This is a genomic window from Gleimia hominis (assembly GCF_032085515.1).
Taxonomy (GTDB): Bacteria; Actinomycetota; Actinomycetes; order Actinomycetales; family Actinomycetaceae; genus Gleimia; species Gleimia hominis.
On sequence record NZ_JASXSX010000001.1, the window covers coordinates 483,966 to 599,308 of the forward strand.

The window sequence follows — 115,343 nt, forward strand, 5'->3', positions numbered from 1 at the left end:
TGCCCGCGCATGCGCATCCTTCACACCCCCATCACGGCGGCACCGCTGCACCAAAGACCGCGACGGCACCGAAAGCGTGTCGAACCGAATCCGGATCTCCCGCGCCATCTGCGAAAGCTGACCCACCACGTCCTGCCACTCCCGCCACCGCAAGTAATGCAAGAACTCATCCCGACACATCCGCCGGAACGCAGAGTTCGACATGTCCCGCGCTGACGAGCGCAAATAACGCCAAATATTCAAATAAGTCAAAAAATCAGACGTCGCATCCAAGAACCGGGCGTGTGACTCATCCGCAGCCTGCTGATGCTCCGCCGGGCGTTCCCGCACGTCCTGCACCGACAGGGCCGCAACGATAATCAAAACCTCAGACGCGCACCCACTGCGCCCCGCTTCCACCAGCATGCGCGCCAACCGCGGGTCAATCGGCAGCCGCGCCAACTGCCGCCCCACCCGCGTGAGCTTCAACGGCCGCACTCCCACGCGCAGAGCCCCCAGTTCCTCAAGCAAAACTACGCCATCTTTAATGGCCCGAGGGGCGGGAGCGTCTAAAAACGGGAACCCCTCCACGTCCCCCAAACCCAACGCCGCCATCTGCAAAATAACGGACGCCAGCGAGGTCCGCAGAATCTCCGGTTCCGTAAACCGGGGACGAGCGTGGAAATCCCGCTGCGAATACAGGCGGATCGCCACCCCATCGTCCACGCGCCCGCACCGGCCCGAACGCTGATTCGCTGACGCCTGCGAAACCGGTTCAATCGGCAGACGCTGCACCTTAGTGCGGTTAGAATACCGTGAAATCCGCGCTAAACCCGGGTCAATCACATAGCGGATCCCAGGTACCGTCAACGACGTTTCCGCCACGTTCGTTGCCAACACGATGCGCCGCCGCGGATGGGGTTTAAAGATCCGCTGCTGCTGCGCCGCCGACAACCTCGAGAACAGCGGCATCACTTCCACCCCACCGGGCACAGAGTTCGCCCGCGCCTCCCCAGCTTTAATGAACCGGGTACCTAAATGGTCTTCCAAACCCGCTTCCGTATCGCGAATATCCCGCTCGCCCGGCAAAAACACGAGGATGTCCCCATCCCCGTCCGCCATCAGCTCATCCACCGCGTGGCAGATACCCGTGATGTAATCAATCTCCTCACCCATTCCATACCCCAAGGTCGGCAAGTCCGCATCCGGGTCTTCCAACACCAACGCCTTCTGGTCCGCCTGGTTTGGCGGTTCGGTCTGGTTCGTTTGGTTCGCCGGGTCGGTCTGGTTCGCGCTTTCATTCCCTTTTTCTTTTTCCTGAGGCACGGCGGGGCTGTGCGCGTGGCTTCCCTCTTTGCCGCCAGGCGTGTCGGCTACCAGGGGGCGGTAGCGGATCTCCACGGGGTAGGTGCGGCCCGAAACTTCAATAACGGGGGCGGGCTGCCCGTTTGGGCCCATGAAATGCTCGGCGAAACGCTGCGAATCAATGGTGGCGGAAGTGATGATCACCTTCAAATCCGGGCGTTTAGGCAGCAGTTGCGTCAGGTAGCCGATGAGGAAGTCAATATTTAAGCTGCGCTCATGGGCCTCATCAATAATTATGGTGTCGTAAGCACGCAACAGGGGGTCGTGCGCGATCTCGGCTAGCAAAATGCCGTCCGTCATCAGTTTCACCAAGGTGGTGGGCCCCACCTGGTCGGTGAAACGCACCTGGAACCCCACTGCGTCACCCGGCTGGTTCCCCACGTTCGTACCCAGTTCTTGCGCAATCCGGTTCGCCACCGTACGGGCTGCGATCCGCCGCGGCTGCGTGTGCCCAATCATGCCGCGCACACCCCGGCCCAACTGTAGGCAAATCTTTGGTATCTGCGTGGTTTTACCCGAACCGGTCTCACCCGAAATAATCACCACTTGGTTCCGGTCAATCGCCTGCGCAATGTCGTCGCGCCGCGCAGACACCGGTAAATCCGGTGGGAACGTAACCACCGGCAGGGCAGCGGCCCGCTGCGCTAGTTGACTGGCGTTAAATCGACTCACTGGGGCAGACACGCCCACCAGTCTATCGTGTTCCCCCAACCTCCCGGCGAACGCTGCAGCCTTTCAGCCGCCTTCGCCCGCCTGGGAACCATCGCGTCTAGGTATAGCTGCCTTCGCCCGCACGCCCACGAACTAGGCCCCGCCGTTTGCCGGGTTTGTTCAGTCGCCTTCAATGATTTGCGCGAGGTCCTGAGGGATGTCGCGCATCACCAGGTGGGATGCTTTGACAACGTGGAAGCCCGTCACCGCTCCTTGGTCTGCGAACCGGCCTGCCAGTTCGTCCAGTAGTGACACCCACCGTTCCGACAGGGCGTGCGGGCCAGACTGCGCGGCAACCACCGCCACCTGCCCGGTGTAGGTGTGGGTGTGGCGCAACTGCTCCACCTGTTTCACCCAGTCCCCATACGCCGCGTATTCACGCACCATTCCCGACAGGATATGGGCTTTAGTGAATACGGCGCGCGACACTTTCGCCTCATCTACCCGCCGGGCACTGCGCAGTGGAGTGCGTTTAGTGTGGAACCGGATTTTAGACACCAGCCGTGCCAACGCCGGTGAACTCGTGAGCACTACCTGAGCTTGCTTCGTGGCGAACAAAAACAACTCCTCCACCGGCGGGCTCTCTAACAGTCGCGCCAGTAAAGACTCGTTCGACGCTCCGTCCGCCTCCTGCTCCGCGCGCTCCCCCTCAAGATCCGAAGCCGCAGATTTCGAGCTAAACGGTTCCGAACCAGCGGATTCCGAGCTAAAAGGCTCCGAACCAACCGATTCCGAGCGAGCAGATTCATAGCTAGCAGGTTCCGGGCTGGCCTGCCCAAGCGTCTCTGGCGGGGTTTCATACGAGGTGTCCACCAGCACTAGCCGCTCGCACCGCTGCGGGTACAGCCGCGCGAACGCCTCCGCTACCATGCCCCCCATCGAATGCCCCACCACTATCGCAGACGCCACCTCACGCGCATCCAACACCTGCGCAATCACACCCGCCTGGTCTGCTACCGACGGGTAATTCCCCTGAGGCAGTGGGCCCGACAATCCCGCTCCAGGTCGGTCAATGCAAATTACTCGATACCCATCGGCAAGTAACTGGTCTGTTAAATCCTGCCAGTCGAACCACGCAATCGCCAGACCGGAAGAAAGCACAACCGCTGGGCCTTCGCCCTCATCTAACACGTGTACTTGCGCCGACCCCAATTTGGGGAACGTAACGATTTCTCGTTTCCCCGTGCGGATTGTGCGCGCCAACTGTGGTTCCGGAACCATTGGCTACCCCAGTCGCGGGGGCACGTGGTCGCGCGCCCACTGCAGTGAAAGCTCGCGCAACCGGTCAACATCCTGGCCCGAACCAAAATGCGCGTGCGGTATCAACACGCGTTTCGACCCTGCCGGCAGGTCCGCCACCACTTCCGCACTCGCCTTATCTAACCCCTGGGCGATATCGTCCGCGTCGTGAATCGCGAGGATCGGCGCACTCAGATCCGCCAGTAGTTCCTCCGTCTTATTCATCGACAGGTCCACCAGGGTTTGGCGCGATATCAGAAAGTACTTGCGCTGCGGATCCGTGTCGTTCGGGATCCGGGTTTCGCCCCGCTGTTCCAAATCGTCGAGCTGTCCCTCAGAAAAAATATGGGACCATTCAAACGAAATCGGGCCCGTAATCATGCCCGTTAAAATCATGGCTTGTGTTGCCTGAGGATGCGCGCGCAACGCAACCAGGGAACCAAACGAATGCGCGTGCAGAACCTGGCGGGAAAACCCGTGTTCAACCAGCCACGAACTGGCGGACTGCAGGTCTTCTTGCTGGTTCCGGGCGGTAATCACATCGTCGTCAGAACGCCCGCACCCAGAGTAGTCGAACTCCAAAGTGGCGTAACCCGCCCCCCGGTACGTTGCGGCGAGCATGTCGAAATAACTGTTGGACGTGCGTTCCCCAAGGAATGGGTGAGAGAAGAGCACCGCTGCGTCTGTTGCATCCACAGGGTTCACAAAACTACCGCGCAGAACCTTGCCACGCGGAGTCGAGATCTCTACCTCAGCCATACTTAGAGCATAGTAAACCTAGATAAGTAAACTCTAGTGATAATGCTTAGGGTGGAAACACCCAGGGGAAACACCCGTACACTGTACGGTAGGAATCCACAAACCTACGGAGGGAATATGGCACGCAAACTATCGTTCATACTCGGAGCTGGCATCGGATACGTGCTCGGCACCCGCGCCGGTAGGTCCCGGTACGAAGCAATTAAACGACACGCTTCTAAACTGCGTAACTCACCAACGTTGGCGAAACCGATCGATAACGCGTCCGAGAAAGTGTCGGAAGCCCTGCGGCGCGGTGGGCAGGCCGCTACCGACAAGATCGTGTCCGTAGTTAAAGAACGCGTATTCGGCGTAGCTTCGGAACCGAAACCGGAATACGTGGACGTAGACGTCGTGGAGGTCACGGAAGAACCACCTGCCGGTTCCGTTAAAACACCTGGTTTCGAAAACTCTGAAGGTTTTGAAAGCTCTGAAGGTTTCGAAGGAAAATAACGCCTGTGACCCCTCAGCCTAACGCCCCGGCTCCCACCCGGGAGCAGATCCGCCGGTGGCGCCGCTACGTTGCTGACGAGCGGATGGAAGCGCAGACCTACCGGTACCTCGCGAAAAAACGCGATGGGGAAGAACGTGAAATCTTACTGCAACTAGCTGCGGCGGAATGCCGCCACGAACAATACTGGGTGCAGCGGTTAGGTAAGTACGCGAAGCCGGATCCGAAACCGTCCCCGGGTTCGTGGCTGCTGTCGAAGCTGGCGCGCATGTTCGGCACCCTGTTCGTGCTGGCCCTAGCGCAGCGAAGTGAAGGCCGGTCTAACTACGATGCGGACGATGATGCGAGCGCGCAAATCGCGGCGGATGAGCATATTCACGGGGAAGTGGTGCGGGGCCTGGCGGAGCGTTCGCGCGAACGGTTGTCGGGCACGTTCCGTGCCGCAGTGTTTGGGGCAAATGACGGGCTGGTGTCTAACTTGGCTTTGATCGCGGGGATTGCCGCTACGGGTACGACGCAGTCCATGGTGATTGCCGCGGGGTTCGCGGGCTTGCTTGCCGGAGCGCTGTCGATGGCTGCGGGCGAGTACATTTCGGTCACTTCCCAGCGCGAACTTCTGGAGGCCAGTAGTCCCAGTGAGGATATGCGCGAGGCCGTGGCGAAACTCGACGTGCATGCGAACGAACTGGAGTTGGTGTTTCGCGCCCGCGGTGATTCTGAGCAGGAGTCGCGCGACCACGCCCGCACTATTCTGGCGGCAATTAACCGCCCCGCAACCGAACTGACAACCGGTTCGATTGTTACTAACCACGCGATGCTCAGTGCTAAGCAGCGGGCGAAACTGCGTGAGGATGGCCAGCAGTTCGTGGAGATTGGTTCGGGTATTCGCGCGGGCTTGTCTTCGTTCCTGTTTTTCGCAACCGGCGCGTTTTTGCCGTTGCTTCCGTTCATGTTCGGGTTGTCGAGCTACGTGGCGCTTGGGGTGTCCGTGGTGATTGTGGGGGCGGCCCTGATGTGTACCGGTGGGGTGACGGGCGTGCTGTCGGGTAAGTCCCCGCTTCCGCGTGCGTTGCGGCAGTTGGCAATCGGTTACGGTGCTACGTTAGTTACGTACTTGCTGGGGTTGGCTTTTGGCGCCTCTGGCGTGTAGGTTTTTGCCTTGATTTTTCAGGAGGGCCGATGGGGCTGTTACAGGAACTGAACGACGCCATCCCCGACCTGTTTCGCGCAATCGACCTGACGGGCGTGTTTTTGAACGGGATTCTGGGTGGGCGGCTCGCCCGGCAGAAGGGGTTCGACCCGGTGGGTTACGCGGTGTTGGCGTTAATGTCCGCTATGGGTGGGGGCATTATTCGTGACGTGATGCTGTCGGCTGGCCCACCGATAGCGTTGACGGACCCGTACTACATTATTGTGGCGATTTTGGGGGCGTTGACGGCGCTGCTTTGGAAGTTGGATTCGCGGCCTTCGCGGGTGCTGATTGTGATTGCCGATGGCACTGTGCTTGGCACGTGGGCGGCGACGGGAGCAATGAAAACCCTGGCCCTTGGGTTTGGGATAATGCCTGCGATTTTGATGGGGATGACCACCGCGGTTGGGGGTGGGATGATCCGCGACATTTCTGCAGGCAACGTCCCAATGGTGTTTGGTGGGAACGAGCTGTATGCCACGCCCGCTGCGGTTAGTTCGGTGATTATGGTGGGGTTTTTCCACGCGGATCTTGCGATGATGGGGATGCTGGTGGCCACCGTGGTTGGGTCCGCGTTTACGTGTTTAGCGAACTGGCGTAGCTGGAAGCTACCGGCGTCACCAGATTGGACGTTGACGATCACGTCTGAGCAGTTGCGGCGCCTGTTGAAACCCCGTCGCAGTCGCCCGCGAGCGCCGCAGGGTAAGGTGCGGGTGAAGCGGAACCGAACTGCTGCAGCCCCTACTGTGGAAGTTGTGTTTGAGGAAGAAAAACCCGCCGACCCACCTGAGGAGGCTTAATGTGTGGTGAGGAGTTTTAATGTGTGGCCGGTACGCCCTGTGGGATGAAGAGGAGAACCTGGTTCCACTGTTTAACGTGGACCGCGTGTTCGCTCCCGTGCAACCAACGTGGAATGCGGCTCCGTCACAGCTGCTGCCCGTAGTGTTTGAACGCCTCATTGAACCGGAGGCATCGAACCCGCACTCAGGGGAGCCTGATGTGCAGGTCAGAGTGGCGGCATCGAAACCGGGCTTAAGCGGGTCGAAGTCGCAGGTGGGGCCAGAGGCATCGAAACCGCGGTCGGACGCGGCGAAGACGCAGCCGGACGGGTTTGTGGAGCGGCGGTTGCAGCCGCTGCAGTGGGGCCTGGTGCCGTCGTGGGCGCGCGACGCCCGCCGTCCCATGATTAATGCGCGCAGTGAAACGGCGTTGCAAAAACCCTCATTTAAAGCTTCTATGCGGCGGCAACGCTGCCTGGTGCCAGCCAACGGCTATTTCGAATGGCAAACCACGCCCGAGGGTAAGCAACCATTTTTCTTAACTAAACCTCCCGCCGGCCCAAACCCGACTGACCCCCATGCGGACCCGGACGTGTGCGCGCAAACCGGGCGAGCGCCTCAGGCGGCAGAAGCAAGTGCTGCAAACCCGGCTGAAGTGGCGGCGTCAGATCCGGTGATGGGATTCGCGGGGATTTACGATGCGTGGCAGGGGCCGGATGGGTGGTTGCGTACGTTCGCGATTCTTACGCGGGCGGCGCCGGATGCGCTGGGCCATATTCACGACCGTTCCCCCGTGGTGGTGCCGCCAGATTTGTGGGATGAGTGGTTGTGCCCCACCATTGACACCGACGCGGAGGTTGCTGCGCTTTTGGATGCGATACCCGCGCCGAACCTCATGCCCAGAGCTGTGTCGAAAGCCGTGGGGAACGTGGCGAATAACAACCCGTCCCTAGTGCAGAGTCTGGACTGAGCTGACAAAACAGGTTTTTTGGCCACCCAGGTTGTGGATAATCCTGAGGGCGCGCTAAGTGTGGCACCCTGTAGGGGTGAGGAAAATACGGGTAGCGGACTGGGGCGTAATCATCCTGATCAGCATGATCGGCCTAGCGCTAGTGCTCTACCTGTCCAGCGGGACGCTCGGGAAGTTCTTCGGTCGCGCCAAGCTGGAGGACATCCCGTATTCCCAGGCCCGCAACTACGTTGCCCAACTCCAAGTTAGAGGAAAACAGCACACTCCCAAATACGCGCGCGCAGCATACGGACAGGCATGGGCGGACGTGGACCGCAACGGCTGCGACACGCGCAACGACATCCTAGGGCGGGACATGACGGCGGTGCGTTTTAAAAACGGGAACTGCAAGGTCGCCTCCGGGGAATTAAACGATCCGTATACCGGCAAGAAGATTCATTTTAAACGCGGGGCCGAAACCTCCCCGGCAGTGCAAATAGATCACGTGGTGGCGCTTGCGGACGCGTGGCGGTCCGGCGCGTGGCAGTGGGATTTGAATAAACGTGAACAGTTCGCGAACGACCCAATGAACCTGCTGGCAGTAGATGGGCCAGCGAACCAAGATAAAGGCAGTAAATCGGCAGACCAGTGGCTGCCCCCAAATGAGGACTACCAGTGCGCGTACGTGGCGCGACAAGCCAAGGTTAAAGCCCGGTGGGTGCTCACGGTTACAACCCAAGAAAAACAAGCGATCATCAACACGCTCGCCCACTGCCCGGCGATGGACTAAGCCCACTACCCGCCAACGGGCTTAACTCACTACCCGCAAACGGACTGATTGCGCGGCACTTAAGCGTGCAATTGGGCAGGGATGTGCGCAGGTGCAACGTGAAGAGACTAGACTGTGGGCATGAATTCCTCATCCTCGTCACCACGGTGGTCTGCCCGCTCGTCGTCCTCGTTGGAAGGCCAGGCTAAAGAGAAGTCTGATGACACTGCTCTTGCAGTCCCTCAAGAATCTACGTTTGACGACCAGCCGAAACCGGTTGTGAAAATTTCAACGCACTACCTGCGGCCCGACCAGTACCCCAAGTACCGCTATGACAAGCGGGTTAAGGGAACTAAGCGGGCGTGGTCGTTGTACGAGGTGTTGGATACCGCGTTCATTATTTTGGCGGCCGTGCAGGCGGGGATTTTGGCGGCGTTCCTGATTCGTGCGTCGTTCCGACTGTCGTGGACAGCGATTCTGGCGGCCATCTTGCTGTGGGGAGTGCTCACGTTTTTGCTGCTCCCGCGCCTGCACCAAGTGTTTTCGCTAGTGTACGTGCCGGATTATTTTATTGGCCGCACTAAAACCCGCGATGGGTTGCTGGGTGACCCGGTGAACTTGGCGTTCAAAGGTACTGCGGATGATATTCACACGGCCATGCGCCGCGCTGGCTGGAGTTTAGCGGACCCAGTTAACCTGCGTTCCTCGTGGAAAATCGTGATTTCTTCCGTGTTCAAACGCTCCTACCCGCAAGCCCCGGTGTCCGACTTGTACGTGTTCGGTAAACCCCAAGAGTTCGCCTACCAGCAAGAAGTGGAAGGCAATGCGAACCAGCGTCACCACGTGCGGTTTTGGCAAGTACCGAAAGGCTGGTTACTTCCCGGTGGTCACCACGCGCACTGGCTTGCCGCAGGGACTTACGACAAGTCGGTTGGCCTGTCGATTTTCACACTGCAGGTGACGCACAAGATTGATGAAAACACGGATTTAGAACGCGACTACGTGGTGCGGGGTTTGTTGCATTCCAATGAGGAAGTGGATGTGTCCGTGATTGAGGACTTCTCCACCGCTTACCACCACCGCAACGGTGGGGGCGACCGGATCCGCACGGACGGTAACTTACCAGTTGTGAACTGCGAAGACGTGGTCGATGAGGAAGCGCCGGACTATCAGCCAGAACACCGGTCTTTACTCAGCCGCGTGGGGGACCACCACCTGCCCCCAGCTTCGTTGATCGCAGCGGGTGTGTTAGCACTGGTGCATTTAGCGTTCGTGGTGAGCATGGGTTGGAGTTTGCACGGCATTGTGGACGTGGATCCGGGTTTGCTGCGCCGCATATTCGTGATCGGGGGGATTGCTTACGCGGTTATCCAGATTCTTCTGTGGGTGCTGGTGCTGAAACATTTCCAGTGGGCCCGGTTAGCGTTCACCGCCATGTTCTTGCTTGAGGCGGGCCTACAGTTATCGCAATTATGGCTAGATCCGACGCCAAGTGTTACGAATTTGACGGCGGCGGCGCTCGCGGCCCTGGTGGTGATGATTATGTCTGGTTCGGATACGCGTAAGTGGGCGCACCGCGGTGGGCAAGACCGCACCGTCTACTTCAACGTGCCCGGCGCCGCCTAACGTCAGCTGGGGTAGCTCGCGCCGCGTAGTGGCTGCGCCGGGGAATGTCAGCTGGGGTAGCTCGCGCCGCGTAGTGGCTGCGTTGGGGAATGCCATCGGGCGTAATCGCCGTTTCGCGACTACTTTGCGCAACCTTAGTTAGCGTGCTTTCGTTCGCGTTGCTGGTTCACGAAGTGCTGGTTTACGAAGTGCTGGTTTGCGCGCAGTTGCTGCAGTAGGTCGTAGCCGTCTGGACCAACGAAAACTGGGGTGGTGAGCCCATCCAGTACTCGTTCGGGGGCGGCGACACTGCCGTGAGACAGCACTTGCTGCGTTGGCGTTAGAGTGCGGATGAGGATCGCGGCAACTCGGTGAGGGTAGTCCCGCGCGAACTTGGAGTAGATGAGAGGGTCGTGCTGCCCATCGTCGCCAACGAGAACCCACCGCACCCACGGCAGCAGGTTCGTTAAAAACTCCAGTTCCCGCCGCTTGTGTTTAGGCCCAGACCGGAACCACCCGGTTTGCGACGGACCCCAGTCTGACAGCAGGGGCGTGCCCGTTGGGAACCCGGTGCGCGACAGGAACCGTCGCAGCCCGGGCGCCACGTTCCACGCGCCCGTAGAAATATAGGCAACCGGGGCGTGGTTCGGCACCCGGCCACCCGCCCTAGAGCTGTCCGCCTGTGCGCCACGAGCTTCTGAAGTGCTGGGGGAAGTACCTATTGTGCGGGTCACGCGTTGAAGTAAGTACGACATTCCTGGTACCGCTTGGCGCGAAGACACGTAGAGGAAGAACGCGTTCTTCGCGGCGATCAATGGGCGGGGTAGCCACGAGATCATCACGGTGTCGTCCACGTCTGAAACCACGCCGAACAACTCATCGGTTCCCACAATCCGCACGGGCACAGAAGCCGGCCGGGACGTGCGCACCCGCAGTTTTTGAGCACCCTGCCGCCGCTTGTTTATGTCCGCTTGGCTTGAAGTCGTGGAACCGTACTTTCCGCCGAGCAGGCTCTTCGGGTCAGCAGCTGCCACAGTAGCCATATGCCAACCGGGCGCAAGCCCATGCCCACTGATCGTGACATCAACGTACCCACCTCGATCTGCATAAACCAGTTGCCGCTGCTTCCCAACCGTCACCACCACGGGTTGGAACGGGATCTGCGCGTCCATAAACTGGCGCCACCCTCGTTCACCGCGTTCGCGCCCACCTTGGCCAAACGCCTCGCGCATCAAATCTGAATCACTAAGGTGCGCGAACTCCGGGCGGTCTTGCCAACCTGTGAGTTTTGACTGCTGAACCCACGCCTCAAACTTTTCTTCGAACGGAGTGGGGGACATCAATGCCCGCGCTAAAACACGCACCCGGTCGGGTGAACCAATTCCCCCGTACCCAATCATTTCTGCACGCCAACCAGCGCCCTTAAGCAGGTTAGCGAGGGCCTTGTTGAAATGATTCCCGAACGTCGTCACGGCTTCTAGCAGCACACCACCAGTCTACCGGCAAGCAAGAGCAGTCCACACGCACGTAAGCAGTCCACACGCATGTAAAGGGTGGGAAAATCGGAAAACAAATTTAATATGATGTATTCAGAAAATATAAATCTATACCTTAAGGGAAAAGTTTATAATAAATTCAGCATTTACTAAAATTTAAGTGTTATCGAGCACAATAAGGGCCTAAAAACTAGATCTTTTACCACCTAGACCAATAGCCTGAAACGTGGTTCGTTAAATAACGCGAGATAAGAAATCGCGAGATTGCAATCAAAAACTTGAAGTCTAGAACACGGAAGAAGAGGGTGTAGATGCGCGCACTGCGCTGCGAGAACGTCTACAAAATTTTTGGTAGAGATTCAAAAAAAGCTCTAAAAATGCTTAAAGAAGGCGCTCAGCGGAGTGCGCTGCCCGAAGGTGTAACAGTAGCTGTAGAAGATGTGAGCCTAGATGTTAACGAAGGTGAAATCTTCGTCGTCATGGGCCTATCCGGGTCCGGTAAATCCACACTTCTACGCACGCTAAACGCCCTAGGGCCAGCTACGGACGGGAAAATCTACGTGGGCGACCAAGAGGTCACGAACATGCCCATGGGGGAAATCCGCCGGCTACGCGAGCAACACATGTCCATGGTTTTCCAACACTTCGGGTTGCTACCGCACCGCACCGTGCTGGATAACGCTGCCTACCCCCTAGAGATTCAAGGTGTAGGCAAACAGGAACGCGAGCAGAAAGCACTTGAGGCCCTAAAAACCACCGGGTTGGAAGGCCGGGAGAACGCGTACCCCGACGAACTCTCCGGCGGGATGCAGCAGCGCGTGGGCCTGGCTCGCGCCCTCACTGCGGATGCGGACATTTTGCTGATGGACGAGGCGTTCTCGGCGCTAGACCCCCTGATCCGCCGGGACATGCAGGACCTCCTGCTGGAACTGCAGAGCCAAAAGAAACGCACCATCATTTTCATCACCCACGACCTGAACGAAGCAATGTACGTGGGGGACCGCATTGCGGTGATGAAAGACGGGAAGATCGAACAGGTGGGGACTGCGGAAGAAATCCTCACGAGCCCCGCTAACGACTACATCGCCCGGTTCGTGCAAGACGTGGACCGCACGCGCGTGATCACCGCGTCCTCGCTGATGCGCCAGCCCGGCACCCGGATTTTCACGGCAGACGGGCCGCGCGTTGCCCTCAAGAAACTAGAAGAATGGGACGAAGAAGGCGGTTGGGTAACAGACTCAGGTACCCTGCGGCTGCGCGGCATGATCCACACGGAAGACGTGGCGAGTGCGCTGCATAAGAACCCGGAACTGCGTTCCACTGAATCGATTCTGCGCCACGAGTTCTACCAGGTGGGGCCCGATACGCCTCTGTCAGAAATCATTAGTATGGCGGCGAATACGGACATCACGATTCCCGTGGTGGACGAAGACAATAAGCTACTGGGCATTATTCCCCGCGTCGCGATCGTGGTGGCACTTGCATCGCAAGGTGATAACGCGGAAACCGGTGGTGCTACGGCGGCTGCGGGCGCGCCTGAAACCGGTGGCACTCCTGCGGCCGCGGGTACGCCTGAAACGAATGGTGCTCGTGCGGCGAAGGACGCGTCTGAAGTAAGTGCTCCCGCAGCGGAAAACACTGCTGAAACCGAAGGAGTCACCACACCGCTGAATGGTAAGCCGAGACAGGAGCAGGAAATCGAACAAGAACTCTCGAACGGGAAGGAGAATAACTGATGAGTAACAACGATCTATGGTTCTCTTTGCCCGTAGGGGACTGGGCGGACGCCGCGATGCGGTGGATGATGGACGCGTGGGACGGCTTCTTCGGCGTTGTCGCCACGATCCTAACGTCCGTGTGCGACGCCCTGTACTTCGTGTTCTCTACACCCCCGTTCTGGGTGATCATGCTGATCGTCGCCGTCATCGCGTTCTTCGCAAGCGGTTGGAAACTGGCGGTTGGGTCCATTATCGGCATGCTGTTCATCTACGGTATGGGCCAGTGGGACAACGCCATGTCTACCCTGTCCATGGTGGTGGAAGCCTCCGCAATCGCCGTGCTGTTCGGCGTGCCCCTGGGGATCTTAGCGGCGCGGGTTAAATGGGTTTCACGCATCACCCGGCCGATCATGGACTTCCTGCAAACCATGCCTGCGTTCGTGTACTTGATTCCGTTCGTCATGATCTTCTCGATCGGGATCGTCCCCGGCATTGTCGCGACCGTCCTGTTCTCAATCGCACCGGCCGTGCGGTTCACAGAACTGGGGATCCGCCAGGTAGACAAATCTGTAGTGGAAGCCGCGTACGCGTTCGGAGCTAAACCCAGCCGCGTGCTCCGCCAAGTAGAACTCCCCTTAGCGCTACCCACAATCATGGCGGGCATTAACCAGGTGATCATGCTGGCCCTGTCCATGGTGGTTATCGCCGGTATGGTCGGTGGCGGCGGCCTCGGTAACGACATTGTCCAAGCACTGCAACGCGTGAACATCGGGTTGGGTGCTGAAGCTGGCTTAGCTGTTGTGGTGCTCGCAATGATCCTCGACCGGCTAACTGCCTCATTCGGTAAAAAATCTGAAAGAGCTAACCGCTAACTGAAGCTCTCAACTGGATACAAATCTCATTGCACAAGTAGAGGAAGGAAAACGCATGTTTTTGAAGAAAGCTTTTGCTGTGGGCTCGGCCCTAGCGCTTTCCGTTTCGCTCGCGGCCTGCTCGGGTGGTTCGGGAGATAAGTCGGACGCAGGGGATTCCAAGTCCCTATCCGTTGGCGTACCCGCCGGCTGGGACGAAGGCGTAGTTATTTCCAACATGATGAAGAGCGCGTTGGAAGATCAGGGTTACGACCTGAAACTGACGGACGCGGACATTGGCGCAGTATTCACCTCCATCTCCAAGGGCGATATGGACCTGCTGTTTGACGGTTGGTTGCCACTTACCCACAAGTCTTACGTAGAGAAATACGGGGACGACATGGAGGACCTGGGAACCTGGTTCGACGAGGCGAAGCTGGCGTTGGCTGTGAATAAGGACGCGCCGATTAAGTCCATTGAGGAACTGGCGGACCACGCGGACGATTTCAACAACGAGATTGTTGGTATTGACGCGGGCGCGGGAATTACGGAAACCACCGAGAAAACCGCGATCCCGGAGTACGGTCTGGACAACATGAACTTCAAGATTTCCTCTACCGCCGCGATGTTGGCGGAACTGGATTCTGCGATGAAGAACAAGAAGAACATTGTGGTTACCCTGTGGAGCCCCCACTGGGCTTACAGCGCGTTCGACGTGCGTGACCTAGAGGACCCGAAGGGGGCCATGGGTGGTGCGGAGAAGATCCACACGTTCGCCCGCAAGGACTTCAGCAAAGATAATGAAGCTGTTGCGAAGATGATTAAGAACTTCAAACTCTCGGCCGAAGAGCTTTCGGACGTTGAGAACTACGTGTTGAACGAGCACAAGGACGAGCCGATTGAGAAAACAGTTAAAGAATGGCTCGACAAGAACCAGGAAGTGCGCGACCGCATGAAGGTCGAGAAGTAACCCATTTCCTGTGGTTTTCTTCATGAGGTTCTAACGCGCAATTAAGCGCAAGAACAAACTAAAGGGGCTTGGATCCGCCGCATAAGCGGGTTCAAGCCCCCTTTAGTGTCCGTGAGAGTCGTTTAGTCTTGCACCCCGTGAGGCTGGGTTATTTAGTCTTGCGCCGAATGGTGATGGAGGCCAGAAGGAGAGCGGCGAGGACAATTGCGGTTAGTAACGCAAGCTTGCCCCACGACGCACCGGTGAGCGTGGCCTCATCAGTAAGATTGCGGGTGATGTCCACGGCCCATGTCATGGGCATTAGGTTAGCGCAGACCTCAAGGGCTTTTGGCATGTCTTCTTTGGCAACGAACAGGCCGCACAAGAATAGCTGCGGGGCAACGAACAGGGGCATGAATTGTACGGCTTGGAATTCCGTGTGGGCGAATGCGCTGGCGAGCAGGCCGAATGCCACGCCGAACAGGGCTACAACCGCGGTGGTGGCAACAAGAACCGCCCACGACCCTTCAATCTCTAACCCCATCATGCTCCACATCACCAGCAGCAGTAGCCCCACTTGCAGCAACGCGAGCACGCCAAACACAATCCCGTAAGAAACAATGAGGTTCCACCGGCTCAGGGGTGTGGTTAGAATCCGCTCTAACGTACCGCTCGTGCGTTCGCGCAGCATCACCACGGACGTGACGATAAACATGAGGGCCATAGGCAGGACCACCAGGATAATGGGCCCCACGCGGTCAAATGGGTGGGGTGCCCCCTGCGGAACCGGGACATCGTGAAAAACCCAGTACAGCAAAGTCACTAACGCTAGTGGCATTAAGATTACGAGCGCGATTGTGCGCGGGTCGTTACGCAGTTGAGCGCTGATACGGCGAATCGTCGCGGTCCATGCTTGATGCATCAGTTGGACTCCTTAATTAGCGCGAGGAATGCTTCTTCGGGGTTGTTTGTACCCGTTTCTTCCTGCAGTTGCGCAACCGGCTTGTGTGCGAGGAACTGGCCGTTTCGCATAAACAGTACGCTGTCGCAGCGAGCAGCTTCGTCCATCACGTGTGAAGAAACCAGGAGGGTCACTCCGCTGTGGGCCAGTGTTGTGAACAGGTCCCACAGGTTTTCGCGCGTGAGGGGATCTAACCCCACGGTGGGTTCGTCGAGCACGAGCAACTGCGGATCCCCAACCAGAGCACAGGCCAGTGAAGCCCGGTTTGCTTGCCCACCGGAGAGCTGGTCGACTCTGCGGGTCGCTAGGTTTGCGAGCCCTACTCGGGCAATCACCTGGTCTACCTGCTTCATGCTGGCATGTTGAAGGCGGGCGAAATATGCGACGTTGTCACGCACGCTAATATCCGTGTAAATACTCTTGTCTTGACTCGTGTAGCCAATCAAGTGGCGTAACGCGCGATGCCCAGCGGGGTAGCCGCACACTTCTAGGGTGCCGGACGTGATGGTTTGCGCTCCCACAATCGCGCGCATAAACGTGGATTTACCGCACCCCGATGGGCCCATCAAACCTGTGATCGAACCGTGTGGCAGCTCGCAGTCGATAGCCCGCAGCACGCGGTTTTTAACCCGCCGTTTGCCACGATCCACCACCAGTTGGTGGCAGTCCAAAATGGGTGTCTGTTCATTAGCATGCCCATCGTGGGTGGCGCCGCGGGCTAATCCTTTAGAGTTGTGCATACCCTCATTGTAAAAATACCGAAGTGGTATGCGCATAAGTTACCGTTCGGCAGGCTGCGGATCCTTGTGTGCGTACCAGAAGTAAATGCCTACGAATACGCCGCCGCCGAGAATATTGCCTAACGTTACTGGCAGCAGGTTCACAAATAGGGCGTTGAATAAGGTCAGTGGTCCGTTCCCGTAGTCAAGTAGCAGGCCGTAGGGCAGCATGTACATATTCGCAACAGAGTGCTCGAACCCGACTGCTACGAACAGTGAAATCGGGCCAACTACCGCAACGATTTTATCTGTCAAAGACTTACCCGCGTACGACAGCCACACTGCTAAACAAACCGCGAGGTTGCAACCGATCCCCAAAACAAAGCATTCAAGCGGGGTGTGGGAAAGCTTCGCGGACGCGGTCGCCACAATGGTTTGTCCCCAGGCTCCGTTTGCGTTTTTCTGTAGCCCACCAAAGTAACAAAGGGCAACCACGCCGAGGGATCCAACCAGGTTTCCAACGTAAACTATCGCCCAGTGGGTGAGTACTTGCGACCAGTTCAACATGCCTTTCGCTTTAGCGACCAAGTTCATGGTTGTTGAGGTGAACAAGTCGGCTCCCGTAATAATCACGAGGCCTAAACCAACTGAGAATACTAGGCCGCTCAAAAGTTTAGCCACCCCAAATGGGAGGCGGCTACTACCGGTTGCTACTGTGGTGAAAAAGGTGAAGCCTAATGCGATGAACGCACCGGCAGAAACTGCGAGCATAAACATCTTGGTGGGCCGGGCAGTAGCTTTGCCGAGCATTGCGTTAGCCGCGATCCCCACTATTTGTTTAGGCGAGGCAATAGCAGACTGTGTACCTGCAGAACTAGAGGACTGTGCTGGTTTGATGGGTTTGCTCATATCCTCTACTTTAGTCCCATACTTACGTAAAATACACGTTGTAACAGCATGTTATGAGCGCAGGGTGCTGAAGGCAGGGCAGCGCTAGTCGCCTGGTTCGTCGCCTTTCCGCCGCTTTTTACGTTTCCACAGCCGGCCCATCCCCAGGCGGCGTGAACGCAGCTCGGTGGGTAGGTGATTCTTCTTGCGTTTACGCGAAGTTTCGCGCAAGAACGGGATCGACAGCAGGGTCACCAGCGTCATCAACCACGCGAAAGCGATCACCGCGTGGAACCCACCGTAAGAACCCGAACGGTCAATAAAGCGGCCTGCAATCGCGGAACCGATTGACACGCCCACGTTCATTGCCGTGGACATCCATGTGAGCCCTTCCGTTAGACGTCGGGCGGGCACTGCTCTTTGCACCATCGCGTTCACGTTAATCATGGTGGGGGAAATGCCGAATCCGGTTATGAACATCATGATCGCCATTAACACCACGCCTTTAGTGAATCCCACTAGCGTGACGCCAACAGATAGGGCCACCACCCCGGTTACGAACAGTTTCCACAGTGGGAACCGCCACGTGCGCGCCCCGTAAATCAGGCCTGCTAGCATCGATCCGGTGGCGAACACGGCCAGCAGTAATCCGGAGGCCGACCGCACTCCGTGTTCAGAAGTGAACGCTACGACGGACACGTCGATCCCACCGAACATTGCGCCCGCCCCAATGTACACGAGCGCCAGGGAGATCATCACCGGTTGCGTCATCACTGAACCCGCCGCGTCCGCTGCCGCGTCTTTACCTAACGCCGGTGGCTCCGTTTCTCGTTGCGATAGGAACCACACGCCGCCAAACAGGGCGAACATAACCGCTAACGCTAGCCCAGCGATTGGGTTTACGGAGGTGGTGAGCAAGGTGGCGAGGATCGGCCCCACCATGAACACAACCTCATCCAACGTGGATTCTAGTGAATACGCGGTGTGTAGCTGCGAGGCGTTCTCTACCACGCCTGTCCAACGCGACCGCACCATCGCCCCGAGGGAACCGGAAAACGCCCCAGCTATGATCGTAAAGATGTACAGCAAGATGGCGGGCCCACGCATGAACGCCACGACCATTACGCCGACGATGCCTAGTACGGAAGTGATGACCGATGGGAGCATCACTTTTGACTGCCCATGCCGGTCCACTAACCGCGCTAGCACGGGTGCCGCCACCGCGTACGCCACGATGTTCACCGCAGAAACTTGGCCGGCAAGCGTGTATGAGCCGTACAGCGCAGAAATCATTAGGATCTGGGAAATACCCACCAGGGACATGGGGAAACGCGCTAAAACCCCGGCTGCAGAAAACTTTAATGCACCGGGGATACTCAGGATCTCACGATACGACTTGAACACTCATCTAGGTTATTAGATATTTTGCTTTAAAACACGTTGCGCCCGGGGTGAAACATACCACCGGATCCCCATCAGAATGCGCGAATGTGCCGCTTACAGGTTTTGTAGGTGGGGGGAAAATATTAGCTGCGTGAGGAACCAGCAGAACGCGAAAGTAAAAACAAAGTAAGTGAAAAGTACTGTTCCGCGCGCGCCGGGTATCACGAGGGCAAGAATAATCGGGGCGGCCCACACCAGTACAGCGGCGGCGGTGCGGGGGAGGTAGCGGATCGACCGGATGGTGGCGGTTTGAAGTAGAGATACGAAACCGGGGGTGGTGGGCCTGGGGCTTGGAGTGCGAACGGGTTTCGATAACTGTCCTAACAGCGCAAAAAACCACAGAGTAATCCCAGCTACTAGGATTGCGCCGGCAAACAACCCCACTTCTAACACCATTGCACTGGTGCGTGTTATCGCTGAACTTGCCCGCCCAATCAACAGCCAGTTGTACCCCCCGAGCACCACGAGCGCTCCGCACAGCACGGCCCCACCCGTGGCGGCACCAAACCGGTAGGTGAACTCGTGCAAGAACTGGCGGGCCGGCCGTGCCCCACCGCCTTTAATCAGGTCGGCAATCACCGCGTTCGCAGCCCGAGTAGTGGCTCCGATGGTGATTACCGGTAGTGAGCACAGCACCATCAGCAGGTTCACCACCACCAGGTCCGCGGCTAAAGACAACACCGCGTAGAACGAAGAAGAAGGGCTCAACCACTTAGGCACGTGACCTCCAAACGGGTTGCTCAGCAAAGATTGTGTTGCGCACCGGGCCGGTGGAAGACCGCACCACCAGCTCACCGGGCAGCAGCAAGTGGCGCGCTGCCTCCCCACGCATGGCCGCGAACAGGGCTTCGCACGTGCGCTCCACCAGGTCGTGTAGGGGCTGCCGGATCGTGGTTAACCGCGGGTGCGAGTACGCAGCGATTTCCACCCCATCAATCCCCACCACAGACACCGCTTCGGGCACCCGCAGCCCCATGTCCAGCACGGCACGCATCACCCCCAGGGCAATCACGTCCGTCATCCCCACAATCGCTGTGACCTGCGGGTGTTTCGACAGCATTTCGTAGCCCAACTGCAGCCCATAGTGGTAGGAGTACGGGGTGTCTTGCACGGGCCCACGCAGCACCGCGGGAGTGGTGTTGGAACCGAAACGCTTTCGCATAGCCGCGCGGAAATAGTGTGAACGCAGTTCCCCCACCGAGTTGTCGGCCGTGTCCGAACCGATGAACCCAATTTCCTCATGCCCCAAATCCGCTAAATACTCCACGATTTGCGTGAGCGCCAGCTGGTCATCCAGTGCCACCGACGAGTACGAGTCTGGTTTTAATGCTTCATTATGAGGAATGGTGCACAGCACGAAGGGCGCTCCAAGGGCCTCGAACTGTTTGCGGGAACCATCTAGCTGGCCGCCTAGGAACACCACTGCGGCTGGGTGAGCAGTGGCGGTGTGCTGCAAAGCCGCCTGCACTTCATCTTCCCCATGGGGGACCCGCAGCATCGTCACGTGCATCCCGCGCTCGCGGATTTTGGCTTCGAACACGTCGAGCATCTCTAAGAAAAACGGGTTTGACGGCCCCTTAACTACGAGCGCCACGCTGTCTGACGTGGTCTGGCGCAGCTTCCGGGCGTGCAAGTTCGGGGCGTACCCCATGGTGCGTGCCATTTTCAGTACGCGTTTGCGGGTGTGGGCGTTCACGTCCGGCGCGTCGTTCAGGGCGCGTGACACCGTGGTTACGCCCACGCCGCAGGCCTGGGCGATTTCCTTAATGGTTACCCGCCCAGTAATTTGTGCCATCATTACTTACACTTTCGTTGCCCAATAGGCGTGGCCCTTCAGAGCCCTACCTAGAGGACTCTATCCTTTAACTGCGCCAGCTACTACGCCCTCAATAATGTATTTTTGGGCAAACATGTAGAACGCGACGATCGGGATGATCGCCAGCACCAGCATCGCCATCATTGCTCCCATGTCGCGGTTACCGTTCGACCCCACCAGCATTTGCACAACCACGGGAATCGTCTTGTACTTGGTTGACAAGCCGATCACCAGGTAGGGCAGCAGGTAGTCGTTCCACACCCACATGGCGTTTAAGATCGCCACGGTAATCGCCGTTGGTTTCAACATGGGCAGCACTACCCTAAAGTAGTTCTGCAGGGGGCTGCACCCGTCGATAATCGCGGCTTCCTCAATGTCTAGGGGAATGGATTTAACGAACCCGCAGAACATGAATACGGACAGGCCAGAGCCGAAACCCAGGTACAACACCACGATCCCGATGGGGTTCGCTAAGTGCAGCATGTCGGCGATTTTCACGGTGGGGAACATGACCATCTGGAACGGGATCACCATTGAGAACACGAACATGTAGTACAGGGCACTGGTCCACCACGTTTTCACGCGGGTGATGAAGTACGCGGTCATTGCGCAGAAGAACACGATTGCGCTTACCGTCAGGATCGTGATTACGAACGACCACAGCATGGCCCAGAAGAACCCGGTTTGCACCAGGCCCGTCACGTAGTTCTCTAGGCCCGCCCACATTTCCCCTAGGGGGAGTGCAAACGGGTGGTCTGCGATGGAGAATTTCGTTTTGAATGAGTTGAATAGGATAAAGAAAATTGGCCCGAGGAACACGCAGGTAAGGAACACTAGCACCGCGTACAGCAGCAGCTGTGCGGGTCCTAACTTCTGGCGCCGCCGCGGGGTAGTGGGAAGTTTGCCTCCCGGCGCGGCCTGCGGGTGGTTACCCGTACTAGTGCCGGACTGGTCTGCGACCTGGAGTGGGTTCGGGTTTGAGTCGGGCGCGTTCGGATTCAGTGCTGCGGTGCTCACGCCTCAACCTCCTTACTACGTGTGGCGCGTAACTGGAACAGTGCGATCACTACTACGACGCATACGAAAATGACGGCTTTAGCTTGGCCCACGCCCTCAAACCCATTGCGGTTGAACATGGTGTTCACAATGTTGAGAGCAACCATTTCTGTTTGATGCTGCGGCGCCCCATTTGTTAACGCCAGGTTCTGGTCGAACATTTTGAACGTGTTCGACAGGGTGAGGAACAGGCAGATCGTGATGGACGGCATCACGGTCGGGATCGTTACGTTCCGGAGGATTTGCCAGCGGCCCGCACCGTCTATCTGCGCGGCTTCCACCAGTTCTGGAGGGACGTTTTGCAAACCTGCGATGTAAATGATCATCATGTACCCCACTAGCTGCCAGTTAATGAGGATGATCAGGCCGATGTAACCGTATTTCCACTCCGAAATGATGGTGGTGGAGTAGCGCGCGAGGAACGCGTTGATGATGGATTGCCAGGTGTAGCCAAGGACGATTCCACCGATTAGGTTTGGCATAAAGAACACGGTGCGGAAGAAGTTTGTGCCCGCGAGTTTGCGGGTGAGGACCCACGCGATGGTGAACGCAAACAGGTTCACGCTGATGATCGACAGGATCACTACCAGCAGTGTGAAGCCGAATGCGGCGGTGAACCCTTCGCGGGGGTCGAGGGCGTCAATGTAGTTCTGCAGCCCCACGAATTCCGCGTCCGTAATTGTGGTGAAGTCGGCGAACGACAGGAACAGGCCGATGAAGAACGGCACTAGGAACGCAATCAGGAACGCGAGGAGGGTGGGGAGGACGAAGATGGGGAAGTACTTTTTCAGTGTTGCTTGCATAAAGATCACCTAAAGGGGGCTGGTGGGCGCGGCACGGTGACCGCGCCCCAACCCAGGTTTATTGGCTACTTGAGCATCGACTTTTCATTAGCCCAAGAATCTGTGAAGGTTTTGACAACCTGATCCCACTTTTCGTTGCCCGATGCGTACTGCTGCAGTGCGGCACCGAAGTCGTTCTTGAACTGTTGGGACGGGTAGGTGGTGAACACCCAGGTGATCGTCTCTTTGTCTGTGTCGTTCATGGACTGGGCAACCTGTTGTGCCAGCGGGTCGGTGGGAATGTCTTTGTCGGTGAAGTCTTTGTACGGGGCGATGAATCCCAGGTCTTCGACCACGTGTTTTTTACCTTCGTCGGTGGTGAACAGCCATTCAATGAAGTCTTGGGTGGCTTTCTGATCAGCCTTGGAGGCTTTAGCGTTAATCGCGGTAAAGGATTCCGTGCCGATTGCTAGACCTTGCTTTTCTTCACCTTCATGCCCGGTGTAGATAGGCATGAACTTAATCTTGTCTTCTTTAACTACGTTGCCAGATACGTCTTTGATTTGGCTCCAAGCCCAGTTCCCGTTTTGAACCATCGCGGCTTTACCCTGGGCAAATTCTGACATGGAGTCGGTAACAGTTTTGTTGGGCGTCAACGCGGGCTCGACCGTGGAGTCCTTCAGGTACAGGTCAAAAATGTTCTTGTATTCGTCGTTGTACTTGAACTTTGCATTGTCTGTGTCCGTGATGTCCTCGTCTTTGTATTCGTAGAACATCGGGATGTTTGACAGGTGGGTCTGCCAGCGCCAATCTTCACCGGTCGCTAGGGATGTAGATGCGAACGCGCCGTCGATCCCCAGGTCCGCTTTCTTTGCTTGCATGTCGTCCGCAACTTCTTTGAGTTTTTGGAAGTTATTGATCTCTTCCATGTTTTTGGCTTTAGCGCCGTCCATTGCGAAGTATTTGTCGAAGATGTCTTGGTTGTAGATCAGGCCGTATCCTTCTACTGCGAGCGGGAGGCCGTATACTTTTCCGTCTTCACCCTTGAGGGCGAGGTTGTCGTCTTTAATGCTCTTGGCCCACTTCGTGTCCGTTAGGTCCGCTGCGTATTTTTGCCAGGTTTTCAACCCCATTGGCCCGTTGATGCCGAACATGGTGGGGGCGTCTTTTTTGGAGATTTCAGACTTGAGGGTCTGCTCGTTGGTGTTGGACGCGGCGGTTACGATCTTAACTGGGACACCGGTTTTTTGAGTGTATTCTTTAGCGATCTTCTGGAACGCGGCGTCTTGTTCTGGTTTGCCGTTCAGGTAGTAGACGGATCCTTTGCCATCATCAGCTGAATCGGACGAGCATGCGGCCAAGCCGGTTAAGGCGAATGCGCCAGCCACGAGTGCAGCACAGACCTTCCGGGTTCTGGTACTCATGAGGTTCCTCCTTTGGAACGTGGATCCGTCTTCGGATCCCGTAGGTTGTCAAACTTGATCGGAAACGTTTCCGGTCGTTGGTTCAATCATGCCACGTAACCGTCCGCCGCGCCACGTGAACTGACGCACAGTGAGTTTTCAACTACCGAACAAGGCCAAGTGAGCTCCGGTTCTGGTTGAGGTAAGGTTTCGTCCTTGTTTACTCGTGGTGCATATCGGTAATCATTTAGGGATGTGTGGCATTCTTTAAACTCATAGCAGGCCCTATCCATCGGCAGTACATGGTACACATCCTCGTTCGTACTTTAAGCGTGTCCCAAGCGGCCAATATGTGTAAGGTACACCACGAATTTGACAGACAGCTGCAATGAGTGGTAAACTAAATTGGGTCTTATCACCTAAACCGACATAGGAGTTGTTATGGGGGACCTATCAATCGAAGAGATTTGCCATAAATGTGATGACGTTACGGAGTCTCCAGTGCTATCTCAATCACCTGGTAACTGCGCGGCATGTACATCCTCGGCAAGACCTACGCCGTATGAACTCTCAATTCCCTCCTCTTCTGTAGATGAAGAACTTGAGGAGCTATTCTCAACAGTCTAAAAGGTGTATTTATGTCTAATACCACCAAGAAGCCCGGTGACGATGAAGTCGCAAGAGAAAATGAGGTAAGCCGTGCTGTTGATTAGTTGGAAGGTAGTGGATGTTACTTAAAACTCCTTTTGAAATTGTAAACGGACCAAATAATTCCTATCTTGTATCACATTTCTCTATTCACCGCGTGTCAAAAATTGAGGAAGATCTCAGAGGTGAGAACTTTGCTCTATTGTCCCGTACTTATGAAAAAATAATTGACGCGAAAACAGATGTAAACATCGTTATTGTTGATCCCCCGGAAAGGATAAGAGGATTCTTAGAAGGGTTTGTTTCAGTCTACAGTCCCCATTTTGAGTGGCCGGAGGCCCGGGAAGGTAGGATAATTGTTGATGTTCTAATCTTTGCGGAGGGGGTCCCAAAAAAACTCGATACACGCGATTCTAAGCGGCCAGCCATTGTCTATAACTTTGATGCGTTATATAGGTATCGGAGTTGTATTAACTGGAAGCATAGTGGGCGTCCTTGTCCTATTTGTGTTCTCAAAATTTTTCAAATAGGCGACTCTGAATCAGTTAATCTAATAAGGAGTGCTCTAAGCCTGTCTAAGCGAAAAGAATCAGGATTAACTACTGGAGTTGATAGGCTAAGTGATCTTAACATCATAAAAACCGTATGTGATGCTATAACGCTCGCAAATGCGATTAAAGAAAAGGATCCGGCGGTCTTGGACAGTCTTCGCTATGCTGAGCGCCTGGACGTTACAAACAATATGCAAAAACAGGAATTGCTCCCCACAGATCCTCAGTGTGACCACAGGGGGTTTTATGGATAATAAGCGAATTACCGGAGCTACCTTATTACAGCTTAGGCGCGCCACTCCTAAGCAGGACTTTGTTGATGTGCGTAAAATCCGAGCGAAACTCAGCGCTGGAAACGCGTTGCCAACAGCTGGTGGATTCGTAGTTTCCCCAAAAAGTGCAGCTGTGGCTAATCCATGGATAATGACCCTTGGTGATTTCGAGTATTCCCGCGAAAAGCGAAGAGTTGAACTTCCGTGCCTTGGTGCTAAACGGATTGCTAGTCGTCACTCAAGTTTGATCACAACTAGCTCAAATAAACTACTGAAAGATCGATATGCTGACTGGAGTAAATTCTGCACCTTAGTAACCCACAGTTTTTTACCCTCTTTTGAAGATAAGGAACATCGGCGCCCATATGCAAGCGCGGGGGGTTTGTATACAGTTCAAGTCTTTATGTTGCTACGGAAAGGTTCGAGATGGTACCGCTACCACTTGCTTCCCATTTCACACGCTGTTGAATGTTTGGGAGATATCCCTTTCCATGAGATTTACAAATATGTGGGAGCGGACGGCCTTATTGATCCAAAGAAAATCGACATTGTAATGGGATACGCAATCATACCCGAGCTTGTAATAAGTAAATACCTCCTACGTGGATATAAATTTGCTTTGATGGAAATAGGACAAATGATTCAACAGGCAACACTGGTTGCGGATTCTCTTGACTACGGAACGCGGGTTTATGCTTACTATGACGAGATGTCAGCGGCTATGTTGTGGGACATGAATCCGGATGATATCTGGATTGAACAGCTTCAGGTATTCGCGAGTGAGGAATAAATGAGGATACTCAGGTTTCGCGATTCAAGCAACTCCGGTTCAGTAACCACTATTGCTTCGGTATCATCGATTGTGTCTGGCATTGGTTTCGGAGAACCGGCTAATCAAACGAGAGCCCAAGCTGAAGCTATTGAACGGTTCTGGCAGAAGCGAGGTCCAAGTGACCGTGCACGTGTCTACAGTATATCGTCAGAGGCTAGTGACGATACCATCTGCTGCTCGTCAACACCTAGCTCAATGTTTGTTGACTCAAGTGGAACAGCGGTAGATCGAAACCTCTCGAGAGCAATTGAAGCCGCTTGTGCGGAATTTATAGAACGGCAGTCAATAATCGCACATTGGCGATTAAGTACTCCAGGAAGACCGATTGACCGCCCGTGTTACTTCTCGAACGGCGAGTGCTCATTGCGAGATGTTTCTATATTCCCAGGTATATATGTAGTTCTGGCTTTATTTCGCAGAAATAAGGGTTCGTGTTCTGTTGTTAAGTATTCTGCAGGTGCTTCGAGTTCCACTAATCTTAACGAAGCTACTGACAAAGCGGTCCGAGAATGTCATCAGGCCTACCTATCGATGCAAGATAATGTTTTCCGCCGTGCTACAGGCCGATTATTAATGGACAGAATTCAGGAAGAATATCTTAACGCCAATAAGGCAACTACAGTAGATTGTTGGCCTCGACTTACTTCGACTGAAAGTAAACTCCACACTGCGCACGTCAATACGGGCACAGCATTATCAGTGCTCCAAAGTGTTTTAGAGCCTCCGCTACTAATCCTTGATAGTATTTTCTATGACGGAGAACCATGGTATGTAGCCCGCTTAATGAGCGATATATGGCCAGCTGGGCTACATGATAATCGCCCTAGTGCGATCAAAGCTCTTGTCAGACTCACCGGAATAGAAGAGTGTCGGCACGACGCCGTGCCTTTTGGGTGAATAAATGTAACTTTTTCAATAAAACTTGAGATTAGAGGAACCATGGTATTTATCAGAAAAGTTTTGAGTTGTGCTTGGCGTATTTCACCGTGGCGAAATCTCATCCTTATTACGGCGATATTTGTATCTTCAGGTAGCGCAATTTTAGCACCTTACATACTAGGGCAGGGAGTTACGCATTTGGTATCAGCTACTACGAGAGAAGAGTTTGCAGCTATAGCCGGATTTGTTGCTGTCGTATACGCCATTTTTTGGTTGCTGGGCGCCATTTCTATTTACGCTGTTTACCCGTTGTATGGTCTCGTTGAACAGAAGCTTCAATCCGATGTTATGGCTAGGGCGCTGTTCGATAGTATTTGCGCAAATCCTGCGGCGCGTAGTCGACTGGACAACGGAGAAATATCATTCGCAATAGACACGCAGGCGGGTGCGTATCGTGATGTTCTTTCCGGCTTATACCTTTCCGTCATTCCTGCTCTACTATCGCTCATTTCAGGAGTGATTGCAGTGATAGTAGCGAGTTCATGGGTGGAGGGTTTCATACTTCTATCCGCAATTATAGCATACTTGATAATAAGTAAACCACTCATTGCTGGCCACCAGAAAGCTCAAAGCATATTTTTTAAGGAAAATATGAGAAGCTTCGGCGTTCTAGGCAATTCGTTAAGCCTGTGGAAAGAAACAATTGTTTTCGGTGTTCCAGAGTTTCTATATTCACGCTACAAATCCGACCGTAATTCAGTTGAAGATGCTGGAAAAAAGTCTTATAGAGCCACACGTATACTCTATTTATCACAAGCTCTAATTCTTGCAGTCACGATTTGCATTCTCGTATTTACTATCACGTATAAGTCTCAGGTTGATAGCGCAAGTGTAATTGGTGCTATTATTTCAACAGTAGGAATCTCAGTAGCATCCATTGGACCTTTACAGTCCATTGGATTCGGTATTTCTTCGTTGACCGTTGCTATAGCTCACGAGAACGGAACTAAGGACAAGATTCGTCCCATTGCGAAGCCAACAGAAAGTGCTTCTGCTGATTGGCAACGCAAAGTAGACGAACTGAAAATATGTATTACCCCAGATCTGAATCGCCCGATTTGGATACTTGGCCCCAGCGGTTCTGGTAAAACTACGGTATTAGAAGAAATTCTTGGACTTAGTACTACGCGCCAGAAAATTCCAACAAACGCCAGCTATGTTCAACAATCACCGGGTCTGCTTAATGCAACAGCGATTGAAAACGTGGTGTTTGGCCGCGATATCACTGATGCCGAGGCTAGCAAGTATTTAACTGCGTTAGGACTAGAAAGTTTCACTACTGGTGGATCCAATTGTTTACGCGATGTTGCCGGAGAAAAGGGAGGAGTCTCCGGGGGAGAGAGGCAAAGGATTGCAATAGCCCGCGCCCTCGTATCTGACGGGGCATTCATCGTGTTGGACGAACCGACAAGTGGTTTAGATGCTACAGCACGTGCTCAAGTGTGGAAACTGATTGAGACTTCTGCAAGCGTTAATACCGTTGTTGTTGCCACGCACGATGGGGACGCACCAATACGCGAAGACGACCTAATATTCTATCCAAGTGCTGAAGAAAACACGGAATAGATACCCACTAGAATCTCTCGTTTCTGGATTTACGGTTGTTAATCCCAAGCTGGCAAGACCGCTCTCTTACACAGTGAAGAACGGTCTTGCGAGCGGCCGGGAATCATCTCACCGGGAACCATCAGCCTTTCAGCGCGTTTTCGACAACGTCTTTAGCTTCGGCCAGTACCTCATCTAAATGGCCATCGCCTTTGAAAGATTCCGCGTAGATTTTATACACGTCTTCTGTGCCGGAGGGGCGGGCAGCGAACCACGCGCTCTCAGTGGTCACCTTCAACCCCCCGATCGGGGCGTCATTACCCGGGGCATTCACCAGGCGGGCGGTGATGGGTTCACCCGCAAGTTCGGTTGCGGACACGTCATCGGGCGAAAGGGCAGCAAGCTTAGCCTTTTGTTCCCGATCAGCTGGCGCATCCACGCGCTTATACGCCGAATCACCAAACCGTTCCACCTGCTCCTCATGCAACTGGGATGGAGTCTTCCCCGTCACCGCAAGAATCTCAGAGGCAAGCAGGCACATAATGATGCCATCTTTATCCGTCGACCACACCGTACCGTCATTGCGTAAGAACGAAGCGCCAGCCGACTCCTCACCACCAAAACCAACCTCACCAGACAATAGGCCAGGCACGAAGTACTTAAAGCCCACCGGCACCTCAATCAACTTGCGGCCCAAATGGTTCGCAACCCGGTCAATCAACGCGGACGACACCAAGGTCTTCCCAACCGCGCAATCCGCAGCCCAATCTGGCCGGTGCGTGTACAAGTATTCAATCGCTACCGCCAAGAAATGGTTCGGGTTCATCAACCCATCCGCAGTGACAATCCCATGACGGTCCGAATCCGCGTCGTTACCCGTAGCAATGTCGTACGGCGTGTGACCATCCTCGTTCGGAGTCATGGCCTCCAGTAGTGACGCCATTGCGTACGGGGAGGAACAATCCATCCGGATCTTCTCATCCCAATCCAACGTCATAAAACCAAACGCCGGATCCACCTGCGGGTTCACCACCGTCAGATCCAGGCCGTAGCGTTCGCCGATCTGACCCCAGTAGTCCACTGACGCACCGCCCAGCGGGTCCGCCCCAATGCGCACACCCGCACGGCGGATTGCCTCAAAATTAATAATATTCTCAAGGTCTTTGGCGTATGTACTCAAATAATCGTAGCGCTGAATCTCGGGTTGCTGCAGTAACTGTGAACCACCGTAGCGTTTAACTTTCGACCAGCCACTTTGAAGAATCTCATTCGCCCGGTTCGCGATCCAACTGGTTGCGTCCGTGTCAGCAGGCCCACCGTGAGGCGGGTTGTACTTGAACCCTCCGTCACGCGGCGGGTTGTGCGACGGCGTAACCACAATCCCATCCGCCAGGCCACTGCCCGTGGTGCGAACCCCACTGTGAGATCCGGCGCCGTTGGACACCAAAATTGCGTGCGACAACGCAGGAGTGGGCGTGTATGCGGAACGGGCGCAGATCCGGGTTTCCACCCCAGCTGCAACCAGGACCTCCAGGGCAGTGCGCCACGCCGGTTCTGAAAGCGCGTGCGTGTCACGAGCCAAGAACAGGGGGCCGTCAATACCTTCTTTCGCTCGGTACTCCACGATCGCGGCTGTGGTGGCGACAATGTGGGCTTCGTTGAACGCGCCGTCGAGCGCACTCCCGCGGTGTCCGGACGTGCCAAAGACAACTTGTTGATCCGGGTTGCCCGGGTCTGGTTCTACATCGTAGTAGGCCGACAGTAGTTCATCGACGTTGATAAGATCCTTCTTTTCGGCAGGCTTGCCAGCTCTTTCAAACATACTTCTAGTGTGGCAGTAATCACCGGAAAAGTCACAGGCATGTCACGGAGTGGGAGAGTGTTTCTCAATGCCTACTTCGATTGCGGTGTGCGCATCAGGTTACGCATTCCCGCCACGTTCCCTTCCTTTATTTTCTTGAGGTTGTGGGCCACTACGTCAACGAGCCCATCTGGCCGTCCGCCAGCACAGTGGGGGCTGATAATGAGGTTCGGGGTGTCCCACAAAGGTGAGGATTCCGGTAGTGGTTCGGTTTGCGCCACGTCAATGCCCGCGCCCGACAAGTGACCGTTCTTTAACGCATCCGCGAGGGCGGATTCGTCCACGGTGGATCCGCGGCCCACGTTCACAACCACTGCCCGGTCGGGGAGCGCGTCAATCACCTGCTGGTTAAGCGCATTCTCAGTGTTCTCCGCGCGGGGCAGCACCATAACAAGAATGTCCGCGTCAGCAAGGACCTCAAGAATACTATCGACCGCGTAGGTTTGGAACCCGGCGCGCGTACCTGCAGACTGGGCAACCCCCACCACGTTGGAACCGAATGCGGCGAAACGCTTACCAATGGCCTGTCCGATAGCGCCAAAACCCCACACGACAACTTTGGAATCAACCACGGTGTGGACCCACTGGTCGGAATGCAGGTCGCGTTCTTGTCCCATGGCTGTGTCCCACGTGTGATTCTGTTTGTCGCGCATCAGTTTCGGTACGCGCCGCACTAACGCCAAGGTGAGTGCGAGGGCGTGTTCGGATACGGTGCGGTCGTGGAAGTGCGCGCCGTTACACACCACCGCGTCTGCACGCAAGTTAGAGGACATGAGGCCGTCGGGCCCGGCCGCCATCGACTGCCAGTAGCGCACGTTCGGTAGTTGGTCTACAAACGGGTGGACCGCCGGAGTCATCCCCCAAACCACCGCCGCTTCGGCATCCTGGTGCTCAGTTGGAACCTCCTGATTTTCACTCAGAAACACCGGTTCCACATCACCCGGTAAGTCCCAATCCAGTTTCGGTTCTGGTGGCAGAATAATCTTCATTGAAAGCTCCCTTCGTTCCCTTCAAGACTACAGGTCACGTTGGGCTTTCGTAATTTGCTAGGGCAGTTGAAACTCAAGCAGTCTTGCGCATCTATTTGTTATGGAATGTGTGTCCTTCCACGGTGACCCGTAAAGTGATTCCTTTAAAATTAGACCCGGGGACGATGCGAGCAGCTTCATCTATTCCAACTATTGCAATCATCCCATCAGAAAGAGTGATTGTAGTCGTTGGGCCCGCATATTCTTGCGTATCTGAAAGGTCGCTATATTCATTTGTGGGTTCTAGGGATAATTGTTTGGCGTACTCGAGTTTTATGAGCCCCTTCTCACAATATATAACTCTTTGGTATCTTCTTGAACCAATAAGGCACGATTCATGGTTATTATGATCGACTACTCTCCAGGTCAATGAATCACCGATTGAAAAAGTAATGTCAGGTCTTCTTTCAGGTGAAAGGATTGCCTCCTGAGCACGTTGCCATTTACGATGTGCCCCCATTATTTCACGGAACAAAGTTATGGAGTTGAATATCTTCACTGAATTACTTCTCCGTATCTGATTGAGAGGGTTGGAGTGAAAAAGTGTGGGAAAACGGCGCAAACCTCACGCGATAAGCATCGAGTACTTCAGAGCCCCAGGAGTTAGAGCCCAAACCAAGGAGTTGAGCGTCAATATTTACCTCAATACTGTCTTCTTCCTCAAGCTCGTTCATGTGGGTAGCTTCGGATAGTTGTTTGTCGGAGTAAGGTAGAGCTCGTACATTTAGGGGAGTCTCGTTCGCAAAGATGCTTAGCTTAGTACCTTCCTCATTACTCAACGTAAACACTCTTATTTCGCCTCTATTACCATTATCTTGCGGAACAACGTATGGCGTCGGGAGTTCTCGAACCGTCGTGCTGAAGCGCCCTAAATAACTTGCTGCTTTCGAGTCTGGGTAGTTCTCGCCAGGTCCTCTGCCATAATAATTGATGTTCTGAAATGATGAAGGAACTGCTAATCTCACTCCTATACGCGGAATGATCTCGTCGTAACTACCATAGGGATTGCCTTCTACCCTCACCACTGCCTCACCATTATCGTGTACCGTCCACGTGTACGCACACCGCATACCGAAATCTAGAGAGGGCGGAGCGATTCTGGTCTTAACGTGTATGGTGCAATGATTGTTAGTTGACCTGTAATCTACCGATTGCACCGATTCTTGGCACACATCTAAGTAACTAGGTGACCATAATGAGTCAAATTCTTGCTGGTGGTTATCGATTAGTGAATGCCAGAAAGTTATTTTAGGAGACTGTTCTATTAACTCTGTGTGCTCGATTGACAGCGATGTTAAATCTCCCGTAACCAGATCGAATATATATCTTGCTTTACCCGAGTGAATGATCAGTTCATTGTTTACACGGTTGCAAGAGAAATATCTACGGTGATTTTTGCGCTTTGCCGGAGAGTAGTCGGTCAGGGGAAACTGGGAAAGCGCCACCAAGTCACCATGCTTTCTGAATGGAGTGTTTGCGGTTGCAAATACCTTACAGGTAAGTGAAGCCTCTTCTTGAGAGTCGTTGTCTAACTCAAATTTTTGAGGAGTCTCAAGCAAGATACTCTCCCCTGGCTGTAGACCATTTAAATTACTGTCGGAGGTGGCAACTACATACCCGTTGCGTGTTAATTCTATGTGGGCACATAGATCCTCCAGTGGTTCGAACCATTGCCTAGATTTCGCATAGAGTTTGCCATTCTCATAAGAGAACTCCACGGGAGCAATTAAGAACTTATATTCCAGTAGTCCAGGACTCGGTGTACGCCAAGGGAAAACAAGCCCATCTATGCAAAAATTGCTGTTATTTGGGTAGTCGCCAAAGTCGCCTCCGTACTTATAAAAAATCCTTCCATTTGAATCCTTGCTCTCGACTCCATGGTCGATCCATTCCCATACGAAATGCCCTTGAATGTGCCGATACTTGTTGAAAACCTGTTGATACTCGGCAAGTCCTCCTGGACCATTTCCCATGGCGTGGCCATACTCACAGATAATACGAGGTTTAGGGTGTGGGTATTCACCAAAATCGTGCATCTGTGAGACTCTCGAATACATGGTGGAAACCACATCTACAACATCGGCGTTCCGGTCTTCCTCGTAGTGTACTGGCCGAGTCGGATCAAGTCCTTTGGCCACTTTATACATACTGACAATATTGCAACCGAATCCCGATTCGTTGCCTAATGACCACATTATTATTGATGCATGGTTACGTTGTGCAATAATGTGGCGCTCTATCCTATCCACATAGCTGATTTCCCAGTCCGGATCGTCTGTTATTCTGCTTAGCTCACCCACGTTAGCAAAACCGTGCGATTCAAGATCAGTTTCTGCAATCACAAGTAAACCCATCTCGTCACACAATTCATAAAATCTGGGATCGTTAGGATAGTGAGACGTTCGCACAGAGTTAATATTGTTAGCCTTCATCAAAAGCAAATCTTGCGCAGCAGTTTCTATGTCTATGGCACGACCTTTTTTGGGGTCATGGTCATGTCTATTAACTCCGTGCATTTTAAAGTAGTTGTTGTTTAGGCGAAGCTCGCCATTAACTATTCTAATATCGCGTAGGCCAACTCTATGGTGAATAACTTCAAGCGTTTCTCCGCCATGTTTTAGTGAGATAAATAGCGAATACAATTTAGGCTTCTCGGGATTCCACCAAGTAAAATCTGAAAGAATTCTATGGAATCTAAATTGTTTGCCGGCTTTCATCCTGTCTTTAGCTAAGACTTTTGCGTCATCTGATAGCTCCCATTCAACTGTCAAACTACCCGTGTGGTCTGACAGATCAACTTCAAGTGAAAAATCGCATTTGTTGGATGCTAGGTAGGAAGTTACAAGTCGGAAGTCAAAAATGTGGACTTCGGGTCGAGAAACAATCCACACGTCTCTAAATATTCCTGAAGCCCACCACATGTCTTGATCTTCGATATAGGTGGCGTCAGAATACTGGAGAACCTTTACGCAGATGAAATTATCCTTTTCGAGCAAGAAATTGGTGATATCAAATTCTGCGCTCAAGCGTGAGCCTTTTGAAAAACCAACGTAGCGACCGTTGATATGCACGTCAAAATACGATTCAACGCCATCAAACCTCAGAATGTATCTTCGATTTGGGTCTAATCCGTCTACGTCAAATTTTTTTTGATATATCGCGGTGGGGGTTTGGCTAGGTATATTTGGTGGATCTATGGGAAAGGGATATCCCTCATCTGTGTACTGTAGGGTCCCATATCCGTCAAATTGCCACATATGAGGTACTGAAACAGTGTTTAGGCGTGGGTCGTATTCTGTGATTGAACTTGAGGGTACTGAGAAAGGAGATGGGTAGAGCTTGAACTTCCAGTTTCCGTTTAAGTCGATGAAGCCAGAGGCGCTTTTTCTTGTTGGGGGAACTTCTCGCGATGAAAGTGGAACAAAATATGCATGCGGAGGTAATCTATTTTCGCCAGTAATATTGGGGTTCTCCCAGGGGTTAATACCTTCCCACATTTCGCGCTCCTTCGCGTAGCCATTCTAAGGAAACCGGTTTTTGTAATGCATTATGCTCAACAAACAATCCTTTTGTCAATTTTTAAATACTGAAGGATAGCTTGTGCTATGTGTTTGATGGTTTTCTCGGAGGAGATGTTGCAAAATCTGTGTGGTTCTTTATGATAGTGAACGCTTCGCGTACCAGAGCTGGCTTTTTATGTTTAAGCGAAAGGAAAACTGCAGCTGCGTTGGTGTGTCACTGATCTAAGCAGTTTGGCGTATAACCAATTTGGTGGGCAGGACTATAGTTTCCGGGTCGTTGTTCGCCATAAGACTTATTAAAAGCTTTACGGCGTCTTGTCCTTGAGTTTCCATAGGTTGTGCGATGGTTGTCAAGCCTGGGGTGTCATCTGCAATCTTCCCATCATCGTAGCCTGTAACACGCACTTCGGCTGGAACCTCGATTCCGGCCTCCCGCAGTGCAATTAGGGCGCCACGTGCAATACGGTCTGAACCACACAGCAGGCCGTCAAACTGTACTTCCCTGCGGAATAAATGCTTCACACCCTCATATCCTCCGATAGTGGTCCAATCGCGAAAGTAGACATGTCGGTTTGTTGTCAATTTTGGAAACACATGTTGAAATCCCCGTAAACGGTCCAACGAGGCTGGTTGGTCGGAGTCCCCTAGGATGGCGCATGGGTGCTTTATTCCTTTATGCTTCAGATATTCTGCGATTTGTTTGCCTCCTTGAAAGTCGCTAGCATACACGGCGGAGAAATGTCCCTTGTATTTTTCTTCCGGCAACTGTCCGCACAGCACTGTCGGAATACGGCAGTCTTGCAGCGCATCAAGCAGAAAAGTGTCCCCCCAAGGTGAAAGGTGGATTAACCCGTCCACACCTCGATTCGTGGCTAACTGAAGGGTTTTTTCTTGCTCGCGGTGGTTTGTGGCCTGTAATAAAATTGGGATGAGTTCCCCACTTGCTATGTAAGAAAAAATTCCTTTTATAATAGTGCGAAACGTTGGATCTTCGAATAATAAGTCGAACGGTTCCGTTATTACTATCCCGATGGTGTTTGTGCGACCGGTTGCTAATGCTAGAGCTTGTCGCATTGGAGTGTAATGTAACTGAGTAGCTGCGTGGTGTACGGCTTGAGAGGTTTTTTCCGAGACCTGGTATGTCCCTTTGAGTACTCTAGATACGGTGCCCTTAGTTACACCAGCTAGTTTAGCAACGTCATCGATAGTTGCTCTGCGATGCCGCATTTAAGTCCCTTCATACTACAGCCTGCTGATCCAGAGTGAGTGAGTGATATGCAACCAGACTCTGTATTTGTAGTTCTATACTACGCGTAGGTTGCGTTCAACATGGTGAATGTTCACCGTGAACAACCTAAATGAGTATATAGTGAGCTGAGTCACTTTAACTTGTCAGTGGAAACCGGTTGCTGTAAATTCTGGTTAAACCGGTTTCCGTGCACAAGTGCAACCGAGATAACGTAAAGGAATGGCGAAGATGCTGGGTTCAAACAGGGCTACCTCCGGCGTTGTGCCAGTTGCTGTTTTAGTTGCGGTGACTGCAGTTTGGGGGTCAACATTCTTTCTTATCAAGGGTTTACTACAGGAAATCTCTGCGTTAGATTTTCTCTCTGTTAGGTTCTTAATCGCTGCTCTCGTGGTTGGGGTACTCATGTTCCCAAGATTGAGGAGAGCTAATAAGAGAACTTGGCGTAATGGGATTATTCTTGGGATCTTATATGGTTCCGCTCAGATTTTCCAAACGGTCGGGTTAAAGACCACCCATGCATCGGTATCCGGCTTCATAACTGGAATGTATGTTGTACTTACACCTGTAGCTCTGTTGCTTCTTTTCCGGGAACGCATTTCACGAAAGGTATGGTTTGCCGTAGCTATAGCCGGTATCGGCGTTGCGGTCCTCAGTCTTCATGGCTTTGCGGTTGGTAGAGGCGAACTGATTACTTTTACTGGCTCAGTTTTATACGCAGTACACATCGTTTTTCTTGGACGATGGGCAAAACAAGATGATCCGTTTACACTTGGTTTGATTCAAATAATTGGCATTGCTGTGTTCTGCACAGTTTGTGCTTTGCCTACCGGAATCCGCCTGCCCACCACAGTCGGATCGTGGGCAGCATTGATTTATATGGCTTTTGTGGCTGGTGTAGCCGCTCTGATTGCTCAGACGTGGGCGCAGGCTAGGATGAGTGCTCCCAGCGCCGCAATAGTTATGACTATGGAGCCCGTGTTTGCTTCATTGTTTGCAGTAGTTTTTGGTGGAGAGGTGGTGACCTTACGACTTCTCTTAGGTGGCGGCATGATCTTGACGGCCATGTTCACTACAGAGCTCGAGTTCAATAGTGAGGTTAGCGCCACGATGCCACCCAGATCTCTAAACAGAGACTCCAAGGTTAGTTAGAAAAAGAACTCTACTCAAGGGGGAGAAGTGAAAAAAACCAAATTAAGGAAGCTTATTGTAGCAGCGGCTGTAGTAAGCGTGCTCTCTGCAAGTACGCTAGCTGCCTGTGAATCTGGAAGCGATACAGCACAAGAAGATGGAGATGGCAGTGTTACTTGGTCTACTTGGGGAACACCAGATGAGCTAAAAATATTTGAACAGTTCAATAAAAAATTCGGTGAAGAGCATCCAGACCTAAAGGTTAATTTCCAGCCAGTAGCTTCTTATACTGATTATCATTCCAAGTTAAACACTCAGCTCACATCTAATACCGCGCCTGATGTGTTTTATGTAGGGGATGATCAAATTGCAAACCTTGTCTCGAACAACGTGCTGGAACCACTAGACTCACATTTGAATGCGCAAGATTCGCCAATATCGCTAGAAGATTTTTCTGAGTCAATATATCAAGTGGCACAGCTTGATGGTAAGACATACGCACTTCCGAATGATGTTAACCCTGATGCATTCTGGTACGACAAAGAGGCATTACAAGCAGCTGGTATCACCGAAGACCCTGCCACACTAGCAGAACAAGATAAATGGAATACTGACGCGTTCTTCGAAATGACTGACAAATTAAAAAGTGCGGGAATGACTGGAGCTGCGTTCTGGAACTATTGGTCAACCACCGATTCAATTATAACATCGCAGGGTGGAGTTGTTTATGACGACAACGGAGAGTACCAAGCAAACAAAAATAAAGCATCAGTAGACGCGATAGCAACGTGGTCTGAGCGATTTAAGAATGGCCAGTTTGTTGTCGCTGATATTCTGCCTTCGGGGCAAGATGCCGACACATTGTTTGTTCAACATAAACTTGGATTCCTAGTGCAAGGACGTTACACGGTGTCAACAATTGAGGGAGCCGGGAACTCTGTTGACCAGTATGACGTTGTTCGATGGCCTACTCCAGATGGGAAACCAGCTTCAAGCGGTGTTGCAGCGTCATTCTTGGCAATTAATAAGAATGCTAAAGACAAAGATGCAGCAGCTAAATTCCTCGCAGAATTTCTTTCAAAAGATGGTCAGAAACTACGCCTTTCGCAGTCTGGGAACGCACTCCCCTCCATCCATGGAATTGATGACATCGTAAGTGGTTCCCAAAAACCCGCGCACGTTGATGCCTTACTGGAAATGCGTGATAACGGATACTCTAATTATCGTCCGGAAGCAGTTGTGCCAGGACTCTCTGACTCTATAGCTAACGAGTATATGTTGCCGCTTTACCAGGGGAAGAAAGCTGCTCAGAAGACATTAGACGAAGTGGCTAAGCTAATCTCGGAGAAAACTAAGAAGTAGCTCGGAATGATGACGACAAAAGTAAGCTCATCGCAAACCTTGTGGGGGGAGCGCAGCTTCACCCACAAGGGCAGCGAACCTACGTGGCGAAAAAAAGATAAGGCATGGGCGTTATTTTTCCTGGCACCGCAATCGATAGGGATACTGGTCTTTACTATTCTCCCATTCGTCTTCGCGTTTATCCTTGCCTTCACGGATTGGAATGGATTTGGCCCTCTAAAATTCATTGGATTTGATAACTTCAAAAGTCAGATCACGGACCCCCTTTTCCTGAGAGCAGTAGTTAATACTTTAGTGATAGCGCTCGTAACTGTTCCCGTGGGACTGTTTCTCGCTATCGTAATTGCGGTATTGATTAACAGGTTGCAACACAAGACCACGTACATGATCTTGTTCTTTGCACCGGTTGTTACATCTGCTGTAGCTGTTGCACTGATTTGGCAACAGCTATTGCGGCAAGACGGTTTGCTATCAACGATAATTAGTAGGTTGTTCAGGACAACGCCACCGGATTGGTTAAACGATCCTAGACTAACCTTGCTTGCAGTTTGCGCGGTAACCATATGGTCCTCGCTGGGACTGAACGTAGTTATTTTTCAAGCTGGATTACAGAATGTAAGTCCTACTGTTCTAGAAGCAGCAAAAATAGATGGAGCAGGTAATCTAAGAATTTTCTATTCCGTGATCCTACCTATCCTATCACCGACTATTTTCTTTCAGTCAGTGATAGCTTTTATCTCGTCTTTGCAAACATTCGATATTGTATTTGTGCTGGTCAAGAATGCTGGTCCGGACAATGCAACTAGAACAATTGTATACCATATATACGATATCGGTATTCAGAAAGGACAGATGGGGCTTTCCTCAGCTGCGGCAATATTCCTGCTGATATTGTCTGTGTTAATCACTATCATGCAATTCGGATTTGAAAAAAAGTGGGTTCACTATGACAACTAATGTTTCATATTTAGAAAAGCAGGGTAAGCGGAGCAAAGGTAGTAGTCCTCGTGGCATCCGTATGGTGCTAACCTGGATTGCGAAGCGGCACGTAGTCACTCATATTATCTTAATAATGGGTGCGCTCGCCATGTTTGGGCCATTTGTATGGATGGTGCTAACAGGTTTTAAAACACTACCTCAAATTTTGAAAGATCCGCTTTCCTTCATACCGTCACCATGGACCCTATCGAACTTTTCTGATGCATGGAATCAAGCTCCGTTCGCAAACGCCTATTTCAACTCAGTGTATATTGCACTGCTAATTGTGGTTGGTGCGTTGATAACTAGCTCTATGGCTGGTTATGCGTTTGCCCGAATAAAATTCCGAGGAAGTAAAGCACTATTTGCTATTGTCCTCATTGCGCAAATGATCCCAAAACAGGTAACTTTAGTGCCTTTCTATTTGTTGATGGCCAAACTCGGGTGGGTTGATTCACACCTATCCTTAATTATTCCTGGAATACTAGTCAACCCATTTGGAGTTTTTCTAGCTAGACAGTTCATTTTATCGGTCCCAAAGGAGCTTGAAGATGCTGCAACTATTGACGGGGCTTCTAGGCTACGAATCTACTGGCAGGTAATTTTACCTATGATTCGGCCCGGTTTAGGTGCATTGGCGATAATTATTGCATTAGATACGTGGAATAATTTTCTATTGCCTCTTATCTTGCTTAATAGGACAAAGCTGTTTACGGTCCCTTTGTTGCTTGCGCAGTTTCAAGGGCAATTTGGTGGGGTTAACACGGGACTTATAATGGCTGCTACAGCGGTATCTACGGTTCCGATGTTGATTATTTTTATAATCGGTCAGAAACAAATAATGTCGAGCCTTGCAACCTCGGGACTTGGCGGGAGATAGTCGGAGGCAAGAATGGACGGGAATATCTACTCATTTGTTGATTTTCGAAGCGTGCCGTTTACGGTGCCCGGTTCTAATTTCGTTATCTTTATAGCTGCAAACTGCATACGGATATTCTTTGTTGAATATGAAAAGCCGTTACAAGAATGTGCGGCAGCAACGATTGCGTTAGATGAATCATTAGTCAAAATAAGTGATATTTATGCCGAAAACGGGCATGTGCAATTAGGTGATATTGGAAGTATTTACATATTAAGGAATAAACTCTGGGGTCATTTTAGAATGACGGATGGATGGGTCTTACGCGAAGAGCGTTCTGGTTCGGTCGAGTGCCGATACAACCTCAACTCCTTTCAAATGTTCTCTGTACTCGATTGCTACGGTGAGTCAGGAGAGATAGACCTAGATTGGGACCCGTTCACTGTACACGCAGATAAAGTCGTGCGGGAGTGGATGGATAAGAAACCAAAGGTGCTTCCCGAGAGAGATTACGCCGCGCGTGTGTGTTGGTGGGTGTTAGGTACCAATATGCTGGTTTTCAGGGCACCAGACATGTCTTTCCGAAGAGCTGTTGTGCCGTCGAAGATTGGCTATGTTGGCCAATGGCAGTGGGATTCCTATTTCATCGCTATAGGACTAGCGCACGGAGATGAGGAGCTAGCTTTAGAACAGATGAGAACGGCTATCGACTTTGCACTTCCCAATGGGCAATTGCCGGACGTGGTGTTTCCAGAGGGGATACTGGCAAGCTCAGACGATCTGCCCTTAGCTGATCGAGAGAAGCTGGAAATAGAATGCTCGCCCTCAGTCGGAAAGCGGCATCTTCCGCTCACCAAGCCGCCTTTGACAGCCTGGAGCGTGGAGAGGATTTGTGAGCAGTTTCCATTATCTAAGCGGAGGGAGATTATAAGCTCTGTATTCGAGGGAATTAGAAAGAGTCAAGACTGGTGGTTTAGAGAGTCCGATTTGGACGGCGATGGTGTACCTGAGTATTTACACCCGTATTCTTCGGGACTCGATGATTCACCTGTCTTTGATCACGACCTTCCCGTAGTTTCACCGGATCTTATTGCCTACCTGGTAGTTCAAGATAGCATACTGGAAATGTGGGCAGAAGAAGCGAAAGGGAGCTATTTAACAACGGAGGAGGCGGAAACATTCAAACGACAAGTTACAGCACGCCGTACCACTGTTTTGAACAGCCTCCTCAAACTTTGGGATGAAGACAGAAGTATGTTTGTAGCACGTGCTCAAGGTACTCTCATTACGGATAGAACCGTCTTGTCGTTACTAGGTGTTTTTGCAGCTGATTTACCGGCGAAGATTATTGACGGTATAGTCTCCGATATTGATGATCGTCAGCGGTTCCAAAGTGATTACCCCATTCCCACTGTTGCGATGGATGAGAAAGAGTTTGATGAGGAGACGATGTGGCGAGGACCAACCTGGATGAATACGACCTATTTGATTTCAGACGGTCTAGAAAGAGCTGGCCGCATTGAGAAGGCACGAGAACTGCGTGAAGCGATAATGAGGAATGTCGAAGCATGTGGTCAACCGGTCGAGTACTTGAACCCAAGGACGGGAGAAAAATGCCAAAATGCGGTTCCTAGCTTTGGGTGGACGGCTGCTCTGTATATAGATTGCGCACGTAGGGAGTACTTGTTGACCTGCAAAAGAGAATAGGAACAGTTGCTAGAGTATTGATCGGTGTCGTAGTGCTCATAGATTCGATGATCTTTTTCCCGTTGACTGGTTTTTGACGCTACAATTGAGTCGTTTAACAGGCTTATAGTTTTAAGGATTCTGATGGGTAAGAAGAGTCGTCGTAAGAAGGTTGTGGGCACGCCGAAGCAGTTCCGCCCCCCGATTCCGCATGTGGCCCGGCCGTTTGAAGGTTTAGATTATGAGGGTGCGCTGGTGTCTATGCGCGAGTTACTGCCTGCCGCGACCCTGCCCGCTAAGACCACTGAGGAATACGGTGCGCGCGAGGTGTTGTTCGTGACGATCCTGCCGAACCAAGCTCAGGCGAGTGTGCGCGGCGACGGTAAAGTGCTGGTGGCCTTGCAGACCCGGTCGCATTCCGGGGATGTGGCGCACGACCTGGGGGTCGCGCTGCAAGAAGCGTTGAAACGAGCGGAAGCGTTCGACAAAGGTGAGGGACAGCCAGGCGTGGTGAACGTGGATGTGCGTGACGCCGCCCCTCGGATCGGTGACATGATCTCCTCCGCTGGCGACCTTTCTATTGAGGATTCCCTTTCTTTCTGGTTCACGTCCGAACAGTTGGAGGATGAACAGACTCAGGCGGCAATTGAGCAGTCGTCTAAAGAGTTGGTGCCTACTAAACCTGTGCCGGGTCCGTCACTTGCGTTCTGGCAGACGATGCCGAAACTGTTTGTGCGGTGGGTGCGTACGGAAGATGAGACAAAACTTTTCTCTGCTCTTGCGCGCCTAGCGGACAGGGACGAGTTGACGCTTGGGTCTGGTTCCCGGTTTATTGGTGCGTTCCGCGCGCTTGGGATTTCCATCCCGGTGTTCGAGTTCCCCGAGCAGGTGCCAGCCGCTGAGCTAGAGGAGCCAATGGCTGAACTGGAGAAAGCGCTTTCGGAGGCGCTCGCGGATTCCACGCCCCTCACTGATGCGCAGCGCAGTGTGCGAGCCGGGTTGGTGTCGCGCCAAGTGTCTGTTCGTTAACCCGCGTTTAGTGTTTAGGAGGGGTTGGTTGTGACTGCGGGTAAGCGTGAGAAGCAGAAGGTGGCGGTGGTGATTCCCGCGCACGATGAAGCGCGCACTATCGCCACTACCGTGAGGTCTTGCCGGGCCCTCCCCGGAGTTGATCTGCTGATCGTGGTGGATGACGGGTCGGGGGATAACACGGGGGATTACGCGCGGTCCAGTGGGGCTGTGGTGGTACGTCATTCGATTCCTCGGGGAAAAGCGTCTGCCCTTGAAACTGGGGTGAAGGTGGCGGCGATGCGGGATTTACCTGAGGGTAAGCCTCGTCACCTGCTTTTTTTGGACGCGGATTTAGGGGAGAGCGCGGTTGAGGCAACGTCGTTGATTGAGAACGTTCAGTTAGGGGTTGCGGACTGTGCGGTGGCTACGCTTCCGCCGCAGAAAGGTGCTGGTGGACACGGGTTTGTGGTGAATTTTGCGCGCCGTGCGATTGAGCGGGCAACGGGTTGGCGGCAGCAGGCCCCGCTTTCGGGGCAGCGTTGTTTAACGCGTGAGGCTGTGAATGCGGCAATGCCGTTCGCTACCGGTTGGGGGGTGGAAGTTGGAATGACGATTGATTTGCTGGTGCAAGGGTTCACGTTCCAGGAGGTGCCGTGTAACTTCGCGCACCGCCCCACTGGGAATGATCTTGCTGGCTACCTGCACCGGGGAAACCAGTATAAGGACGTTTGGGCTGCGGTGATGCGGCGGCGTTTAACAGGCCGTAAAGTACCGCGTAATGCGCGTCCAAAAACCGGTACCGCAGCGGGCGCACCCTACCGGATCGCATACGACAAAAAATAGCACTGGGATACCTGCGAGTTAGTGGCAGCCAAATAACACCGGGGCGCCTGCGTGTTGCTGGTAGTGCTGGTAGCCAGGAGCACCGCAGCGCCGGTGGTGATGCCTCAAAATACTCGTGGCGGCGGTGCGGTTGTTGCGAAATTGGGTTACACGATCGGTTTCAAGTGTGGGAAAGCGGCATCTAGATCGTCAAAAAGTTGAAAAAATTCCGGCAGTGTCGCTTTAATCGCGATGTCTATTTGCTCGTCCTCTAAACCGTTTGTTATGTCTACACCAGACGCAGCCTGTGCGAGGTAGTGGCCCTCATGCAACTGGTCTATAGAAGTTTGCGAAACCTTATCTGGAGTTGTCCACTGCGTGAGGAAGTCGGCGATCCGAGCCACATCCTCCTCATTCTTAATTTCAGTACGCCAGTACGCGCGCATAGCTAACGCATTACCTTCAACACTGAAGTAAATGACGCAGTTATCCCACGCCGCAATCGTGGTTTCTTTGTTCCGCACATACTGGAAACCAAACCTACCTAACGAGGCTTCCACGCGATCTAAAGTAACAGCAGTCATCTACTTCCTCTCCTAACTCGCTTAACAAGTATTACAAAGCCGCCTAAAGCGAGCAAACAATACTTATGAGTGGCTTAAACTCGGTGAATGCCAAAAACGTAGAAAATGCGGAAAGCCTGAACATTTAAAAGCTACTGCTTGGTGAGCTTCCCGTGGTTAAGCACGTAATGCCGACCGGCGCGATTGTTTACAACGGGGTCGTGGCTTACCAGCACTAAAGCTGAGTTTGAGGCACGCACATTTTCGAATAGGAGTGTACAGAGTTCGTCGCGCAATTCCGGGTCGAGGTTAGCTGTTGGTTCATCAGCTAAAATAACCGGTGGTCGGTTGAATGTTGCTCGTGCAAATGCTACGCGTTGGGCTTCGCCACCAGACAGAGAGTAGACCGGACGCCCCACTGGTACTTTGAGTTTGCGTAAATACTCGCTGGCTCGTTCCAACACGGATTTATCTTTCTTATTCATGAGAGTCGGTAGGGCAACGTTTTCTTCTGCTGTTAGCTCTTCGATGAGCTCTCCATTTTGGAATACTATGCCTATATTGTGATTCCGAAAGGCCGCACCTTTTGCGCGTGAAAGCTTTCTCATATCTTGCCCCGCGACGGTCACATCGCCTGATGTTGGTTGGATTAGTCCCATGATGCATCCGAGCAAAGTTGTTTTTCCACTACCCGATGAACCTGAAATAGCTACAGATTCGCCAGCGCGTATGCTTAATGAAACATCGTTTAGCACGTGGTTTTTAGAGAATTTCTGTTGAAGATTTTGTACTGAGATTATTGGATCTAAGTTAGCCACCTTGGCCTCCGATAATAAGTAATGTGCGTAATTAACTGTGAGAGCACGGGGTTGTGCGCTATGTTTTGGGAATGTAAATGGTTGAAAAATGTTTTTTGCCGCGGTGATGCTGGGACGATAACGAAGTAAACAGGAGAAGCGTTAATACCATGAGGGCGCATATTGCGGCGATTACCGGATATATTCCGCCGACGGTGTTTAGACGATTGTCTTCTATGCACCGCGCGAAGCAGATGCTAGCGCCACCGCCTATTAGCACAGTTAGTAGTCCCAGCAGGCACGTGCGGAGCCATATGGATTTACGCACTGTTGAGGTGCTTGCGTACGCTTTCTGAATTGGTATCAGTCGAGCGTTGAAGTCCTCAATGTCTCTTGTGGCGGTGATGAGGATTGCGACCAGTAGGATAACGGAGGAGACAATGGCGCACAGGTGGAGCCACCTGTGTTGGAACAGTGTGTCGTTAGCGCCCGCGATCCATTCTTCACCACCTACGTATACGTTGCACACAGGTCCTAGTGTGGCGCTAACTATTTTGGTAATTTCTGACTTGTCGACCCTACTGCCGGATTGTTTCGAAACTATCCACGAAAATGATGCTGGAAGGTTTTCCTTTGCCTCTGCCGATAGTCCAGCGTCTTTTATTGAAGAAACAGTGCGAACGGTGACCACCTGGTCATCTGGGAACATCACAGCAAGTTTCGGCGGCAACGAAGTTACGGATGTGGATTTCCCAGATTCCAGATGCCACTTTTTAAATGAGTTTGGGGTAGCTGAAAGGGTGTATTTCAACTTAGACTTTTCGTTGTCATTTGTGGGTAAGAACGTAGCGAGTTCCATAACGGAGTATTTGCTAAGAGTTTTCTCTAGGCGGGCAAGTTCTGCAATTGAAGCATTTTGTGGGATAGCGATTTGAACGTAACTGCTATCAACGAAATTGATTGTTCTTTGAACTTGGCCAGCGGGCAGCCAGGTTAATAGGCTGAGTATTGCGAGTGTAGTGGTTACTAGGATCAGTATTGATCCTGTGCTTAGTGAACGGACGATCTGTGATGAGCTGGATAAAGTGCGGCCAACAACAATCATGGAGGCCGATGCTTTGCACCGTCCGAATCTTAGAATAATGCGTGAACTCAGATGGATTAGGAAGCGCGCTGTGAACGGGATAGCGAGTAATGTACCGATAATTCCGATCCAAAAGAGTGCATAGTTCGCGTTTGAAGCATCGGTGTAACTGGCATTTATGAAGTCGTTAAGCACTATTGTCGATGCTATCGGCGGAATAAATAGACCGATAAAACCGAGTACTTTAGATGAAGTTGTTATGCGTGTATCTCGTATTCCCGCCGGGGTGAATCGAGGTTTCCTTGGGTAGGTGCACATTAGAATTACCAGAGCACTCGTCATAGCCGCAGCAAAAAATGCGAAGAGAAATGCCCACCACACTCCCAACACGTCGATTCTTCTAATTGTGAAAGTGAAGAACGGAATAGGAATGTCGAATAGAAACAAAATAAGAAGTATAGGGATACTGCCTATTGCACCCGCTGACCATGGTGTTATTAACGAGCGGAATAGCGATAAGTGTAAGGATTGCGGCGTTGCCCCTAAGGTCTCCAAAATATGTGTTGCATGGTCCTGTTTCTTTCGCCAGGCTAGTGTTACGGTACCTAGTAATATGAGTGAAGGAATAATGAAACTGCATACTAGCCCTGCGTAACTAGCAGTGGTACTCAACTGGGTGGGTGGGAAAAACCCAGGATCAACAGATGTTTTTGAACAGCCGAAGCAGGTTGGTGACAACCCCGAGACTGTTTTAGGATTGGCAAGAACTATGCGGGATGATTTCGTTGATGGAAGTCCCCGGCCCTCAGGTAAATAGCCTTCGAATGTGCCGAACTTATTTGAAAGTTCGTGGATTTCGGAGCTATTGAGATCCGGGGATGCATAGAAATGCCCCGCGGAAGGCCATTTATTTGCATTGAATGGGATCGGGGTTCTTAACGTATGTGGCCTGGCAAGCAGCGCTGTAACCGTGTGCTGACTAGCCGCAGTGTAGTAAATGAGCGCATCTGCGTTCGCAGGTAATCCCGACTGCGCGGGAGTATCTGACATTCCCAGTTCCTCTAGAAAAGCGTTCCGCGCATATTGACTACTGAACCTGACTGCGAGAGTGAAGAAAGCAAGCACAACAATACCTACAGTAACTGCCACCGCGACAAACGTACGCTTAGAAACCCCGATCCTCATGTTTCATTCCAGTTTCTGTATTGGTTAGTAATTATTGTTCCAACTTGTGCAAATCATTGGTAAGGCAGTTCTCGATCTGCATACTTGCACTGCTTTAATGTCATATCGTGTGTTTCTTGATGCCACTGAGCTGGAGCCTGACCTATTTGTAACACCACCAGATGCACCCTTTACAGTCCAGTTGGCTCGGGTGAATTTAGAATCGGCTGCTGTGTCGTAAGAATATATTACTTTACCAACGGATTTTGCAGTAGACCCCGTCATAGAGGCCGAGTGGTTAGCAGCTAGAGCGAGGGAAGAACCCCCCAGAAACTATAGCTACAGCAGCTATAATCCCTAGTTTCTTGAAAACATTTTTCATTAATCTCGTACCTTTCAGTACCTAATTGTGTAGTTGCCGAATAGCAACAGTGCAATATTACTGCGAATACAGGTGATGAGAGAAGAGTTTTCGGAAAATATTTGGATAACAATTTGATAACTCGGTTTCAAAATGTGGAGGTTTATTCGGTGCGGTAGCTGAACATTCGGATTCGTTGTAGTTTGGTTACACGTTTTTCGCGCAAGGAGGTCTTGCGTGAGGTCGGTATCGAAGGGGATGATGACCATGAAAATTACAGCCGCCGTACTTGAAAGTCAGAACTGCCCGGAACCATTTAGCGAATCAAAAGCCCTGCAGGTGAAAGAGCTATCTTTGGACGCACCTGGCCCCACCGAAGTGCTCGTTAAAATCACTGCTGCTGGGCTGTGCCACTCCGACCTGTCCGTTCTACAGGGGAATCGGATTTGGCCCACTCCACTAGTTGTTGGACACGAAGCCGCTGGTGTGGTGCAAGAAGTAGGAGCCAAAGTTAAAGACTTTCACGAAGGCGACCACGTGATTATGACATTCCTTCCCCGCTGCGAAGAATGTAGAGCCTGCCAAACAGAAGGGAAACTACCGTGCAGCAAGGGAGTTGCTGCGAACAATGCGGGCATGCTGCTGAATGGTTCCATCCGCTTGCACGACGGCGACCAACAGATCCACCACCATTTGGGAGTGAGCGGGTTCGCCACGCATGCGGTTGTAGACCAGGCATCGATTGTGAAAGTACCTCAAGAACTACCTGCTGACATTTCCGCAGTGCTCGGCTGCGCAATGATCACCGGGGGTGGGGCCGTGCTAAACGAACTAGACCCAAAACCAGGCCAATCACTCATGGTAGTGGGCCTAGGTGGGGTTGGTATGGCGGGTTTACTAACCGCATTAGCGTGTGAGGGCGTGGAAGTCACCGCTGCTGACGTCAGTGCCGACAAACTGGAGCTTGCGAAACAGTTCGGCGCTCACCACTGCTTAACTACAAAAGAAGTGGAAGAAAAAGGGGTAACAGCCGACCTAGTTCTGGAGGCTGCGGGCCACCCGAAAGCCTTTGAAACTGCATACAAAGCGATCGGAGTGGGTGGGAAAATGGTGACGATTGGCCTACCAGCCCCCGACGAGGTTTCACAAATCCACCCCACAGCCCTGACAGCTGGTGCTCGCACCGTGATGGGCAGCTACATGGGGTCGGCAGTGCCGAAACGGGACGTACCCAAGTTCGCGGAGCTATACCTAGAGGGAAAACTACCACTAGACAAACTGATCACCAGCCACATCAAACTGGAAGATATAAACGAAGGCATGGACAGGCTCGCAGCCGGGAAAGAACTACGCCAAATCATCCAGTTTTAACACCCAGGCCCTCTAACAAAGAGAACTGCCGCGGACGAAGCGGCGGCAAACGCGAGGTTGCGTTGAGCGAGCGACATTGGGGGTTTGTGCAGCGGAATCGAAGCGAACCGTGGCGCAAGCGTGGCAACGTAAGCAGCGTGAGGCCCGGGTGCTAGCAGATGGTTTCAACGATTTTGTCCAGTAGCGCCAATGGTTGATCTGGCGCTGTGGAAAGTGTTAGAAGGTCTTCTGGCCACGGTGCTTTATGCGGCATCCCGGCCGGGCGCTGCCAATAAATAGGGGAGGACACCCCGATTTCCAGAAGCTGATCCAGCAGGTGCCGGGTGTGTTCCTTCCCGTTAGTGCGTACCACGACCCCGCATTCTGGGTTCTTGCGATTCACCACTTCGAAGCGGTGCGAAATGCGGTCAATCAACAAAGAACCGACCGAGCGGCGTTTGCGCGCGTATTCTTCCAAGTTCGCCGTTTTTAGGAAACGCCGAGTCCGCGCGCTCACCGGAGCTGGCGACCACGCTTGCTCAATCGCATCCTCCGCCGCATCCAACGCTTGCAACCACTTGCGAGCAGCCCTACAGGCTTCCCAACGCGCGACTATGTGGGCGTCCCCGTGATTTATTATGTGGCCGTCCCGGTGTTCAGACGACGGGAACTCCCGAGGTGTTAACTCCTCTAACCAATCTCTGCGGTTGCGCATCGCCTCTAGCGCTAGAACAGTCGCCCGCTCAGACGGTGGTGCGTTATTCGGCGTACTGCCAAAACGGCCCATAGAGTTGGAGTCGCCCATAGAACCGGGGATCTGTGCAAAAAATGGCGTATCCACGAGCCTGCTATCCGCCTCGAGCCCGTGCACGAAAGCCCCATCGGGAACAGGTAGGAGCTTACGCATCGACACCACGTAATAATCCGCGTAAACCGGCTTCGCTCTAAGCGCCACAGACGCGAACCCGCCGCCGTCCGCACGCTGTGTTTCTTGCGTTTCCTCGCCGTTCAGATTCGCTTGAGGTCCCAGCCAACTATGCGTCCCATCCACCACAATGGGTACGCCACCCGCTCGCAACCCCTCAAGAACACTTACAAGCTGCGCAGTCGGCAAGTTCCCAAATGTAAAACACAGCAGCACCGCACTACCGGGCGTCACAAGTTCGGCCAGGCGCCGCGGAACTGGTAGTGCCCGCCGGTCCGTTGGGCAGTAACGAACAGAAATGCCTTCTAACTCAAAAGGAAGGATCATGCTGAGGCAAAAATAATCTGGCGCCACCAGGCGGCGCACGCCCCGCCGCCGCAAATCCTGCGCCACCAGTGACAACGCTTGCTTACCAAACGCGGTGAAAAACACTTAATCCCTAGCGGCTAACTCTTGAAACTGGCGGGTTATCAACGCGGTCACAGGCGGCAAACCAATCAGTAGACCATCGGCAATAATAATTAAACCCGAATCATTCACCAACACTGCCACTAAAATAGCGAATCCCATAGAAACCAACAGAGGTTTAGAACCACGTTCACGCGGCACAGGTAAACTAGGCACACTTCCAAGCCATTGCTTAGCCCCATTAAACCGGCCGCGGCGAATCGCCCACACTAAAACAAACACAACCACGGCCAGCAGCACCAATACCGCGATCGTAATCGGATTTAGAACACTCGTCGTCATATCTGACCACTTGCGCGCCAACACCGGCCAACCTTCACCCGAAACCAAAGCGCGCCACAACCGCCCCACGTGCGTGGGCTGTGGCGCATGCGCATCGACCACCGCTATAGCGACCCACCCCAACGCGGACGCACCAATCCACAAAAGAGCGTGCCACCACCTCAAACGCATCCCCAAAAGCAAAATGCATGCCAACAGGAATCCGCCAACAATGCCGGGCACACCCCCAAAATCCGCGCCCCACACAGGCAACGCGTCCACGCACAGCACCCCAACGCCCATTAATGCGACCGCTCCCACAGCCGCGTAACGCTTCCCCGCCTTCAACTGCGCGTGCACATACGGGAGCAGTGAAATGAACGCGGTGACAACCAAAATCACGTACTCGCGGTTAGACACCCCGTAAAAACGGCGGAAAATCAAGGTGAGCGGCCCCAAGAAACCATCCAACTGGTAGCTAGTGGCCGATACAATATCCGTCACCAACAACAGCAGAGTAGTGGCCGCTAAAACCCCAATTGGAATCGCCGTTTGCCGCGCCACCGCAGTTAAAACCACGGCTATCAAAGCGGTCAGCAGGATCGGGATAGCGGGGTGGGTAGAATACGCCCACCACGGCACAAAGTTCAGTATTAACGCGGCCGGCACCCACGCGAACGAAATCGTGTTCCACCACGTCAACGCGCGCCAAGTGCGTACACTCACCGTTTTGTGCCGGTACCGTACCAGCCACCCGACACCACCCGCAGCGATCACTCCCCCCGCCATCACTAGTGCCCACGTTAGAAACCAGGGGGCGATCGTGTTTTTCGCCGCATGCGCGTGCACCTGCGCGCTCACCAGGTTCCCCGTGATTTCCCCCGGGTTCGTACCCAGCTCCCGGCTGGTATTTACCGCTCCACCATTTATGAGGTACTTCAAATCCGCCACGGTCAACAAGCCAGCGCGGCGCGTGTTGTCGGAGTAGAGGGCTCCGGCCTGGTGCGACTCCGGATCTGAAACCGCGAGCGCATGCAGGTCCGCGGGTCCCGCATCCGACAGGGACGCGACGATTATTCGCGCTGGACAATCCGCAGATGCTTCTAACGCGTGCGCGAGCCGCTCTTCAACCTGCGCCGCCCGGTCTGCCGGGGAATCTGCCGTAACACCTCGCGACAAGTCCACTAATTGCGGCGTGGTTTGCAGGCCAGTGCAAGAAAAATCAGAAAGTCCAATCGGCGTCATTTTCAACTGTTTTGCAGTTTGGGTGAGCGTCACAGATTCCTCACGCGACGTCAACATGAGGTTCGCAAACCCCGCTTTCTGCGCGAACTTCGCCAAGCGCGGTGACTTCCAATCCAGATCCGCCACCCCCGTGTCTGGCAGTGCTAAAACCAGTGCATTCGCAGAATCCGGTGAAGGCGCCGCGGGTAGTTCTTCGCCTGAGGGGGTAGAGGCGCCGACACCAGCGGGGGGAAACGCAAACGCAGGCTCGTTCGGGGTTAGCCAAGCTAAGCACGTTAACAACCCCAGGATCAGCATGGGGAAAACCAGTGCGCGGGCACTATGGAGTTTGCCGCGCAGAGTTGATTCGGGGCTGCAGAATTCGCGGTAGCAGAACTCGGGGGCGGAATAGAGCGCGCGCCCGCTACCAGGTGCCCGGTGGCTGTCTAATTCCGGGCACCCGCGTGTTGACGATGACGAGTGAATAAACCTCACATCTCAGTACAGTAGCAAACCAGAAGAAGCAGGGGTACGCTAACTTCTTTGCACCAACACCCGCTGAGCCAGCTCCCGGTTGCGGTCAATGCGCGCTAAATCACGGGCGGTGCGTTCCGCTAAAATCGCGGTCAACGCGGCCTCCGCCCCCACCTGCTCACTAGGCATTGGCAAAACGTGGGCACGAGCAGAATCCAACAACTGCTGCCCCATCGCCTGGCGCGCCTGAGGCATCATCGTCTCTTTTCGGTTCAAAAACTGGCGGATCGCCAGCGCCAAACCAGTTGGCAAGCTAATATCCGCAGAGCGAGCCCACCCCTCAAGATCCCGCGGAACCTGCATTGGATGTGTTTCTTGCAGCTTCACGCGTTCACTAATCACATACGTACCCGCTGCAATATCCCCTAGGCGGCGCGCGTGCTTATCTACAAAACTAGAAATAGTGGCGAGCGAACCCGACGTCAACCAAATCTCTGCCACCCCAATCAAAGCGCGCGTGAACGCGTGGCGAGCAGAAATCGGGCCCTGGTCAAAACGCACCACGCGGGTACCGCACATCCACTTACCAAGCGATTTCCCGTGCGTTATCGCTTCGATAGTGGCGGGCACCAGAAAGAGCATCGTCCCAATGATAGTTACGAGCACAACTGAGTTAGTGGCGTTTGTTTTAAACGGATATATCAATAAGTACGCTACAAACAGCAGAATGCTCGTGAGCGCAAGCGCCGCGCAGTCTATGATCCCTTCCAACAGTCGCGTAACCACGCTTACAGGTGGGGTTGCGAGCGCCACGCCTTCACCCACTACGAAGTCATCCGTCGTGAGGTTCTGGCGCTGCCTGGCGGGCCGCTGCGGCAGCGAGGTTCTTTGACTTTCAGTACTGTCGAAATGCCCCATGACATGAACGATATCGTCATTTAGCATTAGACGTATGGATCTGGATGCGTTTGTCCTAAAAAATCGGGAGCTCTGGGAAGAACTAGAGCACCTATCAAAACTGAGCAAACTGGACTCTGTGCAGGCACAACGCCTCGTGGACCTGTACAAAACCACTTCCACACACCTATCGTTTGTCCGCACGCGCACGCCCGATCCGATGCTGGTGTCTTACCTTTCGGCCATTCTGGGTAAGGCCCGGCGGCGGGCGGGGCAGACAAAAGTGTTTCACGCCCGCAGCGTCGGACAGTTCTTTACCCGCACCTTCCCGTCGGTTTTATACCAGTTGAGGTACTGGTGGATCACCACGATGGTGGTTTCAGTACTATTTGCTTTCATCGCCGGGTTCTGGCTGACGCACCACCCGGAAGTGGTGGAACAGGTGCTCGGTAGCGAGCAGGTTAAGGAAATGGCTAACAACCAGTTTGAAGACTACTACTCGACCTACCAGGCCAGTGAGTTCGCAGCGCAAGTGTGGACAAACAACGCTTGGGTTGCCGTACAATCCATCGCGCTGGGAGTAACCGGGGTAATGGTGGTGAAAGTACTGTTTGAAAACATGATGAACCTCGCAGTTTCTGGCGCGGTCATGTTTACCGCCGGTAAAGGCAGTATTTTCTTCGGACTCATCTTGCCCCACGGGATGCTAGAAATGACGTGCGTGTTCGTCGCCGCCGGCGCGGGGCTAGCACTGTTCTGGTCTTGGGTGGCACCGGGCGCGCGCACGCGCGCACAAGCATTCGGCGAATGCGGACGCAAAGTACTTATGCTCAGCCTCGGGCTTGCAATAGTGCTGCTTCTGTGCGGGATCATCGAAGCGTTCGTAACTCCCTCCCCACTGAACACCGCTGTGCGCGTAGGGATCGGACTGACCGCGTGGATAGGCTTCATGCTGTACGCACTCCTACTTGGCAAACGCGCTTACCAGAACGGGGTTGACGGCGACATCCCCCTGTGGCAGCGAGACGCCCAAACCGTCACCGCAATATAGTCCAGTTAAGGCCAGAGCATAAAGCCAACCAAACTGCCGCAACCCAACCAAACCGGCGCAACCCAACCAAACTGCCGCAACCCAACCAAACCGCCGCAACCCAACCAAACCGCCGCAACCCAACCAAACCGGCGCCAAATAGTCTGCTCAAAGAGGGGTCTGCTCAAGGGTGGGCTAGTCTGCTGAGAAGCAGTGGGTAACAGTTCGCGCGGGCTTAAGACAGTAGGCCGCGAGCTTTTAACGCCAGGTAGTGGTCCACTACCGCCATCGGAAGGTTCTCCGCGTCGCGCTCAACCACGGACACGCCCATGGCCTCAAGACCTGTAATTGCCTGACGGGAACGCTCCCGCAACGTTTCATACGCGGCGGCCCGGTACACGTCCGCGGCAGTGGTTTCGGCTTCATCGGTTGGCAGGTTTAAAATCCCATCTTCACTATCTGCAACCGACGCGATCATAACCCGGTGCTTATTCGCCAGCACACTCAACTGGGGGAGCAGCGCATCAGCCAGCACGGTCGGGTCGATTGAAGTGAAAATGACAATTAGCGACACCTTATTTCCCAAGCCATGCACCGCCGCCGCAAGCCTGGCCCAGTTCGCCTCTATCATCTGCGGGTCCACGTGCATCAACGCGTGGGACACGTCGTTCAACGCGTCGGCGTTCGCAGGTCGCACCACTTGCTGTTCCACCTCGTTACTGCCCGCAATCATCGAAATGTGATCACCAGCCCGCGCACAAACCGCAGACAGCAGCAAAGTTGCATCCATCGCCGTATCCAACCTGGGGGTGTCCGCAATGCGCGCTGCCATCACGCGGGAAGTGTCCAGTAGCATCACCACGTGCCGATCCCGCTCGGGCCGCCACGTGCGCACAATCAACTCATCGTCCGTGCGCGCCGTAGCCCGCCAGTCAATGGAACGCACGTCGTCGCCATCAACCCACTCGCGCAACGAGTCAAACTCCGTTCCCTGCCCGCGGATCCGCGCCGTTGCCATGCCCTCAACGGCACGCAACTTAGCGAACGCCACCGGAAGTTTTGCCTTAGAAGGAAACGCCGGGAGGGAATCCAACTCACCGGGGCATTCAAACGACAATTGGCGCGCCACCAGCCTCATACGCCCCCACGAACGTACCGTAATCCGGTCGGTACACAACCGGCCCCGCCGCGTCGGCGTCAGGTCAGACGTGTGTTCCACGCTCTCACCAGCGCGAATGCGGGTAGAGAAAATGTGGTTGTGCGCTCCCGCAGAAGGCTGCCACGCGTCCCGCACATCCGCGCGCATATCCCTTTTACCCGCGTTCATAATCGTGAGGGACGTGGTGGAAGGCTCACCCGCATGCACCGCGCTGGAACGCTCACGCCGCATCGACAACTTCCGCGGGCTCGCCGCAGTCGCATAATCCAAACCGCACATCACCAGCACAAACACGAGCCACAAGCCAGCAACGTAACGCTGCTGCACAATCACCAACGGGATAATGCCCGCTAACAGTAAGGCGGCGGGACGCCACGAAACACTCATCGCGGTACAGTCACCGAATCCAACGCCGACGCCAGCACGGACTCAACTTTCAACCCTTCAACCTCCGCTTCTGGCCGCAATGCCAACCGGTGCGCGATCGTGGGGAACACCAGGGACTTCACATCGTCCGGCGTCACAAAATCGCGGCCCGAAAGCCATGCCCACGCCCGCGCCGTCGCCAGCAACGCGGTTGCCGCACGCGGGGACATCCCTAAGTTCAACGACGGCGCAACCCGCGTGGCCCGCGCAATATCCACGATGTAGCCCACAACCTCATCGCGAATCGACACGTCCTGCACCGCCCGCATCGCAGCCTGCAGATCCTCCCCACTGGCCACGGGCTGCAAGCCCGCCTCATCCAAATCAGACGGATCAAACCCGTGCGCGTGCCTAGACACAATCTCCACTTCCTGATCACGCGCCGGAATGTCCATGTTTATTTTCAGCATGAACCGGTCCAACTGCGCTTCTGGCAGCGGGTAAGTACCTTCGTACTCAATGGGGTTCTGCGTTGCCGCCACCATGAACGGTTTCGGTAGGTAATGCGGCTGCCCATCCACGCTCACCTGCCGTTCCGCCATCGATTCCAGCAGCGCCGCCTGCGTTTTTGGAGGCGTGCGGTTAATCTCGTCCGCCAAGAACAGGTTCGTGAAAATCGGGCCGGCATGGAAGTTGAACTCGCCCGCCGCCCGGTTGTACATCAGAGACCCGGTAATGTCACCGGGCATGAGGTCCGGGGTGAACTGCACGCGTTTAGTGTCAAGCGAAAGTGCTTTCGACAGGGCGCGCACCAGCAGGGTTTTCGCGGTTCCTGGCACGCCTTCGAGGAGGACGTGCCCACCGGTGAGGAACCCGATCATCAGCCCGGTAACCGCGGCGTCTTGCCCCACCACGGCTTTGGACACCTCGGAACGCACGCGCAGTAGGGCGTCGCGAGGGTTTGTCGATTCAGTCATGGGTAACCTCCTGAAGGATCTGCGTTATTAGTCGGCTGTAATGAATGAGTTCTGTTTCGGAAACTATCTGTTTGCCGTACAGGGTGTCACGCACCTGGTTTTCTTCGCGCCCGGTTCGGGCGGCAACCCGCCTCACCAGCACGGCGGGGTGGAAGTGTGTTCCCAGGCCGAAAGCGCGGGCCAGTTGGTGACGTGCGCCCACCCGGATGGCTTCTAACGGCACTCCCGGGTCTGCACTTTGCTCGTAGAGCCTCCCTAACGCTTCCGTGGTTTCTGTTGCGCGCACCACCACGGGGAGGGGCTCGGTTGCTAGGCGTCCGAACCGGCGGCCCCGCCACAGCATGAGGGCCAGCACCGCGAATCCGGCAAGCACTGCTGCGGAGTAGAACCACGGTGGCAGGAGCAGCAGGAACCCGGTTGCGGTGGGGTCCACTTCCGTCTTCGGGTCGAGGGCGGGCAGGTACCAGATTAAATCTTCGGATGCGGACAGGGACGCTAGGGCTGCTGCCGCATTGTCGTGGTATCGGATTGATAGGTTCGTGTAGATCGTGGGGTCGCCAAGCAGTACAGTCTGAGGGTGCCGCTCGTTCGCAGGCAGGGTGAGGGCGGGTTCGCCAATACAGTTTTCGGGCGCGTTCTCGGTTGAAGCAGCGGTGAATCGCATCGCTAAACCGTCCACCATTTTCGCGTTCCCAAACACGCCGGCGGTGCAGTGGACGTTCAGGTAGGTAGTTTTGGCGATGGTTTGCGCTTGCCCAGCGCGCACGTTTATTCCCAGGTCGTGCAGCTGTTCTTGGCTTCCCCCCAGAAATATTGTGCGGCGCGCTTTCTTGAGGGCGTTTCTCACTTTCGCCACGTCTTTTTCTTCGATGGCGTCCGCGTCTGTAATCACCACCGTTTTGCCTTGCACGGCTTCCAACTGGTTGGCCCAGTGAATCGACTGGGTTTTCACCCCGTGCTGCTTTAATACTTGAACCACCGCTTTTGTCCCCATGGGGCCGGGTGACTTTGCGTCAAGCGGCACCTGTTCTTTCGACGAGGGGGCAAACCAGGCGAGTAGCACGACCGCAACCACCGCGATAACCACCCACATCACGATCGCTCGGGTGTTGCGAGTCAGCGGCTTAGATTCACTCATCGCCACCTCCTTGCGCTTCCGGACGACCCTGCGTTTCCGGGTGGCCTTGCGTTTCCGGACGCCCCTGCGTTTCCGAATGTCCCTGAGGTGACGGGTAGCTGTGAGATTCCGAGTATCCTTGAGGCGCTTGCTTGCGTTGGTGGGCAGCGCTCAGTTGTTCAAAAATCGCGAGGATCTGCTGCGCGTCCTCACGCGTGGTGCGCGGCGCTGGGGTTTGCGCGTACGCGGCGATGTTGAATGCGCGGGTGGCGTGTGTTGCCGCCGATTTCAGAGCAGGGAAATGTGCCTGCAGTTCCCGCTGCACGTCCCCGGCTGTTCGCCCAGGGGAGGCGTGCATGATTTTTGCGCGGTCCAACAGGGCCACCACTGCGCGGAACGCATCTATTACCGCGGCATCCGGATCAGTTTCCAAGGCGGCGCGGGCGCGGGATGCGTACTCTTCAGCACTCACAGTTGGGTCCAGCAAAGCGTCTTCAACGGAAGCTTCGCCACGGACTTTACGGTGTTTGCGGATCCTCCAGATTATTAGCCCAAGAACTGCAACGATTATGATTGCTGCGATGATCGCAACCGTGTACCCCACTTCATTTGGGGGTAAGTGGACGGCTGTGAGAAGTTCTTGAAGCCAGCGGTTGAACACCGCTTGGAGCATGTCGAACGTGTTGTATTCCGCGTGGGAGAGTTCGCGTTCCAACAGTTCCCGCGCCTCATCGGGATCTGGAGTAAATGCAGTGGAAACTAACATATCCGCTGTATCTTCGTATTAGTGAGTTTGCGACTCGTTCAGTAGCTGCATGTCGAAACCTTCTTTCCGGATCCGTTGGTCTACGTAAAGCATGGTTACCACACCCGCTTGGATTGGGATGGTTAGAACGAATGAGATTGCGTAGCTGATCGCGGTCACCGCAGCGGACAGCGCGGAAAGCGTTGCCGCGCTAGTGTTTGCGAGCCCCACAATCACACCTAACCCGATTGATAAGGGCATGGAGATGACGCCAACGACGACGCTGATGGCGATCATGGTGAGAATCAGGATTCCAGCCAGTCGCCACGTATTTCCTTTAGAAAGTCGCCAGCTACGAAAAATAGCTTTGAGGGGGGAGAGTTTTTCTTCCACCACCGCGGGCATGGTTAGGGCGAAGCGGGCGTTCAACAAGGCTGCGATCAGGATCCCCACAATCGCCAGAAGAGGAATGACCCACACCAGGTGGATACTGTCGATCTGCGAGCTGGCGACTATGAAAATAGCAGCTGCAACCACCGCCGCGATCGTCACCAGCCCCACCGTTGTGGTGATTATTGAAATCACGATTCCCGCACCGAGCGCGGGCAATAGCCGTGGTTTCGCACCGGCCCACACTTGTTTTAGGTTCAGTTTGTAACCGCGTACTGCCGCAAGCGTAACCAGTACCAGCATCGGGATCGCCAGCAGTGTGAGCAGCCCTGTGAGCAGCTGCGATCCAATGCTTTGCAGACCTACGGGGATGAAGGCCAGGATTAGCTGTTGCGGATCTTCCCCCAGTTCTGGCATTGGGGTGTTGGTGACGATTGCGCTAGAAACCCCCGCTAGGAGCGCGCCGATAATACCCACCAGAACCGCGAGCCCAAGCGTGCCCGCCGGGTTAAAACGAATCAGGCTGAACACGGCTTCGAAAAAATCCGTTAACTTCAGCGGTCGGATTGGGATGATCCCCGGTTTCACTACCGACCACCCGTAAGATGACGGGGGTTTGCTCCACGGGTTACTCACCTGAGTGTCCGTTTGCTGGTAATTCCCCTGGCTGTTCGCGCCTTGGGGGAGCATTTGCGCGTTTGCGCGACCTTCTTTGGGCTCTGAGTTGCCCTCACGGCTCATCTTTTCAGCACCAGGTTCTTCAGCGCCAGTGAATTCAGGGCCCGTAGCCGGGTTCGTTTTTTCCCCTGAGGAGGTTGCTGCGTCGCCTGGTTCGAGTGGGTCAGCGTCACGGTTTTCCCGCGGCGGCTCCTCGGTTGGCCCTCCGGGGTTGACCCATGGGTTGTTGGCGTCGCTCATGCGTTTTTCCTCCTCTAAATACCGGCTGTTCAGCCGTGTCTTAGTGTCAGTGCCTGCTTGTCGATGCGCACAAACACGTCTCGTGCCTTTCCAATCGTGTCACCGTCCACTTGCGTTAACCGCGGTTTTCGGGTGCGTGTCGAGATTGTTCGGGCTCTACGAAAGTCTAAACGACCGTCCGTGCCCGGTAAATAGCTTTGCTTAATTCCCACGCCCTGCGCAGCTATTTTGGAAAACAGGTCGAGCCACCCAATGAGCCCACTTTGCGTGGCGAACACGGTCACGTCAATTAGCCCGTCGTTAATCTGCGCGCCCGGCACCAGGGTGATCCCCGCCATCAGCTGGCTGCAGTTCGCGAACAAGATCGACCGGCCGGTAACGCGGTAGCGCCGGTGCCCATCCAGTTCCACTAACGTCTTAATATTTGGGACCTTGAGGGTGCGGGCTCCCGCTACCACGTAAGCGCCCCACCCCATGTGTTTTTTCAAGCGTGTGTCCGTGCCGGCAAACAGTTCCGCATCCCACCCTTGGCCTGCGATTACGAGGAACGGGTACTCGTTGGCTGCCGGTGGGGTGACGTCGCGGGCACGCAGCATCTGTAAATGCGATTCGGGTAGCAGCCTCCCCTCAGGCAGTAACACCGGTGGTTCATCCCCGCGTTCAATGCGTAGCCACGAAATGTCGGCGTGCGAGTTGTAGCCGTAGAACGCGATCTCCACTGCTTCTGCCACGTCGTCTGGGGGAATCCCAATATTGCGGCCCAACAGGTTCCCGGTTCCGTACGGCAGTATTGCCAGCGGCACGTCCGTGTTCGCAACCCCCGCGGCAACGGCCCGCACCGTACCGTCTCCCCCCGCGGCTAGAACCAGCGAAGCACCCGCCGCTACCGCCCGGGCTGCCTGCCCCGTCCCGGGGTCCGTAACGCTCGTGGGCAACCACGTGGGTTCGCCCGCGTTCGTTTCTAAACAAAAACTCCGCACCAAACGCTTCAACCGGTGCAGCCGCGCGACCTTCGCGGGATTATAAATCACATACACGCCGCCGTGCGCGTGGGGGGTGGTCGTCAAAACAAGCTCCTAACCAGACCGAAACCAAGCGTTTCAAAACACCGGTCTGCTAACAGCCAGTTTAACCGTAGCGACACGAAAACTGCCCGCGCGAATACCAGGCACCCGCTTACCCGCGGTAGTCTTAAAGCATGATTGACCTGAAACAGCTTCGTGAGGACCCCCAACCAGCCCGCGATTCACAGATCGCTCGGGGCGCTGACCCAAATCTTGTAGATCAGATCCTGCAAGTCGATGAGGCCCGGCGCGCAGCCCTGCGTGATTTCGAAACGAAACGGGCCGAACAAAAGGCCGTGTCGAAATCAATCGGGAAAACCCCGAAAGAAGAACGCGCCGGAGTTCTCGAAAAAGCTAAAGCCCTCGCCGAAGAGGTGAAAACGCTAGAAGCCAAAGCGAATACGGCAGCTGAGGAACTAGAAAAACTTGCGCGCAGCCTCGACAATATTGTGCTGCCACAAGTCCCATCGGGTGGGGAAGACAAATTTGAGGTCCTGCGCCACGAAGGCGGAGCCCCCCGCGACTTCACCAAAGAAGGTTTTACTCCCAAAGACCACTTGGAACTGGCTGAAGGGCTCGACGCGATCGACATGAAACGCGGCGCAAAAGTATCCGGATCGCGCTTCTACTACCTCAAGGGTGTGGGGGCGCGGCTTGAACTAGCGCTGTTGACAATGGCGATGGACCAGGCGGTGGACGCCGGATTCACCCCGATGATGACCCCCACTTTGGTTACCCCACAAATCATGGGGGGCACCGGGTTCCTCGGGGAACATTCCGACGAAATCTACTACCTGCCCGCCGACGACCTGTACTTAACGGGCACGTCCGAAGTGGCGCTCGCGGGCTACCACAAGGATGAGATTTTAGATTTAGATGAGGGGCCGCGGCGCTACATGGGGTGGTCCACGTGCTACCGGCGCGAAGCCGGTGCGGCGGGTAAGGACACGCGGGGGATTATTAGGGTCCACCAGTTCAATAAGGCAGAAATGTTCTCTTACTGCCCGCCGGAACAGGCGGAAAAGGAGCACGCTCGGTTGCTGGCGTGGGAAGAGCAGATGCTCGCGAAAGTAGAACTTCCCTACCGCGTGATCGACACGGCGGCGGGCGACTTGGGCTCCTCGGCAGCCCGCAAGTTTGACTGCGAAGCATGGTTGCCCACCCAGGAGCGGTGGATGGAAGTGACCTCCACGTCTAACTGCACCACTTTCCAGGCGCGCCGGTTAAATATTCGCCAACGCAAAACCGACGGCAACGTGATTGCCGCAACCCTAAATGGGACGCTAGCGACCACCCGTTGGATCGTAGCAATTTTGGAAAACCACCAGAATGCAGACGGTTCAATCAACGTTCCGCAGGCACTGCAGCCCTATATGGGTGGTGTAAGCGTGCTCGAACCCATACAGTAAGGAGCGATGAGTAATCCATTACTGACACCGCCGCCTACCACACTTCCGCCGATGCCGTTCGAGCATCTGCTGGACCAGGCGGCAGCGGATTTACCCGGCACCCTCGAGCAAGCGGGGCCGAACCTGCTGGTGGCACTTGACCTGGACGGGACTTTACTGACTGTAGACGGGGCCACCCCTAGGTCTAAACAAGCGGTTGCCCAGCTGCAGGACGCGGGCGCGCACGTGGTGCTTTCTACCGGACGGGGGATCAACGCGACCCTGCCGGTGTTGGAGGAAGTGGGGATCCGTGACGGTTGGGCCGTGTGCTCCAACGGGGCGATTACCCTGCAAATAACCGATGGGCACGCGCAGGCGGTGCAGCGGTTCGACTTTGACCCCCAGCCAACCATCTCCACGATTGTCACGGAGTTCCCCGACGCGTTCTTTGGATGCGAACGCCTCCCCATGGGCTACTGGCTGTCGCGCCCGTTCCCACCCGGGGAACTACTGGAGGACGAACACACCGTGATAGTTAAAGACATCGCGGACGTCGCCAGCACTCGCACCACCAAACTGATAGTGCGGGAACTGAATGTTACGCGCGACGAGTTCGCGCAGCGCATCGGCCAGCTAGACCTGCCGGGCGTGGAAATCGCCGTTGGGTGGACCGCCTGGTTGGACGTCAGTGCGGAAGGGGTCACCAAAGCCTCCGGGTTAGAAGCACTGCGCGAACAACTGGGGGTACCAGAAACCGGTACTGTTGCGATCGGTGATGGGACCAACGACCTAGCGATGCTGCAGTGGGCACACCACGGCGTCGCCATGCAGGGAGCAAGCGACGAAGTTAAAGCAGCTGCAAACGCCGTCACCGGCCCCGCCGAATACGATGGCGCACCTGCAGTTATGGCCGCATTACTAGGGAAACGGTAGCGCCGCTAACCACCCTCAAGAAACCACAAAAATTCCATTCGTGAACTAGATCGCACAGGTGTGATCTTTAAATCCAACTGAGGAACCGCCTCGCAAGCTCGGATACGATTAGGAAGTAGTAGAAAAACCGTAAATATAAGCACGTCTAAGGAGATGAGAAAGTGGCTAAGGACGCTTCGAAACCTGAAACGCAAGCGTTTGAGGAAGCCTGGGCCGATTTCAAAACCGGTAACTGGACCGAAAACATTGACGTTCGAGATTTCATTCAGCAAAACTACACGCCTTACGAAGGCGGTGAAGAGTTCCTAGAAGGACCCACAGACAAAACGTTGCGTCTTTGGGACACTCTTGAAAAGAACTACCTTTCCGTCGAACGTGAACGCCGCGTGTACGACGTTGACGTTGACACGCCCGCCGACGTAGATGCCTTCCCTGCAGGCTACATCAGTGAAGATGATGACGTTGTGGTCGGCTTGCAAACCGACGTTCCACTTAAACGCGCGATGATGCCTGAGGGCGGGTGGCGCATGGTTGAAACGGCGATTAAAGAAGCCGGTAAAGAACCCAACCCCGACGTGAAAAAGATCTTTACCCAATACCGTAAGACGCACAACGACGCGGTATTTGACATTTACACGCCCCGCATCCGCGCTGCGCGCTCTTCCCACATCATCACCGGCTTGCCCGACGCGTACGGGCGCGGACGCATCATCGGGGACTACCGCCGCGTTGCCCTCTACGGCGTGGACAAACTGATTGAAGAGAAGCAAAAAGACAAAGACGCCGTTGCTAACCAACCGTTCTCGGAGCACTGGGCGCGCTACCGCGAAGAACACGCGGAGCAAATCAAGGCCCTGAAGAAGCTGAAGAACATGGCTTCCGCATACGGGTTCGACATTTCTAAACCCGCCCAGAACGCGCAAGAAGCCGTGCAGTGGACGTACTTCGGGTACCTGGGTTCCATTAAGAGCCAAGACGGGGCCGCCATGTCGATCGGGCGCCTATCTGGGTTCTTCGACATTTACTTCGAACGCGACTTCAAACGCGGTGTGCTCGACGAGAAAGCAGCGCAAGAAATCATCGACTCCCTGGTGATCAAACTGCGGATCGTGCGGTTCCTCCGTACCATCGCGTACGACCAGATTTTCTCGGGCGACCCATATTGGGCCACCTGGTCGGACGCCGGCTTCGGCGAAGACGGACGCACCCTGGTGACGAAAACGTCTTTCCGCCTGCTGCAAACCCTCATGAACCTCGGGCCCGCACCGGAACCGAACATCACGATCTTCTGGAACGAAAACCTTCCCGATGGCTACAAGCGGTTCTGTGCCCGCGTTTCGATTGAAACTTCCTCAATCCAGTATGAGGCCGACGACCAGATTCGGTCCCACTGGGGCGACGACGCGGCAATCGCCTGCTGTGTTTCCCCCATGCGGGTAGGTAAGCAAATGCAGTTCTTCGGGGCGCGCGTTAACGCGGCTAAAGCCCTGCTGTACGCCATCAACGGTGGGCGCGACGAAGTGTCGGGCAAGCAGGTCATGGACGGTTACGAACCAATCAAGTCCGATGGCCCCCTAGATTTTGATGAGGTCTGGGAAAAGTACGAGCAGATGCTCGACTGGGTGGTGGGCACCTACGTGGAAGCCCTCAACATCATCCACTACTGCCACGACCGCTACGCGTACGAAGCAATGGAAATGGCGTTGCATGACTCCGACATTGTCCGCACCATGGGATGCGGTATCGCGGGCCTGTCGATCGTGGCGGACTCCCTGTCGGCGATCAAATACGCCACCGTGACCCCCGTTCGGGACGAAACAGGGCTGGTTGTGGACTACAAGACGGAAGGGGAATTCCCCCGCTACGGTAACGACGATGACCGCGCGGACGACATCGCCGCAACCATCGTGCACACCGTGATGTCCAAGATCAAAGCGATCCCCATGTACCGCGACGCGATCCCAACGCAGTCGGTTCTGACCATCACCTCGAACGTCGTGTACGGCAAGGCGACCGGGTCGTTCCCCTCAGGGCACGAAGCGGGAACCCCATTTGCACCGGGTGCTAACCCCGAAAACGGGGCAGACACCCACGGGATGCTGGCTTCCATGCTTTCGGTCGGTAAACTCGACTACACGGACGCCCTCGACGGCATCTCACTGACCAACACCATCATCCCCTCGTCGCTGGGCCGCGACCTGAGCGAACAGGTATCGAACCTGGTTGGCATCATGGACGCCGGCTTCATCAAGCAAGACTAAGCGCGGGGCTAACCAACGCAGCGGTAAACATAACCACAAGGGTTCGCGCGGAACCTCAACGAGCAGAACTAGCTATAGGGTTCGCGCAGAACCTCAAGAAGCAAAATAATAAGGAGACAAAAATGGCAACCATGACTTTTGAACAGCGCCTGGCGTCCATGAAAGAAAACCGGGCGGATAACGGTGGGGTAAAAGGCCTGTACCACGCGAACATCAACGTGCTTAACCGCGAAACGCTGGAAGACGCGATGGAGAACCCAGAGAAGTACCCGCAGCTGACGGTCCGCGTGTCGGGTTACGCCGTGAACTTTGTGCGCCTAACGCGTGAACAGCAGCTAGACGTGCTGTCGCGCACGTTCCACGACGGCATGTAAGTTTGAGGGATTAACTCGATTTTGAGTGAACAACTCGATAGGGGCGGTGCGTTCTGGCAGACGGAGGGTCTGACCGGGGAGTACCGCCCCGAACCGTTAGAAGAAGAAGTCCCCAGGGTTTCTGGGGCGGGCCTGCAGGGGATTAAGAAGGCTCCGGAGTTGGATCGGCACGCGCATTTTGAAGCGGTGCGGGCCGGGGAGATTGGTTCCGTGCACTCGTGGGAGTTAGTGACCGCGGTTGATGGGCCGGGCACGCGCATGACCACGTTCTTCGCGGGCTGTCCACTGCGATGCCTGTACTGCCACAACCCCGACACGTTCAAAATGCGTAACGGTACCCCCGTGATGACCGATGACCTGATGGACCGGATCCGCCGGTATAAAGCCGTGTTCCGGGCCAGTAAAGGTGGGGTCACGTTCTCGGGTGGGGAACCGCTGATGCAACCGAAGTTCCTTGAGAACCTGCTGGTGCGGTGCCGGGAACAGGGGATCCACACGACGATCGACACGTCGGGTTTCCTAGGACGGTCTGCGACGGACACGATTTTGGATAACTTGAACCTCGTGCTGCTTGACGTCAAATCTGGGGACCCGGACACGTACAAGAAAACGACTTCGCGCCCCCTGGAACCCACCGTGCAGTTCGGAAACGTGCTCGCGCAGCGGGGGATTCCCGTGTGGACCCGGTTCGTGCTGGTCCCGGGGCTCACGGACGATCCGGATAACGTGGAGCAAGCCGCGCGGATAGTGAGCGCGTGGCCGAACGTGGAGCGGGTTGAAGTGCTCCCGTTCCACCAGATGGCACGCGATAAATGGGACAGCCTGGGCATCGACTACCAGTTAGCTGACGTGGAACCCCCGTCGAAACAAGCCACGGAGGCAGCGCGGAACATATTCCGCGATCACGGCCTCACCGTGTTCTAAACCGCCTCTGAAAACTTGGGGCACTTCCGTAAGCACTGCCCGTAACGGTCTTGGAACGCGTCCGTAACGCCTCTGAAAACTTGGGGCACTTCCGTAAGCACTGCCCGTAATTGTCTTGGAACGCGTCCGTAACGCCTCTGAAAACTTGGGAAACTACCGAACGCAACCCCGCGTGTAAGCGGAGGCGCTAGCCTGGAGTTAAGACAGCTAGTTGCCCGTGGGTGGGCGGTAGTTCCAACGAGGGGATGCGTTATGAGCTGGTTAGATTCCATTGAACACAACCGTTGGTTGAGTAAGCATTTGCAGGCGCTGGTTGAAACCGGTCGGTCCGCGATGGTGCCAACGGGGTTTGGGATGTTGAATCCCGATGGGAGTATTGACAAGACCCGCCCGGTGGATCTGGCTGCCACCGCCCGGTTTACCTACGTGTTCTGTTTAGCTACCGAACTGGGGATTCCGGGGTCGCGTAAGTATGCGGACCACGGGGTGCGGTGTTTACGTAAGTATTTTAAGGACCCGGAGTTTGACGGTTGGTTTTTCGCGATTGAACACCAGCCGGATGCGGATGGCAACGGGGTGCCGCACGGTGAGGATGGGGCGTGGAAACGCCAGTATTCGAACGCGTTCTTGCTGTTAGCGGCGGCGTCGGCAACGGTGGCTAACCGGCCGGGTGGTAACGAGCTCCTGCTGGAAGCGATGCGGGACCAAGAGGCGCATTGGTGGGACGAAACTGTGGATCGGGTGCGGGCCCGCTATAACCGCGACTATTCGGAGTTGGCGGATTACCGGGGCATGGACTCCAACTTGCACACGACGGAAGCGTACCTCGCGGTCGCGGAAGTGATGGACGATCCGGTGTGGATAGACCGGGCTACCGCGATTTTGCGGTTCGTGTACGAAGAGGCGTCGAATAACGATTGGCGGGTGGGGGAACACTACGATTCCAACTGGGAGCCGCTGAGGAATTACCCGGGGCATTCGCGCGGTGTGCAGCACTTTCCGAATGCGGTGGTGATTGGCCACCAGATGGAGTGGGCTCGGCTTGCCGTTCACGTGCGGGCGGCTAATAAAACGATTGGGCGCACCTCACCGGATTGGCTTTTGGAACTGTCCCAAGAGATGTTTGAACGCGCCCGCGTGGACGGGTGGCGTCGTAACGGGAAACCGGGGTTCGTGTATTCCGTTGATTTTGAGGGCAATGTGGTGGATGCGTCCCGGATGCAGTGGATTGTTTCTGAGGGGATTGCCGCAACGATTGCCCTGCGGCAAGCGGTGTTGGATGACGGCGGAAGTATTGGTTCCGTGGAGCACTACGACCACCACTACCGTTCGTGGTTGGATTACGTGGAGGAGTACGTGATTGAGCAGCCCGGGTATTGGCACCGGTGCCTGTCGGAAGATAATGAGGTCACGGAGTCTTACCTGCCGGGTTTGAAAGACAATTACCACGCGGTGCAGGCACTGTTGATGCCCCGGTTGCCGCTGTGGCCGCCGTTTGCTGCGGCGATTTCGAGGGGCCTGTTGGATAAACCGCATCAGCCAGAGCGGGAGGCGAAAGGGTGGCGGTTGGGCCGTCGCCGGTAGCTGGGCCTGCGCTAGTTTGATTCCTCTGCCACTAGCTTGAACGTGTCTGGGTCCAGTTGTTCTAGTACATGAGGGATGAGCGGGCCCACTACGGTGATGGTGTCTTTTACGCCGCCGCGCGACCCGGCGGAGTTGACGATGAGTACCCCGTCGGAATCTTGGGAGGTTACGCCCACGAGTCCGCGCGACAGGGACGCCAGTGGGGTCATCGACAGGCCTTGCTGCGCGATTTGCCAGCGAATCGCATCCAGGTGTGCGGCCAGTAGCGGTTCAGTTGCTTGAGGGGTGACGTCGCTCGAAGTCACACCGGTTCCACCGCAGGTGAGGATCACCCGGGCGCCGCGCGCGATTGCATCTTTGATTGCGCCTTGTACCTCAGCGGAATCTTCGTCCACCAGAACGAGGTCTGGGGTGTCAACTTGGTGTTTTCCCAGCAGCTCTCGTGCTAGGTTACCGGCACTGTCAGGTTGTGTGGCACGAATGCGGTCGTGCGCTACCACAATTACCGCACCTGCGACGCGTTGTCGTAGTTTTGCCAGTTTCTTCTGTTTCATCTTCGAGTTGGTGTTCTTATCGCCCATCCCTTACCCCCTCATTTATGTAATTATGGACTTACTTTAATTGTGTTTGTGCTCGTCGCATCCCGGGTCTGGCGACCCTCAAGAAAGCCCTTGCAGTCAGCACATTCTCTCCCACTATATTAAACCGGAAAAAGGTGTGAATATTTGTGGAATGCTAGGGCCGATAAGTAGTAAATGCGTGAGGATGACATGGTAAGTAAGGAATCAAAATACCTCCTAAAGGGGTGGGATCCGAACGATCCCAAGAAGTGGAACGCCAGCATTGCGTGGCGCACCCTAGCGATTAGTACGTTCTCAATGATCCTCGCGTTCTGCGTGTGGTTCCTAGTGTCAGCGATCGCGCCGAAACTAAACGAAATCGGTTTTGACCTGACGAAGGCGCAACTGTATTGGCTCACGTCGATGCCGGGCTTGTCGTGCGGGGTGCTGCGTTTGATCTACACGTTCCTACCGCCAATTGTGGGCACGCGTAAACTCGTGGGCATTTCCTCACTGCTGTACATAATCCCGATGCTCGGCTGGTTTTTTGCCGTGCAGAACACGAACACGCCGTACTGGTGGCTGCTGACCCTAGCGTTTATGTGCGGTATCGGCGGCGGGTCGTTCTCTGGCTACATGCCGTCCACCGGCTACTTCTTCCCTAAACGCCTGTCGGGCACCGCTTTGGGCCTGCAGGCCGGCATTGGGAACCTGGGAATGTCAATCATTCAGCTGGTTGGGCCACTGCTGATGGGTTTCTCATTGTTTGGTCTCACCTGGTTGTCTCCGCAGCATGGTGACGGCGGCCCCCTATGGGTTCACAATGCGGCCGCGTTCTTCATTCCGTGGTGCATTGTGGCTGCGATTTTGGCATTTTGGTTGTTGAGGGACGTGCCGATCCAAGCGAATATTAAACAGCAGCTAGACATTTTCTCTAACCCCAACACCTGGTACATGACGGTGCTGTACGTGATGACGTTCGGGATTTTCTCGGGGTTCTCTGCCGTGTTCGGACTGTTGATTAACGACAACTTCGGGGCTCAGTCACCACTGAAGCTCGCGGTTACGGGCGCGTCATTCGCGTTCCTCGGGCCCCTGATCGGTTCCGTGGTGCGGATGCTGTGGGGCCCGTTTTGTGACAAAATGGGTGGAGCGATTTGGACGTTCATCTCGGGCGTGGGGATGGCGGTGTCACTCGCAGTGGGGGGCTACTTCCTCATGAATCCGAAGAGTAAAACGGACTTCTACTTTTTCTTAACTGCAATGCTGGTAATGTTCTTGTTCTCTGGGTTCGGAAACGCGGGGACGTTCAAGCAGATGCCGATGATCATGCCGGCGCGTCAGGCCGGAGGGGCGATTGGTTTCACCGCTGCTGTGGCGTCATTGGGGCCGTTCGTGGTTTCGATGGCACTAACAGCGGTGTCGGCTTCCACCTGGTTCTTTATTTGCGCGGTGTTCTGCGTGGTCGGATCCGTGTTGTGCTGGAAGCAGTACGCGCGCAAAGGGGCGCCGTTCCCAGGCTAGGGGCCGGGACGGTGCTGGGCGGGTGATTCTTGAAAAGCACGAGGTTCTTAACAGCACGAGGTTCTTGAAGGACGCGGGGTTCGCCAGGGTAGTGGCAGCGTTTGGGCACAGACAGATTTGCGGAAAGGGTAACGATGGCTAACTCATCTTTATTGAAACTGGGCGCTAAACTGCGCAGAGGTGATGTCAGTGAAGACGCGCGGCAAATGTTTTTGCTGGGTGGGCGGGAAGCCGACAACTTTTACCGCCAGCGCTTCAGCCATGACAAGGTTGTGCGTTCTACCCATGGGGTGAACTGCACGGGTTCGTGTTCTTGGCGCGTGTTCGTTAAGGATGGGTTGATCACGTGGGAGGCTCAGGCGGTGGACTACCCGTCCACGGGTCCGGATATGCCTGACTACGAGCCGCGTGGGTGCCCGCGTGGCGCCGCGTTTTCTTGGTATGAGTATTCCCCAACCCGTATCCGCTACCCTTATATTCGTTCGGTGCTTCTTGAGGCGTACCGGGAAGCTAAGAAGTCTCACTCAGATCCGGTGGATGCGTGGAATGCGGTGGCCTCAGACCCGAAGTTGGCGAAGCGTTACAAGTCGCAGCGCGGTAAAGGTGGGATGGTGCGGGCTACGTGGCAGGAAGCCACGGAAATCACGGCGGCCGCAACGGTTTCAACCATCAAGGAGTACGGTCCTGATCGCCTCGCGGGCTTCTCGGTGATTCCTGCGATGTCCATGGTCTCTTACGGTGCGGGCGCACGCTTCCTAGAGCTCTTGGGTGGCACCATGCTTTCGTTCTACGACTGGTACGCGGACTTGCCAATGGCCTCACCGCAAGTATTTGGGGATCAAACGGACGTGCCTGAGGCCGGCGACTGGTTCAACGCCACCTACCTGCTGGTGTGGGGTTCGAACCTGCCACTTACCCGCACGCCCGACGCACACTTCATGACGGAGGCGCGTTACCACGGGCAGAAAATGGTATCGATCAACCCGGACTATTCAGACAACACGAAGTTTGCGGACGAGTGGTTGCGCGTGAACCCGGGTACCGATGCGGCATTAGCGCTCGGGATGGGGCACGTGATCCTCAAGGAATTCCACGTGAAGAAGCAAACCCCGTACTTCCTGGACTACATGCGCAAGTACACTGACAGCCCGTTCTTGGTGAAACTGGAGCAGACAGAGCAGGGGCTGGTGCCGGGCAAGTTCCTCACGGTACAGGACGTGACGAGTGTTTCGGAGCAGACGAAGAACGCGCCGAAACCGGAAGCGCGGTACCTGGTGATGGATAAAGATGGGACGGTTAAAGACCCGCGTGGCACTATGGCGGACCGGTTTAGTCCCGAGGGGCATGGCCACTGGAATTTGAAGATGGAGGGCGTGGACCCCGTGATGAGCCTCGCGGAGGTGAGCGGAAAGCCAACCGAGGTGACTCTGCCGCGCTTCGATCTGGTGCCCGATGGCAAAGCGGCCCAGCACTCGGTGGGTGCGGGCGCGGTTAAACGCGGAGTGCCGGCCATTAACTACGACGGCCACTGGGTCACCACGGTGTACGACCTGCTGCTCGCTCAATACGGGGTGGAGCGCGAGGGTCTGCCGGGGCAGTGGCCAGAGGGGTACGCGGATACTTCTAGCCCGTGCACCCCGGGTTGGGCGGAGTCGATCACGGGGGTACCTGCGAACGCGACCATCCGGGTTGGTCGGGAGTTCGCGCAGAACGCGGACGATTCGAAGGGCCGCTCTCAGATCGTGTTGGGGGCGGGTACTAACCACTATTTCCACTCCGACCAGGTGTACCGCACAATCTTGGCCCTGACGTCGATGTGTGGCACGCAGGGTGTGAACGGTGGTGGCTGGGCGCACTACGTGGGGCAAGAGAAGGTGCGTCCAGTGGCATCATTCCAGCACTACGCATTCGGCTTGGATTGGCACCGGCCGCCGCGCCACATGATTTCCACGGGATTTTGGTATTTAGCAACCGAGCAGTGGCGTTACGACGCGTTGAAAACCTCGCGGTTAGCGTCCGCGGTTTCGACCGCGAAGGTTGAGGACGTGAACGTTGCGGATTCATTGTTGGAAGCGCAAGAACGCGGGTGGACACCCACGTACCCGCAGTTCAACAAGTCACCTCTGCAGTTAGGACGCGAAGCGAAAGCCGCAGGTTTGGATGTGGGCCCGTATGTGGCGCAAGAGCTGGAGGCGGGTCGGTTGGAGTTCGCGTCTAAAGACCCATCTAATCCGGTGAACTACCCGCGGGTGTTGTTTAACTGGCGGACGAACCTGCTGGGCTCTTCCGCGAAGGGCACGGAGTACTTTTTGCGGCACATGCTGGGTGCCGATAATGACGTGCAGGGTGAGGAACTGGGTGAAGCGCAGCGGCCCAAGCACATGCGGTGGCGGGAGCAGGGCGCGGACGGCAAGTTGGATTTGTTTGTGACCGCAGATTTTCGCAACACCTCTACCACGTTGCATTCGGACATCGTGTTCCCAGCTGCTACCTGGTACGAGAAGCACGACTTGTCGACCACGGACATGCATCCGTACATCCACACGTTTAACGCGGCGATTAACCCGCCGTGGGAGGCGCGCACGGACTTTGAGCTGTATTCAAACCTGGCGGACAAGGTCTCTGAGCTAGCTGCCGGCCACCTGGGAGTGGAAACAGACGTGGTGGCGTGCCCGTTGAACACGGATACGCCCGACGAGCTGGCTAACCCAAATGGGGTGGTGGTGCCGCGCGCGGAATGCGGGTGGGTGCCGGGGCAGAATATGCCGAAGATTGTGCCGGTAGAGAGGGACTATTCGGCGATTGGGCAAAAATTCAAGTCGATTGGCCCGCTGCTTGAAAAACTGGGGGAGACGGTTAAAGGCGTCACGCTGCACCCGGAGCCCGAAGTGAAAGAGATGGCGAAAGAGTACGGGCTAGTGGACACCCCGATTGGCCCGCGCCCGTCGTTAGCTACTGATTTGGCGGCGTGCGAGTTCATTTTGAAGTTCTCGGGCGCTACGAACGGGAGGCTGGCTACCCGCGGTTTTGAACAGCTGCAAGAAAAGGTCGGGAGCGTTGGGAACATGGCGGAGATGTCGGCGGGCCAGGAGGACCACGAGATCTCGCTGAAAGAGGTGCAGTTGGCACCGCAGTCGGTGATAACGACCCCGGAGTGGTCTGGTTCCGAGCATGGGGGGCGGCGTTACACGGCGTTCAGCCAGAACGTGGAGTATATGAAACCGTGGCACACCCTCACGGGGCGGATGCATTACTATTTGGATCACGACTGGATGGATGCGTACGGCGAGACCATGCCGATCTATAAACCACCTTTGGATTTGCATCATTTGTTTGGTGAGGCAGCGCCCGGCACTGTGCGTGAAGATGGCAGTGGGGGCGCGGAAGTGGCGGTGCGTTATTTGACGCCGCACAATAAGTGGTCGATTCACTCGCAGTATTTTGACAACTTGTACATGCTGACGCTTGGGCGCGGCGGGCAAACCGTGTGGATGAGCCCGGCGGATGCGAAGAAGATTGGGGTTAAGGACAACGAGTGGATTGAGGCGCATAACCGTAACGGCGTGGTTTCTGCGCGGGCGATCGTGTCGCACCGGATCCCGGAGGGCACGGTGTATATGCACCACGCGCAGGAGCGGATTACGCACACGCCGTTGAATGAGGGCACGGGGAAGCGCGGGGGGACGCATAACTCTCTGACCCGCATTTTCCTTAAGCCCACGCACCTGATTGGTGGGTATGGGCAGTTGTCTTACGCGTTCAATTACATTGGGCCGACGGGTAACCAGAGGGATGAGGTGACGGTGATTCGCCGGCGTAGTCAAGACGTGGAGTTTTAGAAGATTTTGGGCCGGAACGGTTTTAGGTCTGGGAAGTTTTTGACAGGGAGGATGCAGCCATGAAGGTAATGAGCCAAGTTGTGATGGTGATGAACCTCGATAAGTGCATTGGTTGCCACACGTGTTCGGTTACCTGTAAGCAGGCGTGGACTAACCGGGAGGGCACGGAGTACATCTGGTTTAACAACGTAGAGACGAAACCTGGTGTTGGCTACCCTCGGACTTGGGAGGATCAGGATAAGTGGCAGGGCGGTTGGAAGCGTACTAAATCGGGTAAGTTGGTGCCCCGTTCGGGTGGTAAGTTGCGTCAGCTTTCGAAGATTTTCGCGAACCCGCTGATGCCCGATATTGATGACTATTATGAGCCGTGGACGTATGACTACGATAAGTTGTTGAATGCGCCAGCGGATTCGAAGGCGTTGCCGGTGGCGCAGGCGCGTTCGCAGATGACTGGGCAGTCTTTGAAGAATATTGAGTGGGGTCCGAACTGGGATGATTCTTTGGCGGGGTCCACGGAGACGTTGGATGCGGACCCGGTTTTGAAGCAGATGAATATGAGTGTGAAGACGTCCATTGAGGAGTCGTTCATGTTCTACCTGCCGCGGATTTGTAACCATTGTTTGAACCCTACGTGTGTGGCTGCGTGCCCGTCTGGTGCGATGTATAAGCGTACGGAAGATGGGATTGTGCTGGTGGATCAGGATGCGTGCAGGGGTTGGCGGATGTGCGTGTCGGGGTGTCCGTATAAGAAGGTGTATTTTAATCACCATTCGGGTAAGGCGGAGAAGTGCACGTTGTGTTACCCGCGGATTGAGCAGGGTGAGCCGACTGTGTGTTCGGAAACGTGTGTGGGTCGGCTGCGTTATTTGGGTGTGATCTTGTATGACGCCGACCGGGTGAGTGAGGCTGCGGCCACTGAGAATGAGTGGGATTTGTATGAGGCGCAGCGGTCGATCATGTTGGATCCGAATGATCCTGAGGTGGTGGCTGCTGCTCAGGCGAGTGGGGTGCCGCATTCGTTTATTGATGCGGCGCAGCATTCTCCGGTTTATAAGTTGATTAAAGAGTATGATTTGGCGTTGCCGTTGCATCCGGAGTATCGGACGATGCCGATGGTTTGGTATATTCCGCCGCTGTCGCCGGTGGTGGATGCGGTGACGGCGTCGGGTAATGATGGGGAGGATCATAAGATTCTTCTGACTGCGATTGCGACGATGCGGATTCCGTTGGATTATTTGGCTGGTTTGTTTACGGCTGGGGATCCGCGTCCGGTTGAGCGGTCGTTGCGGCGATTGGCAGCGATGCGTTCGTATATGCGCGATATTACGTTGGGTAATGATCCGAATCCGCAGATTCCTGAGGCTGTGGGCATGTCTGAGGAGCAGGTGCGGGCGATGTATCGGTTGCTGTCGATTGCGAAGTATGAGGATCGGTATGTGATTCCGACAACGCATCCGGAGACGTTGCGCACGCCAACGGAGTATTTGTGTCCGGTGGGTGATCGGGCTGATTTTGGGCCTCGAGGTAATAAGGTGCCGGTGTCTATTGGGAAGCGTCCGGGGTTGTGAGTATGTCTTCTGGTTCGCGGCGTGCGCCGAGTTTTGTGCCTAAGCGGCAGAAGGCGCCTGTTACTCCGGTGGTGGCGCATACCCCTGAGCAGCGGGCGGATACGTTTTTGGCGTGCGGTTTGCTGTTGGATTACCCGCAGGAGAATTGGGATGCGGTGGTGTTAGCTGCGCGGGAGTTGGCGGCGCGGTTGCCTGCGCAGGTGGCTGAGCAGTTGGATAGTTTCTGTGGGTGGGCTGTGTTTTCGGGGCGCACCAGTGTGCAGGAAGCGTATGTGGAGACGTTTGACCGCAAACGGCGGTGTGCGTTGGAGCTTACGTATTATGCGACTGGAGATACGCGGCAGCGGGGGATTGCGTTGACGATTTTCCAGGATTTGTACGCTGCGGTGGGGTTTGAACCGCCGCGTGGAGAGGCGTTGCCGGATTATTTACCACGCGTGCTTGAGCTGGCTGCCCGGTGCGAGGGGGAGGACCTGCAGTTGGTGGAGGGCGCGATCGCTGCGAACCGAGAGGGTGTGGAGATTCTGCATGCAGCGTTGGCTTCGTTTGATTCCCCGTGGGCGAAAGTGGTGGCTGCGTTGCGGATGGCGTTACCGCAGGTGGATGAGGCAACTGAGCAGCGGATTTTCCAGCTGATCCGCCAGGGCCCACCGACGGAGCTGGTGGGGTTGGATCAGCCTCAGGATCTGCCGTGGCCAACGGATATGATGCATGCGCCCGATGGTAGTAAAGTTACCGGCCGCGACTCTGCCGCGCAGACCGCAGGTGCTGAGCAAAGTGTTGCTGGCCGCGAGGCTGGGAAGGGGACTGTGCGATGAATGTATTTTTGTGGGGCGTGTTCCCCTATGTGTGTTTGACGTTAATGGTGGTGGGTCTGGTTTGGCGTTATAACTCGGATCAGTACGGGTGGACCTCTGAGTCGTCACAGTTGCGTGAGAGCCGGATTTTGCGTTGGTCTTCGCCGATGTTTCATTTGGGTATTCTTGCGGTGGCTGTGGGCCATGTGATGGGTCTGGTGATTCCGAAGGAGGCCACGGAAGCGATTGGGGTTACTCAGCATCAGTATCACTTGCTGGCCACTATTGGTGGTGGGTTGGCTGCTGTGGTTACGTTGGTTGGGTTTTTCGGTTTGGTGTACCGCCGGTTTGTGAAGCGGTCGGTGCGGTTTGCGAATACGAAGCGTGACCGGGTGGTGTACGTGTTGCTTACGATCCCGTTGTTGTTGGGGGCGTTTGCGACTGCGTCGAACCAGATTTTTGGGCCTGAGGGTGGTTATAACTACCGGGAGACGATTTCAGTTTGGTTCCGTTCCATCTTCTTTTTTCAGCCTAATGTTGAGGTTATGGCTGGGGTTCCATTATCGTTCCAGTTGCATATTGTGGCGGCGTTGTTGTTGTTTGCGATTTGGCCGTTTACACGTTTAGTGCATGTGTTTTCTGCGCCGGTGGGGTATGTGACGCGGCCGCCGATTGTGTATCGGTCGCGTAAACCGTCGACGTCGGCTACATCTGCGTATCCGGGTTGGACTCCGGTGGAGGAGACTAAGGCGGGTGGTGTTCGCGGGGAGGATTTGTCTGCGCCCGCGCATGGCGCTTGATTGATTTTGGTGTTGGGACTGTGGCCGGTTTCGCTCTTGTGGGGGTCGGTCTGAGTTTCAGCATTGCTGCGCGTTTCGGTAGAATGGACGCACTGGAGAGCTGACCGAGCGGCCGAAGGTGGCGGTCTTGAAAACCGTTGTAGGGAAACCCCCTACCAAGAGTTCGAATCTCTTGCTCTCCGCTTCCGCCCCGCTGTTTCCTTGAAATGGCGGGGTTTTCGCATGGTTGGGGCGTGACTACTATCGCCGTGCAATCCGCACAAAGCAGCGTGATTACCACGCGATCTCTAAACGTGTTTGGAATGCTTTTCATTCTTTATTTCGATGATTTCAAGCCCTTAGGTTTGCCGCACGCAGAGGTCATCTTGTACACTGTATGTAGGGCAACCGGCGTGCTTATTGCTCTTGCTGGTCACGCCACATCAGAAATTGAAGTGTGACTGAAATGGCGACTAGTAGAGCCTACACTATTGCTAGACCGGTAGTCATTAGCCCCTCCTCTTTTTAGTTTGGATGTGGTGGCCGGTTGCCCACCAACACCATTATTTTGCGGACAGCCCGCTTGTGTCTCTAGCCTTATGCTGTACGTTGTGTATTCTTGGCGCATTATAATTGGGGTAGTTGGAAGCGGGTGTGTTATGGATTTTGATGAAGCTGTGGAGCGCTCCATAAGGGAGTTGAAAGCACAGAGCGACGAGAGTATGTGGAAAGGTCGTTACGGGTCTACCTATTATGAAACTGATCCGTTCTTTGCAGTTCAAACCGCAGCCCCTGGCTTGTTCAAGAATAAGGGGTTCATTTTTTCCCCTGATTTGTTGGAGGCGTGGGACAAATTAGTTTTGCGTGAAGATATTGATGAAGATGATTATGGATTGTTATATTTCCGTGATGGTCTTGATGACATGCTTGCCGCCCAGGCTAAACGCGGCGCTGCGTCTTCAAGTGAGGACACGGGAGCCGATCAGTAGGCAAGCTGTGAACGACCGCCTCAAAACTGGGAATCTGCCTGGCAGTAAGGTCGGTAGCACGTGGGTTATTCCGCTGCACGCTGTTCTTGCCCGAGCAGCGCAATAACTCCTATTGTCTCTGTCTCGATCGCAGCTGGAATCACTAGGAAGATATGGAAGAGAGCCAATTTCGCTCGGTCTTATGCTCGCGCATATTGAATGGCGCCTACTAGTGCGACTATCCCACATGTGGCGGTGATCGCGGCGACCGCTAGGTGTAGTGGGTCGGGTAGCATGCGGGTTGGCAGCGCGGCTACCAGTAGTGCTGTTCCACCTGCTGCCAGTGCTGTTTGTGGTTTTATTCTTATCATTTTGGAGTGCCTTCTCATTGTCTGTTATGTTTGATGTAGCGGGCACCTCGCCCCGGCTTGGGGCGAGGTCGGAAGATTAGTTATCTTCCTTGTTGTCCTTTCGGGTTCGGAAGGCGGCTATGATGGCCGCTATCCCTGCGGCCGCTTCTCCGATCCCCTTTAGGATTTCCATTTTCGCATAAACTAGTTCCCTTTTCTTTTCCTCCGCGTCGCCTAGTGGCTCACCCGTAGAATCAGCCCGCTTTAGAATCCCCAGTCTTCATCCGTGGTTTCTTCAGCCACTCCCATAACGTAGGAGGAGCCTGACCCAGAGAAGAAATCGTGGTTCTCATCCGCAGCGGGCGACAGAGCAGCCAACACCGCCGGATTCACCGCGGTTTCCTCAGCGGAAAAAAGCGGTTCGTAACCTAAATTCATCAAGGCTTTATTGGCGTTATAACGAACAAACATCGCCACGTCAACCATTAACCCCACCGGATTGTAAAGCTCACCCGAATAACGCATCTCTAAATCGTAAAGCTCCCGCACCAGGCTGTACGTGAAAGTGCGCATCGCCTCCTGCTCAGCCGCGCTCTTTTGCCGCAAACCACACTGGTACTTATACCCCGAATAGTAACCATGAACAGCTTTATCACGAAGAATCAAGCGGATCATATCCGCCGTGTTCATCAACAACCCGCGCGTCGAATAATACAACGGTAAGTAAAACCCAGCATAAAGCAGCATCGAAGACAGCAGGGTAGAAGCCACTTTGCGTTTCAGCGGATCCTCACCCCAGTAGTAACGCATAACCGTCTTAGCTCGGCTTTGTAACAGGTCGTTACCTACCGCCCACCGATAAGAACGCGCAATCTCCTCGGAAGACGCCAACGTAGAAAAAACAGACGAATAAGAACGCGCATGCACCGCCTGCATAAACGCGATATTAGTGTAAATCGCCTCCTCATGCTCCGTCTTACCATCTTGAATCTGCGCGGGTTCACCAACTGTGGCCTGTACCGTATCCAATAGCGTCAAGCCCGTAAATACACGCATAACTAGCTGTTGCTGCTGCGCGCTCATCGTGTGCCACGTAGCCAAATCGTTCGACAAAGGAACTTTCTCTGGCAACCAAAAATTAGCGGTCAGCCGGTTCCAAATCTCCAAATCCTTCTCATCCTGCAGATCATTCCAATTCACAGGTCTTAATCGCCCATGAGGGTCTGTGCGCAACTTAGGTGGCGTGATAGACACGTCGTAAATACAACGATCACCAATGCGCGTGCCACTGTTTGAAACCGAATTCTCCATACAAACCTACTTCCTTACCCCTGTAAACCTGCCGAACATTTTGCTTCCCGGGCCACCTACCAGCAAACCCCGTGGCGAGTTCGCTTGGACAGCCACAAATTCAACATCGATAGGTATGGCTAAATAATAGTTACGACCCATCGACATGTATAACGATAACACTACATGTGGGAGTGAGTGGTAATTGTTGGCACCACATATAGTTTTGTAGTCCTTTCAAGCGGTGTAAACGCGGACGAAGGGGGTGGTAAGTAGGACCGTTCTTGCTCTCAAAAGAAGAGTGCTCACTGATGTGCCTAAGAGTGCTCACTTATGTACCTAAGAGCGGTCACTTATGTGCCCAATAGTGTTCGCTTATGTACCTAAAGTAGTATTTGCCGGCCTGATAGGGTGTTTGCGTACCCGATAGCAAAAAACACCGTATTTACAGGAGCTCAAGCGTGTTTACCAGAAAAAAGCTTACCGCCGTCGTGGGAACTGTCGCAGCAGTCATGTTAGCCCTCACCGGCTGCAGCAGTGATCCTAAAACAGACAAGAGCGCGGAACAGTCTACCTCGCCAAGTGCTTCTGCCAGCAGCGAGGGTGCAGAAGTCAACTTGGGACTAATTGGCGGCTTCCCCTCAATAAGCGCAGCGAACCTGTTGGAATCAAATGAGAAAGGGGAAACGCAGAATAAATACAAGCAAATAAAAACGTCGAAACCGGACGAGATCACCACAAAGCTAGTCAACGGTGAGCTAGACGCTGCTACCGTTCCCACCAACCTCGCTGCCACTTTGTATAACAAGAAACCTGAGAGCATCCAGATCGCCGCAGCGACGACCCTGGGCGTGATCCAGATTGTTAGTCGCGATCCAAATGTGACATCAATTACGGACCTGTCCGGACACGATGTGATTTCTGCTGGTAAAGGTGCGATTCCACAGTACACACTGCTGGAAGTCCTCAAGAAAAAAGGACTTAAGAACGGCGAGGACCTGAACGTTGAATTCTTCCCCGGTCACGACGAGGTTGTCAGCCAGTTCGCGTCGGGCAAAGCAGATACCGCAGCGATTCCTGTGCCCGCCCTCGTGAAATTGATGCAAGAGAACCAAGATGTGCACGTGGTGGCGGACCTGTCTGACCAATGGGAGAAAATCCACCCAGGAACCATGTACGCGCAAGGTGTGCTCGTGCTATCGAAAAAGTTCGTAGACGAAAACCCGCAGGCAGCCAAGCTGTTTGTTGAAGAATATCGTGAATCAGCGGAGGCGGCGAAGAAAAACGTCGAAGAAACTGCGAAGCTAACCGGTAAGTTCGAACTCATGCCCACGCAGGTTGCGAAAGAGGCGATTCCGAAGTGCCACCAGGTGTTCATTACGGGCAGTGATTTGCAGGATATGCTCACGCCGTTTTTAGAAATGTTGCATGAGGCCAACCCCGCGTCAGTGGGCGGTGAAGTGCCGGGAGCCGACTTCTACTTTGGCGCCTAAAACCACGCGGTGGACGGTGCAGCTGCACCGGGCAGCGCGGTGGGTATTGGTGGCAGCTTTCTGGGTGAGTGTGTGGGCACTGCTGGCGCATTGGGTGGGATCTGACCTGCTGCTAGTTGGCCCCGCAGGTACCCTCGCGAAACTGTGGGAGATGCTGCACGAAGCCACTTTCTACACTTCCGTGCTGCAAACCGTGGGGAACATCGTAGCTGGGTTCGTTTTGTCGCTCGTGGTGGGGGTTGTCCTAGCCTTTTGCGCGTACTTTTTACCACTTATTGCAACCGTGCTGAACCCGCTGGTGCGGTTTATCCGCGTGGTACCTGTCGCCTCAATAACGATCACTATTTTGGTGTTCATGTCCTCGCGGTACCTGCCGATTGTCGTGGCATTCCTCATGGTGTTTCCCCTCGTGTATATGAATGCGTGGACAGGAATCGATAAAACCAGTGCGGAGTTAAGAGAAATGTCGAGGGTATTTCGCGTGCCTTTACACCGACAACTGCGCTCGATGTATCTGCCTGCCACCATGCCGTACGTGGTTTCTGCATACGTAACTGGTTTCGGGTTCGCATGGAAGTCAGCGGTGACGGCAGAGGTTATTTCTTCAGCTACCGCCAGTGTGGGCGCCCACCTGAGTGACGCAAAAGTGTACCTAGATACCCCCGCACTGTTTGCATGGACATTTGTGATCGTCATTGTTGCGACAGTTACCGAACGTATTGCGATATGTTTGATTCCTAAACGTCAACGCCTGCACGTGGCAACGCGGGGAGGGGCGTGAAAATGGGGGACGTTACTGTCACTGACTTAAGTGCGTGCAACCACGAGCCGTCTCCTAGTGGCAGTGAGAGTGAAGGAGCTGCGATGAGTGCGGGCTCCGAGCGCGGGCCTGCCCAGACCCTCATCGAACTGAAAAATGTGGGGAAGCGATACGGCGCGAACTGGGTTTTTACGGATGTGAACCTGACTATCCCAAAGCGCGGGGTGGTGGCGTTTGTGGGCGACTCGGGGACGGGAAAAACCACGCTTAGTCGGATTGTGCTTAAACTGACCGCGCCGTCGCGTGGGCGGGTATGGCACGAACATGAACTGACGGTGTCAGCCTTGTTCGCAGAAGACCGCTTGCTCCCCACTCAAACTATTGAACAGAACTTGCAGTACGTGGGGGTTGAGCCGCGACGCGCCACGGCGCTAGCTCAAGAGCTGGGAATCGCACAGGTAATGGGAAGTTACCCCACGGAACTATCCACGGGAATGGGGCGGCGAGCTGCCTTGCTGCGCGCTCTGATGGTGCCCTCAGACGTACTCCTGTTGGACGAGCCGTTTAAAGGAATCGACACTCGGCAACGCGACCTGATTGCGCCGTGTGTAGCGCGTGAACGCGACCGCCGCGCCGTGCTCTTGATCGATCATGACACGGACCGGGTGGCCGCCCTCGCGGACAAAGTAGTTCAACTAACCTAGTTCATCTAGCCTTATCCCAATGACAGGGTTTTGTTGACCGGGCACGAAAGAAGAATGGAGGTTGAAATGATGTACTTCACCACTGCTGAAATAGAACGTTTTCTACTTGAGGACATGCCGTTCCAAGACCTCACGACCGACGCGTTGCAGCTGTCTGGGGCGTGCACGGCTGAGTACTTTACGCGTGAAAATGGGGTGGTTAGCGGGCTGGAGGAAGTGCAGCGGCTAGCGGACCTGCTGGGGGTTGACTTCTCTTCAACTCTCGGTTCTGGCGCGGAAGTGTCAGCAGGCGACACCCTGTGTACTGCCCGCGGCCCCGTGCGAGCGGTTTTCGCTTTGTGGAAGGTTGGGCAGAACATTCTGGACACGTGCAGTGGGATAGCTACCCGCGCGCACGAGATGCGTACGGCACTGCGAGTGGCGGGGCTGTCACTTCCCCTGCTGGTGACCCGTAAAGTAACGCCTGGGGCTAAGAAACTGATGGTCAAGGCCGCTTTGGATGGGGGTGCGGTGGCGCATCGAATGGGGGTTTCCGAAACTATTCTCGTGTTTGGCCAGCACATTCAGATGGCCGGCGGGGTAGACGCTTTCGTAACCCAACTACCGCGAGTTAAACGCGCGAACATCGAGAAGAAAATCATCGTCGAAACCTCCGACCCACACGTAGCCACTCGGGTTCTTGCGGCGGGGGCGGATGGGATCCAGTTCGACAAGGTACCCACCCAGCGTTTAGCCACAATTGTCAAAGATATTCATGAGGCCTACCCCAACTCCGTGCTTCTAGCCGCCGGTGGAGTGAACCCCTCAAACTGTGTTGAATACGGGCAAACTGGCGTCAATGGGTTGGTAACCACATCGATCTACCACGCCCCACCACTAGATATAGGGGTACGCATAAACCGCAGCTAAAGGTGCCGCACAGCTAGCGGTTAACAGTGTGTAAAGCTCACGGCTAACGGTGCGTTTACTCGGGAGCCGCCGGGTTTATTCTGCGCGCCCCTTATTCAGCTTGCCGGTGCGCGCGGAACTCTGCGCATGCATGAACGCAAGCACCCACGATAGTTAGTAGCCAACTGTCGAGCTGCGCGTCCGTTGCCCCCTCGTGAATCGGAACGCCCGCGGAAGTAACCAGAGCCACGTTCCCCGCGTGCTCGTTTACTTTCGCATAAGCATTACCGTACAAACAGGTGGTGTTCCACTGATTTGCCCACGCTGCCACCGCATCGAACTGGTCCATAGGCACCGCAGTGTTCGGGTCAAACGTTACGCAAGTAAGCACCTCGGGTTGAAACGGTACCGTCACAAACGCGTCTTCAAATCCGGCGATGAGTGTCTCTTCCCCCTCAGCAACATCAAAATCCCACTTTAACCGCTGCGCCGCAGCTTTAACGCGGTCGAATGTGACCGTTAAATCAGACATAGTTAACTCTCTTTCCAAGTAACCTGGTTAACTTTCTTTCCACGTAATTAAGTGGGGGAAACGCGCTGCCGCTTCGTCGCATAACTGCGAACCCGTCACCAGCATGGCCTGCAGTGACGCTTTCAACTGAGTGTCGGTAAGCCCAGCTGCAATCGGTAGCGCTTGGATCACGATCATGGATTTTTCTTTGTCCTCCGTGGCAACAACCCGCCCTGTGGCAAACATTTCGTTCAAACTGTTAACAAACGGCAGGAGCTTATCGACGTCTTCACGTTCGCGGAAAAGTCCGCGCCACACGGTGGACACTATCACCGAGTGTTCCTCAACGGACACGCTAATTAGAGCGTCTACATACTGTGCGACTAGTGAACCATCTTCCGTAGGAATGGGTTCCACGTTCAGCTCTTTCAAAACCTTATTTACCCGAGGTTTCGTAACCTCTTCAACCGCCATCGTGCCCTCCCAATAAAACTGGTATCTGAATAAGGGTACCAAGTTGCGGCAGTGTTTCTCGCCGCCGGGGGGCGCGTACCTTCTACACTGCGGCAGTGTTTCTCGCCGCTGGGGATTGACTCGCGTGCACACCCAAGTTCGATCTGCGAGTAGAGCGGGCTGGTTCGTGTACGTCCCCAAGTTTGGTCCGTGAGCACGGCGGGGCGGTTCTCAAGTAGGGAAGACCTGTTTGGGCGCGGCGGCAGGAGAGTGGTGTGGACGGTAGGGTTTGTAATGAGAGTTTGTTACGAGAACGACCGCGATTTGTCGCTATTCGCGTAAAGATTCGGACAAGAGTGTTTTAGTCGATAGAATTTCGGTGGTTCTCGCGTTACGGCGCGTCTACTGCAACATATTGGAAGGACATGTAATGTCTGTTGATTTCAAGCGGTCCTCACGCTCACAGGTGCGGGCCATATCAGGACGACCAGCATCAGCCTCAACCACGATGGAACTTTGGCAAGGTCTATCTGCCGCAGTTGTCGACAAGATTGCGGATAACTGGCACGAAACCACACAGAAGTACCGTAAGGGCCGGCGCCAGCACTACTTTTCTGCTGAGTTCCTCATGGGACGTGCTCTACTGAACAACCTGTTGAACTTGGGGTTGTACGACGAGGCGCGGGAAGCAGCACAAGCGTACGGAGTGGACCTGTCGGACATTTTGGAGCAGGAACCCGACGCCGCGCTGGGCAATGGTGGCCTCGGGCGTTTGGCGGCATGCTTCCTGGATTCTTGCGCGACGCAGAACCTGCCGGTGGTGGGGTACGGAATTTTGTACCGCTACGGTTTGTTTAAGCAGGTGTTCGACCGCGGTTACCAGACGGAGCATCCGGACCCGTGGATGGAAGAGGGGTACCCGTTTGTGCTGCGCCACGAGGAAGCGCAGCGAGTGGTGCACTATCACGACCTGACAGTGCGAGCGATTCCGTATGACATGCCGATCACGGGGTATGGCACGGATAATGTGGGGACGTTGAGGTTGTGGCGCGCGGAACCGATGGAGGAATTCGACTACGACGCGTTTAACTCGCAGCGGTTCACTGACGCGATTGTGGAGCGGGAACGCACGTCCGATATTTCCCGCGTCCTGTACCCCAATGACACGACGTATGAGGGCAAAGTGCTGCGCGTGCGGCAACAGTACTTCTTTGTGTCCGCATCCTTGCAGCAGATTGTGGATAACCACAAGGCAGTGCACGGTGACTTCCACAACTTCGCTGAGTATAACTGTGTGCAGTTGAACGACACGCACCCGGTGTTGGCGATCCCGGAGCTGATGCGGTTACTTATGGATGAGCAGGGTCTGGGTTGGGACGAGGCGTGGGACATTGTGTCGCACACGTTCGCGTACACAAACCACACGGTTTTGGCGGAGGCGTTGGAACAGTGGGAGATCTCGATTTTCGACCGTTTGTTCCCCCGGATCATGGAGATTGTGTATGAGATTGACCGGCGGTTCCGCGCGGATTTAGCTGCTCGCGGCTTTGACCAGGGGAAGATTGATTACATGGCGCCGGTTAGTAACGGGCACGTGCACATGGCGTGGATTGCGTGCTACGCGTCGTATTCAATTAATGGTGTGGCCGCGATTCACACGGAGATTCTGAAGCGGGACACGCTGCATGATTGGCATGATATTTGGCCGGAGCGGTTCAACAATAAGACCAATGGGGTTACGCCGAGGCGCTGGTTGAACCAGTGCAACCCCCGTTTGGCAAAGCTCCTCACGGAAGTGGTGGGGTCGGACGAATGGGTGCGTAACCTGGATGTACTAGCGGAGCACGAGGGGGCGGCGGATGACGAACTGTTGGCCCGCCTCAACGATATTAAGCACGCCAATAAGGTGGATTTCGCGAATTGGATCGAGAAACGCCAGGGCGTGAAGATTGATCCGGACGCGATTTTTGACGTGCAGATTAAGCGGCTTCACGAGTATAAGCGGCAGCTGCTGAACATTATGTACGTGCTGGACCTGTATTTCCGTATTAAGGAGAACCCGAGTTTGGATGTGCCGCCGCGCGTGTTCATTTTTGGGGCGAAGGCAGCGCCTGGGTATGTGCGTGCGAAGGCGATTATTAAGCTTATTAACGAGGTAGGCTGCCTGATTGACAACGACCCGGAAGTGTCGAAGTTGATTAAGGTCGTGTTCATTGAGAACTATAATGTGTCGCCTGCGGAGAAGATTATTCCGGCAACTGACGTGCATGAGCAGATTTCAACTGCGGGTAAGGAAGCGTCGGGCACGTCGAATATGAAGTTCATGATGAATGGCGCTTTGTGTTTGGGCACCATGGATGGTGCGAATGTTGAAATTCATGAGGCCGTGGGTGACGACAATGCGTACATTTTTGGTGCTCGGGAAGAGGAACTGCCGGAGCTACGCAAGACGTATGATCCGCGGCATGAGTATGAGACCGTGCCGGGGTTGAAACGGGTGTTGGACGCGTTTATTGATGGGACGTTGAGTGATGATAACTCGGGTATGTTCCACGATTTGCGGGTGTCGTTGTTGAATTCGAATGGGTATGAACCTGTGGACGTGTACTATTTGCTGGGTGATTTCGCGGATTACCGACAGACGCGGGATAGGCAGGCGCGGGACTATGCGGATCGGAAGCGTTGGGCGCAGATGTGCTGGGTGAATATTGTGCGTTCTGGCCGGTTCTCTTCTGACCGTACGATCCGGGATTATGCGGATGGCCCGTGGGCTTTGGAACCCCAAGCGATCTGATATTAGGGTGCTGTGAGTATTTCCCAGGTAATTCCTAGGTAGACCCAACTTCTTTAACAGGAACCCGTTTTAGACTAAAAACAACTTCACGGAGACAGGGTGACTCGAGAGAGTTGCTCACAGGATTTACTGGAAGTGTTAGTGTTCAGTCCTGTTGTTTCCGGAAGGGGGTTTTCTGACTTGGGTTGTTAAGTCTGGGAAAACTCGCACTGTGTTGATGGGATACAGTTAGGGGCCGCTTCGAGCGGCCTCTAACTGTATGTGCACACACTGTGGTTGGTGTGCGGGACGTGGCTGCGCAAAATGATGCAACCGTGATCAAAATCAGTCGCGTGGGGATGCGTCATGTTGACACACCACGAACTCTCTAGCCGCCGGCCCCGTACCTAGCCCCACATGCGTGGGGAGCACAACCAAGCCTGTAGCGTATACGCTACATATAGCGGCTCATCCCCACTTGCGTGGGGAACATGTTCAAAGTACGCGACGAAGCCAAGTCAGATAGGGCTCATCCCCACATGCGTGGGGAGCACACGCGCCAGGCATTAGCCCGTCCCGGCAGTACGGGTTCATCCCCACATGCGTGGGGAGCACTGGTTTTGCCGCGTATATATTTGCGTGCTGCAGGGCTCATCCCCACATGCGTGGGGAGCACGTGCGTCTCCAGCTGCGCGGGGGCATGTACCCGGGCTCATCCCCACATGCGTGGGAAGCACAGGGGCTGGTATTTAATCCCCTTGGGTAGGGCCGGCTCATCCCCACATGCGTGGGGAGCACTTACCGTCAGTGTTAATCTCACGTTCACTAACCGGCTCATCCCCACATGCGTGGGGAGCACCGTAGTCGATTGTGGGAAGATGGCGTACAGATCGGCTCATCCCCACATGCGTGGGGAGCACGCTCTCGGAGCTGGTTGCTAGGGCAGAGCGTACGGCTCATCCCCACATGCGTGGGGAGCACCTGTTCAACGTTGCTGTAGGTCTGGGAATTTCCGGCTCATCCCCACATGCGTGGGGAGCACTGAGAGAGCACCAAGCACGGCTTAAAGAACGACGGCTCATCCCCACATGCGTGGGGAGCACATGAGCATGGATTTCCAGGACGGGGAAAGGTTCGGCTCATCCCCACATGCGTGGGGAGCACGCACGTGTTCTAGCCGCGTGTACTGCGTGACCAGGCTCATCCCCACATGCGTGGGGAGCACGCACTCTCTGCACGTCCCTGCTCGTGATACTACGGCTCATCCCCACATGCGTGGGGAGCACTCAACCAGCACAAGGTCCTCGACCTCGCGCCAAGGCTCATCCCCACATGCGTGGGGAGCACACTGTTTTCGCGGCCGCTCACTCTCGCGTGTTATGGCTCATCCCCACATGCGTGGGGAGCACTTACCGTCCAAAGAACGCTGTGATCGTCGTAAGGGCTCATCCCCACATGCGTGGGGAGCACCCACTCGTCACTACCCTGCTCCAACTCATCATAGGCTCATCCCCACATGCGTGGGGAGCACATGCAGGTGGATGAGATCGGGGCGAGCCTCATGGGCTCATCCCCACATGCGTGGGGAGCACTTGGGGTTTGCATTCGCTCCGTGATACTGATGAGGCTCATCCCCACATGCGTGGGGAGCACACTTGCTGATCTGCAGAAATATCCGGTGACCTAGTGGTTCTTAGTTACTTCTGCGAGATAGACAAGATACGAATTAACCATTGGAGCCTCTCAGCCATATAGTCAAACAGTAGCAGTTGACACTAGTTCTTTTCTACAGTCGTGTACGCCTCACGCCACTTCCCTTGACGCGCCCTTGCCATGCGGCTTGCAATACTCCAACCAGTCTTCCGATCCGCCTGCACCTTCCTCTTAAAAGGCCGCTTAATCAACGTGAGCCCATCAAAATCCACCGGTTGCCACTCCTGGTTATGAACCCGAACTTTAAGCCGCTGCTCACCAGGCGCCGAATACGTCATCACCACCCTCCCTTCATTACAAAGCTCACGCACCCGGTCCCACAAAACCTCCCGAATCCGCGCCGACACCTGCCCCACATACACACCTGGGCTTACCTCCATCAACCACTTAGTCAAATCACCCCGCAAACCCTGCGGGCAAGCAGTCAACACCAACGTCATCACAACTACACACCCGCTCCCTCACCACTAGCCGCTCCCAGCGCACCAGGTTTCACCGAACCTTGCCGGCGTCTTTCATCCGCATAGTTCTTTCCCGCCTCAACAGGCCCACTCGCCTGCCCAGACCACAAAACCAAACCACCCGCGCTCAAATCAGGATCCTCCCCAGGCACCAGCAACTCCTTAATGTCAGCACTGATGCGCTCAAGCAACCGGTGCTCAACAATCGCGTCCCGCATCCGCCGACGAACCTCCCCCGTAGCATCAGCAACCCCCTCAGACACAACCTCAAACGCAATCGGAATAGAAGTCTGTGCCTTATACAAATCCGCAACATCAAAAAGGAAAGCCCGATCAGTACCCGCATGCACAAACCCCAACGCGGGCGAACAACCCAACGCAGCAACCACAGCATGCACCACACCATACAAACACGCATTAGCAGCAGAAAGAGCCTGATTCACCGGATCCCCATAAGAAAAATCCTGCGAATCATAATCCCGCCTACTCCAAGACACCCCCGTACGTTCCGAAACATCAGCGTAAACCCGTCGCATACGCGCACCCTCACGGCCACGCAACTGCTGCATCGTCAGCGTCGAAACATCCTCATTAGGAAACCGCCACTCATACATTCGCCGCGCAACCTTCACACGCTCCCGCGGTGTCGTACTCAACCGCGCCTGCACATCCAACAAACGCGAACTCGCAGCCAAAGACCGACCCCCAGCGTAAAACCGCACCCCCTTCTCACCAACCCACACCACGGACACACCAGAATCCCCAAGCAACGCGATCGCCGCATAAGTCACCCGCGTCCCCGGACCCAACATCAAACACGCCACCATCGCCACCGGAATATGAACCGTTCCCTCCGCATCAGTTGCGGTAATCGCATTATCATCCCGGTTCACCGTGCAACGCTCTAAATACACAAAAGACCAGCGGTCACTAACCTGGCCAACCTCCTGACGCCGCGGAGGCGCCACCCCAAACATGTGCGCTCACTCCTCAAAAAAATAAGAAACCAAAAAAATAAATAGCGAAAATCCTAAAACTATTCGCGTGCGCGAGGTGCCCGGCCACACGAACGAAGGCCGGGCACCAAAACCTGCACATAAAAACTACGTAAGTGGCTTCATCGTCATCAAACCACAGCCATAGCCCTTCGCCCGCCCAATCCCATTCAACAAAGCAGAACGCAACAAGCCGGCATCGGTAACCTCCAGGACACCGTCAAACTGAGCCTTCCGGATAGAAAGCCGCTTAAAAGGGCTCTTTCCGCTACCACGCCGATCAGACTGCGGATTCTCAGCAGAAAGAGGCTTCGATTTGCGGTGGAACCTAGCGTCATCACACCGCGTAACCGTAACCAGAGGTGTGGGCGGTAGCGGATCCGCGTCTTGTCTTGTAAGAGCATCCCCTAAGGCCGGGGCATCTCCTAGGGTGGGACCATTCTCGAGAGTGGGAACCGGAAGAGTCGAATCAAACTCGCTGCGCTGCAGACACCGGAATCCGTTTTTCTGCGCTCGCTCAACCAGCCACTTAATCTGTCCATTAACAGTCAGTGGACGCACGGGCCCAGTTTTCTTATCCCCATGGTTAGCAGGTTCGCGCTTAACCGGGTTAGCGGTAAGGCGGAACGCGTAACGCTCACCCTTGGTGATGCGGTCAAGGAACCGCTCGTAGTCCGCGCTCTTCCACTCCTGACCAGCCCACCCGGCCTGCTCCACAATATGCGTAAAATCCGGCGCGATTGGGCTAACCACATACAACTTGTACGCCGGCCCATCATGATCCAAACGCCACAGCACGCGCGATGGCGCGCCTTCCAAAGCACTCGGCGGAAAACTCGACATCACAGCCGCATGCATAGCCTGCGGGTTCGCAATCAGCTTCGCACCCCCACGCCTACGCGCGTTAATCTCAATCAGTGAAAACGTGCTCGTCACTGCGAATCCACCGCCTCAAAATAACCACCATCAAAACGCAAACCAGCCGCACCACCATCGTGGGTAGACGCCACGGGAACGTCTGGAACCGAATCCGGCGCAGAGTCCACGGGAACGCGAACAGGGTCGCATTCCACTACTTCTCGCCACGCGTACCGGCGTTCTTCTTGCGAAAAACTAACTGGCACGTCGCGGATCGCGTCCCCCCGCTCGCCCTTACGAGCGTCACGAAAAACGGGGAGGGTGATCGCGCTCTTACCTAAATGCTGCGCATCGTTCTTCATCCGCCTCTGATACCACTGCCCCGCCTGCCAGGGCAGGGAACGCAGCGACTCCTCAAGCGAAGAATCTTCAACTCCCAACAAAATATCCGTACTTGCCGGGCAAGAACGCCGCCCCAAAAACAGGGGGAACACCGGGCGTTGTAAAGCCCCCGCAATCTGTGCAAGCGTGTCCCGAGGGCCTTCCAACCCAGCTACAAAACACGCGTCCTGCAGATAGTAACGGGTGATGATGCTGGTGTTCTTCTCACCGGCCCGCTGCGCAGTCTGGAAATCACGCAAAATAGTGCCCGGCTGGTCCACCCGCACACCGAACGTGAGCGCACTCAAATCCGACATGTCAGCGGTGCGTTCGCGTCCTAACGCAGCCGCACACAAACCAACCACCCCCGATTTTGTGGGCACATTATCCGTGTGGCGGACCATGTAGCGGCTAGCACTTCCCCAAGACTGCAGCGGACCTCGTAGTTTTAACAACAAGGTGCTCATACGGCTCACGCCTCACTCGAACCAAGATCCAAAGACGTAAGCGCCTCCCGTAACTGGCCTAACACTTGTGAACGCGACCCGGTCTCACCCAGCGGCTCCAGAATCTCCGCCAGATCTGGCAGAGCAATCACCCAACTCTTAACCGGTTTCGCATCGTATGTTGCTTCGATCGCTTGTGCTTCCTTCACCAGCCTCGCGGCAGCCTCAGTGCGAATCCCTTTACCAGTTTCCTCAATCGCCTCCTCGAACGCGTTCACGTACGAAATGGGGCGGTCCTCACGGATCGCAACCAGCACCGCGTCAGGCAACGTCCGGTTCGCAAACGTGTTCTGCTTACCCGTGGGCATAGAGCGAATAAAGGCCTCAACAAAAGCCGCAATCGCCTCACCGGTAACTTCCTTATCGTCCGCAAGGTTAGCGGCCAATTGATCAGCATTAACCGTTGCGTAACGGTACAGGGTAGAAGACATCATCGGGAGGGTACCAATCATCCCCGCGCCCGTTTCTTCTTCCTGCACAGTGACGTCATCGACAGCGGTAAAGTAATCGAACTCCTGCTCCGCCGGCGCAACCCCCAACGCGTGCGCCACCTGCGAGCTCGCGTCCACATTAAAATCGGGTGCGTCGGCCACCATTCGGCCAAACAGGGCGATGTCAATCGACTGGTTGGTGTCGAATAGTTCAGACACCACTTTTTTCTTCGGTTTCTCTTCCGGATTCGCAATGATCCAGTCCGCGATCTGCTCTATTTGCCGCGAAGACAGGAATACGAGGTATTCGCTCTCTTCAATCGCATTGCCAGCACGATCAACAGTTTTAGTTTTCATCCCAGCGGCCGTGAACACTTTCTTCACTGCTTCCAGGGCGTCGTCAAGAGACCATTCTTCACCGCTGTTATCAACTACTTTCTTTGCGATTATTTGTGGGAGCCGCCGCGACCGCGTCCCAATCTTGATCGCATCAAAGTTCTCGTTGAAGTCTTTGCGGATCGCCCTCTTCCACGCTTGCGAAGAAACCCGGTGGCGGGTCGTGCCACCGAACATCGCGGTTTTCGGCGCGCCCGTGTCGTCCCGGTTAATGTTCGAAGGCGGAACCGTCTGAAGCGCGTGTACATCTACGTAGGTGGTCATTTTGTCTCCTCAGGATTTGTTGTTTCTTTACTATCTTTTCCGTATTTGCTAACTGAATATCCGAATGAAAAATCGCGTCCCCACCGCAGCAGCACACCTTTTCGGTGCTGTGCGGAGTCTAGTGCGCTCAGGTCGCTTGCGAGTGCACCGTAGTTGAACGGGATTTCTTCCGCTCGCAATAAACTGATGAGGTTTCGAATGTAGTAGTCGCGTGCTTTGCGGGTCTTAGCGGTCAGCAGCGAATCGAACCGACCTTTGGTGGACACGCTATCGCGCCTGTGCGCCAGTACCCCCGCTGCCTGCGCGAACGTTTGATTCCGCGTGTGCATGTTCTTTTCCCGCCCCTGCTGGTGCAGTGCGTAGAACACGAGTGCGGTGTAGATTGCGTTTTCTGATTGTGAGGGCCGCTCGCGTTTACCTAAATACTTCGGTTCTATTTCGGGAACCACCAGTTCCATCACTTGCATCCACGCAACCAGGTCGTCTTCCGGATCTTTCCCAGCCCCGCGGCGCAGGGTAGCTAACGCGGCTTTGCTCGCGGATTCTGCGTGCGTGTCACCTGCTGAAATACCGGCGTAGAGCCGCTCCACCGCACTCACAACGGTTGCGTACAGCCCTTTGTCTGCGCGCGGATTCTGTTGGGTTTCGGCCACGTCCATCATTTCCTCCTTCCATTAGGGTGGTTGATCTTGTTAAGTGTCATATTTCTTTCCTTTACGTTGAGGACCTTGCTGAGCCGGTACTCTAACCAGCTGTATGCAAGGGAAGACGAGTAGAGCACTCCGTCGTCTTGCTCGCCTTTTGGTTTCATAATGCCGATTGCTGCTTGAGGGCCGGCGGCGTACGCCATGTCTTGGGCGAAGAGGCAGAACTGCTGGTATAAGTTCTGTGCCCACTGGCCCCAAGCCTGGTCAATGTTGGTGGTGTTGCTGATGCTGCCAAGCCAGTCTTTAAAACCAGGTTCCGCATCGTAGAGCACTCTTTCGGTGAGGGAAGGGACGAACTGGTAGTCGTCGCCTAACGCTTGTCTTAGTCGCCCACCGAACTGACCGACGGCTATCGCGGCGTCTTGCGCGGCCTGCGCGGCTTGCAGCAGGTGGAAGATGACGTCGGCATTGTTGGACATGAGTAGCTGCAGTTTCATCTCCAGCTCCGCATGAATGGTGTTTTCAATAACCGCAGCTTGAGTGCCGTAAACCATGCCGACCAGTTCAACCCCAATATCTTGGTCTAGGTGCTCGCCTCTTTCTTGAATCGACCGCAACCAGTCGATTGTTTTTGGAATCTGGTTGGCTTGTTCTGGTTTTGGTTGCTTATCGCTGAATACGAGCAGCGGATCTAAGCTGCGCCACACGGTTCGTTCTTCCGCGTGTGTGCGCGGGTAGTACACGTCCTGGTTTTTCTTTGACTTGTTTTTAGACCACCGGTAGGCCGTCATGGGGTCGTTGAATTCGTTCGCGGGTTCTATGCGGTCCCCGTTCGTAACCAGCACGCGCACAACCTCATTGTTTTCAACTACTAGGCGTACGCGCCGCACTTGCCAGGTGAGGATGTCCACCGGTCCCAGTGGTCTTTGCACGTCTCGTGGGGCGGAAGTATCTGGGTTGCGTTCCCACGGGGGGAGGTCTAGTTCGCGTTTGTCATCTGCCATGAGGTTTACCGGGAGGTTCAAGATGAAGGTTTGCGCTAGGCATTGCCCGTGCAGTACCACTCCACCGGTGGTGCCACTCCACCCTGTGCCGATGGGGTATCCCTTGCCGCCTTTCACCCGCGGGTCTCCGACGGCTCCGGGTTTAATCCCAGAGTAGTCGTAGGCTTGTAACGCGATGAGCCACCTGGCTGCCTCAGGTAACGAAAGCGCTTCACGTTTTTGCCCGTCCCGCATGGTGAACTGGTCTTTTTCCGCTTCAGGGATGATGCGGGCGATACCGAGGGTTTTCCCACTGGTGGTCTGCAGATCGTTAACCTGCATGAACGGTTTGGGGGAGTGGATGAGCTCAAACCGCTCGTGCCACTGATCCAGGTAATCGTTGATTGGGCTGCTGTTGGGCCACTCGGGGTCTTCGAGGTTGTCGAACCACCATCCGGTGTATTCGTCGCGATCGGAAAGCACTTGCGCAAAATCTGGGTCGGTTAGGTGGGCGCGCCAGATTATTGCGAGTAGGACGCGTAGTACCGCGTAATTCTGGGTGGGGCTGTCACCTTGAATCCGTGTGATCTGCCCACTGTTCGCGAATGTGTCGCGTAGTGACAGTATTTTGTTTGTACCGTCGCGCATGCGAACCGGTATCCATGGTTCGTCTACGAGGTTAAATGAGTTCTCCATTTAACACCTCACTTCCTTGTGTTGTCTGCTTCCTGTCTGTTTGCGTTTTACCGTGGTTTTCCACGGTGCTTCCTGTTTGTATTGCGTTATATCGTTGATTTCCGCGGTGATTTTTCTACTGCCTCTGACTTGTCTACTGGTTCTCGGTTTCGTCCTCGTCGTCTGCTTGCTGCCACGTGATTCCAAGTGTTGCGCACTCGTCTTCGCTCATTTTGGTGATGTCCACCAGCCCGAGTTCTTTTCGGTAGATCAGGTTGTGGCCGTTCAGGGTTGCTTGCCCGCGTTCGTCTAGGTTGAGCTGTAGCTGCCCGCGTAGAAGTGGGGACGCAGCCCAGGCTTTGTCTGTTGTTTTCTCTAGTTCAGTTACGGTTTTGTCGAATGCTTGAGGGTATTTAGTCATCGATAGTGGCAGGCGCACGCTTGAGGTGGCGATGTCGAAGGCAGTGTCTTGGCTGATGGGGCTACCTTCGGCAAGTTTCGTGTCTGCGTACCCTGGGCCCACCCACGGCAGGGGTGAGTAGTATCCGGCGCCTCTGTCTGCTGTTAGTAACACTTCGATGCTTGGGTCTGTGTCACGAACTTGAGCTAAACCTCTTTCTTCCCCACCAACTTCTTGGGCGGCGTCGCTTCGCTGACGGTCCCACAGTTCCACGAAGTCGTGGTTGTGGTTGGTGGGGGCGGCAAACAGGAATGTGTCCGCTTTGGCCTGTGCTTCGGCGCGTTCTTGGTTCCGCTCGTGTACTGCAGTTTCGTACGCTGCTTGCCATTTTGGCTGCACCGTGCTGGCATGGGAGTACACGGATTCAACCAGCTGCGGGATCATCGCGGGGATTTCTAGGGGTTGGCCGTGCAGGAATGGTTGGATTTTGTCCCACGTGGCCAGCAATGTGGCTTGGTCGTAAACCAAGTCAAAATACTTGGCGAATACAGGCTGTGAGCTGGCGGTGCCGGTGTCGGTGACGCCGCGGATAATTACTTGTGGTTGCTGCGCCCAGGCGGGTCGTTCGCTGGTGTGACGTTGGTGGCGGTGGAGCCGTCCGACACGTTGTATTAGCAAGTCGATCGGCGCTAAGTCAGTGATGATGCAGTCGAAGTCCACGTCCATGGATTGCTCTACAATTTGTGTGGAAACTACTATGCGTCGCCACGGTCGTTTCCCGTTTTCGCATGCGTGTTCGCCGCTGCGTCCTTTTGTGTCCGCACCTATTTCTGAGGTTAGTTGTTTCTCTGCTGCTACCCGGTCAGCGGAGGTGAAGCGGCTGTGGATTAGGAACGCGTCTGCCCCAACGAGGTTTTTCAGTTGCGCATACGCGTATTGCGCGCGGGCAACGGTGTTGCAGATAACTAGGGTGCATCCGCCGTTTTCAATGGTGTCAGTGAGCGCATCTCGCAGTGCCTGCCAGGAATCGTCGATTGCGTGCAGGGTAACGGATTGTTTTCTTCCACTTGGTTGCACGGCGCGACTGCGAGTTTCACTGTCTTTTCCAGTGACGGTAATTAGCGGGTATGCGCTCGGTTGCGTTTTTGTTTCTTCAGATTCTTGAGGTGCGTGCTCTCTTCCGGAGTACGCTTCGAGTAGCGATGCGCGTGTTTCGGAGGGGAGCGTGGCGGACAGGACGATTACGGGCACGCCGTAGGCGGCTAACCATTCGAGCGCGCGGTGTAGGTAGACGTTCATGTAGGCGTCGTAGGCGTGGGCTTCGTCGATGACCACAACTTTTCCGGCGAAACCGAGGTGGCGCAGCATCGCGTGTTTGGATTGCAGAGCGAGCATCAGAACTTGGTCAATCGTCATGACGGAGATGGATGCGAGTATGCCTTTCTTCCTTCCCCTGAGCCAACTGTGTGCAAGAACGCCCGAGCTGCTGTCGTGGTCGCCGTCGTAGACTTCCTGGATTGAACGTGCAAGCGAGGTGTATTCGTCGTTGAGAATGTTTTTCCCGTGCGCGAGGTACATGGAGACTGGGTTTTCGGCGCTGGCTCCGGTTTGTGCCCATTTTTTGATGCGGTGAAAGAGCCCGTTTGCGGTTGCTTGGGTGGGGGCGGCGAAGGCGATGCCGTTGCAACCATTTTTGTGTGCGAGTATTTCCGCTGCCATTAGGGCGGCTTCAGTTTTGCCTTCACCCATCGCAGCTTCGATGCACATCATGATGGGGCCGTTTGCGTGTTGCGCTTCTTCGTATGCCGCGGTTTGTACCGTGTAGGGGGTAGCGGTGTTTGGCCAGTTAAACCGGTGTTTGTACGCTTCGTCTGCGCGCGTGGTTATTTGTTGTGGTCGCCACGGGCTGGGGAGTTGAAGGTGGGTGACCCCGGTGTTGAAACGGGTTTCATTCTTTTTGGTGTCCGCGTTCGTATGGTTTTGTTCAAGGGAACGTTTGAATGCGTCTATTGGCATTTCTTTTACGCATGGGAAGAGTTTTTGGTTTGACGCGATCCAGTCCGTCATAATCACGATGCCAGTTAGCACCATTGACGCACTTTTCGAAAGTGGTTTGTTGTTTTCTAGTACTTTCTTGAGGGCCGGCAGCGCGTTGGTGCCGCTTGCTGCTGCCTGCACAGTGGTTTGTTGTGTTTCGGTCCAGTTGGTGCTTTGAAAGTTTTGTTCTGCGACCGCGTTTTGGTGGGCCTCGTTGGTTGCGGGGAGGCCGTGGTGGGATCCAGAGATGCCGGCGACGCTTCGGCGTACTCGTGCTGCGCGAAGTCTTTCTGAACGTTTCGGTTTCCTGGTTTCCGCTGCGCTTGTTTCACCAGTTTTTGTCGCCTGAGGTGATGGCTGCGCGTAGTTGTTTAGCTGCTGTAAGTATTCGTCAATGATTAGGCTGCTGCCTGCACTGTGTGGGTATTTGATTGGCACGTGGGTGTTGATTTGTTCAAGGCCTACGGCTTGGGCTCGTTCACCGAAGGAGCTGTACCGGTGGGGTGATAGTTGGTATGTGAAGCAGGAACCGGCTTTCCCGAGGTCGTGAGTGCCCGCTAGGAAAGTGATGAACTGTTTTGTTTCTTCCAGTGATAGGGAGAGGCCTTCGGAAAGTTGTTGTTTGATCCGGCTCGCTAACCAGTGGTCCCACAACCAAGCGGATACGCGTGCACTGTCTTCTAAGTGCTGAGCCAGTGACAACCATTCACCATCATTTTCCCCGGTTTTGGCCCACAATGCGCGAGCCCCTGGTGGCCACTGAAACTCCATGTCGACTCCTCTGTCGGGTGGTTATGGAACCTAGCGTACAGCACTTCGTAAATGAATGCAACTGAATAATGTACAAATATGCAGTGTGTAAGAGTAAGGTGTGGTCTCTGCAAGCTCCAGATCTAAGATCGTTAACCAGGATTTCCTTATTAAGACGGGTGCTTAAATGTTAATTAGATAATAACGTTAAATGACGAGAACTAGGCAGTGAAAGACTCCGGCACCCGGAACTTTTGCCCGGAAATGCCGGAGTGATGTGAACCCCACATGCGTGGGGAGCAGCCCGAATATAAGCAGCGTATTTACATTATTCAAGGCTCATCCCCAAGGATTGCGTTATGCATTCCGTTTTGAGGAACTCATTATTGAGTTTAGTGTGTTTGCGGCGCGTTTACTGCGGTAGCGTTGGGGGATAGCGTTCCGCACTTAGTTTTTACGCGCCGCAAACACGTGCTGATTACCAGATCCTTATCGAGTTCATTATTCTCATTCGATTGCTGCAAGAGCCTCAACCGGGTGGGCTTTCGCAGCTTTCCTCCCCGGAAGCCAAGAGGCCACAAGCGCTGCAACCAACGCGACAAGCGCGGTGATCGCTAGGTAATGCCACGGTATCGACAAGATGCTTTCCGTGTTGTCGCCCATCGGCATGGAAAGCACTCCTAGCCAGCCAAAACCAATTCCCGCTGCAATCCCAATCGCAACTGAAACGGCGCTAATCAAAATCGCTTCCACAGATAGCATCCGTTTCACATCCCGGCGTGTCATCCCCAGTGCCCGCAACAAACCGTTCTCGCGCTTACGTTCCAAAACCGATAGCGCTAACGTGTTCGCCACCCCAACCAGAGCAACAATCACCGACACCCCAAGCATCCCCAGGGCACCCAGCATCATTCCGTTAATGATCTGCGAATACACTGCGCGCTCAGGAGCTCCGCCACCAACCGACAACTCTGGGCCCGCCTTCGTAATAGTAGAAACCGCATCCGTGGTCTCCGAGGGGGACAAACCATCATCCAAACCAATGTAAATAACCGCGTTTTCACTAGCTGTCCCATCAGCTTTCAGCTTGCCTTGCTCCTGCCCCTCAGCAGGTGCCGGTGTATTTGAACCATTGGATGTGCTAATCGTAAACAGCTTGTCAAAATCCGCTTTACTCAACGTGTACGTCGGTAAAGGCATAAGCAATGGCTTTAGAGTGAGTGCTTCCGCAGAGGTCTTCACGTCAATCTGAGCTTCCTCCGGATCCCACCGATCCTTAGGTACCCCAATCTCACCCGGCTTCAACGTGGGGATCTTTGAGTGCGCAATACCAGACAAATCCTGCTGCAAAGCCACCTTGTCTAAGAACAAATCCGCATCTTCACCGGGGGCACCTGCGCCGTCCGCACCACCGGGGGTACCTGCGCTGTCCGCGGGCGTACCCGAATCCTCACCGGGGGTACCTTGCCCGGAAACGCGGATAACCTGTGCGTCCCCACTGGCCGTAGTCACCATTTTGTGAACCCCCTTAACCCGACTGATCGCCTCAAGCTCACCAGCACTCAACGACCGCGGCGCCACCACATTCACGTCCAGCGGACGCGCCTGATTAACAGCATTATTGAGGGTTTTCTCCATAGACTGTGCTCCAACCAGCAGAGTCGTCACCAACGTTATGCCCAGCACCAAAGCAGTACCAGTTGCGCCGGTGCGCCCCGGGTTGCGTCCAGTGTTACCAGCGGCAATCGACGAGGTCACGCTGAACCTCAACACTTTCCCCAAAGCCGTAGTGATATGCGGCAAGACGACAGCCACCAAAATTAGAAGACCAACAAACAACACTAGGGAACCCAAGAGCATCAGAACAAAGTGCGTGGACGCAGACGTTTCGCGGTACCCCACAAACACCGCTGTGCCCCCAGCAACCGCAAGCAAAACCCCCAAAACAGTGGAAACTGTGCGGCGCTTACCCGAACGCTCATCCGTAGCCGCAGGCTGCAAAGCAACCATTGGTTTAACCCGGCTGGCTCGCAACGCCGGACGGAAACCAGCGATCATGCTCATTGCCACACCGGTCGCGATTGTCCCCAGGAACATTGGGGGCGTAATCACCTCAAGACCGTCTAAGAAAGAAGGAACCAACTGTGCGAACGAGTTAGCGCCCGCACCCAACACGGCCCCCACAGCAACCCCAACAACTGCTGAAACCAAACCCACCAGAAGAGTTTCCCCCAAAACCAAGCGCCGCACCTGGCCCGCGTCCGCGCCAACCGCGCGCAGCAATCCGAGTTCACGCTCCCGTCGGGCCAACAGCACCTTGTAGGTGGTGGAGATTACGATCATCGCTGTCAAAGCCGCGATCGCCGGAAAGATTAGGGAGACGACCAGTAAAACCGACCCGTTCCCTGTGCTCCCACGAATAGTGTCAGAAACGAACTCATCCAAGCTAGAGGCCTTGAGCCAATCGTGCCCCTTGATCGCATCATTCACCGCGGCTTTCGCACCGCTACCCGCCACCAGTAGTCGCGAAGCGTGATCATCCTTCGTGAGTTTCTCCCCCAACTTCTGAGGTACCAGCAGCGCACCGGCAGTCACAGTCTTGTCACTACCGATAATCCCACTGACCTTCATCGTGGCTGGCTTCTGCGAGGCCGGATCGTCGGTGAAAGTCATCGCGTCCATCATGACCTCGTCACCAACACTTACTTCCAGTGTTTTCGCCGTCCCAGCTGGCAACGCCACCTCATTATCTTTCTGAGGGAGTCCGCCGGAACTAAAATCAAACTGGTTCAACTTACCCACCGGTGCGATCAGCTGACCACCAGAACGAACACGGTCTTGCCCAGGTTTGTAAACCTCTGCATAAGAAAATGTGTCCAACCGGGTGTCAAGCCCTTTTGCATTCAGATCCTGCTGAACCTCACGCAACTGTTTAGAAGACGCGTCCAAATCGGATTCATTCCGGTCGAACCCATCTGTGGGGGCAACAACCATGTCTGCGCCCCTGATAGTACTTGCGAAAGTGGTGGTCAACGCCGAACCGAAACCACCAGAAATCGCTAAACAAGTGATGATGAATGCGGTGGATAGCGCAATCGCAATTGCTGTCGCAGTGTACCGACCCGCGTGGGCTCGCAAGTTAGAAACTAGTAGCTTACGCATTTAAGCCACCTGCTCAATCTGTTCCACAGTTGGCTTCGGCAGATCCTGCGTAACTAAACCATCTTTAACGATCAACACGCGGTCGCCCAACGCAGCCGCATGCCGATCGTGCGTAACCATCACCACGGTTTGCCCCAACACGTCCACGGCCTGGCGCAGTAGCGAAAGGACCTCATGGGAAGATTTCGAATCCAGGTTTCCAGTAGGTTCGTCAGCCACCAGCATCTTCGGCCGCGCCACCAACGCCCGCGCCACAGCTACCCGCTGCTGCTGGCCACCGGAAAGTTCAAATGGTTTATGCGTTAACCGGTCCCCCAGCCCTAGCGCTAACACCACTTCTTTGAACCAGCGCATATCTACCTCGCGCCCCGCCAACTTCATTGGCAACGTGATGTTGTCCCGCGCATTCAGCGTTGGAATCAAGTTGAAAGCTTGGAAAACGAAACCGATGTTGTCGCGCCGAAAATGCGTGAGGTCCTTGTCTTTCAGGTTCGTGATCTGCTTACCTCCAACCTCAACGGTGCCAGCCGACGGTGAATCCAGACCCGCTAACACGTGCAACAACGTGGATTTACCTGAACCAGAAGGGCCCATAATCACCGTGAACTGCCCCTCATGAATCTGTAAATCCACACCATTCAACGCGTTCACCTGCGCGCGTCCAGTACCGTATATCTTCTTAACTCCCCGCAATGTGGCCACAATATTTGCCGCCATGGTAAGAACCTTCCCGATCCGATCAACAGTTATTTCAACGATTCGAAAACGCGTTATGACCTGGTTTCGAAGCTACTTTCAGCCTACAAAACCGCAGGAAATAGCGATATTAGGTATTGCCCTAGTTGTTCCCTGAGGGGGTGGGGAACTAAAAATCAGGGTTAAGTCAGGGTACTACCGGGTACCCTCGCGGCGTGTTGTGTGACACGGTGGTAATCAAAGTCAATGAAAGGTGATGCTATGAGAAAGAAACTGATGCGGTCCGGAACGGACCGTTACCTCGGCGGGGTGTGCGGTGGGATCGCGGAATACACGGGGATTGATTCGAGTATCATCCGTATCGTTGCGATCATCGTGGCGCTACTGCCCGGGCCGGCGTTCATCGTGTACCTAGCTCTGTGGGTGATAATGCCGCTGAGTTCCACCCCAGCATAGTAACCCCCGTCGCGGTAAACGCCGTCGGAGTAACCTCGTCCTTCAACCTGGTAAAACACAGTCCAAAGGAATATCCCTGTGGCGCGAAATCGAACGGAGTCTTTTCAGAACAATTCGTGCTAACCACGTAAGAAAGCGACTCGCGTTCACCATGTAAGAGAACAACTCATGCTAACCACGTAGGTGCATAACAAAGGTAGGTGCATACCAAAAGAGGGGAACGGCATTACTAGCCGTTCCCCTCCTAGTTTGAGTCCAATAAACGTATGCACCCAATAAACGTATGTGCCCAATAAACGCTGCTGACCTGGTGGTCTTAAGCGTAACTGGCGTTACGCATACTTGTCTATGCTCTACCCGCGGTTACGGGGTTACCAAACCCGTGTAATCCGTGCGTGCTTTCTCGAAGCGTTTCGCGATGAACTCCCAGTCGATGATGTTCCAGAATGCTTTCACGTAGTCCGCCTTCACGTTCTGGTAATCGAGGTAGAACGCGTGCTCCCACATGTCCAGCATCAGCAGCGGCACGATCCCGACGGGCACGTTGGCCTGCTGGTCGTACAGCTGGAAGGTCGATAGGCGCTGGCCGATGGTATCGTATCCCAGAATCGCCCAACCGGAACCCTGGATGCCGGTAGCAACCGCGGTGAACTGGTCTTTGAACGTTTCGAAAGACTTGAAGTACTCGTCAATCGCGGCGCCAAGCTCACCCTCGGGCTTGTCCTGGCCATTCGGGGATAGGATCTTCCAGAACAGCGAGTGGTTAGCGTGCCCACCCAGGTTGAACGCGAGGTTCTTTTCCCACAGGTTAATAGCGGCGAAGTCACCCTTCTCTTGGGCTTCTTCAAGTTTCTCAAGTGCCGTATTCGCGCCACTTACGTACGTGTTGTGGTGCTTATCGTGGTGGAGTTCCATGATTTTGCCAGAGATGTGGGGCTCTAGTGCACCGTAGTCATAGGTCAGGTCAGGAAGTGTGTATACCGCCATTGTCACTCCTAAATAACATTTTGGCTAGCGGCCCAATCTGAACCGCACTTAGTTACCACGTTAGCGACCCAAAACGAATTTGTCTCGATAAAGAGATAAATTTCAAGTTTTCGCAAGGCGTGCGTGACCTAAAAAAATGGGGTCAGGGAGGGCGTTTGAATGCGTGTTTTCAAGTGGAACGCGTCCGCGTGGGGCGACCGTTGTCCGTACTATGAGAGGTATGAATATGACCAGATTGCGGATCGTTGCGCGTCTGCTCAATGCGTTGCGGGCAGACCTTAAACAGTTGAATTATTCGCATGAGGGGGTACGTGCCCTGTTGGGGGCAGATGCCCACGACGCGTTGTTGCGGGAACAGCGTGCTCCCGCAATTATGCGGGCCGGCGAAAGTTCCGCCCCGCTGGCCTACGCCATTCGTTTGCTATTGCTAGGTGCAGACGTGGCGGCTGTGGATGTGGATCGCGCGTTCACCCGCACGGGTACTGAGGGGCTGTGTCGCCTCGGGTTGGTTAACGAGCCGGTGCACGGTCGGGTGCGGACCCGTGTGCAGATTCAACCAACGCCAGCGCCGGGCCAGCATCACTGGTGGGTGGTGTGTGACATGAACCAGGCGCTCACGGGGCATCGGCCTGCGCGTGACCACGTGCTCGGAGTAGGGGGTGCGTCCCGCACTTCGCTGCGAGCCACCCCCTCAGTGCCTGTGGGGACAGTACTGGATATGGGAACCGGCAGCGGGATACTCGCTTTGCAAGCCACGACGCATGCGAAACGGGTGGTCGCAACTGACCTATCCAAGCGGGCTTGTGAGTTCGCCGCCTTCAACGCGGCCCTCAACGACGTCCCAGTAGAAGTGCGCCGAGGGTCCTTATTTGAACCCGTTTGTGATGAACGGTTCGATTTGATTGTGTCGAACCCGCCGTTTGTGATCACCCCTCAAGAACTGCGGGCAGGGGGACTAGTGGAATATAGGGATGGTGGCCGAACAGGAGATGCGTTAACAGGTGAGGTTTTGCGCCAGGCCACCAAGTTTTTGAACCCCGGGGGAAGAGCAATCATCTTGGGGAACTGGGAGATTCAGCGTGACCGGGATTGGGCGGAGCACCCACGCAAGTGGCTAGCAAACACGGGTGTGCACGCGATGGTGATTGAACGTGAACAGTTATCTCCGGTGGAGTATGCGCACATGTGGTTGCGCGACAACGGGCAGGATTTGGGGCCGCGGTCGCAATATGAATCTGACTACTGCACGTGGTTACGCGACTTTGACCGGCGTGACGTGCAGGCTGTCGGCATGGGGATCGTGCTGCTAGTCAAGCCCGGTAAGGCAGGTGCGGAGCCGCTGCAAGAGCCCGTCCAGGATGTGTCTGAGTCGGGTTCGCTTGAAGGAGCGCATATGTCGGGTTCCGCCGGGCGTGTGCACCAGCAGTTTGAACAGGTGCGCGCCCCGGGGCATGCGACTGGTAGCTACCTGCAGGCAATTATGGATGAGTTGGCGTCGAATGGTTTTGAGGTTCGAGAAACCGACCGGTTTGTGCGCACCAGTGATGTGCGAGAGGAACGGCATTACCTCCCAGGCGAAGAGAACCCGCAGGTGATTGTTGCAACCCAGGGGGATGGGTTTGGTCAACGCATCCGTCTGCACGCCTACACCGCGGGCTTCTTAGGGGCATGCGACGGGGAACTCACGGTGGGGCAAATCTGCACTGCGATTAGCGTGCTCATGGACGCGGAGTTGGAACAGGTGTGGAGCGTGGTCAAGCCGCAAATACGGCAGCTGTTAACCGCAGGTATGATAACGCGACAGGGGTAACGATTCGCACACCGTAGTGGGATCGTGATATACGGTAGGGGCGAATGCGTTGTACAGTGGCAGTCGTCAACACGCCGCGTTTAGTGACGCGCGGCAGGTGGATCGACTGGCAGGTATTAGGCGCTTAGCGGTAAAGTGCGTGCACTCAATGAGGGTGGTGGCACCGATAGTAGTTTAAGAAAGAGTGGGAACGTGGCAGGTAAAAAACTCGTGATCGTGGAGTCCCCAGCGAAAGCACGGACGATCGCCGGGTACCTGGGGCCGGAGTTTACCGTTAAGGCATCCGTGGGGCACGTGCGAGACCTGCCCACCCCCTCAGAACTACCGCCTTCGAAGAAGAAGGGGCCGCTTGGGAAGTTCGCGGTTGATATTGAGAAAGATTTCAAACCCTACTACGTAATTAACGCGGATAAGAAAAAGACGGTCACCGATCTGCGTAAAGCGTTGAAAGATGCAGACGAACTATACCTAGCTACTGATGAGGACCGTGAGGGAGAGGCGATTGCCTGGCACCTGCTTGAAGTTTTGAAACCCAAAGTGCCGGTTAAACGCATGGTGTTTCACGAGATCACGAAAGAAGCGATCCAAAGCGCGTTAGAGAACACGCGGGAAATCAACTTGAACCTGGTGGATGCGCAAGAGACCCGGCGGATCCTGGACCGCCTAGTGGGGTACGAAGTGTCCCCACTGCTGTGGCGCAAAATTTCGGCGGGGCTTTCCGCCGGGCGCGTGCAGTCGGTAGCGACCCGCATGATTGTAGATCGAGAACGCGAACGCATGGGTCACGTCAGTGCCCAGTACTGGGATGTGGCGACACAGCTGTGGTCCACCACGGCGTTCGAAGCCGCGGTCAGCCACGTTAACGAAAAACGTATCGCCGTTGGCCGCGATTTTGACGACGCGGGTGAACTCAAGAAACCAGCGGAGGTGGTGGCTCTGGATGCTGACTCCGCCCACGCCCTCGAAGAGGGAATCAAGAAACTAGGGGACGCGGACGCGCACGTGGAGTCGGTGGAGCAAAAACCGTATCGCCGCCGCCCGGCACCGCCGTTCACCACGTCTACCCTACAGCAAGAAGCGGGGCGGAAACTGCGGTGGAATGCCCGCAACGCAATGCGGATAGCGCAGTCCTTGTACGAAAACGGTTATATAACGTATATGCGTACGGACTCAACTGCGCTGTCCACACAGGCGCTGCGGGCTGCGCGGGCGCAGGCGAAAGAAATGTTCGGGGAACGCAACGTTTCGAAATCCGCGCGGATTTATGCGAAGAAAGCTAAGGGCGCGCAGGAGGCGCACGAGGCCATCCGTCCGGCAGGAGATTCGTTCCGCAGCCCCGACCAGGTGGCAACCGAGCTGAATAAAGACCAGTTAGCGCTCTACACCCTGATTTGGAAACGCACGTTGGCGTCGCAGATGACAGACGCGGAGGGAAGCACTGATACGTTGCGGATCGGTATGGAGGTGCAGACTGCTTCGGTTGGGGAACTGCAAGCGGGGACTCATCACGTGGTCGCCTCGGTGTCCGGCACGGTAATCGAGCATCGCGGGTTCCTCGCAGCGTATGAGGAAGGGCGGGACGCGCAGCGTTACGGTTCGCGCAATGATAATGAGCAGCGGCTGCCGAAACTCGTTGAAGGTGAGGTTGTGGACGTGCGAGGTGCAACCGCAACCGGGCATCAAACCACACCGCCGCCACGGTACACGGAAGCATCTCTAGTGAAAACCATGGAGGAGCGGGGGATCGGCCGGCCGTCAACGTATGCGGCAACGATCTCTACGATTGTGGACCGCGGGTACGTGTCGAAACGCGGGCAAGCGCTGGTGCCCACGTTCTTAGCTTTCTCCGTCACCCGCCTGCTAGAAGAAAACCTGGCGAACCTGGTGGACTACGATTTCACTGCCCGCATGGAACAAGACCTAGACCACATCGCGATGGGGGATCAAGATCGGGTGGCGTGGTTGCGTTCGTTCTACAACGGGTTGGGGGATGACGCTCCGAAAGTTTCGACGGATGGGAAGGGGCTTGCCCACCAGGTGGAATCGCTGGGTGATATTGACGCGAGGGCCGTTAACTCCATCGATATTGGCGACGGCATGACCTTGCGGGTGGGGCGTTACGGACCGTACCTGGAACGCCTCCAGGACGACAAGAAGGCGAACGTCCCCGTGTCGACGGCGCCCGACGAGATGACCGTGGAGCTAGCGCACGAACTGTTCCGTAAAGCGGAGTTAGATGGTCGCGTGCTCGGTCAAGACCCTCAGACGGGCCGTGACATTGTGGTTAAAGATGGTCGCTACGGTCCCTACGTAATGGAAGTTATTCCAAAGGAACCGGCCGAGGAAGAAACGCAGGAAACTGCTAGCGCGAAGAAAGCTGCAGCGAAGAAGCGGAAGAAAGTAAAGCCGCGCACAGCCTCATTATTTAAGTCCATGGACTTAGAAACGGTGACGATTGACGACGCGTTAAAACTACTGTCCCTACCGCGCGAAGTGGGCACAGATCCGAAAACGGGCGAGGTCGTGACCGCGCAAAACGGACCGTACGGCCCGTATTTGAAACGCGGTAAAGAATCGCGTTCTTTGGAATCTGAGGAACAGATTTTCGCAATCACACTGGAAGAAGCTCTGGACGTGCTGGCGCAACCAAAACGGCGTGGGCGCGGAGCTGCGAAACCACCTTTGCGTGAGTTCGGTGAGGACCCCACTAGTGGGAAGAAAGTTGTGATTAAAGACGGCCGGTTCGGCCCCTATATTACGGACGGGAAAACGAACGTGACGGTACCGCGTTCGGAAGCGATTGAACACATCACGGAGGATCGGGCGTTCGAACTGCTGGCGGACAAGCGGGCGAAAGGCCCTGTGAAACGCAAGAGTACGCGTAAGACAACTAAGAAAGCTGCCGGCAAAAAGACTGCTTCTAAGAAGACAACGAGCGCGAAGAAGCCTGCGGATGCTAAGAAGACGACGCGTAAAACCACTGCTACAAAAGCGTCTACCGCGAAGAAGAAGTAGATGGGAAGCGGACTGTTCATCACGTTCGAGGGCGTGGACGCCAGCGGGAAGACCACGCAGATTGAACGCACTGCCCAATGGTTGGGGGAAACGCTCGGGGTGCGCGTTGTGACTACGCGGGAACCGGGTGGAACTCCACTGGGCCAGCAGATTCGCGAACTGATACTGCACGGGCCAGGCGATATGGATGATCGTTGTGAAGCATTGCTTTACGCAGCTGATCGGGCCTACCACGTGGCAACGAAAATTCGGCCGGCCCTAGCGGCTGGGCAGGTGGTGCTGCAAGACCGGTACTTGGATTCCTCTGTTGCTTACCAAGGGGCAGCCCGCAACCTGGGGGTGGGCGACGTGCGTTCCTTGAATACGTGGGGCACTCAGGGGTTGCTACCGGACGTGACCGTTCTGCTAGATGTTGACCCGCTGGATGCTGCCCGCCGCCGCGACGGAGCGCAAGATCGGTTGGAGCTAGAAGGCGTGGCGTTTCAACAGGCCGTGCGGGAACAGTACTTGCAGATAAAAGAGGGATCTGACGGCAGGGTTAAGCTAGTTAATGCCGGTGAGGCCCCCGGTGCTGTTCAGGCGCAGATCCGGCGGGTGCTAACCCCGGTCATCGAGCAGTGGCGCCGCTGTTGCGGCGTGCGGGAAGGCGCGGGGCAGTGACAGTTTGGGATGACCTGGTAGGGCAAGAACGCGCGGTCTCTATTCTGCGTAACGCTGCCACGCAAGCGCGTGCAATCGTGGGGGAGGAACGCGGTAGCGCCGCGAGTGCTGCGGGGCAAGAGATGACTCATTCGTGGCTGATCACGGGCCCACCGGGGTCTGGGCGTTCAACCGTTGCTCGTGCTTTCGCAGCAGCGTTGCAGTGCACTGGACAAATCGTTGGGTGTGGTGAGTGCGCGGGGTGCCGAACCACAATGTTGAAGAGTCACTCGGATGTGACGGACCTGGATACGTCAACGGTTATCATCACGATCGATCAGGTTAGGGAATTGATTCGCGATGCGCAGACCGCACCGGCCCTCGGGCGGTGGCGGGTTGTGTTGGTGGAGGATGCGGATCGGATGCTGGAACGCACCTCAAACGTTTTGTTGAAATCTATTGAAGAACCACCGGAGCGGACGGTGTGGATTCTGTGTGCCCCCAGCCCGGAAGATTTGATTGTCACGATTCGTTCCCGCTGCCGCCACGTTCAACTGCAGGTGCCGTCTGTGCAGTCCGTGTCTGACTTGCTTGTGAAACGGGGGGTGGATCCGCAGCAGGCCAGGTTGTGCGCGCAGCTTTCGCAGGGGCATGTTGGGCGCGCGCAGGGGCTTGCGGATGATCCTAATCAGCTTGAGGCGCGGCGAGAGCTTTTGAGTTTGGCGGTCCGTGCCCGCAGTGTGGGGCAGGCAGTTTTGAACGCAGATGCCCTTTTGGAGCAGGTTAAGGCACAGGCTGGAGCGGAGATTGACGCAGCTGATGAGCGTGAGATTCAAGCGTTGAAACGCACCTTGGGGGTGGATGGGGAAAAGCGTTTAGACCCTTCCACTAGGGCGCAGATAAAAACGGTTGAGGATCAGCAGAAGCGGCGCCGCGACCGGCGTCAGCGTGACGCGATTGATCGGGTGATGGTAGACCTGTTGGGGTTGTTGCGCGACGTGTTGATTACGCAGTTAGGGGCCGGGATGGACCTCATAAATGTAGACCTTTCTAACCAGATTGAAAGCATGGCGGGGCGAACGGATGCATCCCGAACGTTGGAGCGTATGAATGCGATTGATCGGGCGCGTGAACGCATGGCGGCGAACGTGCCGCCGCTTCTGGTGTTGGAAAGCTTGTTGGTGTCGCTGCACAATCCTTCAGTTGCTTAAAAGCTGCGGACTGTTTTAACGGTTTCTTTATGTAATCTGCACTGGTTTCGTGTAGCTCCTTGTTAAGTGTGTCTGTTAACGTAAAGCAGACGCGGTATTTCCGCGACCTGTAGTTCGAACATCTACTTTCGAGGATGGATAATGAACAAACGCATAGTTGCCATTTTGGCTACGGCGCTGCTGGTAGCGGGGTGTTCCGCGGGAGGTTCCGCAGAGGAATCTAAGAATGGAGCTCATTCTGAAAAGGTTTCTGACACCAAATTACAGGCTTTCTACGATCAGGAAGTTAAATGGGGATCCTGTGATGGTGATGCGCAGGTCGCGGAGATTTCCCAAAATCGTTTGCAAGGTAAGCAGTACAAGTGTGCGAATGTCAAGGTTCCTGTGGATTACCAGAAACCTGAGGGGCCATCAGTGCAGCTGCGGGTTGCGCGTTATTCGCAAGACGGTTCGCACACTCGAACCCCTCTGGTGTACAACCCGGGTGGGCCAGGTGGCAGTGCTATCGGTGGGCTGCCTTCTATGGTTGAGAACGTTTTTTCGAAGGACGTGCTGGGTAAGTACGATTTGGTTGCGCCAGATCCGCGTGGGGTTGGGCTTTCATCCCCTGTGCAGTGCTTGACGCCGGAGCAGACAGACAAAATGCGTGCGTCCGATGAGTCGTCTGTGGATAAGATCCGTTCTACTATGGCGAAACTGGGTAAGCAGTGTTTAGAGGAATCTGAGCAGATGACCCGCCATGCGGATACGGACTCGGTGGTGAAAGACCTGGATGTTCTGCGCGCTGCGATGCGGCAGAAGAAGCTTAACTACGTGGGTTTCTCTTATGGCACGCTCGTGGGAATTAAGTATGCGGATGCGTTTGGTAAGAATGTTGGCCGCATGGTTTTGGATGGGGCGTTAGATCCGGCTGCGAATGTGAATGAGATTTCGTTGGGGCAGGCTGAAGGGTTTGAGGCTTCGGTGGACCACTGGATTGAGGTGGCTACGAAGAACGGTGAGCTGCCTGACCAGCAGTCGCCAGAGCAGGTGAAGATAGTGATCAAAACGTGGTTGAACCAACTTGAGGGGAAACCGCTGCCCACGGCGGATCCTAACCGTCCCCTCACGAAGTCGTTGGCGATGTCCGCGATATTAGCAGGTATGTATTCCACCGATTCGTACAAGTACGTAACCCAAGGTGTGAAGCAGGCAATGGGGAGCAAAGACGGCTCTATCTTGTTGCAGATAGCTGACTTATATGCAGATAGGAAGCCTGACGGTTCGTACTCTTCTAACTCTTTTGACGCGTTTAACGTAGTTAATGCGCTCGATTATAAACCCGTGGGAACACCTCAGGAGTGGGAGAAGGCTGCGGAAGAACTGAAGAAGAAGCTGCCGTTTGTGGGTTCGGAATTCTCTTACGCTTCTGCTGGGTTAGTGGATTGGCCGGTGAAAGCGCCGGGAGAGCGCAAAGCACTATCGGCGTCTGAGGCACCGGAGTTCCTGATTGTGGGAACTAGGAACGACCCTGCAACACCTTACAAGTGGGCGGTTAATATGCATGAGGCAGCTGCGAAATCTCGCCTGGTCTCTTGGGACGGGTGGGGGCACTGCGCGTACCGCCAGGATGGTTCCGCGGGGGTGCGTAGCACGGTCGATAAGTACTTGATTGATGGGGAAGTGCCGGAAGACGATGTGAGCTTCGATGACTAGCGAGGTTAGTTGTCAACGATAATTGGAGACTAGTGTTGTCAATGGAAATACTTGTATTCCCAGTGGTTAGTGTGGTGAAACACAGAGGAAGAGTTTGAAAACGACCTATAGTGTTCGCTAAAGTTAACCGCGTGCCCTACGGGGCGAACGCCACCTTAGCTCAGTCGGCAGAGCGTCTCACTCGTAATGAGAAGGTCGAGAGTTCGATTCTCTCAGGTGGCTCGTCTTTCTGAAGCTGTCGTACTTGAAGTCAAGAAAGAAGGAAAGACTTTTAAGACCGAAACAGCGCCTATTGATGGGTACAGTCGAAAGAGCTAGATATTTCTTATGTTAATGATGACGATCTTCAGGCAGACATTGAACGCCTCAAATCAGAATCAGAGAAGATTGCCTCCAACCTCAAAACTGATCGGTCGTTCGGGAAAGTAGTTGCTTGTCTGGGAGCCGTCGCTGGTAATGGTGGCCCAGCAGCCCATATTATTGTTGGAGCCTGTGCCGGCGCATGTGCGGCACCATAACCTATTGTCACAAAAGGTATATGTGCAGCTTGCATCGGAGCTTATGCTGCTCTAGGTTCAGGAGGGATGGGAGCAGCTGCTGCTTGCTTCCAGCTGTGGTAGAGAGGAGAAAACAGGATGCGTAGAAAGCTCCAATTGTCTGCTGGTGAAATAGTTGTTGTAGGCATTTCGGGCGGACTGGGAATGCTTGCCCTAGCTTGCGGATTCATCAATCCGCTATGGCTTCTTGGTTTTATCGCATGCGTTGCTGTCCTACTTACGGTAATCATTCCAAAACTGAGTAGACGATAAACGTTCTCCGTAGAGGCACATCACGAATGAGATGTGGATAGTCATTTGAAAGGGCGCTCTTCATTTTCGCAAGAAGAGCGTTCTTTCAGTACTGTTACCAGACTTATATCTCAACTTTTCTATTAAACGTTGGGTTCATCGTATTCTCTCTTGTTTGGTCCTACTTCTTCTGGTGGCAGGCCGGTGGCGGAACGGTCTGCTATGCAGCTCACCGACGTTTACAGTTGCGTGTGGGGTAATCCTTTTGTTCAGGTGATTCGTAATGGCTTGGGGTTGATGGGGTGGCATTGTCGCTACATTTTGCTACTTCACTGAAGATCCGATGATCCAATGATGGTTATGAACGCAGTTGGAAGAAACTGGAGGCCCGGTTACGGCAGCTAAAACCGCGAGGACGCAGATTCCAAAACGTTCATATAATTGAGAATGAAACAAGAGTCAGGTACCTCTTATTTCTACTATCAGTGATTGGGAAGGTCATGATTAGTACTGGCATGATTGAGGTTGCTGGGGCAACTACACATAATCTGAAGAATGTGTCGGTTAACTTGCCTAAGCACAAATTGGTTGGAATAGCAGGGGTTTCGGGATCAGGAAAATCATCTCTGATAGTCACTCTGGCAGCTGGAGCGCAACAAGCGGTGGCCTGATTATTCCCCCCATTTGTACAGGCAAGGATGAGGAATCTAGATCTTGGTGAGGTTGAGCAACTGCGTGGCTTAACTTTTACTGGTGTAGTTGGGCAAAAGAAGTTTAGTAAGAACGTGCGCTCTACTGTAGCAACCGCATCGGGTATCGCCCCCTACCTACGCTTATTGTTCTCGCGGTCGGCAACCCCTTCAGCGGGATTCTCTCCGTCATACTCCGCTAACGATCCACGGGGCATGTGCCATTCATGTTCCGGGCTGGGGTACGTTAATGACATTGACCTATCAGAACTGGTGGACCCAAACCGAAGTCTCAACGAAGGGGCAATCAGGTTTCCGTCATTTGAACCGGGAACATACCGGTGGAAACGTTTGGTTTGCTCAGGACTTAGCGCGCTTGATATTCCATGGCGAGAAATACCTGCGGCCCAGCGTGAAGTGCTTTTGTATGGTGAG

The 115,343-nt window shown here is 54.8% G+C and carries 92 protein-coding genes, 2 tRNA genes and 1 CRISPR repeat array (2 of these 95 cut by a window edge); of the genes, 49 read left to right on the forward strand and 45 right to left on the reverse strand.

Going from position 1 to position 115,343, the window contains the following annotated elements:
* From QS713_RS02070 to QS713_RS02080, 3 genes are all read right to left on the reverse strand, one after another.
* Nucleotides 1–2,016: the 5' end (the start) of a DUF3418 domain-containing protein gene (locus QS713_RS02070; RefSeq protein WP_376779541.1), read on the reverse strand. 3,126 nt of this gene lie to the left of the window's left edge; 2,016 of the gene's 5,142 nt are visible here — the first part of the coding sequence; its start codon is at nt 2,014–2,016; its stop codon lies beyond the left edge, outside the window.
* 159 nt (nt 2,017–2,175) lie between these two features.
* Nucleotides 2,176–3,276, reverse strand: coding sequence for an alpha/beta fold hydrolase (locus QS713_RS02075; RefSeq protein ID WP_313272058.1), 1,101 nt, complete (start codon nt 3,274–3,276; stop codon nt 2,176–2,178).
* A gap of 3 nt (nt 3,277–3,279) precedes the next feature.
* Nucleotides 3,280–4,053, reverse strand: coding sequence for an alpha/beta hydrolase (locus tag QS713_RS02080; RefSeq protein ID WP_102216491.1), 774 nt, complete (start codon nt 4,051–4,053; stop codon nt 3,280–3,282).
* Nucleotides 4,054–4,170: 117 nt separating this feature from the next.
* Here QS713_RS02080 and QS713_RS02085 point away from each other — a divergent pair, with 117 nt between their 5' ends.
* The 6 genes from QS713_RS02085 to QS713_RS02110 all read left to right on the forward strand — a co-directional run bounded on the left by QS713_RS02085 (nt 4,171) and on the right by QS713_RS02110 (nt 9,855).
* Nucleotides 4,171–4,545: a YtxH domain-containing protein gene (locus tag QS713_RS02085; protein ID WP_313272059.1), complete on the forward strand. Its 375-nt coding sequence runs from the start codon at nt 4,171–4,173 to the stop codon at nt 4,543–4,545.
* Between the two features lie 5 nt (nt 4,546–4,550).
* A complete protein-coding gene (locus QS713_RS02090) occupies nt 4,551–5,693 on the forward strand; it encodes a VIT1/CCC1 transporter family protein (protein WP_313272061.1) in 1,143 nt (380 codons plus the stop codon).
* Nucleotides 5,694–5,722: 29 nt separating this feature from the next.
* Nucleotides 5,723–6,532 (forward strand): trimeric intracellular cation channel family protein, encoded by an 810-nt coding sequence (locus QS713_RS02095; protein WP_313272063.1) that lies wholly within the window; start codon nt 5,723–5,725, stop codon nt 6,530–6,532.
* A 19-nt stretch (nt 6,533–6,551) separates the two neighbouring features.
* Nucleotides 6,552–7,481: an SOS response-associated peptidase gene (locus tag QS713_RS02100; protein ID WP_313272065.1), complete on the forward strand. Its 930-nt coding sequence runs from the start codon at nt 6,552–6,554 to the stop codon at nt 7,479–7,481.
* Between the two features lie 76 nt (nt 7,482–7,557).
* Nucleotides 7,558–8,250, forward strand: coding sequence for an HNH endonuclease family protein (locus QS713_RS02105; RefSeq protein ID WP_313272067.1), 693 nt, complete (start codon nt 7,558–7,560; stop codon nt 8,248–8,250).
* A 120-nt stretch (nt 8,251–8,370) separates the two neighbouring features.
* The gene (locus QS713_RS02110) at nt 8,371–9,855 is read left to right on the forward strand and encodes an LssY C-terminal domain-containing protein (protein WP_313272069.1); all 1,485 of its coding nucleotides are present in this window, start codon (nt 8,371–8,373) and stop codon (nt 9,853–9,855) included.
* Nucleotides 9,856–9,989: 134 nt separating this feature from the next.
* On the opposite strand, the gene QS713_RS02115 is transcribed toward QS713_RS02110, so the two are convergent.
* Entirely contained in the window at nt 9,990–11,321 is a 1,332-nt protein-coding gene (locus tag QS713_RS02115) for an App1 family protein phosphatidate phosphatase (protein ID WP_313272070.1), read from the reverse strand.
* 386 nt (nt 11,322–11,707) lie between these two features.
* On the opposite strand from QS713_RS02115, the gene QS713_RS02120 reads away from it, so the two are divergent.
* The 3 genes from QS713_RS02120 to QS713_RS02130 are packed head-to-tail and all read left to right on the forward strand — an operon-like array spanning nt 11,708 to nt 14,869.
* On the forward strand, nt 11,708–13,066 hold the full coding sequence (locus QS713_RS02120; RefSeq protein WP_313272071.1) for a quaternary amine ABC transporter ATP-binding protein: 1,359 nt from the start codon (nt 11,708–11,710) through the stop codon (nt 13,064–13,066).
* Nucleotides 13,066–13,920: an ABC transporter permease gene (locus QS713_RS02125; RefSeq protein WP_313272073.1), complete on the forward strand. Its 855-nt coding sequence runs from the start codon at nt 13,066–13,068 to the stop codon at nt 13,918–13,920. The genes QS713_RS02120 and QS713_RS02125 overlap by 1 nt, the downstream gene beginning before the upstream one ends.
* A 55-nt stretch (nt 13,921–13,975) precedes the next feature.
* Nucleotides 13,976–14,869, forward strand: a complete 894-nt coding sequence (locus QS713_RS02130; RefSeq protein ID WP_313272074.1) for a glycine betaine ABC transporter substrate-binding protein — start codon at nt 13,976–13,978, stop codon at nt 14,867–14,869.
* Between the two features lie 148 nt (nt 14,870–15,017).
* Here QS713_RS02130 and QS713_RS02135 read toward each other — a convergent pair whose 3' ends face one another.
* From QS713_RS02135 to QS713_RS02175, 9 genes are all read right to left on the reverse strand, one after another.
* Nucleotides 15,018–15,770, reverse strand: coding sequence for an ABC transporter permease (locus QS713_RS02135; RefSeq protein ID WP_313272076.1), 753 nt, complete (start codon nt 15,768–15,770; stop codon nt 15,018–15,020).
* Nucleotides 15,770–16,549, reverse strand: coding sequence for an ABC transporter ATP-binding protein (locus tag QS713_RS02140; protein WP_313272078.1), 780 nt, complete (start codon nt 16,547–16,549; stop codon nt 15,770–15,772). The genes QS713_RS02135 and QS713_RS02140 overlap by 1 nt, the downstream gene beginning before the upstream one ends.
* Nucleotides 16,550–16,588: 39 nt before the next feature.
* Nucleotides 16,589–17,437, reverse strand: coding sequence for a formate/nitrite transporter family protein (locus QS713_RS02145; RefSeq protein ID WP_313272079.1), 849 nt, complete (start codon nt 17,435–17,437; stop codon nt 16,589–16,591).
* A gap of 84 nt (nt 17,438–17,521) precedes the next feature.
* Nucleotides 17,522–18,820: an MFS transporter gene (locus QS713_RS02150; protein WP_313272080.1), complete on the reverse strand. Its 1,299-nt coding sequence runs from the start codon at nt 18,818–18,820 to the stop codon at nt 17,522–17,524.
* A 93-nt stretch (nt 18,821–18,913) separates the two neighbouring features.
* Complete coding sequence (locus QS713_RS02155; RefSeq protein WP_313272082.1) at nt 18,914–19,579, reverse strand: MusI family membrane protein; 666 nt, start codon at nt 19,577–19,579, stop codon at nt 18,914–18,916.
* Entirely contained in the window at nt 19,572–20,657 is a 1,086-nt protein-coding gene (locus tag QS713_RS02160; RefSeq protein WP_313272084.1) for a LacI family DNA-binding transcriptional regulator, read from the reverse strand. Before QS713_RS02160 ends, QS713_RS02155 begins: the two co-directional genes overlap by 8 nt.
* A 57-nt stretch (nt 20,658–20,714) precedes the next feature.
* Nucleotides 20,715–21,530: a carbohydrate ABC transporter permease gene (locus tag QS713_RS02165; protein ID WP_376779561.1), complete on the reverse strand. Its 816-nt coding sequence runs from the start codon at nt 21,528–21,530 to the stop codon at nt 20,715–20,717.
* Between the two features lie 158 nt (nt 21,531–21,688).
* Nucleotides 21,689–22,534: a carbohydrate ABC transporter permease gene (locus QS713_RS02170; RefSeq protein WP_102216481.1), complete on the reverse strand. Its 846-nt coding sequence runs from the start codon at nt 22,532–22,534 to the stop codon at nt 21,689–21,691.
* Between the two features lie 65 nt (nt 22,535–22,599).
* Complete coding sequence (locus tag QS713_RS02175; protein WP_313272087.1) at nt 22,600–23,937, reverse strand: ABC transporter substrate-binding protein; 1,338 nt, start codon at nt 23,935–23,937, stop codon at nt 22,600–22,602.
* A gap of 706 nt (nt 23,938–24,643) precedes the next feature.
* On the opposite strand from QS713_RS02175, the gene QS713_RS02180 reads away from it, so the two are divergent.
* The 4 genes from QS713_RS02180 (at nt 24,644) to QS713_RS02190 (ending at nt 28,724) form a co-directional block, all read left to right on the forward strand.
* Complete coding sequence (locus tag QS713_RS02180) at nt 24,644–25,369, forward strand: hypothetical protein (RefSeq protein ID WP_313272089.1); 726 nt, start codon at nt 24,644–24,646, stop codon at nt 25,367–25,369.
* Nucleotides 25,362–26,177 carry a nitroreductase family protein gene (locus QS713_RS02185; RefSeq protein WP_313272090.1) on the forward strand — a complete coding sequence of 272 codons (816 nt, stop codon included), beginning with the start codon at nt 25,362–25,364 and terminating at the stop codon, nt 26,175–26,177. Before QS713_RS02180 ends, QS713_RS02185 begins: the two co-directional genes overlap by 8 nt.
* 237 nt (nt 26,178–26,414) lie before the next feature.
* Nucleotides 26,415–27,116, forward strand: a complete 702-nt coding sequence (locus QS713_RS09100; protein WP_376779562.1) for a YcaO-like family protein — start codon at nt 26,415–26,417, stop codon at nt 27,114–27,116.
* A 42-nt stretch (nt 27,117–27,158) separates the two neighbouring features.
* Nucleotides 27,159–28,724 (forward strand): ATP-binding cassette domain-containing protein, encoded by a 1,566-nt coding sequence (locus QS713_RS02190; RefSeq protein WP_313272092.1) that lies wholly within the window; start codon nt 27,159–27,161, stop codon nt 28,722–28,724.
* Nucleotides 28,725–28,845: 121 nt separating this feature from the next.
* Here the strand turns inward: QS713_RS02190 and pgm are convergent, their stop codons facing one another.
* The 5 genes from pgm to QS713_RS02215 all read right to left on the reverse strand — a co-directional run bounded on the left by pgm (nt 28,846) and on the right by QS713_RS02215 (nt 36,340).
* Nucleotides 28,846–30,525: a phosphoglucomutase (alpha-D-glucose-1,6-bisphosphate-dependent) gene (pgm, locus tag QS713_RS02195; RefSeq protein ID WP_313272093.1), complete on the reverse strand. Its 1,680-nt coding sequence runs from the start codon at nt 30,523–30,525 to the stop codon at nt 28,846–28,848.
* A 71-nt stretch (nt 30,526–30,596) separates the two neighbouring features.
* On the reverse strand, nt 30,597–31,553 hold the full coding sequence (locus QS713_RS02200; protein ID WP_313272095.1) for an NAD(P)-dependent oxidoreductase: 957 nt from the start codon (nt 31,551–31,553) through the stop codon (nt 30,597–30,599).
* 91 nt (nt 31,554–31,644) lie between these two features.
* Entirely contained in the window at nt 31,645–32,091 is a 447-nt protein-coding gene (locus QS713_RS02205) for a NanQ anomerase/TabA/YiaL family protein (protein WP_313272096.1), read from the reverse strand.
* A gap of 4 nt (nt 32,092–32,095) precedes the next feature.
* Entirely contained in the window at nt 32,096–35,089 is a 2,994-nt protein-coding gene (locus QS713_RS02210; protein WP_313272098.1) for a glycoside hydrolase family 2 TIM barrel-domain containing protein, read from the reverse strand.
* A gap of 246 nt (nt 35,090–35,335) precedes the next feature.
* Nucleotides 35,336–36,340: a LacI family DNA-binding transcriptional regulator gene (locus QS713_RS02215; protein WP_313272100.1), complete on the reverse strand. Its 1,005-nt coding sequence runs from the start codon at nt 36,338–36,340 to the stop codon at nt 35,336–35,338.
* A 241-nt stretch (nt 36,341–36,581) separates the two neighbouring features.
* Between QS713_RS02215 and QS713_RS02220 the strand changes: the two genes are divergently transcribed.
* From QS713_RS02220 to QS713_RS02250, 7 genes are all read left to right on the forward strand, one after another.
* Nucleotides 36,582–37,511: a DMT family transporter gene (locus QS713_RS02220; protein WP_313272101.1), complete on the forward strand. Its 930-nt coding sequence runs from the start codon at nt 36,582–36,584 to the stop codon at nt 37,509–37,511.
* A 27-nt stretch (nt 37,512–37,538) separates the two neighbouring features.
* Nucleotides 37,539–38,852, forward strand: a complete 1,314-nt coding sequence (locus tag QS713_RS02225; protein ID WP_313272103.1) for an ABC transporter substrate-binding protein — start codon at nt 37,539–37,541, stop codon at nt 38,850–38,852.
* Nucleotides 38,853–38,858: 6 nt separating this feature from the next.
* Nucleotides 38,859–39,809 carry a carbohydrate ABC transporter permease gene (locus tag QS713_RS02230; RefSeq protein WP_313272104.1) on the forward strand — a complete coding sequence of 317 codons (951 nt, stop codon included), beginning with the start codon at nt 38,859–38,861 and terminating at the stop codon, nt 39,807–39,809.
* A complete protein-coding gene (locus QS713_RS02235; RefSeq protein ID WP_313272106.1) occupies nt 39,799–40,710 on the forward strand; it encodes a carbohydrate ABC transporter permease in 912 nt (303 codons plus the stop codon). Before QS713_RS02230 ends, QS713_RS02235 begins: the two co-directional genes overlap by 11 nt.
* Before the next feature lie 12 nt (nt 40,711–40,722).
* Entirely contained in the window at nt 40,723–42,396 is a 1,674-nt protein-coding gene (locus QS713_RS02240) for an MGH1-like glycoside hydrolase domain-containing protein (RefSeq protein ID WP_313272107.1), read from the forward strand.
* A 123-nt stretch (nt 42,397–42,519) separates the two neighbouring features.
* On the forward strand, nt 42,520–43,404 hold the full coding sequence (locus QS713_RS02245; protein ID WP_313272108.1) for a DUF5926 family protein: 885 nt from the start codon (nt 42,520–42,522) through the stop codon (nt 43,402–43,404).
* Between the two features lie 30 nt (nt 43,405–43,434).
* A complete protein-coding gene (locus QS713_RS02250) occupies nt 43,435–44,229 on the forward strand; it encodes a glycosyltransferase family 2 protein (protein WP_313272109.1) in 795 nt (264 codons plus the stop codon).
* Between the two features lie 146 nt (nt 44,230–44,375).
* Here the strand turns inward: QS713_RS02250 and QS713_RS02255 are convergent, their stop codons facing one another.
* The 3 genes from QS713_RS02255 to QS713_RS02265 form a co-directional block, all read right to left on the reverse strand.
* Nucleotides 44,376–44,792: a hypothetical protein gene (locus QS713_RS02255; protein ID WP_313272110.1), complete on the reverse strand. Its 417-nt coding sequence runs from the start codon at nt 44,790–44,792 to the stop codon at nt 44,376–44,378.
* Between the two features lie 131 nt (nt 44,793–44,923).
* Entirely contained in the window at nt 44,924–45,589 is a 666-nt protein-coding gene (locus QS713_RS02260) for an ABC transporter ATP-binding protein (protein WP_313272111.1), read from the reverse strand.
* 58 nt (nt 45,590–45,647) lie between these two features.
* On the reverse strand, nt 45,648–47,702 hold the full coding sequence (locus QS713_RS02265; RefSeq protein ID WP_313272113.1) for a hypothetical protein: 2,055 nt from the start codon (nt 47,700–47,702) through the stop codon (nt 45,648–45,650).
* Nucleotides 47,703–48,414: 712 nt separating this feature from the next.
* Here QS713_RS02265 and QS713_RS02270 point away from each other — a divergent pair.
* Nucleotides 48,415–49,548 carry an alcohol dehydrogenase catalytic domain-containing protein gene (locus QS713_RS02270; RefSeq protein ID WP_313272114.1) on the forward strand — a complete coding sequence of 378 codons (1,134 nt, stop codon included), beginning with the start codon at nt 48,415–48,417 and terminating at the stop codon, nt 49,546–49,548.
* A 151-nt stretch (nt 49,549–49,699) separates the two neighbouring features.
* Here the strand turns inward: QS713_RS02270 and QS713_RS02275 are convergent, their stop codons facing one another.
* From QS713_RS02275 to QS713_RS02285, 3 genes are read right to left on the reverse strand one after another with little or no spacing between them, the layout of a single operon-like run.
* Entirely contained in the window at nt 49,700–50,884 is a 1,185-nt protein-coding gene (locus tag QS713_RS02275) for a hypothetical protein (protein WP_313272116.1), read from the reverse strand.
* Nucleotides 50,885–52,900, reverse strand: a complete 2,016-nt coding sequence (locus QS713_RS02280; RefSeq protein WP_313272117.1) for a hypothetical protein — start codon at nt 52,898–52,900, stop codon at nt 50,885–50,887.
* 39 nt (nt 52,901–52,939) lie between these two features.
* Nucleotides 52,940–53,824 carry an RDD family protein gene (locus tag QS713_RS02285; protein ID WP_313272119.1) on the reverse strand — a complete coding sequence of 295 codons (885 nt, stop codon included), beginning with the start codon at nt 53,822–53,824 and terminating at the stop codon, nt 52,940–52,942.
* A gap of 7 nt (nt 53,825–53,831) precedes the next feature.
* Here QS713_RS02285 and QS713_RS02290 point away from each other — a divergent pair, with 7 nt between their 5' ends.
* Entirely contained in the window at nt 53,832–54,827 is a 996-nt protein-coding gene (locus QS713_RS02290; RefSeq protein ID WP_313272120.1) for a stage II sporulation protein M, read from the forward strand.
* Between the two features lie 214 nt (nt 54,828–55,041).
* Here QS713_RS02290 and QS713_RS02295 read toward each other — a convergent pair whose 3' ends face one another.
* Genes QS713_RS02295 through QS713_RS02320 form a run of 6 tightly spaced genes read right to left on the reverse strand, consistent with a single transcriptional unit; the run spans nt 55,042 to nt 61,545 of the window.
* Nucleotides 55,042–56,352, reverse strand: coding sequence for a DUF58 domain-containing protein (locus QS713_RS02295; protein ID WP_313272121.1), 1,311 nt, complete (start codon nt 56,350–56,352; stop codon nt 55,042–55,044).
* Nucleotides 56,349–57,308: an AAA family ATPase gene (locus QS713_RS02300; protein WP_313272122.1), complete on the reverse strand. Its 960-nt coding sequence runs from the start codon at nt 57,306–57,308 to the stop codon at nt 56,349–56,351. Before QS713_RS02300 ends, QS713_RS02295 begins: the two co-directional genes overlap by 4 nt.
* The gene (locus QS713_RS02305) at nt 57,301–58,446 is read right to left on the reverse strand and encodes a DUF4350 domain-containing protein (protein ID WP_313272124.1); all 1,146 of its coding nucleotides are present in this window, start codon (nt 58,444–58,446) and stop codon (nt 57,301–57,303) included. The genes QS713_RS02300 and QS713_RS02305 overlap by 8 nt, the downstream gene beginning before the upstream one ends.
* Nucleotides 58,439–59,191: a DUF4129 domain-containing protein gene (locus tag QS713_RS02310; RefSeq protein ID WP_313272126.1), complete on the reverse strand. Its 753-nt coding sequence runs from the start codon at nt 59,189–59,191 to the stop codon at nt 58,439–58,441. The genes QS713_RS02305 and QS713_RS02310 overlap by 8 nt, the downstream gene beginning before the upstream one ends.
* A gap of 18 nt (nt 59,192–59,209) precedes the next feature.
* A complete protein-coding gene (locus tag QS713_RS02315; RefSeq protein ID WP_313272127.1) occupies nt 59,210–60,478 on the reverse strand; it encodes a glycerophosphoryl diester phosphodiesterase membrane domain-containing protein in 1,269 nt (422 codons plus the stop codon).
* Between the two features lie 29 nt (nt 60,479–60,507).
* Nucleotides 60,508–61,545 carry a diacylglycerol/lipid kinase family protein gene (locus tag QS713_RS02320; RefSeq protein WP_313272129.1) on the reverse strand — a complete coding sequence of 346 codons (1,038 nt, stop codon included), beginning with the start codon at nt 61,543–61,545 and terminating at the stop codon, nt 60,508–60,510.
* Nucleotides 61,546–61,676: 131 nt separating this feature from the next.
* Here QS713_RS02320 and serS point away from each other — a divergent pair, with 131 nt between their 5' ends.
* The 6 genes from serS to QS713_RS02350 all read left to right on the forward strand — a co-directional run bounded on the left by serS (nt 61,677) and on the right by QS713_RS02350 (nt 69,006).
* Nucleotides 61,677–62,951 (forward strand): serine--tRNA ligase, encoded by a 1,275-nt coding sequence (gene serS, locus QS713_RS02325; RefSeq protein WP_313272131.1) that lies wholly within the window; start codon nt 61,677–61,679, stop codon nt 62,949–62,951.
* Between the two features lie 6 nt (nt 62,952–62,957).
* Nucleotides 62,958–63,863 carry an HAD family hydrolase gene (locus QS713_RS02330; protein WP_313272132.1) on the forward strand — a complete coding sequence of 302 codons (906 nt, stop codon included), beginning with the start codon at nt 62,958–62,960 and terminating at the stop codon, nt 63,861–63,863.
* Nucleotides 63,864–64,024: 161 nt separating this feature from the next.
* Nucleotides 64,025–66,124, forward strand: coding sequence for a pyruvate formate lyase family protein (locus QS713_RS02335; protein ID WP_313272134.1), 2,100 nt, complete (start codon nt 64,025–64,027; stop codon nt 66,122–66,124).
* A gap of 122 nt (nt 66,125–66,246) precedes the next feature.
* Complete coding sequence (gene grcA2, locus QS713_RS02340) at nt 66,247–66,498, forward strand: autonomous glycyl radical cofactor GrcA2 (RefSeq protein WP_102216461.1); 252 nt, start codon at nt 66,247–66,249, stop codon at nt 66,496–66,498.
* A 69-nt stretch (nt 66,499–66,567) separates the two neighbouring features.
* Nucleotides 66,568–67,422 (forward strand): pyruvate formate-lyase-activating protein, encoded by an 855-nt coding sequence (pflA, locus tag QS713_RS02345; protein ID WP_313273711.1) that lies wholly within the window; start codon nt 66,568–66,570, stop codon nt 67,420–67,422.
* Nucleotides 67,423–67,674: 252 nt separating this feature from the next.
* On the forward strand, nt 67,675–69,006 hold the full coding sequence (locus QS713_RS02350) for an AGE family epimerase/isomerase (protein ID WP_313272136.1): 1,332 nt from the start codon (nt 67,675–67,677) through the stop codon (nt 69,004–69,006).
* A gap of 11 nt (nt 69,007–69,017) precedes the next feature.
* On the opposite strand, the gene QS713_RS02355 is transcribed toward QS713_RS02350, so the two are convergent.
* Complete coding sequence (locus QS713_RS02355; RefSeq protein ID WP_313272138.1) at nt 69,018–69,587, reverse strand: MogA/MoaB family molybdenum cofactor biosynthesis protein; 570 nt, start codon at nt 69,585–69,587, stop codon at nt 69,018–69,020.
* 174 nt (nt 69,588–69,761) lie between these two features.
* Between QS713_RS02355 and QS713_RS02360 the strand changes: the two genes are divergently transcribed.
* From QS713_RS02360 to QS713_RS02390, 7 genes are all read left to right on the forward strand, one after another.
* A complete protein-coding gene (locus QS713_RS02360; protein ID WP_376779543.1) occupies nt 69,762–71,090 on the forward strand; it encodes a nitrate/nitrite transporter in 1,329 nt (442 codons plus the stop codon).
* A 134-nt stretch (nt 71,091–71,224) separates the two neighbouring features.
* Entirely contained in the window at nt 71,225–74,929 is a 3,705-nt protein-coding gene (locus QS713_RS02365) for a nitrate reductase subunit alpha (RefSeq protein WP_313272139.1), read from the forward strand.
* 59 nt (nt 74,930–74,988) lie between these two features.
* On the forward strand, nt 74,989–76,497 hold the full coding sequence (gene narH / locus QS713_RS02370) for a nitrate reductase subunit beta (RefSeq protein WP_313272141.1): 1,509 nt from the start codon (nt 74,989–74,991) through the stop codon (nt 76,495–76,497).
* A 2-nt stretch (nt 76,498–76,499) separates the two neighbouring features.
* The gene (gene narJ / locus QS713_RS02375) at nt 76,500–77,315 is read left to right on the forward strand and encodes a nitrate reductase molybdenum cofactor assembly chaperone (RefSeq protein WP_313273716.1); all 816 of its coding nucleotides are present in this window, start codon (nt 76,500–76,502) and stop codon (nt 77,313–77,315) included.
* Entirely contained in the window at nt 77,312–78,094 is a 783-nt protein-coding gene (gene narI, locus QS713_RS02380) for a respiratory nitrate reductase subunit gamma (RefSeq protein ID WP_313272143.1), read from the forward strand. Before narJ ends, narI begins: the two co-directional genes overlap by 4 nt.
* A gap of 94 nt (nt 78,095–78,188) precedes the next feature.
* Nucleotides 78,189–78,276 (forward strand) — tRNA-Ser (locus tag QS713_RS02385).
* A gap of 456 nt (nt 78,277–78,732) precedes the next feature.
* Nucleotides 78,733–79,062, forward strand: a complete 330-nt coding sequence (locus QS713_RS02390; protein WP_313272145.1) for a hypothetical protein — start codon at nt 78,733–78,735, stop codon at nt 79,060–79,062.
* A 593-nt stretch (nt 79,063–79,655) separates the two neighbouring features.
* Here the strand turns inward: QS713_RS02390 and nrdF are convergent.
* Entirely contained in the window at nt 79,656–80,702 is a 1,047-nt protein-coding gene (nrdF, locus tag QS713_RS02395; protein WP_313272146.1) for a class 1b ribonucleoside-diphosphate reductase subunit beta, read from the reverse strand.
* Between the two features lie 440 nt (nt 80,703–81,142).
* Here nrdF and QS713_RS02400 point away from each other — a divergent pair, with 440 nt between their 5' ends.
* The 4 genes from QS713_RS02400 to modD all read left to right on the forward strand — a co-directional run bounded on the left by QS713_RS02400 (nt 81,143) and on the right by modD (nt 84,547).
* Entirely contained in the window at nt 81,143–82,174 is a 1,032-nt protein-coding gene (locus QS713_RS02400; RefSeq protein ID WP_313272148.1) for an ABC transporter substrate-binding protein, read from the forward strand.
* Nucleotides 82,110–82,955, forward strand: coding sequence for an ABC transporter permease (locus tag QS713_RS02405; RefSeq protein WP_313272150.1), 846 nt, complete (start codon nt 82,110–82,112; stop codon nt 82,953–82,955). Before QS713_RS02400 ends, QS713_RS02405 begins: the two co-directional genes overlap by 65 nt.
* 83 nt (nt 82,956–83,038) lie before the next feature.
* On the forward strand, nt 83,039–83,638 hold the full coding sequence (locus QS713_RS02410) for an ATP-binding cassette domain-containing protein (RefSeq protein WP_313272152.1): 600 nt from the start codon (nt 83,039–83,041) through the stop codon (nt 83,636–83,638).
* A gap of 54 nt (nt 83,639–83,692) precedes the next feature.
* Complete coding sequence (gene modD, locus QS713_RS02415) at nt 83,693–84,547, forward strand: ModD protein (RefSeq protein WP_313272154.1); 855 nt, start codon at nt 83,693–83,695, stop codon at nt 84,545–84,547.
* Between the two features lie 91 nt (nt 84,548–84,638).
* Here the strand turns inward: modD and QS713_RS02420 are convergent, their stop codons facing one another.
* Both QS713_RS02420 and QS713_RS02425 read right to left on the reverse strand, forming a co-directional pair.
* Nucleotides 84,639–85,058: a YbjN domain-containing protein gene (locus tag QS713_RS02420; RefSeq protein WP_313272156.1), complete on the reverse strand. Its 420-nt coding sequence runs from the start codon at nt 85,056–85,058 to the stop codon at nt 84,639–84,641.
* 27 nt (nt 85,059–85,085) lie between these two features.
* Nucleotides 85,086–85,511, reverse strand: a complete 426-nt coding sequence (locus QS713_RS02425) for a YbjN domain-containing protein (RefSeq protein ID WP_313272158.1) — start codon at nt 85,509–85,511, stop codon at nt 85,086–85,088.
* A 409-nt stretch (nt 85,512–85,920) separates the two neighbouring features.
* On the opposite strand from QS713_RS02425, the gene QS713_RS02430 reads away from it, so the two are divergent.
* Nucleotides 85,921–88,284, forward strand: coding sequence for a glycogen/starch/alpha-glucan phosphorylase (locus QS713_RS02430; RefSeq protein ID WP_313272159.1), 2,364 nt, complete (start codon nt 85,921–85,923; stop codon nt 88,282–88,284).
* Nucleotides 88,285–88,667: 383 nt separating this feature from the next.
* Nucleotides 88,668–89,916: direct repeats of the CRISPR family, unit length 28 nt; unit sequence GGCTCATCCCCACATGCGTGGGGAGCAC.
* A 122-nt stretch (nt 89,917–90,038) separates the two neighbouring features.
* Here the strand turns inward: QS713_RS02430 and cas2e are convergent.
* From cas2e to QS713_RS02480, 10 genes are all read right to left on the reverse strand, one after another.
* Entirely contained in the window at nt 90,039–90,416 is a 378-nt protein-coding gene (gene cas2e, locus QS713_RS02435; RefSeq protein ID WP_313272160.1) for a type I-E CRISPR-associated endoribonuclease Cas2e, read from the reverse strand.
* A 5-nt stretch (nt 90,417–90,421) separates the two neighbouring features.
* Nucleotides 90,422–91,414 (reverse strand): type I-E CRISPR-associated endonuclease Cas1e, encoded by a 993-nt coding sequence (cas1e, locus tag QS713_RS02440; protein WP_313272162.1) that lies wholly within the window; start codon nt 91,412–91,414, stop codon nt 90,422–90,424.
* Between the two features lie 126 nt (nt 91,415–91,540).
* The gene (gene cas6e, locus QS713_RS02445; RefSeq protein WP_313272164.1) at nt 91,541–92,368 is read right to left on the reverse strand and encodes a type I-E CRISPR-associated protein Cas6/Cse3/CasE; all 828 of its coding nucleotides are present in this window, start codon (nt 92,366–92,368) and stop codon (nt 91,541–91,543) included.
* Entirely contained in the window at nt 92,365–93,138 is a 774-nt protein-coding gene (gene cas5e / locus QS713_RS02450) for a type I-E CRISPR-associated protein Cas5/CasD (protein ID WP_313272165.1), read from the reverse strand. Before cas5e ends, cas6e begins: the two co-directional genes overlap by 4 nt.
* A gap of 5 nt (nt 93,139–93,143) precedes the next feature.
* Nucleotides 93,144–94,268: a type I-E CRISPR-associated protein Cas7/Cse4/CasC gene (gene cas7e / locus QS713_RS02455; protein ID WP_313272166.1), complete on the reverse strand. Its 1,125-nt coding sequence runs from the start codon at nt 94,266–94,268 to the stop codon at nt 93,144–93,146.
* Nucleotides 94,265–94,930: a type I-E CRISPR-associated protein Cse2/CasB gene (gene casB, locus QS713_RS02460; RefSeq protein ID WP_313272168.1), complete on the reverse strand. Its 666-nt coding sequence runs from the start codon at nt 94,928–94,930 to the stop codon at nt 94,265–94,267. The genes cas7e and casB overlap by 4 nt, the downstream gene beginning before the upstream one ends.
* Nucleotides 94,927–96,594, reverse strand: a complete 1,668-nt coding sequence (gene casA, locus QS713_RS02465) for a type I-E CRISPR-associated protein Cse1/CasA (protein WP_313272169.1) — start codon at nt 96,592–96,594, stop codon at nt 94,927–94,929. Before casA ends, casB begins: the two co-directional genes overlap by 4 nt.
* Nucleotides 96,595–96,727: 133 nt before the next feature.
* The gene (gene cas3 / locus QS713_RS02470; protein ID WP_313272171.1) at nt 96,728–99,781 is read right to left on the reverse strand and encodes a CRISPR-associated helicase Cas3'; all 3,054 of its coding nucleotides are present in this window, start codon (nt 99,779–99,781) and stop codon (nt 96,728–96,730) included.
* Between the two features lie 486 nt (nt 99,782–100,267).
* Nucleotides 100,268–102,922 carry an FtsX-like permease family protein gene (locus tag QS713_RS02475; RefSeq protein WP_313272172.1) on the reverse strand — a complete coding sequence of 885 codons (2,655 nt, stop codon included), beginning with the start codon at nt 102,920–102,922 and terminating at the stop codon, nt 100,268–100,270.
* The gene (locus QS713_RS02480; protein ID WP_313272174.1) at nt 102,923–103,639 is read right to left on the reverse strand and encodes an ABC transporter ATP-binding protein; all 717 of its coding nucleotides are present in this window, start codon (nt 103,637–103,639) and stop codon (nt 102,923–102,925) included. It lies immediately after the preceding gene.
* 240 nt (nt 103,640–103,879) lie between these two features.
* On the opposite strand from QS713_RS02480, the gene QS713_RS02485 reads away from it, so the two are divergent.
* Nucleotides 103,880–104,074, forward strand: coding sequence for a PspC domain-containing protein (locus QS713_RS02485; RefSeq protein WP_313272176.1), 195 nt, complete (start codon nt 103,880–103,882; stop codon nt 104,072–104,074).
* Nucleotides 104,075–104,437: 363 nt separating this feature from the next.
* On the opposite strand, the gene QS713_RS02490 is transcribed toward QS713_RS02485, so the two are convergent.
* Nucleotides 104,438–105,061: a superoxide dismutase gene (locus QS713_RS02490; RefSeq protein WP_102216432.1), complete on the reverse strand. Its 624-nt coding sequence runs from the start codon at nt 105,059–105,061 to the stop codon at nt 104,438–104,440.
* 220 nt (nt 105,062–105,281) lie between these two features.
* Between QS713_RS02490 and QS713_RS02495 the strand changes: the two genes are divergently transcribed.
* The 8 genes from QS713_RS02495 to QS713_RS09195 all read left to right on the forward strand — a co-directional run.
* On the forward strand, nt 105,282–106,871 hold the full coding sequence (locus QS713_RS02495; protein WP_313272178.1) for a DUF7059 domain-containing protein: 1,590 nt from the start codon (nt 105,282–105,284) through the stop codon (nt 106,869–106,871).
* A gap of 192 nt (nt 106,872–107,063) precedes the next feature.
* Nucleotides 107,064–109,886 (forward strand): type I DNA topoisomerase, encoded by a 2,823-nt coding sequence (gene topA / locus QS713_RS02500; RefSeq protein WP_313272180.1) that lies wholly within the window; start codon nt 107,064–107,066, stop codon nt 109,884–109,886.
* The gene (gene tmk, locus QS713_RS02505) at nt 109,887–110,546 is read left to right on the forward strand and encodes a dTMP kinase (RefSeq protein ID WP_313272182.1); all 660 of its coding nucleotides are present in this window, start codon (nt 109,887–109,889) and stop codon (nt 110,544–110,546) included.
* Nucleotides 110,543–111,736, forward strand: a complete 1,194-nt coding sequence (locus QS713_RS02510) for a DNA polymerase III subunit delta' (RefSeq protein WP_313272184.1) — start codon at nt 110,543–110,545, stop codon at nt 111,734–111,736. Before tmk ends, QS713_RS02510 begins: the two co-directional genes overlap by 4 nt.
* Nucleotides 111,737–111,877: 141 nt before the next feature.
* Entirely contained in the window at nt 111,878–113,431 is a 1,554-nt protein-coding gene (locus QS713_RS02515) for an alpha/beta hydrolase (protein ID WP_313272185.1), read from the forward strand.
* A 149-nt stretch (nt 113,432–113,580) separates the two neighbouring features.
* A tRNA-Thr gene (locus QS713_RS02520) sits at nt 113,581–113,653 on the forward strand.
* A 1,081-nt stretch (nt 113,654–114,734) separates the two neighbouring features.
* Nucleotides 114,735–114,890, forward strand: a complete 156-nt coding sequence (locus QS713_RS09105) for an ATP-binding cassette domain-containing protein (protein ID WP_376779563.1) — start codon at nt 114,735–114,737, stop codon at nt 114,888–114,890.
* Between the two features lie 234 nt (nt 114,891–115,124).
* Nucleotides 115,125–115,343, forward strand: partial view of an ATP-binding cassette domain-containing protein gene (locus tag QS713_RS09195; protein WP_512699825.1) — the start only. The gene runs 1,698 nt beyond the window's last position; only the first 219 of its 1,917 coding nucleotides appear in the window; the start codon lies at nt 115,125–115,127; its stop codon lies off the right edge, out of view.

Excerpts from the sequence above, each read along its gene's own strand:
- QS713_RS02355 (WP_313272138.1), bottom strand. The coding sequence starts at position 69,587 with ATGGGCGATAAGAACACCAACTCGAAGATGAAACAGAAGAAACTGGCA.
- QS713_RS02175 (WP_313272087.1), bottom strand. The coding sequence starts at position 23,937 with ATGAGTACCAGAACCCGGAAGGTCTGTGCTGCACTCGTGGCTGGCGCA.
- QS713_RS02330 (WP_313272132.1), top strand. The coding sequence starts at position 62,958 with ATGAGTAATCCATTACTGACACCGCCGCCTACCACACTTCCGCCGATG.
- QS713_RS02365 (WP_313272139.1), top strand. The coding sequence starts at position 71,225 with ATGGCTAACTCATCTTTATTGAAACTGGGCGCTAAACTGCGCAGAGGT.
- QS713_RS02485 (WP_313272176.1), top strand. The coding sequence starts at position 103,880 with ATGAGAAAGAAACTGATGCGGTCCGGAACGGACCGTTACCTCGGCGGG.
- cas1e (WP_313272162.1), bottom strand. The coding sequence starts at position 91,414 with ATGTTTGGGGTGGCGCCTCCGCGGCGTCAGGAGGTTGGCCAGGTTAGT.
- casA (WP_313272169.1), bottom strand. The coding sequence starts at position 96,594 with ATGGAGAACTCATTTAACCTCGTAGACGAACCATGGATACCGGTTCGC.
- QS713_RS02255 (WP_313272110.1), bottom strand. The coding sequence starts at position 44,792 with ATGACTGCTGTTACTTTAGATCGCGTGGAAGCCTCGTTAGGTAGGTTT.
- cas2e (WP_313272160.1), bottom strand. The coding sequence starts at position 90,416 with ATGACGTTGGTGTTGACTGCTTGCCCGCAGGGTTTGCGGGGTGATTTG.
- QS713_RS02515 (WP_313272185.1), top strand. The coding sequence starts at position 111,878 with ATGAACAAACGCATAGTTGCCATTTTGGCTACGGCGCTGCTGGTAGCG.
- cas5e (WP_313272165.1), bottom strand. The coding sequence starts at position 93,138 with ATGAGCACCTTGTTGTTAAAACTACGAGGTCCGCTGCAGTCTTGGGGA.
- tmk (WP_313272182.1), top strand. The coding sequence starts at position 109,887 with ATGGGAAGCGGACTGTTCATCACGTTCGAGGGCGTGGACGCCAGCGGG.
- cas3 (WP_313272171.1), bottom strand. The coding sequence starts at position 99,781 with ATGGAGTTTCAGTGGCCACCAGGGGCTCGCGCATTGTGGGCCAAAACC.
- QS713_RS02210 (WP_313272098.1), bottom strand. The coding sequence starts at position 35,089 with ATGTGGGAAGGTATTAACCCCTGGGAGAACCCCAATATTACTGGCGAA.
- QS713_RS02310 (WP_313272126.1), bottom strand. The coding sequence starts at position 59,191 with ATGTTAGTTTCCACTGCATTTACTCCAGATCCCGATGAGGCGCGGGAA.
- QS713_RS02430 (WP_313272159.1), top strand. The coding sequence starts at position 85,921 with ATGTCTGTTGATTTCAAGCGGTCCTCACGCTCACAGGTGCGGGCCATA.
- QS713_RS02405 (WP_313272150.1), top strand. The coding sequence starts at position 82,110 with ATGAGGCCAACCCCGCGTCAGTGGGCGGTGAAGTGCCGGGAGCCGACT.
- QS713_RS02080 (WP_102216491.1), bottom strand. The coding sequence starts at position 4,053 with ATGGCTGAGGTAGAGATCTCGACTCCGCGTGGCAAGGTTCTGCGCGGT.
- QS713_RS02110 (WP_313272069.1), top strand. The coding sequence starts at position 8,371 with ATGAATTCCTCATCCTCGTCACCACGGTGGTCTGCCCGCTCGTCGTCC.
- QS713_RS02095 (WP_313272063.1), top strand. The coding sequence starts at position 5,723 with ATGGGGCTGTTACAGGAACTGAACGACGCCATCCCCGACCTGTTTCGC.
- QS713_RS02290 (WP_313272120.1), top strand. The coding sequence starts at position 53,832 with ATGGATCTGGATGCGTTTGTCCTAAAAAATCGGGAGCTCTGGGAAGAA.
- QS713_RS02230 (WP_313272104.1), top strand. The coding sequence starts at position 38,859 with ATGATGACGACAAAAGTAAGCTCATCGCAAACCTTGTGGGGGGAGCGC.
- QS713_RS02145 (WP_313272079.1), bottom strand. The coding sequence starts at position 17,437 with ATGAGCAAACCCATCAAACCAGCACAGTCCTCTAGTTCTGCAGGTACA.
- QS713_RS02295 (WP_313272121.1), bottom strand. The coding sequence starts at position 56,352 with ATGAGTGTTTCGTGGCGTCCCGCCGCCTTACTGTTAGCGGGCATTATC.
- modD (WP_313272154.1), top strand. The coding sequence starts at position 83,693 with ATGGAGGTTGAAATGATGTACTTCACCACTGCTGAAATAGAACGTTTT.
- QS713_RS02490 (WP_102216432.1), bottom strand. The coding sequence starts at position 105,061 with ATGGCGGTATACACACTTCCTGACCTGACCTATGACTACGGTGCACTA.
- QS713_RS02125 (WP_313272073.1), top strand. The coding sequence starts at position 13,066 with ATGAGTAACAACGATCTATGGTTCTCTTTGCCCGTAGGGGACTGGGCG.
- QS713_RS02130 (WP_313272074.1), top strand. The coding sequence starts at position 13,976 with ATGTTTTTGAAGAAAGCTTTTGCTGTGGGCTCGGCCCTAGCGCTTTCC.
- QS713_RS02215 (WP_313272100.1), bottom strand. The coding sequence starts at position 36,340 with ATGCGGCATCGCAGAGCAACTATCGATGACGTTGCTAAACTAGCTGGT.
- QS713_RS02075 (WP_313272058.1), bottom strand. The coding sequence starts at position 3,276 with ATGGTTCCGGAACCACAGTTGGCGCGCACAATCCGCACGGGGAAACGA.
- QS713_RS09105 (WP_376779563.1), top strand. The coding sequence starts at position 114,735 with ATGATTGAGGTTGCTGGGGCAACTACACATAATCTGAAGAATGTGTCG.
- nrdF (WP_313272146.1), bottom strand. The coding sequence starts at position 80,702 with ATGGAGAATTCGGTTTCAAACAGTGGCACGCGCATTGGTGATCGTTGT.
- narH (WP_313272141.1), top strand. The coding sequence starts at position 74,989 with ATGAAGGTAATGAGCCAAGTTGTGATGGTGATGAACCTCGATAAGTGC.
- QS713_RS02240 (WP_313272107.1), top strand. The coding sequence starts at position 40,723 with ATGGACGGGAATATCTACTCATTTGTTGATTTTCGAAGCGTGCCGTTT.
- QS713_RS02410 (WP_313272152.1), top strand. The coding sequence starts at position 83,039 with ATGAGTGCGGGCTCCGAGCGCGGGCCTGCCCAGACCCTCATCGAACTG.
- cas7e (WP_313272166.1), bottom strand. The coding sequence starts at position 94,268 with ATGACCACCTACGTAGATGTACACGCGCTTCAGACGGTTCCGCCTTCG.
- QS713_RS02425 (WP_313272158.1), bottom strand. The coding sequence starts at position 85,511 with ATGGCGGTTGAAGAGGTTACGAAACCTCGGGTAAATAAGGTTTTGAAA.
- QS713_RS02360 (WP_376779543.1), top strand. The coding sequence starts at position 69,762 with ATGCGTGAGGATGACATGGTAAGTAAGGAATCAAAATACCTCCTAAAG.
- grcA2 (WP_102216461.1), top strand. The coding sequence starts at position 66,247 with ATGGCAACCATGACTTTTGAACAGCGCCTGGCGTCCATGAAAGAAAAC.
- QS713_RS02245 (WP_313272108.1), top strand. The coding sequence starts at position 42,520 with ATGGGTAAGAAGAGTCGTCGTAAGAAGGTTGTGGGCACGCCGAAGCAG.
- QS713_RS02120 (WP_313272071.1), top strand. The coding sequence starts at position 11,708 with ATGCTTAAAGAAGGCGCTCAGCGGAGTGCGCTGCCCGAAGGTGTAACA.
- QS713_RS02350 (WP_313272136.1), top strand. The coding sequence starts at position 67,675 with ATGAGCTGGTTAGATTCCATTGAACACAACCGTTGGTTGAGTAAGCAT.
- QS713_RS02495 (WP_313272178.1), top strand. The coding sequence starts at position 105,282 with ATGAATATGACCAGATTGCGGATCGTTGCGCGTCTGCTCAATGCGTTG.
- QS713_RS02200 (WP_313272095.1), bottom strand. The coding sequence starts at position 31,553 with ATGAAGATTATTCTGCCACCAGAACCGAAACTGGATTGGGACTTACCG.
- QS713_RS02220 (WP_313272101.1), top strand. The coding sequence starts at position 36,582 with ATGGCGAAGATGCTGGGTTCAAACAGGGCTACCTCCGGCGTTGTGCCA.
- QS713_RS02140 (WP_313272078.1), bottom strand. The coding sequence starts at position 16,549 with ATGCACAACTCTAAAGGATTAGCCCGCGGCGCCACCCACGATGGGCAT.
- QS713_RS02180 (WP_313272089.1), top strand. The coding sequence starts at position 24,644 with ATGTTACTTAAAACTCCTTTTGAAATTGTAAACGGACCAAATAATTCC.
- QS713_RS02160 (WP_313272084.1), bottom strand. The coding sequence starts at position 20,657 with ATGATGGCACAAATTACTGGGCGGGTAACCATTAAGGAAATCGCCCAG.
- QS713_RS02190 (WP_313272092.1), top strand. The coding sequence starts at position 27,159 with ATGGTATTTATCAGAAAAGTTTTGAGTTGTGCTTGGCGTATTTCACCG.
- pgm (WP_313272093.1), bottom strand. The coding sequence starts at position 30,525 with ATGTTTGAAAGAGCTGGCAAGCCTGCCGAAAAGAAGGATCTTATCAAC.
- QS713_RS02135 (WP_313272076.1), bottom strand. The coding sequence starts at position 15,770 with ATGCATCAAGCATGGACCGCGACGATTCGCCGTATCAGCGCTCAACTG.
- serS (WP_313272131.1), top strand. The coding sequence starts at position 61,677 with ATGATTGACCTGAAACAGCTTCGTGAGGACCCCCAACCAGCCCGCGAT.
- QS713_RS02085 (WP_313272059.1), top strand. The coding sequence starts at position 4,171 with ATGGCACGCAAACTATCGTTCATACTCGGAGCTGGCATCGGATACGTG.
- QS713_RS02300 (WP_313272122.1), bottom strand. The coding sequence starts at position 57,308 with ATGACTGAATCGACAAACCCTCGCGACGCCCTACTGCGCGTGCGTTCC.
- QS713_RS02480 (WP_313272174.1), bottom strand. The coding sequence starts at position 103,639 with ATGGCGGCAAATATTGTGGCCACATTGCGGGGAGTTAAGAAGATATAC.
- QS713_RS02475 (WP_313272172.1), bottom strand. The coding sequence starts at position 102,922 with ATGCGTAAGCTACTAGTTTCTAACTTGCGAGCCCACGCGGGTCGGTAC.
- QS713_RS02265 (WP_313272113.1), bottom strand. The coding sequence starts at position 47,702 with ATGTCAGATACTCCCGCGCAGTCGGGATTACCTGCGAACGCAGATGCG.
- QS713_RS02235 (WP_313272106.1), top strand. The coding sequence starts at position 39,799 with ATGACAACTAATGTTTCATATTTAGAAAAGCAGGGTAAGCGGAGCAAA.
- narI (WP_313272143.1), top strand. The coding sequence starts at position 77,312 with ATGAATGTATTTTTGTGGGGCGTGTTCCCCTATGTGTGTTTGACGTTA.
- QS713_RS02420 (WP_313272156.1), bottom strand. The coding sequence starts at position 85,058 with ATGTCTGATTTAACGGTCACATTCGACCGCGTTAAAGCTGCGGCGCAG.
- casB (WP_313272168.1), bottom strand. The coding sequence starts at position 94,930 with ATGATGGACGTGGCCGAAACCCAACAGAATCCGCGCGCAGACAAAGGG.
- QS713_RS02185 (WP_313272090.1), top strand. The coding sequence starts at position 25,362 with ATGGATAATAAGCGAATTACCGGAGCTACCTTATTACAGCTTAGGCGC.
- QS713_RS02170 (WP_102216481.1), bottom strand. The coding sequence starts at position 22,534 with ATGCAAGCAACACTGAAAAAGTACTTCCCCATCTTCGTCCTCCCCACC.
- QS713_RS02100 (WP_313272065.1), top strand. The coding sequence starts at position 6,552 with ATGTGTGGCCGGTACGCCCTGTGGGATGAAGAGGAGAACCTGGTTCCA.
- QS713_RS02390 (WP_313272145.1), top strand. The coding sequence starts at position 78,733 with ATGGATTTTGATGAAGCTGTGGAGCGCTCCATAAGGGAGTTGAAAGCA.
- QS713_RS02305 (WP_313272124.1), bottom strand. The coding sequence starts at position 58,446 with ATGAGTGAATCTAAGCCGCTGACTCGCAACACCCGAGCGATCGTGATG.
- QS713_RS09100 (WP_376779562.1), top strand. The coding sequence starts at position 26,415 with ATGTTTGTTGACTCAAGTGGAACAGCGGTAGATCGAAACCTCTCGAGA.
- QS713_RS02315 (WP_313272127.1), bottom strand. The coding sequence starts at position 60,478 with ATGAGCGACGCCAACAACCCATGGGTCAACCCCGGAGGGCCAACCGAG.
- narJ (WP_313273716.1), top strand. The coding sequence starts at position 76,500 with ATGTCTTCTGGTTCGCGGCGTGCGCCGAGTTTTGTGCCTAAGCGGCAG.
- QS713_RS02285 (WP_313272119.1), bottom strand. The coding sequence starts at position 53,824 with ATGCTAAATGACGATATCGTTCATGTCATGGGGCATTTCGACAGTACT.